At 71.2% G+C, this 113267-nt stretch carries 107 protein-coding genes, 4 tRNA genes and 1 riboswitch (1 of these 112 running past the window's edge); of the genes, 43 read left to right on the forward strand and 68 right to left on the reverse strand.

Annotated elements, in window-relative coordinates; all coding sequences use genetic code 11:
• Positions 1 to 530: 530 nt before the first annotated feature.
• Genes ndk through ileS form a run of 4 tightly spaced genes read right to left on the reverse strand, consistent with a single transcriptional unit; the run spans position 531 to position 6118 of the window.
• Entirely contained in the window at positions 531 to 950 is a 420-nt protein-coding gene (gene ndk, locus EDF27_RS09455; protein WP_123702843.1) for a nucleoside-diphosphate kinase, read from the reverse strand.
• Between the two features lie 34 nt (positions 951 to 984).
• A complete protein-coding gene (locus EDF27_RS09460; RefSeq protein ID WP_132048491.1) occupies positions 985 to 1389 on the reverse strand; it encodes a DUF4233 domain-containing protein in 405 nt (134 codons plus the stop codon).
• On the reverse strand, positions 1386 to 2855 hold the full coding sequence (locus tag EDF27_RS09465) for a folylpolyglutamate synthase/dihydrofolate synthase family protein (RefSeq protein ID WP_132048493.1): 1470 nt from the start codon (positions 2853 to 2855) through the stop codon (positions 1386 to 1388). Before EDF27_RS09465 ends, EDF27_RS09460 begins: the two co-directional genes overlap by 4 nt.
• Positions 2852 to 6118 (reverse strand): isoleucine--tRNA ligase, encoded by a 3267-nt coding sequence (gene ileS / locus EDF27_RS09470; RefSeq protein ID WP_132048495.1) that lies wholly within the window; start codon positions 6116 to 6118, stop codon positions 2852 to 2854. Before ileS ends, EDF27_RS09465 begins: the two co-directional genes overlap by 4 nt.
• 238 nt (positions 6119 to 6356) lie before the next feature.
• Here ileS and EDF27_RS09475 point away from each other — a divergent pair, with 238 nt between their 5' ends.
• Positions 6357 to 7388: a cation diffusion facilitator family transporter gene (locus EDF27_RS09475; RefSeq protein WP_123653959.1), complete on the forward strand. Its 1032-nt coding sequence runs from the start codon at positions 6357 to 6359 to the stop codon at positions 7386 to 7388.
• A 190-nt stretch (positions 7389 to 7578) separates the two neighbouring features.
• On the opposite strand, the gene EDF27_RS09480 is transcribed toward EDF27_RS09475, so the two are convergent.
• Complete coding sequence (locus tag EDF27_RS09480) at positions 7579 to 8178, reverse strand: TetR family transcriptional regulator (protein WP_132048497.1); 600 nt, start codon at positions 8176 to 8178, stop codon at positions 7579 to 7581.
• Between the two features lie 32 nt (positions 8179 to 8210).
• Between EDF27_RS09480 and EDF27_RS09485 the strand changes: the two genes are divergently transcribed.
• The 4 genes from EDF27_RS09485 to EDF27_RS09500 are packed head-to-tail and all read left to right on the forward strand — an operon-like array spanning position 8211 to position 13304.
• The gene (locus EDF27_RS09485; protein ID WP_132048499.1) at positions 8211 to 9842 is read left to right on the forward strand and encodes an ABC transporter substrate-binding protein; all 1632 of its coding nucleotides are present in this window, start codon (positions 8211 to 8213) and stop codon (positions 9840 to 9842) included.
• Complete coding sequence (locus EDF27_RS09490) at positions 9827 to 10798, forward strand: ABC transporter permease (protein ID WP_243698286.1); 972 nt, start codon at positions 9827 to 9829, stop codon at positions 10796 to 10798. Before EDF27_RS09485 ends, EDF27_RS09490 begins: the two co-directional genes overlap by 16 nt.
• Complete coding sequence (locus tag EDF27_RS09495) at positions 10795 to 11670, forward strand: ABC transporter permease (protein WP_132048501.1); 876 nt, start codon at positions 10795 to 10797, stop codon at positions 11668 to 11670. Before EDF27_RS09490 ends, EDF27_RS09495 begins: the two co-directional genes overlap by 4 nt.
• Positions 11667 to 13304 carry an ABC transporter ATP-binding protein gene (locus EDF27_RS09500; protein WP_132048504.1) on the forward strand — a complete coding sequence of 546 codons (1638 nt, stop codon included), beginning with the start codon at positions 11667 to 11669 and terminating at the stop codon, positions 13302 to 13304. Before EDF27_RS09495 ends, EDF27_RS09500 begins: the two co-directional genes overlap by 4 nt.
• A 157-nt stretch (positions 13305 to 13461) precedes the next feature.
• On the opposite strand, the gene proP is transcribed toward EDF27_RS09500, so the two are convergent.
• Positions 13462 to 15042, reverse strand: coding sequence for a glycine betaine/L-proline transporter ProP (gene proP / locus EDF27_RS09505; RefSeq protein WP_123702859.1), 1581 nt, complete (start codon positions 15040 to 15042; stop codon positions 13462 to 13464).
• A gap of 282 nt (positions 15043 to 15324) precedes the next feature.
• On the opposite strand from proP, the gene valS reads away from it, so the two are divergent.
• Both valS and EDF27_RS09515 read left to right on the forward strand, forming a co-directional pair.
• Positions 15325 to 17919: a valine--tRNA ligase gene (gene valS / locus EDF27_RS09510; RefSeq protein ID WP_132048506.1), complete on the forward strand. Its 2595-nt coding sequence runs from the start codon at positions 15325 to 15327 to the stop codon at positions 17917 to 17919.
• 44 nt (positions 17920 to 17963) lie between these two features.
• Positions 17964 to 18215 carry a hypothetical protein gene (locus EDF27_RS09515; RefSeq protein WP_123702863.1) on the forward strand — a complete coding sequence of 84 codons (252 nt, stop codon included), beginning with the start codon at positions 17964 to 17966 and terminating at the stop codon, positions 18213 to 18215.
• A 143-nt stretch (positions 18216 to 18358) separates the two neighbouring features.
• On the opposite strand, the gene EDF27_RS09520 is transcribed toward EDF27_RS09515, so the two are convergent.
• Entirely contained in the window at positions 18359 to 19198 is an 840-nt protein-coding gene (locus EDF27_RS09520; RefSeq protein WP_132048508.1) for an alpha/beta hydrolase, read from the reverse strand.
• Positions 19199 to 19327: 129 nt separating this feature from the next.
• Between EDF27_RS09520 and EDF27_RS09525 the strand changes: the two genes are divergently transcribed.
• Both EDF27_RS09525 and EDF27_RS09530 read left to right on the forward strand, forming a co-directional pair.
• A complete protein-coding gene (locus tag EDF27_RS09525; RefSeq protein WP_132048510.1) occupies positions 19328 to 19906 on the forward strand; it encodes a TetR/AcrR family transcriptional regulator in 579 nt (192 codons plus the stop codon).
• A 13-nt stretch (positions 19907 to 19919) separates the two neighbouring features.
• Complete coding sequence (locus tag EDF27_RS09530) at positions 19920 to 21944, forward strand: M3 family metallopeptidase (protein WP_132048512.1); 2025 nt, start codon at positions 19920 to 19922, stop codon at positions 21942 to 21944.
• A 310-nt stretch (positions 21945 to 22254) separates the two neighbouring features.
• Here EDF27_RS09530 and clpX read toward each other — a convergent pair whose 3' ends face one another.
• The gene (clpX, locus tag EDF27_RS09535; RefSeq protein WP_123653970.1) at positions 22255 to 23535 is read right to left on the reverse strand and encodes an ATP-dependent Clp protease ATP-binding subunit ClpX; all 1281 of its coding nucleotides are present in this window, start codon (positions 23533 to 23535) and stop codon (positions 22255 to 22257) included.
• Between the two features lie 202 nt (positions 23536 to 23737).
• Here clpX and EDF27_RS09540 point away from each other — a divergent pair, with 202 nt between their 5' ends.
• Together EDF27_RS09540 and EDF27_RS09545 are read left to right on the forward strand one after the other, a co-directional pair.
• The gene (locus tag EDF27_RS09540) at positions 23738 to 24469 is read left to right on the forward strand and encodes a YcnI family protein (RefSeq protein ID WP_132048514.1); all 732 of its coding nucleotides are present in this window, start codon (positions 23738 to 23740) and stop codon (positions 24467 to 24469) included.
• A gap of 65 nt (positions 24470 to 24534) precedes the next feature.
• On the forward strand, positions 24535 to 25131 hold the full coding sequence (locus tag EDF27_RS09545) for a copper resistance protein CopC (RefSeq protein ID WP_123653972.1): 597 nt from the start codon (positions 24535 to 24537) through the stop codon (positions 25129 to 25131).
• Positions 25132 to 25309: 178 nt separating this feature from the next.
• Here EDF27_RS09545 and EDF27_RS09550 read toward each other — a convergent pair whose 3' ends face one another.
• The 5 genes from EDF27_RS09550 to EDF27_RS09570 all read right to left on the reverse strand — a co-directional run bounded on the left by EDF27_RS09550 (position 25310) and on the right by EDF27_RS09570 (position 28598).
• Positions 25310 to 25969: an ATP-dependent Clp protease proteolytic subunit gene (locus tag EDF27_RS09550; protein WP_071298779.1), complete on the reverse strand. Its 660-nt coding sequence runs from the start codon at positions 25967 to 25969 to the stop codon at positions 25310 to 25312.
• A 26-nt stretch (positions 25970 to 25995) separates the two neighbouring features.
• Positions 25996 to 26625 carry an ATP-dependent Clp protease proteolytic subunit gene (locus EDF27_RS09555; RefSeq protein WP_123653973.1) on the reverse strand — a complete coding sequence of 210 codons (630 nt, stop codon included), beginning with the start codon at positions 26623 to 26625 and terminating at the stop codon, positions 25996 to 25998.
• Positions 26626 to 26804: 179 nt separating this feature from the next.
• Entirely contained in the window at positions 26805 to 28112 is a 1308-nt protein-coding gene (gene tig, locus EDF27_RS09560; protein ID WP_165931435.1) for a trigger factor, read from the reverse strand.
• Between the two features lie 37 nt (positions 28113 to 28149).
• Positions 28150 to 28226, reverse strand: a tRNA-Pro gene (locus tag EDF27_RS09565).
• Positions 28227 to 28283: 57 nt separating this feature from the next.
• Entirely contained in the window at positions 28284 to 28598 is a 315-nt protein-coding gene (locus EDF27_RS09570) for a hypothetical protein (RefSeq protein WP_132048516.1), read from the reverse strand.
• A 47-nt stretch (positions 28599 to 28645) separates the two neighbouring features.
• Between EDF27_RS09570 and EDF27_RS09575 the strand changes: the two genes are divergently transcribed.
• Positions 28646 to 28719: transfer RNA gene (locus EDF27_RS09575), tRNA-Gly, on the forward strand.
• Here the strand turns inward: EDF27_RS09575 and EDF27_RS09580 are convergent.
• On the reverse strand, positions 28708 to 29610 hold the full coding sequence (locus EDF27_RS09580; protein ID WP_132048518.1) for a phosphotransferase: 903 nt from the start codon (positions 29608 to 29610) through the stop codon (positions 28708 to 28710). The genes EDF27_RS09575 and EDF27_RS09580 overlap by 12 nt on opposite strands.
• Before the next feature lie 261 nt (positions 29611 to 29871).
• Here EDF27_RS09580 and EDF27_RS09585 point away from each other — a divergent pair, with 261 nt between their 5' ends.
• Together EDF27_RS09585 and EDF27_RS19670 are read left to right on the forward strand one after the other, a co-directional pair.
• Positions 29872 to 30075 (forward strand): hypothetical protein, encoded by a 204-nt coding sequence (locus EDF27_RS09585; RefSeq protein ID WP_132048520.1) that lies wholly within the window; start codon positions 29872 to 29874, stop codon positions 30073 to 30075.
• A gap of 115 nt (positions 30076 to 30190) precedes the next feature.
• The gene (locus EDF27_RS19670; protein ID WP_165931436.1) at positions 30191 to 30343 is read left to right on the forward strand and encodes a hypothetical protein; all 153 of its coding nucleotides are present in this window, start codon (positions 30191 to 30193) and stop codon (positions 30341 to 30343) included.
• Here EDF27_RS19670 and EDF27_RS09590 read toward each other — a convergent pair.
• The 4 genes from EDF27_RS09590 to EDF27_RS09605 all read right to left on the reverse strand — a co-directional run bounded on the left by EDF27_RS09590 (position 30316) and on the right by EDF27_RS09605 (position 33767).
• Positions 30316 to 31164 carry an EamA family transporter gene (locus EDF27_RS09590; RefSeq protein ID WP_132048522.1) on the reverse strand — a complete coding sequence of 283 codons (849 nt, stop codon included), beginning with the start codon at positions 31162 to 31164 and terminating at the stop codon, positions 30316 to 30318. The two genes, EDF27_RS19670 and EDF27_RS09590, sit on opposite strands and share 28 nt — an antisense overlap.
• Positions 31161 to 31823: a response regulator transcription factor gene (locus tag EDF27_RS09595; protein WP_132048524.1), complete on the reverse strand. Its 663-nt coding sequence runs from the start codon at positions 31821 to 31823 to the stop codon at positions 31161 to 31163. Before EDF27_RS09595 ends, EDF27_RS09590 begins: the two co-directional genes overlap by 4 nt.
• A gap of 28 nt (positions 31824 to 31851) precedes the next feature.
• Positions 31852 to 32253: a hypothetical protein gene (locus EDF27_RS09600; protein WP_132048526.1), complete on the reverse strand. Its 402-nt coding sequence runs from the start codon at positions 32251 to 32253 to the stop codon at positions 31852 to 31854.
• Between the two features lie 92 nt (positions 32254 to 32345).
• On the reverse strand, positions 32346 to 33767 hold the full coding sequence (locus EDF27_RS09605; RefSeq protein WP_132048528.1) for a sensor histidine kinase: 1422 nt from the start codon (positions 33765 to 33767) through the stop codon (positions 32346 to 32348).
• An 83-nt stretch (positions 33768 to 33850) separates the two neighbouring features.
• Between EDF27_RS09605 and EDF27_RS09610 the strand changes: the two genes are divergently transcribed.
• Both EDF27_RS09610 and EDF27_RS09615 read left to right on the forward strand, forming a co-directional pair.
• Positions 33851 to 34444, forward strand: coding sequence for a hypothetical protein (locus EDF27_RS09610; RefSeq protein ID WP_123653981.1), 594 nt, complete (start codon positions 33851 to 33853; stop codon positions 34442 to 34444).
• A gap of 9 nt (positions 34445 to 34453) precedes the next feature.
• Entirely contained in the window at positions 34454 to 35341 is an 888-nt protein-coding gene (locus EDF27_RS09615) for a hypothetical protein (RefSeq protein ID WP_132048530.1), read from the forward strand.
• A 123-nt stretch (positions 35342 to 35464) separates the two neighbouring features.
• On the opposite strand, the gene EDF27_RS09620 is transcribed toward EDF27_RS09615, so the two are convergent.
• From EDF27_RS09620 to EDF27_RS09650, 7 genes are read right to left on the reverse strand one after another with little or no spacing between them, the layout of a single operon-like run.
• The gene (locus tag EDF27_RS09620; protein WP_132048532.1) at positions 35465 to 37126 is read right to left on the reverse strand and encodes an ABC transporter ATP-binding protein; all 1662 of its coding nucleotides are present in this window, start codon (positions 37124 to 37126) and stop codon (positions 35465 to 35467) included.
• A gap of 1 nt (position 37127) precedes the next feature.
• Positions 37128 to 37688 carry a MarR family transcriptional regulator gene (locus tag EDF27_RS09625; RefSeq protein WP_243698287.1) on the reverse strand — a complete coding sequence of 187 codons (561 nt, stop codon included), beginning with the start codon at positions 37686 to 37688 and terminating at the stop codon, positions 37128 to 37130.
• Positions 37685 to 39103, reverse strand: coding sequence for a serine hydrolase (locus EDF27_RS09630; RefSeq protein ID WP_243698288.1), 1419 nt, complete (start codon positions 39101 to 39103; stop codon positions 37685 to 37687). Before EDF27_RS09630 ends, EDF27_RS09625 begins: the two co-directional genes overlap by 4 nt.
• Before the next feature lie 43 nt (positions 39104 to 39146).
• On the reverse strand, positions 39147 to 40037 hold the full coding sequence (locus EDF27_RS09635) for an ABC transporter permease (RefSeq protein WP_123653985.1): 891 nt from the start codon (positions 40035 to 40037) through the stop codon (positions 39147 to 39149).
• A complete protein-coding gene (locus EDF27_RS09640; protein ID WP_123653986.1) occupies positions 40034 to 40975 on the reverse strand; it encodes an ABC transporter permease in 942 nt (313 codons plus the stop codon). Before EDF27_RS09640 ends, EDF27_RS09635 begins: the two co-directional genes overlap by 4 nt.
• Entirely contained in the window at positions 40975 to 42378 is a 1404-nt protein-coding gene (locus tag EDF27_RS09645; RefSeq protein ID WP_132048534.1) for a M14 family zinc carboxypeptidase, read from the reverse strand. The genes EDF27_RS09640 and EDF27_RS09645 overlap by 1 nt, the downstream gene beginning before the upstream one ends.
• 18 nt (positions 42379 to 42396) lie before the next feature.
• Positions 42397 to 43989 carry an ABC transporter substrate-binding protein gene (locus EDF27_RS09650; protein WP_243698289.1) on the reverse strand — a complete coding sequence of 531 codons (1593 nt, stop codon included), beginning with the start codon at positions 43987 to 43989 and terminating at the stop codon, positions 42397 to 42399.
• Positions 43990 to 44147: 158 nt separating this feature from the next.
• On the opposite strand from EDF27_RS09650, the gene EDF27_RS09655 reads away from it, so the two are divergent.
• On the forward strand, positions 44148 to 44798 hold the full coding sequence (locus EDF27_RS09655) for an FMN-binding negative transcriptional regulator (RefSeq protein WP_132048536.1): 651 nt from the start codon (positions 44148 to 44150) through the stop codon (positions 44796 to 44798).
• Positions 44795 to 46264 carry an amidohydrolase family protein gene (locus tag EDF27_RS09660; protein WP_132048538.1) on the forward strand — a complete coding sequence of 490 codons (1470 nt, stop codon included), beginning with the start codon at positions 44795 to 44797 and terminating at the stop codon, positions 46262 to 46264. Before EDF27_RS09655 ends, EDF27_RS09660 begins: the two co-directional genes overlap by 4 nt.
• A 38-nt stretch (positions 46265 to 46302) precedes the next feature.
• Here the strand turns inward: EDF27_RS09660 and EDF27_RS09665 are convergent, their stop codons facing one another.
• From EDF27_RS09665 to EDF27_RS09675, 3 genes are read right to left on the reverse strand one after another with little or no spacing between them, the layout of a single operon-like run.
• The gene (locus EDF27_RS09665; RefSeq protein ID WP_132048540.1) at positions 46303 to 47232 is read right to left on the reverse strand and encodes a DNA-formamidopyrimidine glycosylase family protein; all 930 of its coding nucleotides are present in this window, start codon (positions 47230 to 47232) and stop codon (positions 46303 to 46305) included.
• A 23-nt stretch (positions 47233 to 47255) separates the two neighbouring features.
• Entirely contained in the window at positions 47256 to 47744 is a 489-nt protein-coding gene (locus EDF27_RS09670) for a ribose-5-phosphate isomerase (RefSeq protein WP_123653991.1), read from the reverse strand.
• 10 nt (positions 47745 to 47754) lie between these two features.
• Positions 47755 to 48363, reverse strand: a complete 609-nt coding sequence (locus tag EDF27_RS09675; protein ID WP_132048542.1) for an XRE family transcriptional regulator — start codon at positions 48361 to 48363, stop codon at positions 47755 to 47757.
• Here EDF27_RS09675 and EDF27_RS09680 point away from each other — a divergent pair.
• Positions 48362 to 48898 (forward strand): GNAT family N-acetyltransferase, encoded by a 537-nt coding sequence (locus tag EDF27_RS09680; RefSeq protein ID WP_123653993.1) that lies wholly within the window; start codon positions 48362 to 48364, stop codon positions 48896 to 48898. The genes EDF27_RS09675 and EDF27_RS09680 overlap by 2 nt on opposite strands.
• Positions 48899 to 48940: 42 nt before the next feature.
• On the opposite strand, the gene EDF27_RS09685 is transcribed toward EDF27_RS09680, so the two are convergent.
• From EDF27_RS09685 to EDF27_RS09695, 3 genes are all read right to left on the reverse strand, one after another.
• Positions 48941 to 49399, reverse strand: coding sequence for a hypothetical protein (locus EDF27_RS09685; protein WP_132048544.1), 459 nt, complete (start codon positions 49397 to 49399; stop codon positions 48941 to 48943).
• A gap of 21 nt (positions 49400 to 49420) precedes the next feature.
• Positions 49421 to 50566 (reverse strand): hypothetical protein, encoded by a 1146-nt coding sequence (locus EDF27_RS09690; protein WP_165931437.1) that lies wholly within the window; start codon positions 50564 to 50566, stop codon positions 49421 to 49423.
• 163 nt (positions 50567 to 50729) lie between these two features.
• Complete coding sequence (locus EDF27_RS09695; protein WP_243698290.1) at positions 50730 to 51383, reverse strand: DsbA family protein; 654 nt, start codon at positions 51381 to 51383, stop codon at positions 50730 to 50732.
• Between the two features lie 119 nt (positions 51384 to 51502).
• On the opposite strand from EDF27_RS09695, the gene pepN reads away from it, so the two are divergent.
• The 3 genes from pepN to EDF27_RS09710 all read left to right on the forward strand — a co-directional run bounded on the left by pepN (position 51503) and on the right by EDF27_RS09710 (position 55685).
• A complete protein-coding gene (pepN, locus tag EDF27_RS09700) occupies positions 51503 to 54082 on the forward strand; it encodes an aminopeptidase N (RefSeq protein ID WP_132048548.1) in 2580 nt (859 codons plus the stop codon).
• 74 nt (positions 54083 to 54156) lie between these two features.
• Positions 54157 to 55218, forward strand: coding sequence for a mechanosensitive ion channel domain-containing protein (locus EDF27_RS09705; protein WP_123702896.1), 1062 nt, complete (start codon positions 54157 to 54159; stop codon positions 55216 to 55218).
• A 74-nt stretch (positions 55219 to 55292) separates the two neighbouring features.
• Positions 55293 to 55685, forward strand: a complete 393-nt coding sequence (locus EDF27_RS09710) for a globin (RefSeq protein WP_123702898.1) — start codon at positions 55293 to 55295, stop codon at positions 55683 to 55685.
• 206 nt (positions 55686 to 55891) lie between these two features.
• Here the strand turns inward: EDF27_RS09710 and EDF27_RS09715 are convergent, their stop codons facing one another.
• Both EDF27_RS09715 and EDF27_RS09720 read right to left on the reverse strand, forming a co-directional pair.
• Positions 55892 to 56734, reverse strand: a complete 843-nt coding sequence (locus EDF27_RS09715) for an NAD(P)H-binding protein (RefSeq protein ID WP_132048550.1) — start codon at positions 56732 to 56734, stop codon at positions 55892 to 55894.
• 135 nt (positions 56735 to 56869) lie between these two features.
• Positions 56870 to 57571 carry a hypothetical protein gene (locus EDF27_RS09720; RefSeq protein WP_123702902.1) on the reverse strand — a complete coding sequence of 234 codons (702 nt, stop codon included), beginning with the start codon at positions 57569 to 57571 and terminating at the stop codon, positions 56870 to 56872.
• Positions 57572 to 57652: 81 nt separating this feature from the next.
• Between EDF27_RS09720 and EDF27_RS09725 the strand changes: the two genes are divergently transcribed.
• Positions 57653 to 58510: an acyl-CoA thioesterase II gene (locus EDF27_RS09725; protein ID WP_123703472.1), complete on the forward strand. Its 858-nt coding sequence runs from the start codon at positions 57653 to 57655 to the stop codon at positions 58508 to 58510.
• Positions 58511 to 58533: 23 nt separating this feature from the next.
• Here the strand turns inward: EDF27_RS09725 and EDF27_RS09730 are convergent, their stop codons facing one another.
• The gene (locus tag EDF27_RS09730; RefSeq protein ID WP_123653999.1) at positions 58534 to 59016 is read right to left on the reverse strand and encodes a thioesterase family protein; all 483 of its coding nucleotides are present in this window, start codon (positions 59014 to 59016) and stop codon (positions 58534 to 58536) included.
• A gap of 4 nt (positions 59017 to 59020) precedes the next feature.
• Positions 59021 to 60706, reverse strand: a complete 1686-nt coding sequence (ettA, locus tag EDF27_RS09735) for an energy-dependent translational throttle protein EttA (protein ID WP_123654000.1) — start codon at positions 60704 to 60706, stop codon at positions 59021 to 59023.
• Positions 60707 to 60935: 229 nt separating this feature from the next.
• On the opposite strand from ettA, the gene EDF27_RS09740 reads away from it, so the two are divergent.
• A complete protein-coding gene (locus tag EDF27_RS09740) occupies positions 60936 to 61658 on the forward strand; it encodes a hypothetical protein (protein ID WP_123654001.1) in 723 nt (240 codons plus the stop codon).
• A gap of 125 nt (positions 61659 to 61783) precedes the next feature.
• Here EDF27_RS09740 and EDF27_RS09745 read toward each other — a convergent pair whose 3' ends face one another.
• From EDF27_RS09745 to msrA, 3 genes are all read right to left on the reverse strand, one after another.
• Positions 61784 to 62437 (reverse strand): single-stranded DNA-binding protein, encoded by a 654-nt coding sequence (locus tag EDF27_RS09745; RefSeq protein ID WP_132048553.1) that lies wholly within the window; start codon positions 62435 to 62437, stop codon positions 61784 to 61786.
• A gap of 143 nt (positions 62438 to 62580) precedes the next feature.
• A complete protein-coding gene (locus EDF27_RS09750) occupies positions 62581 to 62820 on the reverse strand; it encodes a methyltransferase (RefSeq protein WP_132048555.1) in 240 nt (79 codons plus the stop codon).
• A gap of 37 nt (positions 62821 to 62857) precedes the next feature.
• Positions 62858 to 63385, reverse strand: a complete 528-nt coding sequence (msrA, locus tag EDF27_RS09755; protein ID WP_123654004.1) for a peptide-methionine (S)-S-oxide reductase MsrA — start codon at positions 63383 to 63385, stop codon at positions 62858 to 62860.
• A 213-nt stretch (positions 63386 to 63598) separates the two neighbouring features.
• Between msrA and EDF27_RS09760 the strand changes: the two genes are divergently transcribed.
• A complete protein-coding gene (locus tag EDF27_RS09760) occupies positions 63599 to 63865 on the forward strand; it encodes a hypothetical protein (protein ID WP_123654005.1) in 267 nt (88 codons plus the stop codon).
• Positions 63866 to 63974: 109 nt separating this feature from the next.
• A complete protein-coding gene (locus tag EDF27_RS09765; RefSeq protein ID WP_132048557.1) occupies positions 63975 to 65120 on the forward strand; it encodes a hypothetical protein in 1146 nt (381 codons plus the stop codon).
• Positions 65121 to 65182: 62 nt separating this feature from the next.
• On the opposite strand, the gene EDF27_RS09770 is transcribed toward EDF27_RS09765, so the two are convergent.
• The 4 genes from EDF27_RS09770 to EDF27_RS09785 form a co-directional block, all read right to left on the reverse strand.
• Positions 65183 to 65255: transfer RNA gene (locus EDF27_RS09770), tRNA-Arg, on the reverse strand.
• 14 nt (positions 65256 to 65269) lie between these two features.
• Positions 65270 to 65830 carry an AAA family ATPase gene (locus EDF27_RS09775; RefSeq protein ID WP_132048559.1) on the reverse strand — a complete coding sequence of 187 codons (561 nt, stop codon included), beginning with the start codon at positions 65828 to 65830 and terminating at the stop codon, positions 65270 to 65272.
• A 481-nt stretch (positions 65831 to 66311) separates the two neighbouring features.
• Positions 66312 to 66575, reverse strand: a complete 264-nt coding sequence (locus EDF27_RS09780) for a thioredoxin family protein (protein ID WP_132048561.1) — start codon at positions 66573 to 66575, stop codon at positions 66312 to 66314.
• 29 nt (positions 66576 to 66604) lie between these two features.
• Positions 66605 to 66895, reverse strand: a complete 291-nt coding sequence (locus EDF27_RS09785) for an oligoribonuclease (protein ID WP_123702913.1) — start codon at positions 66893 to 66895, stop codon at positions 66605 to 66607.
• 61 nt (positions 66896 to 66956) lie between these two features.
• On the opposite strand from EDF27_RS09785, the gene EDF27_RS09790 reads away from it, so the two are divergent.
• From EDF27_RS09790 to EDF27_RS09810, 5 genes are all read left to right on the forward strand, one after another.
• The gene (locus tag EDF27_RS09790) at positions 66957 to 67391 is read left to right on the forward strand and encodes a MarR family transcriptional regulator (RefSeq protein WP_123702915.1); all 435 of its coding nucleotides are present in this window, start codon (positions 66957 to 66959) and stop codon (positions 67389 to 67391) included.
• Positions 67388 to 68638: an MFS transporter gene (locus EDF27_RS09795; protein WP_123654011.1), complete on the forward strand. Its 1251-nt coding sequence runs from the start codon at positions 67388 to 67390 to the stop codon at positions 68636 to 68638. The genes EDF27_RS09790 and EDF27_RS09795 overlap by 4 nt, the downstream gene beginning before the upstream one ends.
• Positions 68639 to 69178: 540 nt before the next feature.
• The gene (gene orn / locus EDF27_RS09800; protein WP_165931438.1) at positions 69179 to 69886 is read left to right on the forward strand and encodes an oligoribonuclease; all 708 of its coding nucleotides are present in this window, start codon (positions 69179 to 69181) and stop codon (positions 69884 to 69886) included.
• 64 nt (positions 69887 to 69950) lie between these two features.
• A tRNA-His gene (locus tag EDF27_RS09805) sits at positions 69951 to 70026 on the forward strand.
• 104 nt (positions 70027 to 70130) lie between these two features.
• Complete coding sequence (locus EDF27_RS09810; protein WP_123702917.1) at positions 70131 to 70475, forward strand: metallopeptidase family protein; 345 nt, start codon at positions 70131 to 70133, stop codon at positions 70473 to 70475.
• Positions 70476 to 70531: 56 nt separating this feature from the next.
• Here the strand turns inward: EDF27_RS09810 and EDF27_RS09815 are convergent, their stop codons facing one another.
• The 5 genes from EDF27_RS09815 to EDF27_RS09835 all read right to left on the reverse strand — a co-directional run bounded on the left by EDF27_RS09815 (position 70532) and on the right by EDF27_RS09835 (position 74848).
• The gene (locus EDF27_RS09815) at positions 70532 to 71173 is read right to left on the reverse strand and encodes an ATP-binding protein (RefSeq protein WP_243698291.1); all 642 of its coding nucleotides are present in this window, start codon (positions 71171 to 71173) and stop codon (positions 70532 to 70534) included.
• Positions 71166 to 71885: an energy-coupling factor transporter transmembrane component T gene (locus EDF27_RS09820; protein WP_243698292.1), complete on the reverse strand. Its 720-nt coding sequence runs from the start codon at positions 71883 to 71885 to the stop codon at positions 71166 to 71168. Before EDF27_RS09820 ends, EDF27_RS09815 begins: the two co-directional genes overlap by 8 nt.
• A gap of 83 nt (positions 71886 to 71968) precedes the next feature.
• A complete protein-coding gene (locus EDF27_RS20110) occupies positions 71969 to 73729 on the reverse strand; it encodes an ABC transporter ATP-binding protein (RefSeq protein ID WP_243698293.1) in 1761 nt (586 codons plus the stop codon).
• A complete protein-coding gene (locus EDF27_RS09830) occupies positions 73726 to 74382 on the reverse strand; it encodes an ECF transporter S component (RefSeq protein WP_132048565.1) in 657 nt (218 codons plus the stop codon). Before EDF27_RS09830 ends, EDF27_RS20110 begins: the two co-directional genes overlap by 4 nt.
• Positions 74379 to 74488: riboswitch (TPP riboswitch) on the reverse strand. Its footprint overlaps the gene before it by 4 nt.
• Before the next feature lie 36 nt (positions 74489 to 74524).
• Positions 74525 to 74848, reverse strand: a complete 324-nt coding sequence (locus tag EDF27_RS09835) for a hypothetical protein (RefSeq protein ID WP_123654016.1) — start codon at positions 74846 to 74848, stop codon at positions 74525 to 74527.
• A gap of 115 nt (positions 74849 to 74963) precedes the next feature.
• Here EDF27_RS09835 and glgX point away from each other — a divergent pair, with 115 nt between their 5' ends.
• The 3 genes from glgX to treZ are packed head-to-tail and all read left to right on the forward strand — an operon-like array spanning position 74964 to position 81465.
• The gene (glgX, locus tag EDF27_RS09840; protein ID WP_132048567.1) at positions 74964 to 77210 is read left to right on the forward strand and encodes a glycogen debranching protein GlgX; all 2247 of its coding nucleotides are present in this window, start codon (positions 74964 to 74966) and stop codon (positions 77208 to 77210) included.
• Positions 77207 to 79714 (forward strand): malto-oligosyltrehalose synthase, encoded by a 2508-nt coding sequence (gene treY / locus EDF27_RS09845; RefSeq protein WP_132048569.1) that lies wholly within the window; start codon positions 77207 to 77209, stop codon positions 79712 to 79714. The genes glgX and treY overlap by 4 nt, the downstream gene beginning before the upstream one ends.
• Positions 79711 to 81465 (forward strand): malto-oligosyltrehalose trehalohydrolase, encoded by a 1755-nt coding sequence (gene treZ, locus EDF27_RS09850; protein WP_132048571.1) that lies wholly within the window; start codon positions 79711 to 79713, stop codon positions 81463 to 81465. Before treY ends, treZ begins: the two co-directional genes overlap by 4 nt.
• 164 nt (positions 81466 to 81629) lie before the next feature.
• Here the strand turns inward: treZ and EDF27_RS09855 are convergent, their stop codons facing one another.
• The 8 genes from EDF27_RS09855 to EDF27_RS09890 all read right to left on the reverse strand — a co-directional run bounded on the left by EDF27_RS09855 (position 81630) and on the right by EDF27_RS09890 (position 90719).
• Entirely contained in the window at positions 81630 to 82424 is a 795-nt protein-coding gene (locus EDF27_RS09855; protein ID WP_132048573.1) for a polyprenol monophosphomannose synthase, read from the reverse strand.
• 46 nt (positions 82425 to 82470) lie between these two features.
• On the reverse strand, positions 82471 to 83151 hold the full coding sequence (locus EDF27_RS09860) for a class F sortase (protein ID WP_132048575.1): 681 nt from the start codon (positions 83149 to 83151) through the stop codon (positions 82471 to 82473).
• Between the two features lie 65 nt (positions 83152 to 83216).
• The gene (locus EDF27_RS09865; RefSeq protein ID WP_132048577.1) at positions 83217 to 84374 is read right to left on the reverse strand and encodes a glycosyl hydrolase family 8; all 1158 of its coding nucleotides are present in this window, start codon (positions 84372 to 84374) and stop codon (positions 83217 to 83219) included.
• Between the two features lie 154 nt (positions 84375 to 84528).
• Positions 84529 to 85353, reverse strand: a complete 825-nt coding sequence (locus EDF27_RS09870; protein WP_123654023.1) for a DUF4397 domain-containing protein — start codon at positions 85351 to 85353, stop codon at positions 84529 to 84531.
• A 190-nt stretch (positions 85354 to 85543) separates the two neighbouring features.
• Complete coding sequence (locus EDF27_RS09875; RefSeq protein WP_132048579.1) at positions 85544 to 87532, reverse strand: glycosyltransferase family 39 protein; 1989 nt, start codon at positions 87530 to 87532, stop codon at positions 85544 to 85546.
• Complete coding sequence (locus EDF27_RS09880) at positions 87529 to 89025, reverse strand: glycosyltransferase family 2 protein (RefSeq protein ID WP_207909603.1); 1497 nt, start codon at positions 89023 to 89025, stop codon at positions 87529 to 87531. The genes EDF27_RS09875 and EDF27_RS09880 overlap by 4 nt, the downstream gene beginning before the upstream one ends.
• On the reverse strand, positions 89022 to 89537 hold the full coding sequence (locus EDF27_RS09885) for a GtrA family protein (RefSeq protein ID WP_132048581.1): 516 nt from the start codon (positions 89535 to 89537) through the stop codon (positions 89022 to 89024). The genes EDF27_RS09880 and EDF27_RS09885 overlap by 4 nt, the downstream gene beginning before the upstream one ends.
• 177 nt (positions 89538 to 89714) lie before the next feature.
• On the reverse strand, positions 89715 to 90719 hold the full coding sequence (locus tag EDF27_RS09890) for an aldo/keto reductase family protein (protein WP_123654027.1): 1005 nt from the start codon (positions 90717 to 90719) through the stop codon (positions 89715 to 89717).
• 467 nt (positions 90720 to 91186) lie between these two features.
• Here EDF27_RS09890 and EDF27_RS09895 point away from each other — a divergent pair, with 467 nt between their 5' ends.
• The 4 genes from EDF27_RS09895 (at position 91187) to EDF27_RS09910 (ending at position 94996) form a co-directional block, all read left to right on the forward strand.
• Positions 91187 to 91993 carry a hypothetical protein gene (locus tag EDF27_RS09895; RefSeq protein WP_132048583.1) on the forward strand — a complete coding sequence of 269 codons (807 nt, stop codon included), beginning with the start codon at positions 91187 to 91189 and terminating at the stop codon, positions 91991 to 91993.
• 129 nt (positions 91994 to 92122) lie between these two features.
• Positions 92123 to 92683 (forward strand): YceI family protein, encoded by a 561-nt coding sequence (locus tag EDF27_RS09900; RefSeq protein WP_123654029.1) that lies wholly within the window; start codon positions 92123 to 92125, stop codon positions 92681 to 92683.
• Between the two features lie 760 nt (positions 92684 to 93443).
• Positions 93444 to 94010 (forward strand): TIGR03086 family metal-binding protein, encoded by a 567-nt coding sequence (locus tag EDF27_RS09905; RefSeq protein WP_123654030.1) that lies wholly within the window; start codon positions 93444 to 93446, stop codon positions 94008 to 94010.
• A 2-nt stretch (positions 94011 to 94012) separates the two neighbouring features.
• Positions 94013 to 94996: an aldo/keto reductase gene (locus tag EDF27_RS09910; RefSeq protein WP_132048970.1), complete on the forward strand. Its 984-nt coding sequence runs from the start codon at positions 94013 to 94015 to the stop codon at positions 94994 to 94996.
• A 72-nt stretch (positions 94997 to 95068) separates the two neighbouring features.
• Here the strand turns inward: EDF27_RS09910 and EDF27_RS09915 are convergent, their stop codons facing one another.
• A complete protein-coding gene (locus EDF27_RS09915; RefSeq protein ID WP_132048585.1) occupies positions 95069 to 96004 on the reverse strand; it encodes an oxygenase MpaB family protein in 936 nt (311 codons plus the stop codon).
• Between the two features lie 59 nt (positions 96005 to 96063).
• On the opposite strand from EDF27_RS09915, the gene EDF27_RS09920 reads away from it, so the two are divergent.
• Positions 96064 to 97749: a long-chain-fatty-acid--CoA ligase gene (locus EDF27_RS09920; protein ID WP_123702947.1), complete on the forward strand. Its 1686-nt coding sequence runs from the start codon at positions 96064 to 96066 to the stop codon at positions 97747 to 97749.
• A 32-nt stretch (positions 97750 to 97781) separates the two neighbouring features.
• Here EDF27_RS09920 and EDF27_RS09925 read toward each other — a convergent pair whose 3' ends face one another.
• The 4 genes from EDF27_RS09925 to EDF27_RS09940 all read right to left on the reverse strand — a co-directional run bounded on the left by EDF27_RS09925 (position 97782) and on the right by EDF27_RS09940 (position 102489).
• Positions 97782 to 98798, reverse strand: a complete 1017-nt coding sequence (locus EDF27_RS09925) for an EamA family transporter (RefSeq protein ID WP_132048587.1) — start codon at positions 98796 to 98798, stop codon at positions 97782 to 97784.
• Positions 98795 to 100708, reverse strand: coding sequence for an amino acid transporter (locus EDF27_RS09930; RefSeq protein ID WP_243698324.1), 1914 nt, complete (start codon positions 100706 to 100708; stop codon positions 98795 to 98797). Before EDF27_RS09930 ends, EDF27_RS09925 begins: the two co-directional genes overlap by 4 nt.
• A 153-nt stretch (positions 100709 to 100861) precedes the next feature.
• The gene (locus EDF27_RS09935) at positions 100862 to 101134 is read right to left on the reverse strand and encodes a hypothetical protein (RefSeq protein ID WP_132048591.1); all 273 of its coding nucleotides are present in this window, start codon (positions 101132 to 101134) and stop codon (positions 100862 to 100864) included.
• Between the two features lie 11 nt (positions 101135 to 101145).
• Positions 101146 to 102489 carry a PspC domain-containing protein gene (locus EDF27_RS09940; RefSeq protein WP_132048593.1) on the reverse strand — a complete coding sequence of 448 codons (1344 nt, stop codon included), beginning with the start codon at positions 102487 to 102489 and terminating at the stop codon, positions 101146 to 101148.
• A gap of 114 nt (positions 102490 to 102603) precedes the next feature.
• Here EDF27_RS09940 and EDF27_RS09945 point away from each other — a divergent pair, with 114 nt between their 5' ends.
• Complete coding sequence (locus EDF27_RS09945) at positions 102604 to 103845, forward strand: ATP-binding protein (protein WP_132048595.1); 1242 nt, start codon at positions 102604 to 102606, stop codon at positions 103843 to 103845.
• Positions 103842 to 104507, forward strand: coding sequence for a response regulator transcription factor (locus EDF27_RS09950; protein WP_132048597.1), 666 nt, complete (start codon positions 103842 to 103844; stop codon positions 104505 to 104507). The genes EDF27_RS09945 and EDF27_RS09950 overlap by 4 nt, the downstream gene beginning before the upstream one ends.
• A 3-nt stretch (positions 104508 to 104510) precedes the next feature.
• Here EDF27_RS09950 and EDF27_RS09955 read toward each other — a convergent pair whose 3' ends face one another.
• From EDF27_RS09955 to EDF27_RS09965, 3 genes are read right to left on the reverse strand one after another with little or no spacing between them, the layout of a single operon-like run.
• On the reverse strand, positions 104511 to 105359 hold the full coding sequence (locus EDF27_RS09955) for an ABC transporter permease (protein ID WP_123654039.1): 849 nt from the start codon (positions 105357 to 105359) through the stop codon (positions 104511 to 104513).
• Positions 105356 to 106363: an ATP-binding cassette domain-containing protein gene (locus EDF27_RS09960; RefSeq protein WP_123654040.1), complete on the reverse strand. Its 1008-nt coding sequence runs from the start codon at positions 106361 to 106363 to the stop codon at positions 105356 to 105358. Before EDF27_RS09960 ends, EDF27_RS09955 begins: the two co-directional genes overlap by 4 nt.
• A 59-nt stretch (positions 106364 to 106422) precedes the next feature.
• Entirely contained in the window at positions 106423 to 107163 is a 741-nt protein-coding gene (locus EDF27_RS09965; protein WP_132048599.1) for a hypothetical protein, read from the reverse strand.
• A 134-nt stretch (positions 107164 to 107297) separates the two neighbouring features.
• Here EDF27_RS09965 and EDF27_RS09970 point away from each other — a divergent pair, with 134 nt between their 5' ends.
• Together EDF27_RS09970 and EDF27_RS09975 are read left to right on the forward strand one after the other, a co-directional pair.
• Entirely contained in the window at positions 107298 to 107729 is a 432-nt protein-coding gene (locus EDF27_RS09970) for a helix-turn-helix transcriptional regulator (RefSeq protein ID WP_123702959.1), read from the forward strand.
• A gap of 10 nt (positions 107730 to 107739) precedes the next feature.
• The gene (locus EDF27_RS09975; protein ID WP_123702961.1) at positions 107740 to 108144 is read left to right on the forward strand and encodes a VOC family protein; all 405 of its coding nucleotides are present in this window, start codon (positions 107740 to 107742) and stop codon (positions 108142 to 108144) included.
• Positions 108145 to 108169: 25 nt separating this feature from the next.
• Here the strand turns inward: EDF27_RS09975 and EDF27_RS09980 are convergent, their stop codons facing one another.
• The 5 genes in view from EDF27_RS09980 to EDF27_RS10000 are tightly spaced (at most 26 nt apart) and all read right to left on the reverse strand, a layout consistent with a single transcriptional unit that may run on beyond the window.
• Positions 108170 to 109741 (reverse strand): inositol monophosphatase family protein, encoded by a 1572-nt coding sequence (locus tag EDF27_RS09980; RefSeq protein ID WP_132048601.1) that lies wholly within the window; start codon positions 109739 to 109741, stop codon positions 108170 to 108172.
• The gene (locus tag EDF27_RS09985) at positions 109738 to 110799 is read right to left on the reverse strand and encodes an ABC transporter ATP-binding protein (protein ID WP_165931439.1); all 1062 of its coding nucleotides are present in this window, start codon (positions 110797 to 110799) and stop codon (positions 109738 to 109740) included. Before EDF27_RS09985 ends, EDF27_RS09980 begins: the two co-directional genes overlap by 4 nt.
• A gap of 26 nt (positions 110800 to 110825) precedes the next feature.
• Positions 110826 to 111638, reverse strand: a complete 813-nt coding sequence (locus EDF27_RS09990) for an ABC transporter permease (RefSeq protein ID WP_132048605.1) — start codon at positions 111636 to 111638, stop codon at positions 110826 to 110828.
• Positions 111635 to 112684, reverse strand: a complete 1050-nt coding sequence (locus tag EDF27_RS09995) for an ABC transporter permease subunit (protein WP_243698294.1) — start codon at positions 112682 to 112684, stop codon at positions 111635 to 111637. The genes EDF27_RS09990 and EDF27_RS09995 overlap by 4 nt, the downstream gene beginning before the upstream one ends.
• Positions 112681 to 113267: the 3' portion of an extracellular solute-binding protein gene (locus EDF27_RS10000; RefSeq protein WP_132048607.1), read on the reverse strand. The gene runs 571 nt beyond the window's last position; the window shows 587 of its 1158 coding nt (coding positions 572-1158); its start codon lies off the right edge, out of view; its stop codon occupies positions 112681 to 112683. Before EDF27_RS10000 ends, EDF27_RS09995 begins: the two co-directional genes overlap by 4 nt.

Raw genomic sequence — 113267 nt, forward strand, 5'->3', positions numbered from 1 at the left:
ACTCGGCCACGGTGTCCGTGGCAAGCGCGCCGGCTGATCGCGACCGCATCCGGACGGGAGGCCCGGCGCACGCCCGCCCCGGGCCTGCCCCCCCCCCCCCCCCCCCCCCCCCCCCCCCCCCCCCCCCCCCCCCCCCCCCCCCCCCCCCCCCCCCCCGGGGCGAAAGCCCCCGGGCCCCCCCCCCCCCCCCCCCCCAAACCCCCCCCCCCGGTCCCGCGGGGGGGGCGCCCCACGGCGGTTTCGCGCACCCCCCGGCCCCCCCTGGGTCGGGGGGGGGGGGGGCCCCCCCCCGCCCCCGCGCCTCCAGGCGGGCACCGACGCGGCCACGGGCGGGTGCGGGCGGGTGCGCGGGCGGGCGCGGGCGGGTGCGCCGGCGCGCGTGCGGGGGCCTGCACCGGCGCACAACCGAAAGCAGCCCGCACCACGGGAATCCATGGTGCGGGCTGCTCTCGGTTGTGCGGACCGCCAGCGGCCGCGGGCCGCAGGCCGCAGGCGGTGCGGGTCAGGCGGTGCGGGTCAGGCGGCGCGGGTCACGCGAACCAGAGCGCGAGCTCGCGCGCGGCGGACTCGGGGCTGTCCGAGCCGTGCACCAGGTTCTGCTGGACCTTGAGGCCCCAGTCGCGACCGAGGTCACCACGGATGGTGCCCGGCGCGGCCGAGGTGGGGTCGGTGGTGCCGGCGAGCGAGCGGAAGCCCGCGATCGCCGCGTTGCCGGCGACGCGCACGGCGACGACCGGACCGGACTGCATGAACTCGACGAGGGGCTCGAAGAACGGCTTGCCCTGGTGCTCCTCGTAGTGCGCGTCGAGCAGGTCGCGCGGCGCGGTGATCATCTTCAGGTCGACGATCTCGTAGCCCTTGGCCTCGATCCGGCGGAGGATCTCACCGGTGAGCTGGCGGGCGACGCCGTCGGGCTTGACGAGGACGAGGGTCTCTTCGAAGTCGGACACAGCGGTACTCCCTGAGGTTCGGGGGTGGATGTGGTCAGTCCTCGGCAGCGGCGCGACGGGCGGCGTTCTGGCGGTCGAGCTGACCGCCCTTGACGAAGCAGAACATCCACAGCGCCAGGAACACCAGGCCCACCACGAACATGAACGGCTCGATGAAGCCGGTGGCGAGGATGGCCGCCTGCAGCAGCCACCCGAACCATACACCGGCGCGGGTACCGGTCAGACGCGACGCGAGCGCCAGCACGATCATCGCGCCGATGCCCCCGCCGAACGCCCACCCGGCGGGCAGCGTGTGCTTGCCGAAGACGACGAGCATCGGGAAGAAGAACATGATCGCCTCGAGCACGAGGGCGATCGAGGTCAGGCTCTCCTGCGCGCCACGCTCACGTCGCTGCCGCGGCTGACGACCCGGCCTGGAGGCTCCGCTCGCGTCCGTCACTTCGCCTCACCCTCTCCGTGGACCAGGTCCATGACCGCGCCCACCATCACGATGGAGCCGGCGACGAGCACCATGGCGTCCTCGGCTTCCGCCTCGTCGGCCAGGTCGCGCGCTTCCTGCAGCGCCTGCGTGAGCGAGGGCTCGACGACCACGCGGTCGTTCCCGACCTCGTCGACGACGATCCGGGCGAACTCGTCCGCGTCGAGCGCACGCTCCCCCGGCGGCTGCGTGACCACGAACGTCGCGATCGTGTCCTTGAGCGCGCGGACGAACCCGCGGGCGTCCTTGTCGGCGAGGATCCCGACGACACCGACGACGTGCTCCGAGGGGAACGCGACGGGCAGCGCGTCGGCCAGGGCCTTCGCGCCGTGCGGGTTGTGTGCGGCGTCGACGACCACGGTCGGGTCCTGCGCGATGGGCTGCAGGCGGCCGGGGCTCGTGGCGCCGGCGAGGCCCTCGCTGAGGACGTCCTCGTCGAGGGCCTGGGTCCCGCGGCCGATGAAGGACTCGACCGCGGCGATGGCGACCGCGGCGTTGTGGGCCTGGTGCACGCCGAACAGCGGGAGGAACAGGTCGTCGTAGCGACCGGCGACACCCTGGACGGTGATCAGCTGTCCGCCGACGGCCGGGGTCACGTCGACCACGGAGAACCCGGTGCCCTCGACGGCGAGCGTCGACTCGGTGAGCTCAGCGGCACGCACGAGTTCGGCGAGCGCCTCGGGGACCTGGGCGCTCGACACGACGGCCGAGGACGGCTTGATGATCCCGGACTTGGTGCGGGCGATCTCGGCGACGGTGTTGCCGAGCTGCTTCGCGTGGTCGATCGCGATCGGGGTCAGCACCGCGACCTGGCTCTGCACGACGTTCGTGGAGTCCCACTCGCCGCCCATGCCCACCTCGATCACGGCGACGTCGACGGGCGCCTCGGCGAAGCACGCCAGCGCGAGCACCGTGAGCGCCTCGAAGAACGTCAGCGGGAGCTCGCCCTTGTCGGTGAGCTCCTGGTCGGTCATCGCCAGGATCGGGGTGATGTCGTCCCAGTTCTCCACGAAGCGGTCCGGGGCGATCGGCTGCCCGTCGATGACGATGCGCTCCCGGATGGACACCAGGTGCGGGCTCGTCATGAGTCCGGTGCGCAGGCCGTGCGCGCGGACGATGCTCTCGGTCATCCGGGCGGTCGACGTCTTGCCGTTCGTCCCCGTGACGTGGATCACCGGGTACGCCAGGTGCGGGTCGCCGAGGAGCTCGACGGCACGACGGGTCGCGGTCAGGCGGTGCTCGGGCGACTGCTCGCCGATCCGGGCGTACAGGGCGGCCTCGACGCGGCGGACCTCGTCGTCGTCGCCCCCGTAGGGCACGGCGTCGCCGGGGTCGGTGTCCCCGGCCGGTCCGACGGGGATCTCGATCCCGTCCGGCGTGGTCTCCCCGAACTCGTCGCTGTCGTTGCTGTCGTAGCTGTCGCTCATGCGCGCTCCACCTCCACGGTCACCTTGGCACCGTCGCCGACCTCGGTGGCCGGGTCTTCCTTCGCGAACACCGCAGCCACGAGCTGCAGGGTCGTCGCCAGGGTCTCGTTCGCGATGAGCTCCTGGTGCGCCTGCACCGCTGCCTCGGCCGTCTCGTCGGCACGGAGCGTCAGGACGATGCGGTCGCTGACGTCGAGGTCGGCGTCACGGCGGGCCTGCTGGACGGCGCGGACGACGTCACGGGCCAGCCCTTCGGCCTCGAGCTCGGGCGTGGTCACGGTGTCGAGCACCACGAAGCCGCCGCCGTCGAGGAAGGCCACGGCGTTCGACGCGTCGGCCACGGTGAGGTCGAGCGTGAACTCGCCCTCGACGAGGTCGATCCCGCCGACGGTGACGCCGGTCTCCGTCGCCACCCAGTCGCCACGCTTGGCGGCCGGGATGACCTGCTGCACGGCCTTTCCGATGCGGGGTCCGGCGGCGCGGGCGTTCACGGTGAGCTTCCGCTCGATGCCGTACTGCGCCAGGGACTCCTCGGCCTGGGTCTCCAGGACGACGCGCTTCACGTTGAGCTCGTCGCGGAGGATGTCCGCGAACGGCTCGACGGCGGCGGTGTCCGGCACGACGAGCGTCAGCGTCGCGAGCGGCAGCCGGACGCGCTTGCCGGTGGCCTTGCGGAGCGCGAGCCCCTTCGACGCCACGTCACGCACGCGGTCCATCGCGGCGACGAGGGCGTCGTCCGCGGGGAACTCGTCCGGGCTCGGGAAGTCCGTCAGGTGCACGCTGCGGTCGCCGGTGAGACCCTTCCAGACCTCCTCCGAGACGAGCGGTGCGAGCGGTGCGGCGACCCGGGCGAGGGTCTCGAGCACGGTGTACAGCGTGTCGAACGCGGCCTTCGCCGAGTCGCTCGACTCGGCGCCGAGCCAGAACTTGTCCCGCGAGCGTCGGACGTACCAGTTCGTCAGCACGTCGGCGAAGTCGCGGATCGCCTGGGCGGCGAGCGGGGTGTCGAGCGCGTCGAGGTGCGTCGTCACGTCGGTCACGAGCACGCGGGTCTTCGCGAGCAGGTACCGGTCGAGCACGTCGGTCGAGTCCGTCCGGCGCGACGCCTGGTAGCCCTCGGGCCCGGACGCATTCGCGTACAGCGTGAAGAAGTAGTACGTCGACCAGAACGGCAGCAGGAACTCGCGGACGCCCTGGCGGATGCCCTCTTCGGTGACGACGAGGTTGCCGCCGCGGATCACCGACGAGGACATCAGGAACCAGCGCATCGCGTCGGCACCGTCGCGGTCGAACACCTCGGAGACGTCGGGGTAGTTCCGGAGCGACTTCGACATCTTCTGCCCGTCGGAGCCGAGGACGATGCCGTGGCTGATCACGTTCGTGAACGCGGGCCGGTCGAACAGCGCGGTGGAGAGCACGTGCATGACGTAGAACCAGCCGCGGGTCTGCCCGATGTACTCGACGATGAAGTCGGCCGGGTTGTGGCTGTCGAACCACTCCCGGTTCTCGAACGGGTAGTGCACCTGCGCGTACGGCATCGACCCGGAGTCGAACCAGACGTCGAACACGTCGGAGATCCGGCGCATCGTGGACTTCCCGGTGGGGTCGTCCGGGTTCGGGCGGGTCAGGTCGTCGATGAACGGACGGTGCAGGTCGACCTCACCGTCGCCGTTCAGCGGCAGCCGGCCGAAGTCGCGCTCGATGTCCGCGAGCGAGCCGTACACGTCGGTGCGCGGGTACTCGGGGTCGTCGGAGACCCAGACCGGGATCGGCGTGCCGAAGTAGCGGTTGCGCGACACCGACCAGTCGATGGCGTTGCCGACCCACTTGCCGAACTGGCCGTCCTTGACGTTCTCCGGCACCCAGGTGATGTCCTCGTTGAGCTCGCCCATCCGGTCGCGGAACTCGGTGACCCGGACGAACCAGGACGACACGGCCTTGTAGATGAGGGGCCTGCGGCAGCGCCAGCAGTGCGGGTAGCTGTGCTCGTACGAGGCCTGGCGGAGGAGCCGTCCGGCGTCCTTCACGGCCTTCGTCAGCGGCTTGTTCGCGTCCGACCAGAGCTGCCCGGCGACGAGCGGGAACTGCGACGTGAAGACACCGCCCTCGTCGAGGGAGAGCACGACCGGGATGCCGGCCGCCGCGCAGACCACCTGGTCGTCGGCGCCGTACGCCGGGGCCTGGTGCACGATGCCGGTGCCCTCGCCCGTCTCGACGTAGTCGGCGACGAGGATCTGCCAGGCGGGCTCCATGCCCTCGGTCTCGGCGAGGAAGTCGAACAGGCGCTCGTACCGGACGCCGTCGAGCTCGGAGCCCTGCAGCTCGCGCGTGACCGCCGCGACAGCGGCCTCCGCCGATTCGTAGCCGAGGTCCTTCGCGTAGGCCGCCACGGTGTCGGCGGCGAGCATGTAGGAGACGGAGCCGGCGGCGCCACCGTCAGCCGAGCCTCCCGGCCCGGCGGGCAGCACCACGTACGAGACCGCGGGCCCGACGGCCAACGCGGCGTTCGTCGGGAGCGTCCAGGGGGTCGTCGTCCAGGCGAGCGCACGCACGCCGTCGAGCCCCAGCTCCGCAGCGCGCGCGCCCTCGAGCGGGAACGAGACCGTCACGGACTGGTCCTGACGCATCTGGTAGACGTCGTCGTCCATGCGCAGCTCGTGGTTCGACAGCGGGGTCTGGTCGTTCCAGCAGTACGGCAGGACCCGGAAGCCCTCGTACGCCAGGCCCTTGTCCCACAGCTGCTTCCACGCCCAGAGGACGCTCTCCATGAAGGTCACGTCGAGGGTCTTGTAGTCGTCCTCGAAGTCCACCCAGCGCGCCTGGCGGGTGACGTACTGCTGCCACTCGTCGGTGTACTGCAGCACGGACTTCTTCGCGGCGGCGTTGAAGACGTCGACGCCCATCTCGTCGATCTGGTGCTTCTCGGTGATGCCGAGCTGGCGCATCGCCTCGAGCTCGGCGGGCAGCCCGTGGGTGTCCCAGCCGAAGCGACGGTGCACCTGCTTGCCGCGCATCGTCTGGTAGCGCGGGAAGACGTCCTTCGCGTACCCGGTCAGCAGGTGCCCGTAGTGCGGCAGGCCGTTCGCGAACGGCGGGCCGTCGTAGAAGACCCACTCGTCGCAGCCGTCACGGCCGTCGATCGACGCCTGGAAGGTGTCGTCGCCCTTCCAGAAGGCGAGGATGCCCTGCTCGACGTCAGGGAAGGACGGCGAGGGGGTGACGCCGGCAGCGTCGGCTGCATCGCGGTTCAGTGGGTATCGCACCGGTTGCTCCTGTGGGTTCGGTTGCTCTCCACGAGGACGGAGCACGCTCCGCGGTACCACCTCGCTTGCCGCACACGCCGGTGCGACCGCTCGTCGTCGGGGATGGTGACGGTCCCGAACCCGTCCGGCTCTACTGACGATCCGCTCGCGCGTCCCGCGTTCTTCCGGAAGCTCCCCGGTGATGGCCGGATCGGTGCTCTTGGAACACGAGTTTAGCGGACGAGAGCATGCTTGAGAGATGCCCTCGTCTGAACAGCAGGACCGCCCGGAGTCCTCCCTCACCGTCGTCATCGCGTTCGGCGCGAACCTGCTCGTCGCGATCGCCAAGACCATCGCCTCGATGCTCTCCGGATCCGCGTCGATGGTCGCGGAGGCGGCGCACTCGTGGGCCGACACCGGGAACGAGGTCTTCCTGCTCGTGGCCGAACGGCGCGGTGCCCGGAAGCGGGACAGCGCGCACCCGCTCGGGTACGGGCGGGAGACCTACATCTGGTCGATGTTCGCGGCGTTCGGGCTGTTCACCGCCGGCGCGATCGTGTCGATCTACCACGGCATCAGCGAGCTCGGGGACACCGGGCCCGCGGACGACGTCCTGCTGAACTACGTCGTGCTGGCGCTGTCGTTCTGCCTCGAGGGGACGAGCTTCCTGCAGGCGTACCGGCAGGCGCACGGCGCCGCCCGGAAGCGCCGGGTGCCGGTGCTCCGGCAGGTGCTGCAGTCGTCGAACCCGACACTCCGGGCCGTGTTCGCCGAGGACGCCGCCGCGCTGATCGGTCTCGTGGTCGCGTTCCTCGGGGTGTTCCTCCACCAGATCACGGGGCTGGCGGTGTTCGACGCGATCGGCTCCATCGCGATCGGTGTCCTGCTCGGGGTCGTGGCGATCATCCTGATCGACCGCAACCGCCGGTTCCTGCTCGGCGAGAGCACGTCGCCGGAGTTGGAGAACGCGGTGCTCGTCGAGCTGCTCGGGCGCCCGCAGATCGACCGCGTCACGTACCTGCACCTGGAGTTCGTCGGGCCGTCCCGGGTGTACCTCGTCGCGGCGATCGACCTCATCGGCAACGAGGACGAGTCGCACGTCGCGGTCCGCCTGCGCGAGGTCGAGAAGTCCCTCGAGGAGAGCCAGTACATCGAGGAGGCCGTCCTCACCCTGAGCCTGCCGGGCGACGAGTCGCTGATGCCGACCGACGGCGACGTGCCCGAGGTCGTCCGGGACGGCACCGTGGAGGACGTGGCGTCCGGCGGGGCCGGCACGCTCCGCACCGACTAGCGCGGCGGCGCGGGCGCCCGCGGTGTCGCACGGCGCAGCACAACGGAAACCGGCTCGAACCACGCACGTCCGCGGTTCGAGCCGGTTTCCGTTGTGCGACGCCGGTCCGCACCGCGGAGCGCGGGCGTCGCGTCAGCGCGCGGGCGCCGCGTCAGCGGGCGGGAGCGGGCGGGAGCGCGCGGGCGCCGCGTCAGCGGACGTCGAGCCCGGCGGCCACCGGGGTGAGCGCGGCGCCGACGTACTCGACGAGCGGCCGGCGGGCCACCCCGTCGGCGACCCACACCCCGAACGCCGCGGCCGCCGCGCCGAGCATCGCACCCGACACCGTCTGCGGCCAGAGCGACCCCGGGTACTCCCCCGTGCGGCGCGCGACGAACGCCGCGACCGCGTCGTGCTGCGCCGTCACCCGCGCGGCGACGCTCGCGACGAGCTCCTGCCCGATGCCCATCACCTCGGCCTGTGCGACCGCCCACGGCACGCGCTCCGGATCGTGGGCGCGGGCGGCCGCGAGGAGCGCCTCCTCGACGGCGCGCACGGCCGACGGCTCGGCGGATTCCGCCAGCAGGGCCGGCAGCGCGGCGACGGCGGCGTCGAGCTCGAGCCACATCACGTCCGACTTCGCCGGGAAGTAGTTGAAGAACGTCGCCCGGCTGACCCCGGCGCGCGCGGCGATGTGGTCCACGGTGGTGCCGGCGTAGCCCTGCTCGAGGAACAGCTCCGCGGCGGCGTCCGCGAGCACCTCGGCACTCGAGCGTCGCGGCCGTCCCCCGCGGCGGATCGGTTCGTCCATGGTCCCCAGTAAACAGCTAGACTCGTCCAGCCATGATCTTGGACCCAGTACAGAAACGCCGTACCCGAGCCGCGGGCCTCGTCGCGGGTGCCACCGCGCTCCTCCTCACCCTGACCGCGTGCACCGGCGCCGGCACGAGCACGACGAGCAGCTCGCCCGTCACCGGCGGCACGCTGACGTACGCGTCCGGTGACGCCGAACCGACCTGCCTCGACCCGCACGTCGGCGGCAACTACCCGCAGGCGCTGCTGTCGACCCAGTACATCGAGGAACTCGTCGGACTCGACGACGGCAAGCCGACCCCGTCCCTCGCCACGAAGTGGACGACGAGCGACGACGGGAAGACCCTGACGTTCACGCTCCGCGACGACGTCACGTTCACCGACGGCACCCCGTTCGACGCCGCCGCGGTCGTGGCGAACATCGAGCACGTGCAGGACCCGGCGACGGCGTCGAGCACGGGGTACCTCGCCCTGCAGTCCATCGCGAAGGCCACCGCGACCGACGACCACACCGTCACGCTGACGCTCAGCCGTCCGGACAGTGCGCTCCTCGAGTCGTTCTCGCAGCCGTGGGTGGGCATGGAGTCCCCGAAGGCGCTCCAGCGCACGCAGGCGGTGAACTGCGAGTCGCCCGTCGGCACCGGCCCCTTCACGATCACGAACTGGAAGCACGGCGACCGCGTCACCCTCGCGGAGAACGACGACTACTGGGGCACGACGAAGCCGCGGCTGTCCGGCATCACGTGGCGCTTCCTCCCCGACTCGACGTCCCGGTACGCGGCGCTGCAGTCCGGGCAGGTCGACGTCATCGACAACGCCCAGCCCGACCAGCTCAGGGCCGCGTCGGCGAAGTCCACGATCCGCGACCTCGACGCCCCGCGCCCCGGCGCCTCGAACCGCCTCGAGCTGAACTCCGGCCACGGCGTGTTCCAGGACGAAGCCGTGCGCAAGGCGTTCATCGCCGGCGCGGAGATCAACCCGGGCGTGCAGTCGCTGTTCCTCGGCACCGCGAAGCGCTCGTACTCGGCGCTCTCCAGCGTCGAACCGTTCGGGTACTCCGACAAGAGCCTGTTCCGGTACAGCCCGAGCACGGCGGAGCAGCTCCTCGACGACGCCGGCTGGAAGGTCGGCTCGGACGGCATCCGGCAGAAGGACGGCAAGCAGCTCACGGTGACGTTCCCGGTGTCGACCAACCAGTCGGTGCCGGCCGAGCGCAGCCTGTTCCAGCAGATCCAGGCATCGGAGGCGAAGGTCGGCATCAAGGTCCAGCTCGAGGAACTCGACCTGTCGAGCTGGTACGCCGCCCTCGCGAAGAACCAGTACGACGTCGTCAGTGCCCCGTACACGAAGGTCGGGGCCGACGTGCTCCGGATCCTCTACGACTCCGCGAGCATCACCCCGGCGCCGTCGGGGTACTTCGCGAACCTCGCCCAGCTCGACGACCCGAAGGTCGACGCACTGCTGGAGCAGGCGGCGCAGACGTCCGACACCAGCACGCGTGGCAGCCTCTACGAGGAAGCGCAGCAGCGGATCCTGGAATCCCGGACGGTGCTGCCGCTCTACGACCAGCAGAACCACTTCCTGTACCGCTCGGCCGTGCACGGGATCCGGACGACCGCCGTCTCGACACCGTGGTTCGGCACCGCATGGATCGACCGCTGAGCTGGGTCTGGTGGGCACTCCGCCGACTGCTCGGCGGCATCGGGGTGCTCTGGGCCGTCGCGACGATCGTGTTCGTCGCGATCCGGCTCATCCCCGGCGACCCCGCGCTCGCGGTCCTCGGCGGCCCCGGGTCGCAGGCCTCGGCCGCCGCGGTCGCCCAGGTCCGCGCGGACTACGGGTTCGACCGACCCGTCATCGTGCAGTACGCGGTGTTCCTCGGACGCCTGGCAACCGGACAGCTCGGTGACTCGTACGCCTTCCGGACCCCGGTCGCGACGCTGCTCGGCCAGCAGCTGCCGGTCACGCTGACGCTCGCGGTCGCCGGGCTCGTCGTCGCCTGGGTGCTCGCGATCGTCGCCGCGTGGTGGTCGACCCAGCGCGGCCGGGGCGCCGCGACCCTGACCAGCGCGATCTCCGTGACCGCGAGCGTCACCCCGCACTTCTGGCTCGGCAGCGTCCTCATCGTGGTGTTCGCGAGCGCGCTCGGCTGGGTGCCCGCGGTCAGCGACGGCAGCGTCCGCGGATGGGTCCTGCCGGTGCTGACGGTCGCGGTCCCGGTCGCCGGCTACCTCGCCGAGACCGTCCGGGACGGCGTGGTGGACGCGCAGCGCTCGGCGTTCGCGCTCGCCGCCCGCGGCCGTGGCGAGACCCGCGCGGGGCTCTTCGGCCGGCACCTGCTCCGGCACGCCGCGCTCCCCGGGATCGCGCTGTCCGCCTGGGCCTTCGGGTCGCTCGTTTCCGGCGCCGTCGTCGTCGAGTCGGTCTTCGCGCTGCCCGGCATCGGCCGGGCGCTCGTGACCGCCGTCACCCAGCGGGACATGCCCCTGGTTGCCGGGATCGCACTCGTCTCCGCGGCGGCCTACGTCGTGGTGCTCGCGGTCGCCGATCTCGTCGAGCGCGCCGTCGACCCGCGCACGAGCCAGCGCGGTCCCGGCCACGGGGCGGACGCGCGATGAGCGGGATCGCCGAGCCGAGCCTCCAGGCCGGTGCGACCGCGGCAGACCCGCCGACGCGACCCGGACGCACCCGCGCCCTCGGACCCGCCGGCACCGTCGCCGCCGCCGTCGTGGCGCTCGCCGTCGTCGCAGCCACGTGGCCGGCGCTCCTCGGCGGCGCGCACCCGCTGGCGGTGCACCCGGCCGAGGCGCTCCTGCCACCCGGTGCCGGGCACCCCTTCGGCACCGACGAGTCCGGCCGGGACGTCCTGGCCCGGGTCGTCGCCGGCACCCGCGCGAGCCTCCTGGTCGGCGTCGTCGCCACCCTCGTCGGCGGAGGCGTCGGCATCGTGCTCGGCGTCGTCGCCGGACTCGGGGGCCGCATGGTCGACGCCGTCGTCGGCCGCGTGACCGAGGTCGCGTTCGCCCTCCCGCTGCTCCTCGTGGCGCTCGTGGTCATCGCCGTGACCGGCCCCGGTCCGGTGCCCGCGATGCTCGCCGTCGGGTTCGCGACCGCTCCCGGCTACGCGCGCATCGTCCGCGGCCTGGTACGGACCGCGCGGTCCTCGCAGGTGGTCGAGACCGCCGTGCTGCAGGGTCGCTCCCCCGCGCGCATCGTCCTCCGGCACGTCCTGCCCGCCGCGCTCTGGCCGATCGTCGCCGTGGGGACACTCGGCGTCGGCCAGGCGATCGTCTGGGCCTCCGCCCTCAGCTACCTCGGCGTCGGCACGCCACCACCGGCCCCGGAGTGGGGCGCGATGCTCGCCGACGGCCGGACCTACCTGCAGACAGCACCCTGGATGAGCACCTTCCCCGGCCTCGCGATCGTCGTGCTCGCGACCGCGGTGACGGTGCTCGGCCGGGCCCTCCGACCCACTGGAGCAACCCGATGAACGTCGTCGAAGCACGAGGACTCTCCGTGGCGGTCGGCGGCACACCGCTCGTCCGGGACGTCGCCCTCGCCGTCGCCGCCGGCGAGTGCGTCGCCCTGGTCGGCGCGTCCGGCTCGGGCAAGACCGTCACCGTCCGCGCGCTCCTCGGCCTGTCCGCGCCCGGTTCCGCCGTCCGCGCCGACGGGCTCGAGGTCGCCGGCCTCGACGTGCGCGCGTTCTCCGACCGACGGTGGCGTTCGGTGCGCGGCGCACGTGTCGGATACGTCGGACAGGAGGCCCTCGGCGCGTTGGACCCGCTCCGTCCTGTCGGGCGCGAGGTCGACGACACCCTCCGGCTGCACACCGCGATGAGCGCACGTGAGCGCGTGGACGCCGTGCGCTCCGCGCTCGCCGGGGTCGGTCTCGACCCGGCGATCGCGTCCGACGGACGGCTCGCGGGGACACTCTCCGGGGGGATGCGGCAGCGGGCACTCATCGCCGCGGCCACGATCGGGTCGCCGGCGCTCGTGATCGCGGACGAGCCGACGACGGCGCTCGACGCGGGGATCGCCGTGCGGGTGATGGAGCAGCTGCGGGCGGCGCAGGAGCGCGGCGCGGGGCTGCTCGTCGTGACGCACGACCTGGGGCTCGTCGCGGGGTGGGCGGACCGCGTCGTGGTGATGGACGCGGGGCGCGTCGTGGAGGAAGGCGCCGTCGCGGCGGTGCTGCGGTCCCCGGTGCACGCGGCGACGCGGGCGCTGGTCGCGGCGGCCGGCGCGGGCGCCGGGTCGCACGGTGCGAGGGGCGCCGCGGGTGCCGGGTCGCACGGTGCGAGCGCGGGCGCGGGCGCCGGGTCGCACGGTGCGGGGTCGGGCGCCGCGGTGCTCGAGGCGCGAGAGCTGTCGAAGTCGTACGACCGGGTGGACGCCGTCACGGGAGTGTCGTTCACGCTCGAGCGTGGTCGCTCGCTCGGCGTCGTCGGCGCGTCCGGCTCCGGCAAGACCACCCTCGTCCGGATGCTGCTCGGCCTCGAGGCACCCGACGCCGGCACGGTCACGCTCGACGGCGAACCGTGGGCGCCGCTCCCCGAACGGGACCGCCGTGCCCGCCGCACCCGGGTGTCCGCCGTGGTGCAGGACCCCGGCGCGACCTTCGACGAGCGCTGGAGCGTGGAGCGGGTACTCGCGGACGCGTTCACCGACGGCAACGCCCGACGGGCGACGGGCGAGCTCGGGGACCGGGTGGACGCCGCGCTCCGGCAGGTCGACCTCGACCCGGTGCTCCGGGACCGGTCGCCGTTGACGCTCTCCGGCGGGCAGCGGCAGCGACTCGCGATCGCCAGGGCGCTGGCGACCGACCCCGCGGTGCTGGTGCTCGACGAACCCGTGACGGCACTCGACGCCACCGTGCAGGACGCGGTGCTGACGCTGCTCGAACGGCTCCGGGACACCACCGGGGTGGCGATGGTGTTCGTGTCGCACGACCTCCGTGCCGTGCGGCGCATCGCCGACGACGTGCTGGTGATGCACGGGGGCGCGGCCATCGAGCACGGACCCGCCGCCGATGTGTTCGCACACCCGGAGCACCCGGTGACGGCAGAGCTCCTCCGCGCCGCCGAACGGCTGTCGGCCGGCCCGGCCGCGGCCGCGGCGTAGCGACGGCGCGCAGCGCGCGACCGCGTTCCGCGCGAGACGCCGCGCTCCCCGCGAGACGCCCCGCTCACCGCGAGACGCCGCCACCTCCCGCGGTGTCTCGCGGGGGTGACGGCGTCTCGTGTGGTGAGTCGGGCCTCCAGGTCGGTGCCGGAGCCGGTCAGCTGCCGGACGTGGCCTTGTCGTTGTCCGACGAGGCGCTCGCCGAACTGGAGATCACCGGGATCTCGCTCGTCGAGAACTCCTTCGCCCAGTCCGACTGCGCGAACTCCGACGACGGGTCGTTGTACTCGTCGATGACCTGGGCGACCTCTGCCTCCGAGGCGACCGTCGGGCCGGAGCCCATGAGCGGCGTGCTCGCGGTCTCCTTCGTGAAGTACACCGCCACGAGCCCGATGAGCGCTGCGGCCATCAGGTAGAACGCGGGGATGTCCTCGGCCCAGCCGAAGCCCGCGTCCTTCGCGCCGTTGATCAGCGCGGCGGTCGCGAGCGGGGTCGTCCCACCGAAGAGCGACACCGACACGTTGAACGCGATCGCCAGGGCGCCGTAGCGGATGATCGTCGGGAACAGCGCGGGGAGCGTCGAGGGCATCGTCGAGGTGAACGTGACGAGCACGACACCGAGGATCAGCAGGCCGAAGAACACGCCGACGCCGGTACCGGTCTGCACGAGCTGCAGGGCCGGCCACGAGAACAGGAAGAAGCCGATGCAGCCGGCGGCGAGCACCGGACGACGCCCGAACTTGTCGGACAGCCGGCCGCCGAAGGTGATCACGACCATCATCAGGATCATCACGATGACGATGAGGATCAGCCCGAACGTGGCGTTCTGCCCGAGGTTCTGCTCGAGGTAGGTCGGCATGTACGACAGCAGCATGTAGTCAGTCACGTTGAAGACCAGGACCAGGCCGATGCAGATGATGAGCGCACGCCAGTTCTCCGCGAAGAGCTTGAGGAACGGCGTCTTCTGCGACTCGCGCTCGGCCGCTTCTTCCTGCTGCTTCTGGAAGGCCGGGGTCTCCTCGAGCTTCAGACGCAGGTAGAGCCCGATCAGGCCGAGCGGGCCGGCGATGATGAACGGGATGCGCCAGCCCCAGCTGAGCAGGGCGTCCTCGGAGAGGCCGAACTGCAGGCCGGTGACGATGGAGGCACCGAGCACGTACCCGGCGAGCGTGCCGAACTCGAGCCAGGAGCCCATGAACCCGCGGCGCTTGTCCGGGGAGTACTCGGCGATGAACGTCGCGGCGCCGCCGTACTCACCACCAGTCGAGAAGCCCTGCACGAAGCGGGCGACGAGGAGCAGCACCGGCGCCCAGAACCCGATCGAGCTGTACGACGGGATCAGACCGATCATGAGCGTGCCGGCGGCCATCAGGATCATCGTCAGCGCGAGGACCTTCTGGCGGCCGATCTTGTCGCCGATCGGGCCGAACACCGCGCCGCCGATCGGACGGACGATGAAGGCTGCGGCGAAGAAGCCGAACGTGGCGACGAGGTTCGCGGCCGGGTCGCCCTCGGGCAGGAACACCTTCGAGATGGTGACCGTCAGGTACGCGAAGATGCCGAAGTCGAACCACTCCATCGCGTTGCCGAGCGCTGCTGCGGCGACGGCGCGCTTGAGGAGCGACTCCTCGACGACGGTGACGTCGCCCGTGGTGAGCTTGCGGCGTGCGCGCTTCGCGGCGCCCTTCGACCGGACCGGCCGGTCGCCGTGCGGGTGGGGTGCGTTGTTCGGTGCCAAATCGTCCTCCGGTTGCTGTGGCTGCCTTCGGGAGTCCGACGAGAAGAGCGACATCGCAGGACTGCGAACACCGACGGCTCGCCGAACAAACTCCGACAGACTACCAGCTGCCCGCTCTTCATGGAATATCAGGTGTGATCCGCCTTGTCCGCATCCCGCGAACAGGCCGACCCACGCCGGATCCAGCCGCCCGGTACGATTGCTGCACCGCGCGTCACGCGTGGACACTCAGGCACCTCATCACGGACTCGGTGCCGCACATAGCGATCGAAAGGCGCAGCCATGACCAAGCCCATGCCCGACAAGCCCACCGTCGACGGACTCGAGCAGGTCTGGGGCCCCGTCTGGGACCAGGACGGCACCTACCGCTTCGATCGCTCCGCCGCCGCGGACCGCAGCCAGGTCTACTCGATCGACACGCCGCCGCCCACCGCCTCCGGCTCGCTGCACATCGGGCACGTGTTCTCGTACACGCACACCGACCTCAAGGCCCGGTTCGAGCGCATGCGCGGCAAGCACGTCTTCTACCCGATGGGCTGGGACGACAACGGTCTCCCCACCGAGCGTCGCGTGCAGAACTACTACGGCGTCCGCTGCGACCCGCAGCTCCCCTACGACGGCACGTTCGTCCCGCCGTTCGAAGGCGGCGACAACAAGTCGAGCAAGGCGGCCGACCAGGTCCCGATCTCGCGCCGCAACTTCATCGAGCTGTGCGAGCGCCTGACGGTGCAGGACGAGCAGCAGTTCGAGCACCTCTTCCGCACGCTCGGCCTGTCGGTCGACTGGACGCAGTCGTACCGCACCATCGACGACACCTCCCGCGCGAGCGCCCAGCGCGCCTTCCTCCGGAACCTCGAGCGCGGTGAGGCCTACCAGGCCGACGCCCCGACGCTCTGGGACGTCACCTTCCGCACCGCGGTGGCGCAGGCCGAGCTCGAGGACAAGGAGATGCCGGGCGCCTACCACGGCATCGCGTTCCACAAGTCGGACGGCAGCGGTGACATCGTCATCCAGACCACCCGCCCGGAGCTCCTCCCCGCCTGCGTCGCCCTCGTCGCGCACCCGGACGACGAGCGCTTCCAGGACCTCTTCGGCACCACGGTCCGCTCCCCCCTGTTCGACGTCGAGGTCCCGGTGCTCGCTCACCACCTCGCGCAGAAGGACAAGGGCGCCGGCATCGCGATGGTCTGCACCTTCGGTGACACCACCGACGTCGTGTGGTGGCGCGAGCTGCAGCTGCCGAACCGCGCCATCATCGGCTTCGACGGCCGCGTCCGCTCGGACGAGCCGTCCTGGATCGAGTCCGAGGGCGGCAAGGCCCTCTACGCCGAGCTCGCCGGCAAGACCGTGTTCTCCGCGAAGAAGGTCGTCGTCGACGCCCTCACCGCGTCCGGCGAGCTCGTCGGCGACGTGAAGACGATCCAGCACCCGGTGAAGTTCTTCGAGAAGGGCGACAAGCCGCTCGAGATCGTCTCGACCCGCCAGTGGTACATCGTCAACGGCGCCCGCGACGAGTCGCTCAAGGCCACGCTCCGGCAGCGCGGCGAGGAGATCGCCTTCCACCCGGACTTCATGCGGGTCCGCTACGACAACTGGGTCGGCGGCCTGTCCGGCGACTGGCTGATCTCCCGCCAGCGCTTCTTCGGCGTGCCGCTGCCGGTCTGGTACCCGCTCGACGCCGACGGCAACCCGGTCTTCGACCAGCCGATCGTCCCGACCGAGGCGCAGCTCCCCGTCGACCCGGCGTCCGAACCGGCCCCCGGCTACTCCGAGGACCAGCGCGGCGTCCCCGGCGGCTTCCAGGGCGAACTCGACGTGATGGACACCTGGGCGACGTCGTCCCTGACCCCGCAGCTCGCGGGCAAGTGGGAGACCGACCCGGAGCTCTACGGCCTCGTCTACCCGTACGACGTCCGCCCGCAGGCCCAGGACATCATCCGCACGTGGCTCTTCACGACGGTCCTCCGCAGCCAGCTCGAGGCCGACGTCGTGCCGTGGAAGCACGCCTCGATCTCCGGCTTCATCGTGGACCCGGACCGCAAGAAGATGTCGAAGTCGAAGGGCAACGTCGTCACGCCGCTCGCGATCCTCGAGCAGCACGGCGCCGACGCGGTCCGCTACTGGGCCGCATCGTCCAAGCTCGGCACCGACGCGGCCTTCGACCCGCAGAACCCGAAGCAGATCAAGGTCGGCCGCCGTCTGGCCATCAAGGTCCTCAACGCGGCGAAGTTCGTCTACGGCTTCGAGCTGCCCTCCGGCGCCACGCGCGTCACCGAAGCACTCGACATCGACATGCTCGCCGCGCTCCGCACCACGCTCGAGCAGGCCACCACCGCGTTCGAGGGCTTCGACCACGCCCGCGCACTCGAGGTCACGGAGCGGTTCTTCTGGACCTTCTGCGACGACTACCTCGAGCTCGTCAAGGAGCGTGCGTACGGCACCGCGCCGGACTCGACGCACGAGACCCAGGCGAGCGCCGTCCTGGCGCTGCGCGCCGCCATCGACGTGCTGCTCCGTCTCCTGGCACCGTTCCTGCCGTTCGCGACGGAGGAAGTGTGGGCGTGGACCCACGACACCAGCGTGCACCGGGCCTCCTGGCCGACCGCTGCCGACCTGCCGGTCGACGCGGCCGAGACCGGTCTGCTCGCCGCCGTCGGGCAGGCGCTCATCGGGATCCGTGGCGCCAAGACGGCCGCCAAGGCGTCCCAGAAGACGCCGGTGACGCGTGCTGTCGTCGCGGCCCCGGCCACGACCCGCGAGCTCGTCGAGCGCGCGGCGGTCGACCTGGCGGCCGTCGGCCGCATCCAGGACCTGTCCTTCGTGGACGGCGACGTGCTCGAGGTGACCGAGATCGAGCTGGCCGAGCAGCCCGCGTAGGGTCGCGTTCGTCTCGGTTCACCATCGACGGCCAGGAGGCTCGGATGCAGTTGGGTACGCGCTGGAACGTGGGTGCGTCGGCACCATCACGGCTCGATGCAGCGTTGGTCGTGGCGGTGCGGTCCGTCGAGGACGAGTTGGCCGCGGAGTCGGTCGACACGACGGGGTGGGGGTGGACGCTCACCTACCTGGAGGGCAAGCCCCGGGTCGAGCTGGACGACGGCACGTCGATCCACCTCGACGACGCCGGGCACGCCCAGGTGACGAACCCGGACGACGCCCCCGAAGAGGACTGAGGCGCGCGGCGGCGCGCGCGGCGCCGCCGCCGCGCGTCGCGCCGCCCCCGCTCGCGCGGCGGCGGTGCCGCTCGGCGGCGCACAACGAAAACCGGCTCGAACCACGGACTTCCGCGGTTCGGGCCGGTTTTGGTTGTGCGGGGTCAGGCCTGGGCGAGCCAGCCGAGCAGGACCTCGTTCACCTCGGCGGTGTGCGTGGTGAGCAGGCCGTGGGGTGCACCCTCGATCTCGACGTACTCCGCGTGCGGCAGGGCCTTGGTGAAGCGGCGGCCGGTGGCGTCGATCGGCAGGATGTTGTCCGCCGTGCCGTGCACGATGAGCGCCGGGACGGTGACCTTCGGGATGTCCTGACGGAAGTCCGTCGGCCAGGTCAGGGGTGCTGCAGCGGATGCGATCGCACCGGAGCCGGCGGCGACGTTCCACACGTTGCGGACGGCTTCCTCGGAGATGCGGCTGCCGAGGTTCTCCGACAGGTTGAAGAAGTCCTGGTAGAAGTTCGTGAAGTACGCGTACCGGTCCTTCTTCACATCCGCGGAGACGCCCTCGAAGAACGACATCGGCGCGCCACCGTCGGGGTTGTCGTCCGTGATCGCCAGGTACGGCTCGAGGGAGGCCAGGAACGCGACCTTCGCGATCCGGTCCTCACCGTGGCGGCCGATGTAGCGGGCGATCTCGCCGGTGCCCATCGAGAAGCCGACCAGGATCACGTCGTGCAGGTCGAGGGTCTCGAGGACCGTGTGCAGGTCGTCGGCGAACGTGTCGTAGTCGTACCCGGTCGACGGCTGCGAGGACTGGCCGAACCCGCGACGGTCGTAGGTGATCACGCGGTAGCCGGCGTCGAGGAGCGGCGGGACCTGGCCTTCCCACGAGTTGCCGTCGAGCGGGAAGCCGTGGATCAGCACGATCGGCTGCCCGGTGCCCTTGTCCTCGTAGTGCAGCTGGATGTCGACGCTGTTCTCGGTCCCGACGGTGATCTCGCCCATGGTCTTGCCTTCCTTCGGCATTCGTTCCGGTCGGAGAACGGTCGTTCTCGCCGGTGTCCGCTACACTAGAGAACGATCGTTCCCAGCGCAAGTCGGCGCGGTGGACGGGCAGTGGAGAAGGGATGCACCATGGCAGTCACCATCGAACCGGACACCCGGGCGCACATCGTCGACGTCGCGGACGAGCTCTTCTACACGCGCGGGATCCAGTCCGTCGGCATGGACGAGATCCGGACCGGCGCGGGCGTCTCGCTGAAGAAGCTCTACGCCGCCTTCCCCGGCAAGGACTCCCTCATCGCCGCGGTGCTCGCCGGCCGGCACGAGTACTGGGAGCACGGCCTGGCCCAGGCGGTCGACGCCGCGACGAGCCCGCGCGACAAGCTCCTCGCGATGTACGACTTCCTCGAGTCCTGGTTCGGCGACGCCACCTTCCGCGGGTGCGGCTTCATCAACGCCTTCGGGGAGCTCGGCGCGACCTCCCCCGCGGTGGCGGAGATCGCCCGCGCACACAAGGAGTCATTCCAGCACTACGTCGCCGGACTCACGCGGACGGCGGTGTCGGATCCGGCCCTCGCCGAGGAGCTCGCCGCGCAGCTGGCCCTGCTGGCCGAAGGGGCGCAGACCACGGCGGCCATCGCCGGAGACGCGGCCCCCGCCCGGCACGCACGGCGCGCGGCGGCCACGCTGATCGACGCCGCAACCGCGTAGCTAGGGTGGGGTGATGACGACGCCGTTCGACGAACCGAGCACCCTCCCCTACGCACTCCCCCCGTTCGACCAGGTCCGGCTCGAGCACCACCGTCCGGGCTTCGACGCCGGGATCCGAGCGCAGCGTGCCGAGGTCGAGGCGATCGCCACGAACCCGGACGCCCCGACGTTCGAGAACACGCTCGTGGCGCTCGAGCGGACCGGGCAGCTGCTCTCCCGCGTGAGCATGGTGTTCTTCACGCTCTCCTCGGCGGACTCCACGCCGGAGCTGCACGACATCGAGGCCGAGGTCTCACCGCTCCTCGCAGCCCACCGCGACGCGATCACCCTCGACTCCCGGCTCTACGAGCGCGTGCGAGCCGTGCGCGACAGCGCCCCCGAGACCGGGCTCGAGGGAGAGGACCTGCGCCTCGTGGAGCGCACCTTCACCGAGATGACCCTGGCGGGCGCCGGCCTCGACGACGCCGGCAAGGAGCGCCTCACCGCGATCAACCAGGAGCTCTCCACCCTCACGACCACGTTCGAGCGCAACCTGCTCGACGAGACGAACGACCTCGCGGTGCACGTCACGTCCGAGGAGTCGCTCACCGGCCTCGACGACGGCGCCAAGTCCGCCGCCGCCGGTGCCGCAGCCGACCGCGGCCTGGACGGCTGGCTCATCACGCTGCCGCTCTACACCGGCCACCCGTGGCTGGCGTCCCTGGCCGACCGCGACCTCCGCGAACGCATCATGCGCGCCTCGCTCTCCCGCGGTCGCCGCGGCAACGAGCACGACAACCGGGACGTCCTGCTCCGCATCGTCCGGCTCCGTGCCGAGCGTGCCGAACTGCTCGGCTTCCCGAACCACGCCGCCGTGGTCACCGCCGACGAGACCGCCGGCACTCCCGAGGCCGTCGACGGGCTGCTGTCCTCGCTGGTCGGTGCCGCTGCGGCGAACGCCGACGACGAGCGTGCCGTCCGCTCCCAGACCGTCGGCTTCGACGTCGAGGCGTGGGACTGGGCGTACGCGACGGAGATCCTCCGCGGCGAGCAGTTCGCGGCGGACAGCTCAGCCACCCGCCCCTACCTCGAGGCGGACCGGGTCCTGCACGACGGCGTCTTCTTCGCCGCGAACGCGCTCTACGGGCTGAAGTTCGCCGAGCGCCCGGACCTCCACGGGTACAACGACGAGGTCCGCGTGTTCGAGGTCACCGACGAGGACGACACCCCCGTCGGCCTGTACCTGCTCGACCTCTACACGCGGGACGGCAAGCGCGGTGGCGCCTGGATGAACCCGGTCGTCGAGCAGTCGGCGCTGATGGGCACGCTGCCCGTCGTCGTGAACAACCTCAACGTCGCCAAGCCCGCGACCGGCTCCCCGACGCTCCTCATCCAGGACGAGGTCGAGACGCTCTTCCACGAGTTCGGCCACGCGCTGCACGGCCTCATCGCCCGGACGACCTACCCGCGCTTCTCGGGCACGAACGTCGAGCGGGACTTCGTCGAGTTCCCGAGCCAGGTCAACGAGATGTGGGTCTCCTGGCCGGAGGTCCTGGCGAACTACGCCAAGCACCACGAGACCGGTGAGCCGATGCCGCCGGAGCTCGTCCTCGGGCTGAGCGACTCGGCGGGCTTCAACGAGGGGTTCGGCACCACCGAGTACCTCGCCGCGGCTCTGCTCGACCAAGCCTGGCACCGGCTCTCCAAGGCTGAGGCCGACGCCGTGACCGACGTCGAGGCCTTCGAGCGCCAGGCCCTCGCGGACGCCGGCATCGACGTCGCCGCGGTCCCGCCGCGCTACTCGTCGACGTACTTCGCCCACACGTTCTCCGGCGGGTACGACGCCGGCTACTACGGGTACATCTGGAGCGAGGTGCTCGACGCCGACACCGTGGAGTGGTTCCGCGACCACGGTGGACTCGACCGCGCAGCCGGGCGTCGCTTCGCCACGATGGTGCTCGGAGTCGGCGGGTCGAAGGACCCGATCGAGGCCTTCCGCGAGTTCCGCGGCCGCGACGCCGAGGTCGGCCCCCTGCTCCGCCGCCGCGGCCTGCAGTAGCGCGGGCGCGGGGGCGGGGCAGTTCCCCGCGTAGGAAGTTCACCGCGTGGGCAGTTCCCCGCGTAGGCAGTCGAATCGCGCGTAGGCGGTCAGAAGTTCTGGCCCCCTACGCGCGATTCGCCTTCCCACAGCGGGCGTGATGGGAAGGAACGCACGCGAACCCCGCGGTCGGCACCGCGCGCGAACCCCGCGCCCGGCACCGCGCACGCGAACCCCGCGCCCGCCGCCGGCACCGCGCACGCGCACCCGCGCCACACAGCAGAAGGGCCCACACCGACACGGTGCGGGCCCTTCGTGCGTGGCGGAACGCCTACGCGGACTTCTCGACGCGCTTCGCCCGCGGCCGCGGCACGATCGTCGGCGCCGCGTTCTCGAGCACCGACTCGCGCGTGACGACCACCCGGGCGACGTCGTCGTCCGAGGGCACGTCGAACATGATCGGCCCGAGCACTTCTTCCATGATCGCGCGGAGACCACGAGCACCGGTCTGCCGCAGCACGGCCAGGTCGGCGATCGCTTCGAGCGCGCCCTGGTCGAACTCCAGCTCGACGCCGTCGATCTGGAACATCCGCTGGTACTGGCGGACGAGCGCGTTCTTCGGCTCGGTGAGGATCTGCATGAGCGCGGACTGGTCGAGCTGCGACACCGTGGTGACGACGGGGAGACGACCGATGAACTCGGGGATGAGCCCGAACTTGTGGAGGTCTTCCGGCAGCACGTCGGCGTAGAGGTCCTGCTGGTCGAGCGGGCTGTGCAGCTGCGCACCGAACCCGATGCCGCGCTTGCCCACGCGGGAGGACACGATCTCTTCGAGCCCCGCGAACGCACCGGCCACGATGAACAGCACGTTCGTCGTGTCGATCTGGATGAACTCCTGGTGCGGGTGCTTCCGGCCACCCTGCGGCGGGACCGAGGCGACCGTGCCTTCGAGGATCTTGAGCAGCGCCTGCTGCACGCCTTCGCCGGAGACGTCGCGCGTGATCGACGGGTTCTCCGCCTTGCGCGCGATCTTGTCGACCTCGTCGATGTAGATGATGCCCGTCTCGGCGCGCTTGACGTCGTAGTCCGCGGCCTGGATGAGCTTGAGGAGGATGTTCTCGACGTCTTCGCCGACGTAGCCGGCTTCGGTCAGGGCGGTTGCGTCCGCGACCGCGAACGGCACGTTGAGGCGCTTGGCGAGGGTCTGCGCGAGGTAGGTCTTCCCGCAGCCGGTCGGCCCGATGAGCAGGATGTTCGACTTGGCGATCTCGACGTCGTCGCGGTCTTCGGCTGCGGTGATCTGCCCCTGTGCGCGGATGCGCTTGTAGTGGTTGTAGACCGCCACCGCGAGGGCGCGCTTCGCCGGGTCCTGCCCGATGACGTACTCCTGCAGGAAGTCGAAGATCTCGCGCGGCTTGGGGAGTTCGAACTCACCGCTGCCGGTCTCGTCGCTGGCTTCCGCCAGACGCTCTTCGATGATCTCGTTGCAGAGTTCGACGCATTCGTCACAGATGTAGACGCCGGGACCGGCGATCAGCTGTTGTACCTGCTTCTGGCTCTTGCCACAGAAGGAGCACTTGAGGAGGTCAGCGCTCTCTCCGATGCGTGCCATGCTCCGGCCTTCCCTGGTCGACGTGCACGCCGGTTCGCGTCCACGAGGTCGTCGTGTTGTCGAGCCTAACCGCAACCGGCGACACTCACGGCGACGCCGAGCGCGTTTCCGGCGGCGCGTTCGCCCAGGGCGTTCGGTCCTGCTAAGTTGTCCTCGGATCTTCTACAAGTTGTAGAGCACGCGTCCCGGAAGGAACCACCCCATGCAGAAGCGTCTCGCCGTCGGCGGAGCAGCGACCCTCGGCGTCGTGGCCGCCATCGTCCTCGGCACCGCCGCATCCGCGAGCGCCCACGTCGAGGCGACGAGCACCTCCACCGCGGCGGGCTCCTACACGACGGCCACGTTCTCCGTCCCGCACGGCTGCGACGGCTCCCCCACCACGACGCTGCAGTTCCACGTCCCGTCCTCCGTGATCGAGGTCACGCCGACGGTGAACCCGAACTGGGACCTCACGAAGACCACGGAGCCGTACACGAGCCCGTCCGCCTCGGCCGACGACGAGTCCACCGAGGACGCCGGTGAGCGCGTCACGAGCGTCACCTACACCGCGAAGACCCCGCTCCCCGCCGACGAGCGCGACACCTTCTCGCTCTCCTTCTCGCTGCCGGACGGCAAGGCCGGTGACGTCGTCGCCCTCCCCGTCACGCAGACGTGCGAGAAGGGCTCCACCGAGTGGGACCAGGTGCAGAAGGCCGGTCAGGCCGAGCCCGAGCACCCGGCACCCTCGATCACGCTGACCGCCGCGTCCACCGCCGCCGACGGCGACGACGAGCCGGCAGCAGCCAGCGATGCGGCGACCACCGCCGCGGCCGCCCCCTCCACCGGCACGCAGCCCGACCTGGTCGGCCGCTTCCTCGGTCTCGGGGGCCTGGTCCTCGGCGCGGCCGGTCTGGTCGTCGCGGTGGCGGCGACCCGCCGGCGCAGCACCAAGTGACGGCCGCTCGGGGACGGGTGACGTCCCGTCCGGACCGGCGCCGGTCCCACCCGGCCTGGAGGCTCGTGGCCGCGTCCGCCACGACCCTCGCCATCGCGGGCGGTGCCGTCCTCGGGCTCGCCGGCCCGGCCAGCGCGCACAACTACATGATCGCGTCGACGCCGAAGGTCGACGGCACACTGACGTCCCTGCCGGACGCGTTCGAGATCACCACGAACGACAAGCTCCTCGACATCGGCGGCTCCGGGTCGGGCTTCGCCTTCCGGATCGTCGGGCCCGACAAGCGGTACTACGAGAACGGCTGCGTCGACATCGACGGCCCCTCGATGACCACGAAGGCCGCCCTCGGCGCCTCGGGGAAGTACGAGGTCGAGTGGCAGATCGTCTCCGCCGACGGCCACACCGTCTCGGACGAGTACGCATTCACGTGGAAAGCCCCGGCCGGGTTCACCGCCGCGAAGGGCTCCGCGACCCCGCCGACCTGCGCCACGAGCGGTTCGGCGAGCGAGGCGGCGACGACGGGCACGGCCTCGGGCGACACCGACTCGTCGACCTCCGACGCGATCTGGATCGGTGCCGGCGGCCTGGTCGTCGTCGCCGCGATCGTCGCCGTGCTGCTCCTGGTCCGCCGCCGTCCCGCCGAGGACCCCGACGACGAGTGATGCTCTCCCGGCGAGGTCCGTCCTGCCGGTGAGATCGCAGCTCGTGTCGCTCCACGTGACCCGATGTGACACCGAATGCGATCTCACGGACGCGATGCGAGCCTCCAGGCCGGCACCGGTACCGGCGGGAACGACGAAGGGCCCCACACCAACCGGTGTGGGGCCCTTCGCGTGTGCGCTACTTGACGAGGGCCGGGAGGTTCTTCCGGCTCGTCAGCACCTGGTCGATCAGGCCGTACTCCACGGCTTCCGCAGCGGACATGATCTTGTCGCGCTCGATGTCGTGGTTGACCTGCTCGGCCGTCTTGTTGGAGTGCTTCGACAGCGTCTCCTCGAGCCAGGTGCGCATGCGGAGGATCTCCGCCGCCTGGATCTCGATGTCGGACGCCTGACCGCCACCCTGCTGAGTCGCGGGCTGGTGGATGAGCACACGGGCGTTCGGCAGCGCGAGACGCTTGCCCGGCGTGCCGGCGGCGAGGAGCACCGACGCGGCCGAAGCGGCCTGGCCGAGGCACACCGTCTGGATCTGCGGGCGGATGTACTGCATCGTGTCGTAGATCGCCGTCATCGCGGTGAACGAGCCACCGGGCGAGTTGATGTACATCACGATGTCGCGGTCCGGGTCCATCGACTCGAGCACGAGCAGCTGGGCCATGACGTCGTCGGCCGACGCGTCGTCGACCTGGACGCCGAGGAACACGATGCGGTCCTCGAACAGCTTCGCGTACGGGTCCTGACGCTTGTAGCCGTAGGCCGTGCGCTCTTCGAAGCTCGGGAGGATGTACCGATCAGTGGGAGCCGGGACGTTCTGCGCGCCACCGAGCATGGGGAGATGCATTCTCGTTTCCTTTTCTTCGGTGGGGATCAGGACTGCGCGTCGGGGTCGGCGGCCGGCGTGGGGGTCTCGCCGTCGTTGACGGTCCCGCCACCACCGATGACCTCGGCCGACGACGCACGGAGGTGGTCGACGAAGCCGTAGTCCAGGGCTTCCTGCGCCGTGAACCAGTTGTCGCGGTCGTTGTCCTTGAGGACCTGCTCGATCGACTTGCCGGTCTGCTCGGCGGTCAGCTCGGCCATGCGCTGCTTCATGTCGAGGATGACCTTCGCCTGCGTCTGGATGTCCGCGGCGGTCCCGCCGAAGCCACCGGACGGCTGGTGCAGGAGCACGCGGGCGTTCGGGGTGATGTAGCGCTTGCCGGGCGTGCCCGACGAGAGCAGGAACTGCCCCATCGAGGCGGCGAGGCCGATGCCCACGGTGACGATGTCGTTCGGCACGAACTGCATCGTGTCGTAGATCGCCATGCCCGCGGTGATCGAGCCACCGGGCGAGTTGATGTAGAGGTAGATGTCCTTCTCAGGGTCCTCGGCGGCGAGCAGCAGCAGCTTGGCTGCGATCTCGTTCGAGTTGTCGTCGCGGACCTCGGAGCCGAGCCACACGATCCGGTCTCTCAGAAGGCGGTCAAAAACACTGGGGTTCAGTGTTGCTTCGGCCATGGAAAAGCTCCCGTTCAGTTGTCGCTTGATGTCGAACTTATCGGTTGCAACGCAGCAGTTCGCGCCTGTTCGCTGTCGGCAATGCGGGTCGCGGTGAACGAGGCAGAAACGGACGGGAGGCACGGTGCCGACTGGCACCGTGCCTCCCGTCCGAGACGCTGCTCGCGTCGACTGCCGGACTACTCCGCGTCGACCGTGGCCGGCTGGGCGACACCCGCGGTGAACGCGGACAGGTCGACCGGCTCGCCGTTGGAGTCCTTCACCGTGACCTGCGCGAGGACCGTGGCGACGGCCTTCGAGCGGGCGACCTCGCCGACCATGCCGGGGATCTGCCCGTTCTGGTCGATGACCTTGATGAACTCGCCCGGCTCCATGCCGTACTGCGCGGCAGCCTGGATCAGGTACTGCGTGAGCTCTTCCTGCGAGACCTGGATCGACTCCTTCTCGGCGATGGAGTCGAGGAGGATCTGCGAGCGGAAGGCCTTCTCGCTGGACTCGGCGACCTCGGCGCGGTGCTCGTCGTCCTCGAGGCGGTTCTCCTGCTCGAGGTGACGGTGCACCTCGTCCTCGATGAGCTTCTCCGAGATCGGGATGTCCACGTCCTCGAGGAGCTTCTCGACGAGCTTGTCGCGAGCAGCGGCGCCCTGACCGAAGGTCTTGGACTTCGCGATCTGCTCCTTCAGGTCCGCCTTGAGCTCGTCGATGGTGTCGAACTGGCTGGCGATCTGCGCGAACTCGTCGTCGGCCTCGGGGAGCTCGCGCTCCTTGACGGCGGTGACGGTCACGGCGATCTGAGCGGTCTCGCCTTCGCGGTCGCCGCCGACGAGCTTGGACTCGAAGGTGGTGGACTCGCCGGCGGTGAGGGACTCGAGCGCCTCGTCGATGCCCTCGAGCAGGTCGCCCGAGCCGAGCTCGTAGGAGACACCCGTGGCGGAGTCGACCTCGTCGTCACCGATGGTGGCGGTGAGGTCGATCTGGGCGAAGTCGCCCTTCGTCGCCGGGCGGTCGACCGTGACGAGCGTGCCGAAGCGGGTGCGCAGGTTCTGCAGCTCCTCCTCGATCTCCTCGTCGGAGACCTCGACCGCGTCGACGGTCAGCTCGTAGGAGCTGTAGTCGGGGAGGTCGAACTCGGGACGCACGTCCACCTCGAAGGTGAGGACGAGGTCGCCGGTGAAGTCGTTGACGTTCGGCAGCTCGGAGACGTCGGCCTCGGCACGGCCGAGGATGCGCAGCTCCTGCTCTTCGACCGCCTGGCGGTAGAAGGTGTCGATGGCGTCACCGACGGCGTGGTTCAGGACCTCGCCGCGGCCGACACGCTGGTCGACGATCGCCGGCGGGACCTTGCCCTTGCGGAAGCCGGGGATGTTGATCTGCTCTGCGATGTGCTTGTACGCGTGGTCGATGCTCGGCTTGAGCTCTTCCGGCGTCACGTTCACCGTGAGCTTGACGCGGGTCTCGCTCACCTTGTCGACGGTGCTGTTGGCCAAGGGGGATTCTCCTGATGGTTGGCGGTGGTGTGGGTCCTGGTCGGGGCGACAGGAGTTGAACCTGCGACCTCCCGCTCCCAAAGCGGGCGCTCTACCAAGCTGAGCTACGCCCCGTTTGCATGGGCCAGGGTGCTCGCGCACACCGGTGGGGCGCATGCGACGCCGATGAGTCTAGCGGTCCGCGGGTGTCCGGTTCCCGGGAGCTTCACCGGTCTGTCGCAAGCCGCGGCGCCACTGCACCCCGACGAGGACCTGGACACCGAGCGCGGCGAGCGCCAGCACGATGCCGAGGACGATCCGCCACACGTGCAGGAGCGCGTGCCACGGCTGCGCCTGCGGGTCCCCGAACAGGTCCGGACGAAGGGAGAGGACGACCGCGGCGAGGGCGACGAGCACGTACGAGAGGACCCGTGAGCGCTTGATCGTGCGCTGCGACGACTCGTCCGGTGGCGGCAGGATCACGAGGGCTGGTCCGTCCGCTTGCATGTCGTTCGTCCGCTACAGTGGTGGGGCTGCGCCTCGAGCGCAGGCGCGGGGATGTAGCTCAATGGTAGAGCCCCAGTCTTCCAAACTGGCTACGCGGGTTCGATTCCCGTCATCCCCTCCACGATTCCAGACCGGCGCTGCGTCGAACCGCGATTCCCGTCATCCCCTCCACGAGGGTCTCGAGCCACTCCCGCGGAGCGCTCCGGTAGCTCTCGGGCATCCCGTCGCCCGACGCGTCGATCGCCCGCTGCCAGCTCAGCACCCGGGACACGACCCCGAGCGTCGTCGCGAGCCCCACGATGTGCTGCAGGTCCGGGTCGTCCGCCACGCCCGGTTCGCCGAGGAACGTCTCGAGGTACGCCTCGACCCCACCAGGCGCACCGTCACGCCCCGCGACGAGCAGGCTGAGGAACGGGTGCGACACGCAGGCGTCGCCCCAGTCGAACGGGACGGCTCCGCGCACGAACGCGTTGCCCACGTGCAGGTCGCCGTGCTCGAGCGTCGTCATCGGCATGAGCTCGTCGAGCTCGACGGCCGCGTCGGTGAGCAGCGGCACGATCCCCCGGTGCTCCGGCGCCCAGCGCGCGACGAGTTCGGCGGCGACGCCGGGCAGCACCGGCAGCCGGAGGTCCGGGACGCCGGCCACCACGAGGTCCGCGGCCGCGGCGGGCTCGGTCGCCCACTGGACCTCGGCGTAGTGGCGCATCACGTCGAGCCACACGGTGTCGCGGTCCTCGGCGAGCCGGACGATCGGTCCGCCGTCGGGCAGGAGCACGTGCCGCCCCTCCGCCGCGACCGGACGCTGCACGTGCGGGACGCCGTGGAGTGCGAGGACGTCGAGCAGCGCCGGCTCGGCCGCGACCCCGTCCGGCGCGGTCTTCAGGAAGAGGTCGCCGTCCGCGGTGGACACGCGCCAGATCGTGCTCCACGCGCGTCGTCGGACCTCCTCGACCCCGAGGACGTCCGTGCCCCGGTCCTCGAGGACCGACCGCGCCCATGCCACCGCATCCATCCCGTCACCGTACGGCAGCGGGCAGTGCCGACCCGAGCCTCCAGGCCGGGTCGCACGACACGCGGACCCGCGCCGACGCGACCGGCGCAGCCGCCCGGCGAACTTGACGAACCATTCGAACACACGTTCGAATACGTCTCGTGGGACGGCGTCGCGAGAACCGGTGGCAGCCCCCGGAACACCCGGAGTGTCGAACGTCCGCGCGCCTACTCACTGTCCGAGGACGCCCGCGGCCCGGACGTCTGCCACGCGGTCACCCCGATGGCCGTCTGGGCATGGATCCAGTTCCCGACCTTCCACGTGCGGGTGAAGGCCTTCGCGAAGAGCTGGACGCGCGACGCGGTGCTCGTCGAGTGGGCGCAGTTCGGGCAGCAGGCCGAGGCGTGGGTGTGGCGCTCGGCCGTCAAGCACCGGGTCCTGCGCGCGGAACGAGCGGACCGGGACCGCACGGGGCAGTCCAGATGACGCATCCGATTGACTCTCGACGACCGGCACGAGATCGTTCAATGAGTCCCGGTCCACGAAGAAACTCGACAATCAAGACATCCGTCCGCGAGTGTCACAACCGGAAGGAGGCACCATGAAAGCCCATGACGTGCCGTCCTGGGTGGCACACGTGCTCACCCCGCCAGAGGTCATCGCCGCCTACGTCGATCGACGTGTGAACGACCCGTCGCTGCTGTCGGGCGACCAGCACGAACCCACCTACGCGGACTTCCTCCGCGAGGAGTAGACCGTCACCCCGACGCTCGCGGCGGTCACGCACGCGAGCGCCACCACCTCGACGAGCGACAGCGCCTCGTGCAGGACCAGGAGTCCGGCGAGTGCAGCGACGGCCGGGCCGAGACTCTGCAGCACGCCGAACACCCGCGTCGGCATCCGGCGGAGCGCGAGCATCTCGAGGGCGTACGGCAGCACGCTCGAGAGCACGGCGACGGCGCCGAACACGATCAACAGCGTCGGGTCCGCCACGACCCCGGCGGCCGCGGTGCGCAGCCCGAACGGCAGCGAGACCAGCATCGCCACGAGCATCGACACTGCGAGCCCGTCGACGCCCGGGATGATCGCACCGACGTGGCGGTTCATCACGATGTAGCCGGCCCAGCACACGGCGGCCGCCACGGCGAACGCGACGCCGCCGAGTTCGGTCACCGCGGACGGGCCGATCCCGAGCAGCACGACGCCGGCCAGCGCGAGTGCCGCCCAGAGCGCGTCGCGCCACCGCCGCGTGTGCGCGAGGGAGAGGGCGAGCGGCCCGAGGAACTCGATCGTCACGGCGACACCGATCGGGATCGACGCGAAGGCCAGGTAGATGAAGACGTTCATCCCGCCGAGCGCGAGCCCCAGTCCGATCGCGCCGGACCACTGCGCACGGTGCCAGTGGCGGACACGAGGACGGACCACCAGCGCCAGCACGAGCGCGCCGATCACGAGCCGGAGCGTCGCGGCCCCGACGGAGCCGACCTCGTCGAAGCGGGTCTTCGCGATCGCGGCGCCGAGCTGCACGGAGACGATCGCGGCGAGCGCCAGGAGCGGCGCGGGGACACGCGTCATCCGAGGTACGCGAGGACGGCGAGCACGCGGCGGTGGTCCTCGCCGGTGTCCTCGAGCGCGAGCTTGGCGAAGATGCTCGAGACGTGCTTCTCGACGGCGCCGGTACCGATCACGAGCGCGCGGGCGATCGCCGCGTTCGTCCGGCCCTCGGCCATCAGCCCGAGGACCTCACGCTCGCGGGGTGTCAGCGCCGCGAGCGGGTCGCGACGGCGGCTCATCAGCTGCGTCACGACCTCGGGGTCGAGCACGGTCCCGCCCGAGGCGACGCGGCGGACGGCCTCGTCGATCTCCTCGAGCCGGGTCACGCGGTCCTTGAGGAGGTACCCGACACCGGAGGACCCGGACGCGAGGAGGTCCTCGGCGTAGGTCGCCTCGACGTACTGCGAGAGCAGGAGCACGCCGGTGCCCGGTGCGAGTCGGCGGGTCTCGACGGCGGCGCGGACGCCTTCGTCGGTGAAGGTCGGCGGCATCCGGACGTCCATGATGACGACGTCAGGCGCCCCCGCGGGCAGGGTCGCCAGGAACGAGACGGCGTCGGCGTGCTGCCCGACCACCTCGACCCCGGCTTCGCGCAGGACGCGGGCGAGCCCTTCGCGGAGCAGGACCGCGTCGTCGACGACGACGGCCCGGATGCGTGCTGCATCCGGGCCGTCGCTCATGCCCACAAGACTAGTGCGGGCGGGGGGCTCACACGTCGGGCAGCATCACCCAGACGTCGACCGTCTCGGAGTCGATGCCGTCCATGAACTGCGTCACGTGCACCTTGCTGATCGCGGACGGCAGGTCCTTGACGGTGCCGGACCAGTTGCCGTCGGCATCGGCGAAGTCGACGGACCCGGCACCGGTCTCCGCGATGGTGAGGTCGATGGCGGCACCGGGGGTGGCCGTCCCGGAGAGCACCGCGGTGCGCGCTTCCGTGTCGACCGAGTCGACGTTCACCGTGAGTGGCGACTGCGCCGCGGTCGAGCTGGCGGAGGCGGCGGTGGTGACGGGTGCCGCGTTCGCGGCCACCGTCCCGAACCCGATGCCACCGATGATGGTCGCGGCGGCGACTGCGGTCGCCGCGGCGGTTGCGAGCTTCTTCTGCATGTTCGTGTTCTCTCTTCTCGAAGGATCACTGTCAGGTGCACGGCCGTACGAGAAGAACGTAGCACTCGTATTTCACATACGGAACATTGACATCATCGAGTCGTCGGGACCCCGTTGAGGGCGCCGAGCGGGATCCGAGCGGTCGCTTCGGTCGGGCCTCCCGTCGGGCTCGACACCGTGAGCTCTCCGTCGAGCGCCCGCATCCTGCCCATCAGCCCCTCGATCCCGTGGCCCTCCTGCACGCTGGCACCCCCGATGCCGTCGTCGGTGACGCTCACGGTGAGGTACCAGACCAAGGAGGCGTCCACGACGAGCCCGAGGTAGACCCCCGCGGCCCGGGCGCCGGCGTGCTTCGTGGTGTTCGTGAGGAGCTCGGAGACCGTGAAGTACACGTTGCGCTGGATCTCGGTCGCGAGTTCGAGGCCGTCCGGCAGGCGGATCTCCAGCCCGACCGGGATCGGCGTGCGGGCGACGAGGGCCTCGAGCGCGGCGACGAGTCCCCGGTCGAGCAGGATCGGCGGCGCGAACCCACGGGACAGCGCACGGAGTTCGTCGAGGGCGTCCTTCGCGTGCTCGGAGGCTTCCCCGATGAGCTGCTTCGCCGCCGCCGGGTCCTTCTCGAACGCCCGCTCGGCCGCCGACAGGTCCATCCGGAGCCGGACGAGGCGCTGCTGCGGGCCGTCGTGCAGGTCGCGTTCGATCTGTCGGAGCGCCTGCCCCTCGGCCGTGACCGCGCCGGCACGGGAGGCCTGCAGCCCCGCTACGCGCTGCTCGAGCACCTCGGCGCGGAACCCGCCGAGCAGCCCGAAGTCGATCCAGTAGTGCGCGATCACCGAGCCGCGCGCCCAGAGCGGGAACAGCACGACCGAGGCCGCCATGCTCACTGCGCAGGCGAGCGCCCCGAGGATCCACGCCCAGTTCGAGTCGATGCTGTTGAGCATCAGCCACTCGTTGATCTGCCAGCCCCAGCGGAGCGCGGTGAACCCGGCGACGATCGGCCCGAAGAACCCGGCGATGAGGACCGCGCCGGCCCCGACGGTGACGAGCGCGGCGAGCGGGTAGACCACGGCTGCGTGCAGCAGGTACAGCCAGTAGTGCGGGTTCGCCACGGCCGAGCCGGTGCGCGCCCACCAGTTCTGCTGCCAGCGCGGCGTCCAGTCGACGGGGCGGATCGGCCGCGGGTCGGCCCACGAGATGCGGAGCCGCTCGAACTGGCCGAGCCACCGAGCGACGAACAGCGCGATGAAGAACATCAGCAGGACGAACGGGTTGAACAGGTCGCGGAACCCACCGCCGAGCACCGCGGCCGGGAACGCGAAGTACAGCGTGCAGAGGAGCACCGCCGTCAGCGCCATGTACCCGAAGTCCCGCGGCAGGCGCTTCCACGCGTCGCGGTAGAACTCGCCCGCGGTCGGGGTCGGCGGCTGCGCGGGCATGGACGTCGTGGCTCCTGGCGGTACTGCGTCGTCCAGGGGCACGGTGGGTGCCTGGTCGAGACGGTCGGTGTCGGTCATGACTCAAGCCTCGTGAACACGGGACTTCTCCCCAATACTGCCCGCTCCCGGATCGGGGGTGGGGTTACCCCTACCCTGAACCCATGGACGCTGCTGTCAGGGATCGATGGATCGCACTCGCCGCGGTGGTCGCCGCGCTGGCACCAGCGCTCGGCCCGGTCGCCGGACAGGTGGTGCTGACGCAGTGGGATCCGGGACAACCGGTCCTCGTCGGAGCCGCCGTCGTGGGCGGGCTGGCGGCGGTCGTGGTGGCCGTGTCCGCATGGCGCCGCGGTGACCGCACCTCGCTCGGGTTCGCACTGTCCGCGCTCTGCTCCGCGCTGTCCTGGGCACCGCTCGGTCCGCTCTCGTTCCCGATCACGACGATCCTGCTCATCACCTCGGAAGCCCTGCTCATCACCTTCGGCGTCATGGTGCTCCGCCGCGGCACCGGCGCCTCGCGAGTCGCGGGCTGGGTCATCGCGGTCGGCGCGTTCGTCTGGCTGTTCGGCGGCCTCGCGATCTGGCTGGGCACCCTGCCCGGGACCCCGCAGAGCATGCTCACCGTGCTCTTCGCCATCCCCGCGATCGGCCAGTTCGCCGCGTTCGTGGCCGCGGCGCTGCTCTTCGTCGGACCACTGCTGCGTCCGGTCCGCGCGGGCGCGCGGTACCTCTGGTCCACCGCCGACGTGCGCTGACGGTGGCCGGTGGGTGACGCGCTCCGCGCGATGTACGGTGCGGTCGGCATGCGGGTCACCTACGGCGCCGGACTGGAGGCCGACCTCGCCTCCGCCTGGACCCACGACTTCCCGACGGGCCGGGTCCACCACACGTGGATCGCCACGGAGATCGAGCGCGTCTGGGTGGGACGCGGCGACGTCGACGAGGTCCTCGAACCCGGCGGCGTCGCGGTCCTCGCCGGCTGCGCACCGATCTGGGTCGGCACCCGCAGTGCGCGGAACCCGCCGCCCCGTGTCGACGACCCACTGTTCCCGGCGGTCGGGGTGCACCACGGCGAGGTCGCGTTCGGCCCGCTGATGCCCGAGGTGCTCGGCCTCCCGGAGCTGCTCACCACGATGCAGCCGCAGGACAACGGCTGGGACACCGGCTCCGACGTCGTCCTGACGCTCCGGCACCTCGGCTCCCTCGTCGGGCAGCGGTGGCCCGGCCCGCCCCAGGACGCGCTGGCCGAGATGGTCGTGACGACGGCGCTCAGCACCTGGCGGCCGCCCGTGCTCCGCGACAACAGCCTGACCCGCTGCATCAACGCGATCGCCGGCCCCGGGCCACCCCCGACGGTCCCCGAGCTCGCGGCCCTCGCGAACACCTCGGAACGCACGCTCCGGCGCCGATCCGGCCGAGGTGGCGGCCGGCTCCGGGTTCCCCTCCGTCCGGGCGATGCGTCGGACCCTCGATCGCGTCGAGTCGTCCCTGCCGCGCCTGCGGGGCACGGAGACACGTTTTCGGATTCTCGATTGACCGATCCGGTTCACGAACCCCGGGGTTCGTGTACCGGATCGGCCAAAGTGGAAAAGGAAAACGTCCTCGTCGCGGACCGGCGTTGGGGGCGAGCCCGGTCAGCCTGGCGCCGGTGAACGGGGGGGTCGGCTGGTGGGCGGCTGTGTGGGGGGCGGGATCCGGTCGTGAACGGCGGGACGGCGGGACGGGCCAGGCGGCGCGGCGGCGGGACGGGCCAGGCGGCGCGGCGGCGGGACGGGTCAGGCGGCGCGTGTCGCGAGGCGCGCGGCGCGGCGGGTGGCCTGCTCCTCGGGGTCGGGGACCGGGGCCGCCTGGATGAGTCGGCGGGTGTACGGGTCCTGCGGGGCTCGGAGGATCGCGTCGCACGTGCCCTGCTCGGCGACGCGGCCCTGGTGCAGGACGACGACGCGGTCGCAGAGGGTGTCCACGACGGCGAGGTCGTGGGTGACGAAGAGGCACGCGAACCCGAGGCGCTCCTGGAGCTCGCGGAACACGTCGAGCACGCGGGCCTGGACCGACACGTCGAGGGCGCTCGTCGGCTCGTCCGCGATGAGGAGCGCCGGCTCGAGTGCCACGGCGCGGGCGATGGCGACGCGTTGGCGTTGGCCTCCGGAGAGTTCGTGCGGGAAACGCTCCCGGTACCCGCCGTCGAGGCCGACGTCGGCGAGCAACCGCTCGACGCGTTCGCCCGTCTCCGCGGCGGAGAGCCGGAGGATCTGGCGGAGCGGCTCGGCCACCGTCTGTCCCACCGTGTAGCGCGGGTTGAGGGAACGGAGCGGGTTCTGGAAGACGACCCCGACGCGGCGGCGCATCGTGCGGCGGTCGGCACGGCTCGCGCCGGACACGTCCGTGCCGTCGACGGCGATCGTGCCCGCGGTGATCGGGGCGAGGCCGACGGCTGCCCGCCCGATGGTCGTCTTGCCGCTGCCGGACTCCCCCACGAGGCCGACGATCTCGCCGCGGCCGACCGTGAACGACACGTCGTCGACCGCGCGGAACCGGCGACGCAACGCTCCGCCGTACTCGACCACGAGGCCCTGGACGTCGAGGACCGTCGACGGGCGCGGCGTCGCGGGGGCGAGCCGGTCCTCCGACCCGTGCGGGGTCATGCGTGGGACCGCAGCGAGCAGTTCCCGCGTGTAGTCCGCGTCCGGGGCCGCGAAGACGGCGCTCGCGGTGCCGGACTCGACGACCTGGCCGCGGCGCATCACGACGACGCGGTCCGCGATGTCCGCGACGACACCCATGTCGTGGGTGATCAGGAGGATCGCGGTGCCGGTGCGCTCCCGGAGCGCGCGGAGGACGTCGAGGACCTCGGCCTGGACGGTGACGTCGAGGGCGGTCGTCGGCTCGTCGGCGATGAGGAGCTCGGGGTCCGCGGCGAGCGCCATCGCGATCATCACGCGCTGGCACTGCCCACCGGAGAGCTCGTGCGGGTACTGGCCGAGCCGCCGTTCGGGCTCGGGGACCTCGACCGCGCGGAGGAGGTCGAGGGAGCGCTCGCGGACGGCCGAGCGGTCGAGGGACGCGTCGGCGCGCCGGACGGCCTCGGCGAGCTGGAAGCCGATCGTGAACACCGGGTTGAGGGCCGCGGACGGGTCCTGGAAGATCATCGAGACGCGGCGGCCGCGGACCTCGCGGAGACGCTGCTCCCCCGCGGTGAGGACGTCCACGCCGGCGAGGCGGATCGTGCCGGACGCCCGCGCTCCCTCCGGGGCGATGCCCATCGCCGTCATGGCCGTCATGCTCTTGCCCGAGCCGGACTCGCCGACGACGGCGACGACCTCGCCGCGCCCCACGGTGAAGGAGGCGTCGTCGACGGCGCGGACGACCTCACCCTCGACGTCGAAGGTCACGGTGAGGTGGTCGACCACGAGGACGTGCTCGCGCGGCTCGGTCATGTCAGTCCGTCCCTGGTGCGTCGTCGCCCGTGTCCCGGGCGGCCTTGAACGCCTCCCAGTCCTCGAGCATCTTCCGGTGGTGGCCGTTGAGCCACTGCATGTAGTCGCGGCCGTTGCGGAGGCGCTCACGGACCGGGGCGTCGACGTCGCCGTCGCCGGTGTGGCCGTCCTGCTCGACGACCGCGAGCCCGCGGGCGATGATGTCCCGCTGCCGGTCGAGGTACTTCCGCTCCCCGGCCAGCCAGCTGCCCCACACGTCGGTCTCGGCGCGGAAGAAGTGGCTCCGCTCCCCCGGCACCGTGACGCGCTTCACGAACCCGGCGTCCGCGAGCCGCCTGGTCGCCGTCGACACCGAGCCCGAGCTCGCGCCGAGCGCGGCCTGCAGATCCGCGGACGACGAGGACGGCGCGCGGGTCATGATCAGGTAGCCGAGCACCCGAGCGTCCGTCAACGGCATGCCCGCACCGTCGGCGAGCATGATCGCGAACTCCTCGACGAACGCCTGGCGCTCCGGTTCGAGGTGCAGGTCGTCGCGCGCGTCCCCCGCCTGCGTGGTGCTCACGCCAGGCCTGCCGCGACCTCGGGGGTCTCCTCCGGGATCGACCACGGCTCCTCGCTCATCCCGCCGCTGCCGCGGATGCCGGTGACGGCGCCCTCGGCGTCGCGGGTGAACGTGATGTCCTCGTCGACGGAGCCGAACCGGTTGCCGTGCGTCATCCGGAGGGTGTCGGCGTCGACGGGCTCGAGGCGCGTCGGGGACTCCAGCGGGTCCGGGCCGGACGGGTCGATCGCGAGGAGACGGTCCCCGACGCGGGCGACGTCGGTGACGCCCCACGGGTTCGCGTACCGACCGGTGTAGCGCGCGGCGACGGCGTCCTCCGTGACGGCCGCCCCCGGTGCCGCGGAGTCTGCCGCGGCATCGAGGAGGTGCAGGATGCCGGTGGCGAGGAGCGTCGCGGGGCCGGCGGCCGAACTCGTCATCACGGACACGACGAGCGAGGACGCCGGGTCGAACAGGGACTGGGTGATGTGCCCGGGGAAGCCGCCCGAGTGGCCGCGGACCTCGCGGCCGTCGATGCGGTCGACGATGAAGCCGGCACCGTAGCCGCGGGCTGCCGGGTCCTCCTCGGTCGCGCTCCACGACTTCCGCTGCGCGAGGCGCTTCGAGTGGTCGCTGAGCAGGTCGCCCTGCCCGAGGACGTGGGCGGAGAAGTACCGGACCAGGTCGGACGCGGTGCCGTGGAAGCCGGTCGCCGCGGCCATCGCGCGGGTGTCGACGTGCGCGATCCGCTGCCGGGTGCGCGCCACGTGGAAGCCGGAGTACGCGATGACGAAGTCGTCCTCGCGCGATGGGTCCCAGTCCGGGCCGGTGTTCCGGAGGCCGAGGGGTTCGACGATCGCCTCGCGGACGAACTCGTTGTACGTCCGTCCGGTGACCGCGGCGATGACGAGCCCGAGGAGCGAGTACCCGAGGTTGGAGTAGTTGAACGAGGACCCGGCTGGGACCTTCTGTCCGCGGTCGAGCACGAGCGCCAGGAGTTCGGACTCGTCCGGGAACGGCCGCTTCAGGGACCAGTAGTCACCGTCGTGCCCGTCACGGATCACACCGGCACCCATCTCCATGAGCTCCCGGATGGTGGCGTCCGCGATCGGGGACCCGCCGTCGACGAGCGCCGGGACGTACGTGCCCACGGTGTCGTCGAGGCGCAGGGACCCACGCTCGGCGAGGAGCAGCAGCGCGGTCGACGTGAACGTCTTCGAGTGCGAGGCGATCCGGAACAGGTCGTTCGTCGTCAGGCGGCGGCCGGCCTCGACGTCGGCGTAGCCCCACGCCTCGGAGAACAGCTCCTCGCACTGGAACCCGATCGCGACCTGCACGCCGGGCACCCGCAGTTGCCACACCTTGTACGCCACCCAGTCACGGATGTAGGGCAGGGTCTTCCGGTACGCGTCGAGCGCGACGGCGGTGTCGGTCACAGGGTGTCCTTTCGAGAACGGGTCACAGGGGTCAAGACTGCCGTCAGCGTCGACGCGGGTCGAGTGCGGCGCGCAGGGTGTCGCCGAGCGCGATCACCGCGAGGACGGTCACGGCGAGGAACGTCGCCGGGGCGATGAGCATGTGCGGTGCACGCAGGAACTGCGACGTCGCCGCGGAGAGCTGCAGCCCCCAGGAGATCGCCGGGCTCTCCAGCCCGATGCCGAGGTAGGTCAGCGACGACTCCGAGACGATCACACCACCGACGGTGATCGTGGCGAGGACGAGCAGCGGCGAGACCGACGACGGCAGCACGTACCTGGTCGTGATCCGCCACGTGGAGAGCCCCATCGTGCGGGCGGCCAGCACGAACTCGGCGTTCCGGACGCCCCGGACGCTCGAGCGCACGAGCCGCGCCATCGTCGGCCAGCCGAACAGCGCCAGCACGAGGGACACCGTCAGCACCGAGCGCTCGCCGACGCTGTTGAGGACGACGACGGCGCCGAGGAGGAACGGGAACCCGAGGAACACGTCGGTGAGGCGGGCGAGCACCGCGTCGACCCACCCGCCGACCATGCCCGCGACGGTCCCGACGACGAGGGCGACCATCCCGGCGAGCACCGTGGTCAGCACCGCGACCGAGATGGACGACCGCGTTCCGTAGATCACGTTCGCGTACACGTCGCAGCCCTGCAGGTCGAACCCGAACGGGTGCCCGGCGGACGCGGGGTCCCCGCTCCGGCCGAGGTCGCACACCCGGGGGTCGCCGTGCCCGAACAGCCCCGCGAAGAGCTGCGGGAACGCGGCGATCGCCAGGATCACGACGAGCACCGCTGCCGGCACCCAGAAGCCGGGCGTCCGGGCCGCGGCGGCGAGCGGGCGACGCCGGGCGGCGATGACGGGTTCGACGGTGGCGCCGATGGCGGAGGTGGTCATGCGGCGGCTCCCGATCGGACGCGCGGGTCGAGGGCGGCGTGCAGCAGGTCGACGAGCACGCTCGTGACGAGGAACACCAGGATGAGGGCGGTCGAGATCCCGACGACCACGGCACCCTCGTGCGACCGGATGCCCTGGAAGAGCAGGTTCCCGACGCCCGGCAGGTTGAAGATGCCCTCGATGATGACGGTGCCGCCCATCAGGTACCCGAGGTCGGTCGCCAGGTAGGTGGCGGTGGGGATGAGCGAGTTGCGCATCACGTGCACGCCGACGACCCGGCCTGGGGTGAGCCCCTTCGCGCGGGCGGTCCGGACGTAGTCGGCGTCGAGCGTCTCGATCATCGACGTCCTGGTCAGCCGGGACACCGCGGCGAGGCCGAACAGTGCGATCACGAACGCGGGCAGGACGTACGCGGTCGGCCACCCCGCGGTGGCGCCCGCGACCGGGAACCAGTGCAGCCGGACGGAGAACACGAGCTGCAGGGCGACGCCGAGGACGAACACCGGGACCGCTCCGACGACGATCGTGCCGACGAGGACGGTCTTGTCGAGCACGGTGCCGCGCTTCAGCGCCGAGAGCACCCCGAACCCGATGCCGAGGACGATCTCCAGCGCCCACGCGGTCAGCGCGAGGGTGATCGTGACCGGCCACCGCGACGCCATCTGCGCGCCGACGGACTGGCCGTTGAAGTCGGTGCCGAAGTCGCCGCGGAACAGTCCGCCGAGGTACTGCACGTACTGCAGCCACAGCGGCTGGTCGAGGTGGTACTCGGCGCGGAGTGCCCGCACCACGGACTCGGTGAGCGGCCGGTCCCCGCCGAGCGCCCGGATCGGGTCGCCCGGCAGCGCGAAGGTCATCGCGTAGATGAGGAACGTCACCCCGAGGAACACGATCGCCAGGCCGCCGATCCGGCGGCCGACGGCGAGCGCCGGACGCATCACGAGCCTCCCGGCTGGTTGATGGTGACCAGACGCGGACCGGAGGCGCGGGTCGGCTCCGCGACGTGACTCGCGCAGGCGAGGATCGCCCCGTACTGCACCCCCACCAGCTTGCGCACCGGGATCGGTGCGGCGTCGCTCACCGCGTCCGCCTGCCAGAGCGCGTACCGCTCGGCCAGCCGGTCGCGGAGGCGCCGGAGCGGCGCTGACGCCGTGCCGGCCGTCGTCTCCGCCTCGAGCGCCCGGAGCAGCATGCCGCCGTAGCGGAGCCGGAAGCAGCGGACGAGGTCCTCGCAGCCGAAGCGTTCGGCGACGGTGGCCATCCGGTCGGCGGGTTCCCGGTCGGCCCGGGCGTGGTCCGTCTCCGGCGTCGACACGAGCATCGGGATGAAGGCGCGGGAGCCCTCGAGGAACGGCGTCTCGATGGTCAGCATCGGCGACGCGGTGTCGAGGATCTCCTGCAGCTCCGTCCCCGACGCCCCGAGCTCGTCGGCGCACCGGCGGAGCAGGTCGGCGTACGACTCCTCCGTCAGGGTCTGGTCGTCGGCGTCCGGGTGGCTCCAGTACGGCAGCTCCGCGACCATGCACAGTGCGCCGTGCCGGAGCGCCCACGATGCGCTCGACGCCCCGTGGATGTGCTCCCCCGGGTCGACGCCGAGCTCCTCGAGGTAGTCGTACGCCTCCTCGATCCCGTCCATCGCGAACACCGCCGGGGCGAGTTCACGGAGGAACGGCGACTCCGGCTCCCCGGTGTCGAGGGGCAGCCCGAGCGCTGCGGGCACCGCGTGCAGGACGTCGATGACGTCCGGCAGGTCCTCGGAGAGGTAGTAGTAGACGCCGCCCATCTCGCCGTTGTGCAGCGAGACGAGGAGGTCCGGTTCGGTGTCGTCGATGAGCCGCATGAACGCGAGCGTCTCCGGCAGCACCTGGTCGAAGTACACCGACTTGTAGCTGTTCGGGAACGTCCACTCCACCTGGCTGTCCGGGGCCGGCCGGTAGAAGTGCCGCGAGTAGAACACCCGGTCGTGCGGGTCGTGGAACCACGCCTCGTTGAGCCGCATGCCGTCCGGGTCGATCGTCGGCACGATGTGCCACGTCGTGTCGAGTGCCGCCGCGGTCTCCGGGTCCTCGGCGATCGTGGTGGCGAGGTGGAGCGCGGTCCACGAGCCGATCGGTTCGTTGGGGTGCACGCCCCCGACGATCACGGCCGTGTGCGACCCCGCCCCGACGCGGTAGGCGTTGAGGGGTTCCCCGAGCCGGCTGGTCCCGATCCGGGTCACGGTGACCCGGTCGGGGTGCGCTGCGGCGAGCGCGTCGAACCGTGCGTGCAGGTCGTCGACGAGCGGGAAGCCGTCGTGGTCGGGGACCTCGGCGACGAGCCGGAGGATGGTGTCCTTGTCCATGCGGTGGTGCCCCTGCCCCTACTTCACGGCGATCTTGGCGATGACCGGGCTGCCGGCGACCGCGGGGAGCTTCGTGACCTTGTCGCTCGTGACGTAGGAGTACTTGTCGAAGAACGTCGGGACGATCGGGAAGTCCTTGAGCACGGCCTCCTGCGTCTGGTTGTAGTACTCGTTCGCCTCGGACTGCGACCCGGCCGAGTCCGCCTTCGCGAGCAGCGAGTCGACGGTGTCGTCCTGGTAGTAGCCCGTGCAGGCGGCGCAGCCACCGGCGGTGGTGAACAGGGCGCGGAGGGTGTTCTGCTGGCTGATGTAGAGCGCACCCCAGTGGCCGAAGTGCGGGCCCTCGATCTTCTTGTCGGTCAGCTCGGAGTAGTACGAGGCCCAGTCGGTGGTGGCCTTCGCCTCGGCGTCGACCCCGAGGTTCTGGCGGATCTGGTTGGCGTACGCCTCGTACAGCGAGTCGAGGCCGTTGCCGCCCGGGTAGACGAGGGTGATGGTGCCGTCGAAGCCGCCGGCGCTGGCCAGGAGCTTCTTCGCGGCTGCCGGGTCGAACTCGCACGCGTCACCGCAGATGCCCTCCTGCGTGCCGGACATCGACGGCGGGGTGAGGGCGGTGGCGGGGTCGTACAGGCCGCCGTAGATCGCCTTGTTCACCTGCTCGCGGTTGATCGACATCGAGATCGCTCGACGGACGTCGGCGTTGGAGTACCGCTCGTCCCAGAGCGGGAAGCCGATGTAGTCGATGCCGGGGGCGTCGAAGGAGTGCAGCTTGTCGCCGAAGTCCGACTTCGCGCTCGTCATCTTGTCGGTCGGCAGGAAGAGCACGTCCGCGTTCCCGGCGAGGACGTCGGTGTACGCGGTGTTCATGTCCGAGTAGCTGCGGAAGGTGACGTTCGTGGTCGTGGGCTTCGTGCCCTCGTAGCCCTTCCACGCGGTGACGGTGAACTCCTGGTTCGCCTTCCACGCCTTCGTCATCTCGTACGGGCCGTTGCCGATCGGCTTCTTGTCGTACGCCTTGATGTCGTCGTACGCGGCCGAGGGCATCGGGTAGAACGCGGTCTGCGCCTGGCTGAGCTGCAGCGGGAACTGGCTGTCCGCGTGGGTGAGGGTGACCGTGAAGGTGTCGTCGCCGGTGACCTTCAGCCCGGACATCTCCTTCGTCGTCGGGGTGCCCTTCGCCGGGTTCAGGTCCGAGTACCCGACGATCGACGCGAGCTGGCCGCTGTTCTCCCACGCGTTCGGGCCGTAGGCGACGTAGTTCCACGCCTTCACGTAGCTCTCCGGCGTGACCTCCTCGCCGTTCTGGAACTTCCACCCGTCGCGGAGCGTGATCGTCCACGTGGTGGCGTCGTCGCTCTCGACGCTCTTCGCGGCGACGTCGTGGAGCGTGCCCTTCGCGTCGGTCTGGGTGAGCGGGGCGAACAGGCTCATCACCTGGTCGAACGCGACCGTCTGGCGGCCGGGCGTGAGGTGGTCGGGCTCGCCGGTGGCGTACACGAGCGTGCTGCCCGAACCGGAGGCGGAGTCGGCGTTCCCGCTCGAGGAACACCCCGTCGCCACCAGTGCCAGCGTGGCCGCTGCGGCCAACGCGGCCATCGTCCTGCGTCGCATGATCTCTCCTCGGGTCGTCGTTGAGAAGTGAAGCTAGGCCCGCTCGGTGCTCCGAGGCAATAGTTCTTTCAATGCGCTCTGAAACATTTACCGTTCCGAAACACCGGGGAAACGGCAGCCCTCGCGCTCGCCGGACGTCCTGTGCCACGCTGACGTGCATGCGACACACGCCCCACTTCCTGATGACCGAGGCCGACGAGGTCAAGCGCCTCGTGGACGGCAACCCGTGGGCCACGATCGTGTCGCACACCGCCGCGGGGATCGTCGCGTCGCACTACCCGTTCCTCCTAGAGACGACCACGGACGACGAGATCGTCCTCGTCTCGCACGTCGGCCGGCCCGACGAACTCGCGCACGAACTCGGCCAGCACGAGGTGCTCGTCATCGTGCAGGGACCGCACGGCTACGTCTCCCCCGCCTGGTACCCGGCGTCGCAGTTCGTGCCGACCTGGAACCACGTCACCGCGCACCTCTGGGGCGTCCCGGAGATCCTCACCGACGAGGAGAACTTCCGCGTCCTCGGTGAACTCGTCGACCACTTCGAGCGGGAGATGCCCGAGCCGGTGTCCCTCGACGTCGACGAGGACACCGCCAGGCGGATCGCGAAGGGCACCGTGGGGATCCGCATCCGGGTCACCCGGTTCGACGCCCGCGCGAAGCTGTCCCAGAACAAGGCCCCCGAGGTGGTCGACGACGTCATCGCGGGCCTCCGCGGGGACGGCCCGTACGCGTCGCCGGCGCTCGCCGACGAGATGGAGCGGGTCCGGTCCGCCTCCCCCGACGATCAGGGCGGACGGGAGGCCCGGTGACCGAGATCCTGCTGCGCACCGTCCGGCGGGTGGGCACCTCAGGGGCCCCTGCCGACGTGCTGGTCCTGGACGGTGTCGTCGTCGAGGTCGCACCGGCCGGCACGCTCGACGCGTCCGGTCCCGACACCGACGTCGTCGAGGCCGACGGGGCCTGGCTCGGCCCGGCCCTCCGCGACCACCACACCCACTTCGACCAGTGGGCGCTCGTCCGCCGCCGGGTCGACGTCTCCGCGTGCGGTTCCGCCGAGGCCACGGCAGCCCTGCTGGCCGAGGTGGCGCGCACCGGTGTCTCGGATCCGGTCCTCATCGGACACGGCTACCGGGACGGTCTGTGGCCGACTCCCGCCCGACGTGCGCTGCTCGACGGGGCCGCACCGGGCCTCCCGGCGGTCGTCATCAGCGGCGACCTGCACGCCGTCTGGTGCAACGCGCTCGCCCTCGCGCACTTCTCCGGGATCCTCGGCCGCCCGCTCGCCGCCGGCGAGGACGGCGTCCTCCGCGAACAGGACGCGTTCGACGTGACCGGTGCCCTCTCGCAGGTCCCGGACGCGGTGCTCGACGGCTACGTCGCCGACGCGGTCGAGGCGGGCGCCGCCCGGGGCCTCGGGAGCATCGTCGACCTGGAGATGCGCTTCGGGCTGGACCGGTGGGTCCGCCGGATCCACGGCGGCACGGACGCGCTCCGGGTGTCCTCCGGGGTGTACCCGGCGGAGCTCGACGCCGCGATCGACCGTGGGTTGCGCACCGGGGACGTCATCGACGGCACCAGGGGACTCCTCACGATGGGGCCGTTCAAGGTCGTCACCGACGGGTCGCTCGGCACCAGGACCGCGGCACTGCACTCCGGCGAGGGCGTGCTCGCCTGGCCGTTCGAGGACCTCGTCGCCATCACGCGCCGGGCCGTCCTCGCCGGGCTCACCCCCGCGATCCACGCCATCGGCGACCGGGCCAACACCCTGGCGCTCGACGTCTTCGAGGCCGTCGGCACCCGGGGCACCATCGAGCACGCGCAGCTCCTCGTCGACACCGACGTCGAGCGGTTCGCGCGACTCGGGGTCGCGGCGTCGGTGCAGCCGGAGCACGCGATGGACGACCGGGACATCGCCGACCGCCACTGGGCGGGGAACACCGACCGGGCGTTCGCGTTCGCGTCGCTCGCCCGGGCCGGGGCCCGCGTGCTCCTCGGGTCCGACGCCCCGGTGGCGCCGCTCGACCCGTGGGTGTCGCTCGCCGCGGCGGTCGGGCGCGACCGGGACGGGCGCGAGCCGTGGCACCCGGCGGAGCGGCTCTCCGCGCTCACCGCGTGGACGGGGTCGACCGACGGACGGGTCGGCGTGTCCGTCGGGGACGTCGCGGACCTGGTGCTCGTCGCGGCCGACCCGCTCGCTGCGTCCTCGGCGTCGCTCCGGACGATGCCGGTGCTGGCGACGGCGGTCGCGGGGCGGTGGACGTACCGGGACCTGTAGTGGTCCGGTCCGGTCTGGCCCGGTCCGGTCCGGTCTCGCTACTTCTGGTCCTTGGGGCACCAGTAGAGCTTCCGGCCGGCCATCTCCGCCATCCGGATCTCGGTGCCGCACACCCGGCAGGGCTCGCCGGTGCGGTGGTAGACCCAGTGCCGGTCCTTCCGGGACTTCTGCGCCTTCTTGTACTTCGCCTCGGACAGCCCGTCCATCGTCATCATCAGGCCGTCCCGGACTCCGTCGTGCAGGAGCTTCGACCAGTCCGCCCAGAGCGCCTTCGCCTGCTTGACGGTGATCTTCTTGCCGACCTTGTACGGGTCGATCCGCTGCCGGAACAACAGCTCGGCGCGGTAGATGTTGCCGATGCCGCTCACCACGGCCTGGTCCATGAGCAGCTGCCCGATCGCGACGTTCCGCTTCCGGACGTTGTTCACGAAGATCTTCTCGGCCTCCGGACCGTCGTCGTTGATCGGGTCGGGGCCGAGCTTGTCGAGCGCCTGCTGCACCTCGGTCGGGTTCTCGACCACGCACGCGGTCGGGCCGCGGAGGTCGGCGACGGTGTCCTCGGTGAGGAGCCGCACGCGCACCTGGCCCACCGGGTCCGGCGGGAACGCCTCGATCGGGTCCTCGACCTTCTCCTGCTCGGCCATCCGGTACCGCGCAAGACGGGGTGCGCCGATCGAGGTCAACGACTCCTCGCCGTCGGCGTCGGAGGACAGCGCGGTCGCCGTCGAGAGGTCCCCCGCGAAGTCCCACGCCCCGTAGAGCCCGAGGTGGACGCGGAGGAACAGGTCGCCCTCGAACTCGAGGAACATCTGCTTGCCGACCGCGCGGGCCGCGATCATGCGCTTGCCGTCGAGCTGCGCGGCGCCCGCGGCGAACCGGCCCTGCGGACTCGACACCTCGCAACGCTTGCCGACGAAGTGCCGGGTGAACTGGTTGGCGATGCGGTGGACGGAGTGACCCTCGGGCATGGGACCTGTGTACTCGTCGTGCCTTACGCGTCGATCTGCTTGCCGGCGATGACACCGGTCTGCTCGTACTCGGCGAGCTGCGCGATCCGGCGGGCGTGGCGCTCCTCACCCGAGAACGGCTCGGCGATGAACAGGTCGACGAAGTCGATGACCTCGGCCTCGGTGTGCTGGCGCGCACCGATCGAGATGACGTTCGCGTCGTTGTGCTGGCGGGCCAGGAGCGCGGTGGACTCGTTCCACACCAGTGCGGCCCGGATGCCGGTGACCTTGTTCGCGGCGATCTGCTCGCCGTTGCCCGAACCGCCGAACACGACGCCGAGCGCCTGGACGCCGGCCAGCTGGTCCTGCACGACGGCGTGCGCGGCGTTGATGCAGAACGAGGGGTAGTCGTCGAGCGCGTCGTACTCGGTCGGACCGTGGTCCACGACGTCGTGACCGGCGTCGGTCAGGTGGGCGGCGAGGGTCTTGCTGAACTCGAGGCCGGCGTGGTCCGTTCCGAGGTGGATGCGCATGGTCCCGATCCTATTCCCGACCGCGGGTGCCCCTGGCCACGATGACGACGTACCGGCAGTCGTCGTCGCCGGGGTTCCGGTAGGTCACCTCCGCCGGGTCCCCCAGCTCGATGCGGTCCCCCGCTGCGAGCGCGACGGGTTCCCCGCCGACGACGAGCTCCAGCTCGCCCTCGACCACCCAGATGCAGTGCCGCAGGAACGCGTACGCGGACGCCGGGTACGTCACGGAACGACCGGCCGGGAGGCGCACCTCGGTCACGTCCACGGGGAAGTCCGCGCTCGACACGGGACGGCGGCGGTACCCGGTCTCGGGATCGGTCCAGTGGTCGGCGGTCGCGCCGCGCTGGACGCCGGTCGCGTCCTCGGGGGTTCCCGGCTCCGTGTCGCGCTGGTGCCCCTGCCCCTCGTCGAGCAGTTGCGAGATGGTCATCCCGAAGGCACCCGAGAGGCGTCCGAGGATCGTCGCCGTGGGGCTCGAGACACCGCGTTCGACGCGGTTGATCATCGCGCGGGAGACGCCGGACTCCTCGGCGAGCTCGGTGAGGCTCCACCCGCGTTCGGTGCGGAGGGACTGGAGCCGTTCGCCGAGCAGCCGCTCATCGTCTACGATCTGAGACATGGCGACAGCATATGCGACGAATGGTCGGTCCTCGGAGCCGGACGTGCTCGTGCGCGACTGCGAGCCGCGCGACCTCGACGTCGTCCACGCGCTGCACGTCGACGCCGTCCTGCACACCACCGCGATCTGGCAGGACGTCCCGAACCCCCGCCCCTGGTTCGACACCTGGCTCGCGGACCGTCGCGCCGCGGGACTGCCGGTGTACGTCGCCGAGGTCGACGGGGTCGTCGCCGGCTACGTGACGTACGGCCCGTTCCGGCCGCACCCCGGGTACCGGCACACCGTCGAGCACAGCGTGTACGTGGTCCCGGCGTTCCGCGGGCGCGGGATCGCCTCGGTGCTCATGCGCGCGCTCGTGGAGCACGCCCGGGCGCAGGACCTGCACGTGATGATGGCCGGGATCTGCAGCGCCAACACCGGGTCGATCGCGCTGCACGAGCGGCTCGGGTTCGAGGTCGTGGCGGTGCTGCCGGAGGTCGGGCGGAAGTTCGACCGGTGGCTCGACCTGACCCTGATGCGGTTGCCGCTGGACTGACCGCGCCGGGGCCGCGGACGCGGGTCGGCGCGGGCTTTGGCGTCAGAGCACGATCTCGTCGCCGTGCGCCTCGATGACGTTGCCGTCCTGGTCCCAGATACCGTCGTCCCTCGCCATGGGATCGAGACCGGCAGCGATCCGACGGGCGCGCTCGGATTCGAACAGGGCATCGCCCTTCGGGGTGTCCATGATGTAGCAGGGCCAGAACGGCACCTCGACTTCCCCGGTCTCCAGGGTGTAGATCGCAGCGACTCGTTCGACGATCTCGTCAGGAGTGTCCTGCCATTCGTCCCAGCCTGCACGTCCGGGTCCGTCCGGCTCGTAGTTGCCCACGGACACGAGCCCCTCAGCGAGCAGATCACGAAGGTTGTCGAGGATCCATTCGCGCGTCTCTTCGCGGGGTTGGTGTCGCTCGATCTCGAAGGTTGCCGTCCAACCCCAGAGGTTCTCGCCCGTACCACTGTGGGTCGTCGCAAGGACGTAGTAGGTCAGTTCGTTCAATCGAGTCCCTCTGGTTTCGCGTCATCGGGCAGATCGTGGGCGTCCGCCCCCTTGGGCATGTGCAGTTTGACGGGCTTCGCGCCATGGCGCTGGACTTCGACGACCGGACCACCGGACCTGCTGTCTCGTCGATACTGGACGCGAGTCCCGTCCGGAAGCACCACTGCGATGCGATCCGGCGTGGAGTCCGCTGCGACCTTCCCCCCCGCGGCTGATGTCACGCCAGGCCTGCACGACTTCTTCAGGCGTGTCCACCTCTCGGTGGGGAGAGCTGTCCCCGGGCCGCCCGAGGGAGCGGATCTCCTCGTCTGCCTGCGGCCCCGTCATCGGCCCGACGACGTCGGTCACGATCCCAGTGCCTCCCGCGACCGCGCGGGGCCTGCCCGTCAGCGGGTCGTGCGTCCACGCCCAAGCGTCCTGGTCCGCCTGCGCCATCCGCTGCCGCATCGCCTCGGCCGGGGTCTGCTGTTTCGTGTCACCGCTGAGTCCGAACAGGATGCCCAACAGACCCAGCGCCGAGAGACCGCCGGCAGCGCTCCCCGTGCCCGCAGCAGCGCCGCCGGCTGCACCGAGCCACGGCCACGGGAACTGGAACGGTGTTGACGGGAAGCCCGGAAGGGGGATCGGCGCCACGAGGCTCGCGGTCCGGACGTCGGTCCCGTCCGTTGCGAGACCGGCAGTCGTCTCTCCCCCGGCGATGCGCCGGACACGAGAGGCGAGGCGTTGCTGCCCTTCACGCCAGTGCTCGTTCCACGAGTCAACGGCATGGGTCAGGGCAGCGTTCTCGACTGCGAGCGCCTCTACCTGTGGCCAAGGCGTGGGTACGACCGGCGACTCTGGCAGAGCTCCGTCGTGGCGAGCCACGGCGGAGCCCACCTCGGACGTGAACGACTCGATCCGCTCGACGAGCGCAGCCCGCCTGCTCTTGAGCTCGGTGAACTCGAACGACGCGGCGTCGAGCACTCCGTGCAGGGAGTCTGCACTGTCCGCGAGCGCCGCGGCGACCGCCGACGAGCGACGAGTCATCAACGGCATCGCACTGCTGACGCCGGGCATGTCGAAGCCTGCCGGCATGGTGGACCACGAACGATCGCCTTCCTCCGAGCCCGTGGCGACCTCACCCGCCGCGGCGCGGAGCGCATCGGCGGCCGCGAGCAGCGCGCCCATGTCCAGGCGGACCTCGTCGAGCGCCGCGGGCGAGACGAGCGAGCTCATCCGTACGTCCGATCGGTGTTCGCGGCCCCTGATACTTCACCGGACGGGAGGAACACTACCAGGGCGCGGAGGACGCTTCCGCAGGGTGTCTGCCGGACGGGCGCCGGGCCTCCCGTCAGTCGACGGTGTCGAAGACCGGGCCGACCGTGCGCGAGCGCTTGAGTTCGAAGAAGCCCGGGTAGCGGGCGGCGGCGACGACGCCGTCCCAGAGGTCGAGGGCCTGCTGGCCCTTCGGGGCCGGCGAGATGACCGGACCGAAGAAGGCCGTGCCCTCGACGGCGATGACGGGGGTGCCGACGTCCTGGCCGACGCGCTCGATGCCGTCGCGGTGGCTCGCACGTGTCGCCGCGTCGACCTCGTCGCTCCACGCGTACTCGGCGAGGTCGGCGTCCAGGCCGAGTTCGGCGAGGACGGCCGGGACGACCTCCTCCGGGTTCTTCTCCTGGCGGTGGTGGATGTGCTCGCCGAGCGCGTCGTAGAGCGGCTTGACGATGCCGTCGCCGAGCCGGAGCTTCGCCGCGGTCACGAGGCGCGGGTAGACCTGGCCGGCGGCCAGGCGCTCCTGGTACTCCGGCGGGACGTCCTGGTCCTCGTTGAGGACGAAGAGGCTCATCACCTTCCAGGTCACGTCGAGCGGACGCTGCGCCTCGACCTCGCCGACCCAGCGGCTCGTCATCCAGGCCCACGGGCAGTTCGGGTCGAACCAGAACTCCACAGGGGTCGTCGTCGGGCTGGTCGCGGTCGGGTTGTCCACAGTCGTCTCGGTCACGGTGCGAGCGTACGCTCGCTCGCTAGGCTGGCTCTCACACGTCCCGCCGGTGCACGACGCCATGCGGGAACACCGATGCGCGGACATCGACCGTCCGCGCCAGCAACCATGGAGCGTCCGTGCCAGGAGAGAACCTCACCCGTATCGAAGCCCAGGAACGTGCCGCGATCGTCGACGTGCAGTCGTACGACGTCGAGCTCGACCTCACCCGTGGGGCCGAGTCCTTCGGCAGCACCACCCGGGTGCGCTTCACCGCGACGCCCGGTGCGTCGACCTTCATCGACGCGATCACGAAGGCCGTGCACTCCGTCGAACTGAACGGCACCGCGCTCGACGTCGCGGCCGTGAACGACGGCGTCCGCATCCAGCTCGCCGACCTGCAGGCCGAGAACGAGCTCGTGGTCGTGGCCGACGCCCTCTACACGAACACCGGTGAGGGCCTCCACCGCTTCGTGGACCCCGTCGACGACGAGGTCTACCTGTACTCCCAGTTCGAGGTGCCCGACTCCCGCCGGATGTTCGCGGTGTTCGAGCAGCCCGACCTCAAGGCCGAGTTCACCTTCACCGTCACCGCACCGTCGCGCTGGCAGGTCGTCTCGAACTCCCCCACGCCCGAGCCCCGCGTCGACGGCGAGATCGCCACGTGGGCCTTCCCACCCACCACGCGGATATCGAGCTACATCACCGCGCTCGTCGCCGGTCCGTACGAAGTCGTCCGCAGCGAGCTGACCTCGAGCGACGGCCGCACCATCCCCCTCGGCATCTTCGCGCGGAAGTCGCTCGCCGGGTACCTCGACCCCGAGTACGTGTTCGACATCACGCGCAAGGGCTTCACCTACTACGAGGACAAGTTCGACGTCCCGTACCCGTTCGAGAAGTACGACCAGCTGTTCGTGCCCGAGTTCAACGCGGGTGCGATGGAGAACGCCGGCGCGGTGACCTTCACCGAGACCTACGTCTTCCGCTCGAAGGTCACGGACGCCATCAAGGAGCGCCGGGTCGTCACGATCCTGCACGAGCTCGCGCACATGTGGTTCGGCGACCTCGTCACGATGAAGTGGTGGAACGACCTCTGGCTGAACGAGTCCTTCGCCGAGTGGGCGTCGACGATCGCCACCGCTGAAGCCACCGAGTGGACCGAGGCCTGGACGACGTTCCAGGCGATGGAGAAGTCCTGGGCCTACCGCCAGGACCAGCTCCCCTCGACCCACCCGATCGTCGCGACGATCAACGACCTCGAAGACGTGCAGGTCAACTTCGACGGCATCACGTACGCCAAGGGCGGCTCCGTCCTGAAGCAGCTCGTGGCGTGGGTCGGCATCGACGCGTTCTTCGCCGGGGTGTCCGCGTACTTCAAGAAGCACCACCACTCCAACACCGAGCTCAAGGACCTGCTCGTCGAGCTCGAGACCACGAGCGGCCGTGAGCTCACCGAGTGGTCGAAGCTGTGGCTCGAGACCGCCGGGGTGAACACGCTCCGCCCGGAGATCGAGACCGACGAGTCCGGCGTGATCACGTCGTTCGCGGTGCTGCAGGAAGCGCCGGCGGACTACCCGACGCTCCGCCCGCACCGCCTCGCGATCGGCGTCTACGCGTTCCAGCAGGACGCCGACGCACCGTTCGGCGCTGACACCGCGTCCTCCGGCGGCAAGCTCGAGCGTATCCACCGCGTCGAGATCGACGTCGACGGTGCCCGCACCGAGGTCCCCGAGCTCGTCGGCCAGCACCGCGGCGACCTCGTGCTCCTCAACGACGACGACCTGGCGTACGCCAAGATCCGTCTCGACGAGCAGTCCCGCCGCACCGCGATCGAGCACCTCGCCTCGATCGCGAACCCGCTCGCGCGTTCGATCGTGTGGGGCGCGATGTGGGACGCCACCCGCGACGCCGAGTCCCCCGCCAGCGACTACGTCCGCCTCGTGCTCGGCAACATCGCGACCGAGACCGAGTCGACGACGATCCGCACGACGCTCTCGCAGCTGCTCCTCACCGCACGGAACTACGTCGCACCGGCGAAGGCCGACGCCACGATCCGCACCGTGGGCGAGACGCTCTGGCAGCTCGCGGCCTCGGCCGAAGCCGGCTCGGACGCACAGTTCCAGTTCGTGAAGTTCTTCGCGCAGATCGCCTCCACGCCGGAACACGTCGCGACGCTGTCCGGGCTCCGCGACGGCTCGGTCACGCTGAGCGGGCTCGAGATCGACACCGACCTCCGCTGGGAGCTCCTCGAGGGCCTGGTCCTCGCGGGTGCCGCCGGCGACGCCGAGGTGGATGCCGAGCTCGCGGCGGATCGCACCGCCTCGGGCGAGCAGGCCGCCGCACGGGCACGCGCGACGATCCCCACCGCCGAGGGCAAGCTCGCTGCGTTCTCCTCGCTCGTCGACTCGGACGCGCTGCCGAACGCGATCGTGCGCCAGACGACGGTCGGGTTCCAGCACGCGAACTCGCCGGTCGTGCTCGAGGGCCTCGTCGCGAAGTACTTCGACGTGCTGACGCGCATCTGGGCCGAGCGGAGCTACCACATCGCCGACACGATCGTCACCGGGCTCTACCCGGCGCCGCTCGCATCGGTCGAGCTCCGTGACGCCTCGACCGCATGGCTCGAAGCGCACCCGGAGACCCCGGCGCTCCGTCGCATCGTGACCGAGAACCTGGCGGGCACCGAGCGTGCCCTGCGGGTCCAGGCCGCGGACGCCTGAGTCTGAACCCGATCGGCGGGGCCTTGGCGTTCATCCAGGAGCGCCAAGGCCCCGCCCTTTAGCATCGACCGGATATGACCTCCGCTGCAGACGACACCTCGAAGCTCATCTCGAACGCGTTCACCCAGTTCGTGGAGACCTGGCACGTCCCGATCGTGATCGTCATCACGATCCTCGCGGCGATCATCCTCCGGGTGATCCTCCGGCACTCGATCAAGGGCATCGTCGACCGCGTCGTGAACGGCGTGAAGAAGCGCCAGGGAGCGACGGACACGCAGGCGCTCATCGCCTCGCCCGTCCAGACCGCGCGTGTCGTCCAGCGCACCCGGACGCTCGGCAGTGTGCTGGAGAACCTCGCGACCGTGATCGTGGTCGTCATCGCGCTCGTCATCATCATCCCGCAGGTGATCCCGAACGCCGCGGTCGGCATCGTCGGCGGTGCCTCCCTCGTCGCCGCGGGTCTGGCCGTCGGTGCGCAGTCGATCGTGAAGGACCTGCTCTCCGGGATCTTCATGATCCTCGAGGACCAGGCCGGCGTCGGCGACGTCGTCGACACCGGGCAGGCGACCGGCGTGGTCGAGAACGTCGGGCTGCGGGTCATGCAGATCCGTGACGTGAACGGCATCCTCTGGTTCGTCCCGAACGGGCAGATCCTGCGCGTCGGCAACCTCTCGCAGGGTTGGTCGCGGGTGCTCGTCGACATCACGGTGCCCTACGACACCGACGTCGACGCGGTGCAGGACGCCCTGCTCGCGGCGGCCGTCCGGATGTCCCAGGAGCCCCGCTGGCGGCAGCGCATCGTCGAGAAGCCCGAGATCTGGGGGCTGCAGTCCATCAGCGACACGGGCATGGTGTTCCGCCTGGTCGTGAAGACCCGCGCGTCCGAGCTCGACGTCGTCGGCCGTGAACTCCGCATCCGCCTGAAGCAGGCGGTCGACGAGATCGGCATCACCCTCCCCGCGATGGCGATGATCATGCCCCAGGGCTGGGAGAACGCGACCTCCATCAACGGGTTGCGCGCCGTCCGGACCCAGCCGACGCCGGCACCGACGAAGCCCCGGCGCGGCAAGAAGACGAACGTGTACGGGCAGCCGATCGAGACCGACCGGACCGAGCCCCGGAAGGACGACCGATGACCGACACTCCTGCCCCGGGTCTGCCAACCGGCCCCGGCGGCGTGCCCGCACAGCCGATCACCCTCCGGGTGGGGATGGGCGGCGCGTCGGCGACCGGATCCCTCTTCGAGCGCATCGGCGGCGCCCCGACGTTCGACCGTCTGGTGCGCCGCTTCTACGACGGCGTCCAGACCGACGACGTGATCTGGCCGATGTACCCACAGGACGACCTCGAGGGCGCGATCTCACGCCTGTCGCTCTTCCTGCAGCAGTACTGGGGCGGCCCCGGCACCTACAGCGAGGAGCGCGGCCACCCGCGCCTGCGCATGCGGCACATGCCGTTCCGCATCACCTCGGAGGCGCGGGAGCGCTGGCTGCACCACATGCGCGAAGCGGTCGAGTCCCTGGGGCTCGCGCCGCTCGACGAGGCGGAGCTGTGGGCGTACCTCGACCGCGCCGCGCACGCGATGACGAACGCGTTCGACTGACGGACGATCCGGGCGTACGCCCGCAGGGACGGGAGGCCCGGTGCCAGCTGGCACCGGGCCTCCCGTCCGTCATCCGGTCGCGTCCACGGTGCCGCACCTGCATCGAGACGCCGCCCGCCTGCGATGCGCCGTTCTGTGGCCGAGACGCCGCCCTGATCCGGCGGCGTCTCGCCGAGTGTGCGGCGTCTCGCCGGGAGTGCGGTGTGTCAGCGCGCGTACGAGCCGGTGGCCATGTCCTCGAGCAGGCTCGGACGCGTCGGCTGCCAGCCGTAGGCGGCACGCGCATGTGCACCCGAGCACTCCTGGTGCATGAGGAGCGCGTCCGCGTACTCGGTACCGAGCCGCGCACGCGAGTCGTCGACGCTCTCCGCCACCACCGGCGAGCCGTGCGCCGCCGCCTCGGCGATCTCCCGGACCGTCGGGTTGTCGCCCGTCGCCGCGAGGACGTAGCCGTCCTGCTCACCACGCTCGAGCGCGAGCACGTAGAGCGCGCCGAGGTCGTCCGTGTGCACCGTCGCCCACCGCTCGGAGCCGTCCCCGACCAGGCGGACCTCGTGCTCGCCGTCGCCGACGAACATCGCCGGGATGCCCGCACCGTGCCCGTACACGATGCCGGGAGCGACGATCGTGGTGCGCACGGAGCTCGCGCGGACCACGGCCTCGTTCGCACCGCGCCACGCCGTCATCGCGGGCGGTGACGCCGGGGACTGCTCGGAGATGTCGGTCGAGTTGCCGAAGGTGAAGATGCCACCCGTGTGGACGAAGGGCTTCGGGGTGCCCGCCAACGCGCCGAGCACGGTGGCGATGAAGGCCTCGTCGACGTCCTTCGCACTCGCGGTGTGCACGACGGCGTCGGCCTCGTGCGCGAGCCGCTCGACCACGTCGGTGTCGGTGACGTCCTCGACGAGCGCCCGGCCGCCGGCGTCACGGACTGCCTGCGCCTTCTGGTCGGAGCGGACGATCGCGGTGACGTCGTGCCCACGGGCGACGAGTGCGCGGAGGACGGAGGACCCGATGTAGCCGGACGCGCCGGTCAGGAAGACGTGCATGGCCCCAGCCAACCACGCGCTGGTCCGGCGCTGGTGGGTGCTCGGCGGTCGGTGCTCGCCGGTCGCTGGTCAGTGCTCGCCGGTCGCTTGTCGCCGGTCGGTGCTCGTCGGTCGCTGGTCGGTGCTCGGTGCTCGTTAGGAGGCGAGGGTCCAGGCGCGACGCTTCACCAGGACGTGGCCCCGCGACGTCGTCAGGCGGCTCCACGGGCCGGTCTCGAACAACCGCACCGGGTCGTGCCCGAGGAACCCGAGGCTCTCCCCCGCGAAGCCCGCACCCGCCGGGACGTGCTCGATGCCCGGGATGGGCGCACCCCAGACCTCGGAACGGACCTTGCGGACGATCGCTTCTCCGGCATTGGTCGGGACGGCGTCGGCGACCTCGGCTATGCCGGCCTTCGCGGCACGGCGGAGGAGCTCGGCCGAGATGTCCGGCAGCGGGATCCAGCCGCCGCGGGGCGGGGAGATCGCCGCCCAGGTGACCGTGTGGACCTCGTGCGGGAGCTCGACCTCGATCGGGGTGGCACGGGTGGGGTCCGCGCCTTCTGCGTGCTCGGCGTCCTGCGCCTCGGCGAGCAGCCGGAGCCGTTCCTGGAACGACGCCAGCGGCACGACCGCGTCGATGGACGCGGGCTGCGTCAGCGAGAAGGTGCGCAGGCCGAGGACGGTCGGGAGCTCGTCGAGCAGGCCGATCGGGTACATGATCGCCGTGTAGACCGCGAGCACCCCCGAGTCGGCGATGAGTCGGACGGAGCCGTCCTCGACGCGCGCAGCACGTCCGAGGTACGTGCGGAGGTCTCCCAAGGAGGCGGCGTCGGGCAGCGTGAACGAGGTGCTCATGTCGTCGCCGATCCTACCGGGACGCGCTGTCAGCTCGGGGTCCGCGCGGCGCGACCCGGTCGTTCGTAGACTGCGGGAGTGGTGAACGGCGAACCGGACTTCCTGCGGACCCTGCGACTCGAGGACACGGGCGCGTCGACGCGCGAGACGATCCTCACCGGGGCGAGCCACTGGTCCCCCGGCGGACGGGTCTTCGGCGGGCAGGTCCTGGCACAGTGCATCGTCGCGGCGCAGTCCACCATCGAGGACCGGGCCATCCACTCGGTCCACGGGTACTTCCTCCGCCCGGGCGACATCGAGACGCCGATCACGTTCGGCGTCGAGCGCATCCACGACGGCCGCTCCTTCGCCGCACGTCGAGCGCAGGCGTACCAGAACGGTGTGCCGATCTTCTCGATGATCGCGTCGTTCCAGACCGAGGACGACGGCGTCGAGCACCAGGACCCGTTCCCCGTCGACACGCCGTCACCGGAGTCGCTCCCCTCGGCCGCGTCGATCCTGTCCGCGATCGACCACCCCGTCGCCCGTGCCTGGGCCGAACGGTCGATCGACCTCCGGCACGTCGAGGGCCCGGTCTTCGTCGACGTCCAGGGCGAACACGTGCCGCACCAGGCCGTCTGGTTCCGGGTGCAGGGCGACCTCCCCGCGGACCCGGCACTGCACCGAGCGGTCCTGGCCTACGCGAGCGACCTGTCGATCCTCGAGCCGATCATGCGCCGGCACGGCGTCGCCTGGGGAACTCCGGGGGTCAAGAGCGCGAGCCTCGACCACGCGATGTGGTGGCACCGGGACGGCCGGGCCGACGAGTGGATCCTGTACACGCAGGAGTCCCCGAGCGCGCAGGGCGGCCGGGGACTCGCGTTCGGTCGGATGTTCTCCCGTGACGGACGCCTGCTGGCGAGTGTCGCGCAGGAGGGGATGATGCGCATCCCTCGCTGAGGCACGGGATTGCTCCGGCCGTTCTACGGACGGGAGAAGACCACCGGGTCCTCGACGTACGGCTCACACGCTGCACGCTCCGCCGGGGTGAGTCGCCGCGGGCGGTTCGTCGTCGCGTCCACCATCACCAGCGCCGTCGTCGCCCGCGTGTACAGCTCCGCGGGCTCGTGACCCGCAGGGGACCAGACCTCGTACGAGATGTCGAGGCTCGCGCCCCCGATCCGCCCGATCCACAGCTGGATGTCGAGCGGACGCCGGAAGTACGGGGTCGACGCGAGGTACTCGAGCCGCTGGGCCGCGATCACGGTCATCGTGCCCGAGCCGGGGCGCCCGTCGATGATCGGCTCCGGCGCGGACCCCGACTCGTCGACCTCGTCGGGGTCCGGCGCCCAGAACGCGAGCACACGGGCTTCTTCGAGCAGGCGCAGCATCGCCGAGTTGTTCACGTGCCCGTAGGCGTCGATGTCACTCCAGCGGATGCGGACCGGCGCGTGCAGCCTCGCCACGGGGTCAGTCCCGCGTGAGCTTGCGGTACGTCGCGCGACCCGGCTTCGCGGCGTCGGCGCCGAGACGCTCGATCTTGTTCTCCTCGTACGCCTCGAAGTTGCCCTCGAACCAGTACCAGTTCGGCGTGCCGTCCTCGTTCAGGCCTTCCCACGCGAGGATGTGGGTCGCGATGCGGTCGAGGAACCACCGGTCGTGCGTGATGACCACGGCACAACCGGGGTACTCCAGGAGCGCGTTCTCGAGGCTGCCGAGGGTCTCGACGTCCAGGTCGTTGGTCGGCTCGTCGAGGAGCAGCAGGTTGCCGCCCTGCTTGAGCGTGAGCGCGAGGTTCAGACGGTTGCGCTCACCACCCGAGAGGATGCCCGCACGCTTCTGCTGGTCCGGACCCTTGAACCCGAACTGCGACACGTAGGCGCGGGAGGGGATCTCGGTCTTCCCGACCTGGATGTAGTCGAGCCCGTCGGACACGACCTCCCACAGGTTCTTGTTCGGGTCGATGCCGCCACGGCTCTGGTCGACGTAGGAGATGTCGACCGTCTCGCCGATCTTCAGCGTGCCGCCGTCGAGCGGCTCGAGGCCCACGATCGTCTTGAACAGGGTCGTCTTGCCGACGCCGTTCGGGCCGATCACCCCGACGATGCCGTTGCGGGGCAGCGTGAACGACAGGTCGTCGATGATGACGCGCTCACCGAACTGCTTGTGCAGCTTCTCGGCGTCGATGACCTGCGAGCCGAGTCGGGGGCCGACCGGGATCACGATCTCCTCGAAGTCGAGCTTCCGCGTGCGCTCGGCCTCGGTCACCATCTCCTCGTAGCGGGCGAGACGGGCCTTGGACTTCGCCTGGCGGCCCTTCGTGTTGCTGCGCACCCAGTCGAGTTCGGAGGACAGGCGCTTCGCCAGCTTGGCGTCCTTCTTGCCCTGGACTTCGAGGCGGGCACGCTTCTTCTCGAGGTAGGTCGAGTAGTTGCCCTCGTACGGGTACAGGCGACCGCGGTCGACCTCGGCGATCCACTGCGCGACGTGGTCGAGGAAGTACCGGTCGTGGGTCACGGCCAGGACGGCACCGTGGTACTGCTGCAGGTGCTGCTCGAGCCACTGCACGCTCTCGGCGTCGAGGTGGTTGGTGGGCTCGTCGAGGAGGAGCAGGTCGGGCTTCTGGAGCAGGAGCTTGCAGAGCGCGACGCGGCGCTTCTCACCACCGGAGAGGTGCGTGACGAGCTCGTCCCCCGGGGGGCACTGGAGCGCGGCCATGGCCTGCTCGAGCTGCGAGTCGAGGTCCCACGCGTCAGCGGCGTCGATCTCTTCCTGCAGGGTGCCCATCTCGGCGAGGAGCGCGTCGAAGTCGGCATCCGGCTCGGCCATCAACGCGGAGATCTCGTTGAAGCGGTCGAGCTTGTCCTTGATCGGGCCGACGCCTTCCTGGACGTTCTCGAGGACCGTCTTGGTCTCGTCGAGCTCGGGCTCCTGCATGAGGATGCCGACGGTGAAGCCCGGCGTGAGCTTGGCCTCACCGTTGGAGGGGGTGTCGAGCCCCGCCATGATCTTGAGGATCGTCGACTTACCGGCACCGTTCGGTCCCACGACGCCGATCTTGGCACCGGGGAGGAACGACATCGTGACGTCGTCGAGGATCAGCTTGTCGCCGACCGCCTTGCGGGCGCGGACCATCTGGTAGATGTACTCAGCCAAAACGTGAAAACCCAATCCTGTTCGTCGAGCGACTCAGCGGACCAGCCTACCGGCCGTAGTGCCCTGTCCGCTCAGCGCCGTGTCGCGCCGACGGGGGGTGTTCATCTCGCGGTGATCGACGTAGCGTGACTTCGCCCTGCTCCGTGAGACCCACCCCCTCGCGGCCGGACGACCCCCCCAGGAACCTCGTCCGGCACACCCGACGCGAACTGACCGAAGGAACACGTTCATGTCGACCACTCGACTTCGTCGCATCGTCCTGCCCGCCGTCGGGGCACTCGCCCTCTTCGTCGGTCTCGTCGTCCCCGGTGGCGCGTCCGCGTCCGCCGCCACCGTCGCCCCGCACGGGACGCCGTACATGGTGTACTCCGCCAACATCTCGGAGAACGGCTCCGGGACCGGGTACTCGTCGTACATCAACGTGCACGACGCCCACAACAACGCCTTCGCGGTGGGGATCCAGTCCGACAAGGGCTCGGCCACGAGCAAGGGCAACCCGCGCTACATCTGGGAGCGCGTGCAGAACGGGAAGTTCACGTACGGGTACCTGGGCGCGGCGTCCCACAACCTCACCCCGGTGCAGATGCGGTGGTACCAGAACGACGTCGCCACGTTCCTGGTGAACGGGCACACGATCGCTGCGGTGTCGATGAAGCTGCAGGGCCGGTTCTTCTTCAACGCCGAGGGCAACGCGCGGCTCAACGGGGACGTCGTGCACTCGTCGATCCGCGACGTGAAGATCACGGTCGGCGCGCACCCGGGCCAGATCGGTCTCGCCGGGACCTGGAACACCGGGTTCTCGTTCCACGGGCTGAAGGCGCGGCAGTTCAACTCCGCGAAGAACCAGGGTGCGAGCTTCTGGATCGACGGCCGGGTCACCGGGCTGCCGAAGGGCGGCAACTGGGACACGACCGAGGTGGCCGGCATCGCGATGATCGCGCAGGCGTACTAGGAACGGGCGGTCCGCTCCGCGGATCAGTCCGCGCATCAGTCCGCGGAGCGGTCCGCCGAGCAGCGCGCCGAGCGGCCCGCGGCGTGCGAGCAACCCGCGCCCCAGCGTGACCGCCGACCCGACGCTCATGCGACGTCGAGGTCGGCGGGCGGCGCGAAGGCGGGATGCACGTCGTCGCCGTGCAGTGCATCCGTTGCGGCAGCTGCCGCAGCGGCCTCGGGCAGCTCGTCGTGATGGCCTCCGCCGAGGTGCGCGTCGGCGTCGCGCTGCGCGTCGGCATCGCGCTGCGCATCGGCATCCCGCGATCCGGCATCCCGCGATCCGACCTCGGCACGCGGTCCGGCGTCGGCTCCGCCGACCTCTCCCGTGGCGAGGTTCACCCGCGGACTGCTCCCCGGCGCCGCCGATGCTTCCGAGGCGTGGCGCGGGACCCGGATCCAGTTGCTGATCCCCCACGCCAGGTCGTGCCCGAGGCCCTCGGCGTCGATCTCGATCGAGGTCCCGCCGCGGCCGTCGCGTTCCCACGTCCGGATGCGGACCCGCCCGGTCACGATGATGCGGTCGCCCTTCTTCAGCGACTTGTGCGCGTTCGCGGCGAGGGAGCGGAAGGCCGTGACGGTGAACCAGTTGGTCGGACCATTGGTCCAGGTGGCGTTGGCACGGTCCCAGCGACGGGACGGCGATGCCAGACGCATGCTCGTGATGGCGATGCCGGTCTCGGTGACGAGGTGACGCGGCTCGGTCGCGACGATGCCGCAGATGGTGATGGTGTCGTTCATGCACCGATCGTCATCGAGCCCCGGACCGCCGAGGCGGGCCGAGGCTCGATGTGTGGGGTGTTGACCCGATCAGGTGACCTGTGGAGGAGGAGTCCCCCGAGCCTCCAGGCCGGTCCTGCCGGGACGCACCGGACCGTCACCGGTCAGTGCGCGTGGAACTCCGGACGCGACGCGAGCGGTCCGAGTGCCGCGTGGACCGCGCCCTTCGCCGTCTCCAGGGTCGGGTACGTCCCGCTCCTGGCGCCACGGTGACCGTAGAGCTCGACCCGGAAGCCGTCCGGCGCGCGGTGGATGCTGCCCACCGCGCCCGCCGGTCCGACCGCGACCCAGGTCCCTGCCGTCGTCGTGTCGTTCGTCGTCGTCGTCGTCGTGTTGTTCGTCATCGTGCGACCACCTCCTTGTGGCTCCGACGCCCGTGGTTCAGGACGCCAGGATGTACTGACTGTAGGCCTTGCGGACCTTGTTCACCTTCGGCAGCGCCACCGCGAGGCAGTAGCCCTGGCCGGGGTTCTTCGCGAAGAAGTCCTGGTGGTAGTCCTCCGCCGGGAAGAACGTCGTGAGCGGCTCGATCGTCGTGACGATCCCGCCGTCCCAGATGTCCGACGCGCGCTCGATCGCCTTCTCGAACAGTGCGCGCTGCTCGTCGTCCGCGGGGAACATCGCCGAGCGGTACTGCGTGCCGACGTCGGCACCCTGCCGGTTGAGCTGGCGCGGGTCGTGGAGCGTGAAGAAGACGTCGAGGATGACGTCAGCGGGGATGACCGACTCGTCGAAGGTCACTGCGACGGCTTCGGCGTGCCCGGTCCTGCCGGTGCACACCAGCTCGTACGAGGGGTCCTCGACGGTCCCTCCGATGTAGCCGGACACGACGTCCTGCACACCCTGGAGCGTGCGGTACACGGCGTCGAGACACCAGAAACATCCACCTGCGAGCACGAACGTGGTCATGGGCACAACCTAGCCTTCCTGGGCTCCGGAGAGCTCCGAGTTGGGGGACACCTCCTCCACAACACACTTCGGGTCTGCACTGTTCCCCGGTCGTCCAGCTGACCTCCAGCGTGTCGGTGGTCGCCCGTACCGTCGTCACCACACCGACCCGAACGTCACCGACCTCGGCGTCGACGACACGAACGTCACCGACACGGAACAGGAGGCACCACGATGCAGACCACGATCGAACCCAGCCTGCGCATCCGCACTGCGCACCCCGTCGCCCGCTCCCGCGGCGACCTCCGGATCCTCGACGTGCGGGACGACCTCGCCCGCGTCACCCGTGCGAACGGCGAGATCGTCGGCTACGTCGACCGCGTCGACGTCGCCGGCGACACCGCCTACCGGGCGCGTCGGTACGTCGCTGCCGAACGCCGCTTCGTCGAACTCCCCAACGTGTGGTCCGCGGACGACGCCGTGGACTGCCTCCGCTGGTGATCCTGACGCCTCCCGCATGATGTTCCACATTGGAATCAAGTGCGACCGGATGGACGGAACGCCGCCCGATCTCCCCTGGAACTGACCCACACGTGGATATGGTGCGCGCATGGACTGGTGGAACGACTTCATCGACTGGACCGCGTCGGACACGGGCTGGCGCGTGATCTCCGGAGCGCTGATCCCCTTCGTGGCGATCATCGTGGCCGGTGTCGTCGCGGCGCTCATCGGCCGCGGCGCCACCAAGCGCGTCGTGTCGCTGCAGGAGCGCGAATCGAAGAACGCGGCGGTCGCCGCGATCATCTCCGCCGCGCGCAAGGCCGCGACGTGGGGCACGCTCGGGCACGACGAGCGGAACTACGCCGACCACCTCGCCGAGGACGCCGACATCCGTCTCCGACTCCTGCCGATCGCCGGCGCGCCGCTCGCGGCGAACTGGGCGCAGCACGAGATCGCCGACATCAAGAAGAACTCCTCGACCTTCAGCTTCCAGGCGGAACAGTCGCTCGCGGAGTTCCGTGACCGCCTCCTCGACTGGCAGGCCCGTCCCGGTCGCGCCCGCAAGCTGTTCAAGAGCGACCTCGAGCGCTGGAAGTTCGAGTCGCCCGACCCGGATGCCGACCTGATCAAGCGTCAGCAGGACTGGAGCGCCGACCAGACGGACGCCAAGCGTCCGGCAGCGGCACCGACGACGCCCGCCCCGACTCCCACGACGACGTCGCTCCGCCCCGCTGCACCCCGCCCGGGAGGCACTCCCTCCCCCGCCCCGCAGGGCACCCCCGCAGCCGCCGCGTCCGCGGCCGCGGTCGCGCCGGCCGGGGCCGCTGCGTTCAGTGCCACCCGGAACGCCGGCACCCCGGTCCGGACGACGGACCCGAACGCGACCACTCCGATCTCGGACGGTCAGACGCGGTCGTACGGCGACGGGGTGACGCGTCCCTACGGCGACGACCAGACCCCGGTGCGCCCGGCGCTCGGGTCGCCCCGGTCCCCGGCTCCCACGTCGAACCAGTCGGATGACGACAACGCCGACGTCGTCGACGACGCGCCGCGCAACGACGTACGAGGCGACGAGCCGGGCAAGCTCACCGCGGGCCCCATCGACGCCGCCGCAACGCCGAACACCACCTCGGTGCCGACTCGGATCGCGGACGCGCCCGTCGAGCCCGCCGATTCGAACGAGACCTCCGAAGCGTCGCACACGCAGCCGATCAGCGCGAACGAGCTGCGTCGCCGCGCGGAGGACGACGAGTAGTCGATCCGTTCCAGCTCGACACGAGGGCCGCCATCCGATCGGATGGCGGCCCTCGTCGTCGGTGCCCCCGGCAGGAATCGAACCCGCGGCACGGTGGGTAGAAACCACCTGCTCTATCCACTGAGCTACGGAGGCGGACGCCCACGATTCTATTCCGACGGGCGCGGCAGGCGATCGACCCACGCGTCGACGTCCGCTCGGGAGCGGAGCCGCACGATGCGCAGGTGCGGTGCCGTCCGTTCCACCGCCGGGACCATCTGCTGCATCTTCCGCCGTGTGCGCATCCCCCAGCGGATGATGTGGTCGCGGTTCGTGAAGAAGGTCCAGAGCGGGGGCTCGACGTTCCCGTTCCACAGCTCGATCCGACGGACACGACGACGGACCGTCCGCCGCAGCAGCCGCCAGAACGCCACCGGGACCGGCAGGTCGAGCCAGACGAGGGTGTCGGCCCGGGCTGCCAGCATCGCCCGTACCTGGCTGTACTGCCACTCGGTGACCCAGGCAGGTTCGGCGGAGTAGGCGTCGACGTCCGCCTCGAACGTCGGACGCGGCTCCCAGTCCCTTCCGTGGAAGAGGCTGTCGATCTCGGTGTGCGGGATGCCGAGCGCCCGAGCGATCCGCCCCGCTGTGGTCGTCTTGCCGACGCCGGTGGTCCCGGCCACGAGCACACGCCGCGGCGGTGGGTCGAGGACGTCTTCTGCTCCGAGCACCTGACGACCCTACCGATCGAGCCGCGCTCCCCGCGGTGAGCTCGCACACCGTCACTCCGCCGGCCTCCGACCCGCCCGCCCCGTTGAGCGGGCGAAACACCCTGGTCGCCCCGGCCGCGGACCCGGGCATTTCGCCCGCTCGACCGGCGCACGCTCAACCCGCGCTCACCCCTGTCGCGAACCGGGTGATTCGCCCGTTCGGCCGAGCGGGCGAAACACCCCGGTCGCCCCGGCCGCTGCCCCGGGCATTTCGCCCGCTCGACCGGCGCACGCCCAACCCGGCGCACGCCCAACCCGGCGCACGCTCGAGCGGCGCCCGCGCAACCCGGCGCGCACGCGCACGGCGACGCCGGCGCAGACGCGCACGGCGACGGTCACGCGCTCGCGGTGACCACCGTCGGGCGGTCAGCGCGTGGGAAAGGTGATCCGAGCCTCCCGTCCGGCCCGTTTGGAACGCAACCAGCCGCGAGCAGCCGAGCCGTCAGTCGACGGCGCGCGCGACCGCCATCAGCAGCTGATCGCGCGACGGGACCCCGGGAGAACGGAAGACCTCGGCTCCGTCCGTCCGCCGCACGATGATCGTGGGGGTGGACCGGATGCCGAGGTCTTCTGCGTCGTCCGGGTGTGCCGCGACGTCACGCTCGACGACGTCGAGCCCCGGGACGAGCCGCGCTGCGTCGGCTGCCACCCGGCGGGCGGCGGCGCACGGCGCACAGAAGGCGGAGGTCCAGAGGTCGAGCTGCATGTCGTCCTGCAACGTCGGGGCGGGTCGGACTACTCCCGGTCGAACTCGCCGCTGCGGTCGCCGCGGTCCTGCAGGTCGTCGACCGGGTCGGACTCGCTCGGGACCCAGGTGTAGTCGACGGAGGTCTGGTCGAGGACCTGACGGGTGTGCGTGGCCTTGTAGGTGAAGGCGGTCTGCAGGCCTTCGACGTCCGCGAACACCGTGACCTCGTCCTCGACCGCGTCGCCGGTGGCGGTGCGGGTGTCCGTCGTCCCGTCGAAGGGGCCTTGGTGGAAGATGGCGGTGTACTCGTCGCCCTCGTGGATGGTGATGTCGCTCATGCCTCTTGTCTACCAGGGGCGACCTGTTGCCTGATTCATAGCCACGCTATATAGTTCTGCTATGGAAACATCGCGCGAGCAGACGATCGAGACGCTCCTGGTGTCCGTGAACCGCCTGATCCGCACCGCCGTCCAGTCCACGGGGAACACGACGTCCCCCGCGGTGTGGCGCACGCTCGGCATCCTCGAGACCGACCAGCCGCTCCGGCTCGGTGAACTCGCGAAGGCGTCCCGCGTGTCCCAGCCCACCATGACCCGCCTCGTCGCCGGCATGCTCGCCGACGACCTCGTCTCACGGTCCGTCGACCCCGGGGACTCCCGCGGCCAGCTCATCGAGATCACCGACGCGGGGATCGCCCGCCTGGCGGAGTGGCGCGTCACCCTGACGCGCACCGTCGGCCCGGTGTTCGCGGACCTCGACGACGACCAGTGGGACGTCCTGCACGAAGCATCGGCCCTCATCGCATCGAGGACCAGAACGGAGATCACCGCGTGAACGCGCACGCCCCTGCCCACGCTCCTTCGCAGAAGGGCAGCATCCTGAAGCAGTCCAAGGCGGTCTGGGCGATCGCGTTCGCCTGCGTCGTCGCCTTCATGGGCATCGGCCTGGTGGACCCGATCCTCCCGGCGATCGCGGCGTCCCTCAAGGCGACCCCGGCACAGACCGAGCTCCTGTTCACCAGCTACCTCGCCGTCACCGGCGTCGCGATGTTCTTCACCAGCTGGGTCTCGAGCCGCATCGGTGCGAAGAAGACCCTGATGATCGGGCTCGCCCTCATCGTGGTGTTCTCGGTGCTCGCCGCGGTGTCGAACGACGTGTGGACGATCATCGACTTCCGCGCCGGCTGGGGACTCGGGAACGCGCTGTTCATCTCCACCGCGCTCGCCACCATCGTCGGTGCCGCATCCGGCGGCACAGCCTCCGCGATCATCCTGTACGAGGCCGCGCTCGGCCTCGGCATCGCGATCGGCCCGCTCGTCGGCGGCCTGCTCGGCTCGATCAGCTGGCGCGGTCCGTTCTTCGGCGTCACGACCCTGATGGCCGTCGCGTTCATCGCCATCGTCGTCCTGCTGAAGTCCTCCGGCCTCGAGAAGCCCACCCCGACGAAGCTCTCCGCGCCGTTCCGTGCACTCGCCCGGCCGGCACTCGCCGCGCTCGCCGCGACCGCGCTGTTCTACAACATCGGGTTCTTCGTCCTGCTCGCCTACACGCCCTTCCCGCTCGGGTTCGGGGCGCTCGGCATCGGGTTCACGTTCTTCGGCTGGGGCGTCGGCCTGGCGATCACCTCGGTCTGGGTCGCGCCGATGCTCACCGCCCGGCTCCGTCGGACGACGGTGCTGCGGATCGCGCTGCCCCTGCTCGCGCTGGACCTCTTCGCCGCCGCGATCGTCGTGCGGTCGCAGGTCGGGCTCATCATCTGCGTGGTCATCGGCGGACTCGTGCTCGGTGTCCTCAACACGGTGCTCACGGAGTGCGTGATGGAGGCGACGGACCTCCCCCGTTCCGTCGCGTCGAGCGCGTACTCGGCCGTCCGCTTCATCGGTGGCGCGATCGCCCCGCCGGTCGCCACGCTCCTCGCTGACGCGTACTCACCCTCGGCTGCCTACGTGTTCGCCGGGGCGTCGGTCACGGTCGCGTTCGTCGTCACGCTGGTGACCGCTCGGGTGCTGCGGCGGGTCGACGACGGCGCGGAGGCGGAGCCCGTCGAGGCCGAGGCCATCGGCGCGGGCGAGATGGCGTAGGGCGCGGGCGGCGCTGGCGCGCGCTGGCGCGGCGCAGCGCCTCGTTCCCGTTCGCGTTCGGGTTCGCGGGCGGGTCCCGTCCGAACCGCGTGAGCGCGCGTTCCGTCGAGCGGGCGAAATGCCCGGGTCCACCACGAGGTCGACTCGGGCATTTCGCCCGCTCGTCGTCCCGGAGGACGGGATCGGCCCGGGGCGCGCACCCGGCTGGCGGGCGGGCGCACGAGCGGGCGAAATGCCCGGGTCCGCCGAGCGGGCCACCCGGGGATTTCGCCCGTTCGTCGTCCCGGAGGACGGGATCGGCCCGGGGCGCGAGCCCTGCTTGCGGGCGGGCGCACGAGCGGGCGAAATGCCCGGGTCCGCCGAGCGGGCCACCCGGGCATTTCGCCCGTTCGACGAGGCGGGCGGGCGAGCGCAGCCGCGGCGCAGGCCCGGCAGCGGGGTGGCGACCGCCTGGAGGCCCGGGCGGGCGCGGCGGGCCGGCACCGGGCCTCCAAGCGGTCGGGTCCAGGGCCCCGCCCGGCCGGGAATAGGATCGTTGCCATGGCAACCGCGAATGACCGCCTCGTCTGGATCGACTGCGAGATGACGGGCCTCGACATCGAGGTCGACGAACTCGTGGAGGTGGCCGTGGTCATCACCGACTTCGACCTGAACCCCGTGCACCCCGGGTTCGACATCGTGATCAAGCCGGACCAGTCGGCTCTCGACAACATGAACGAGTTCGTGACGAACATGCACGTCACGTCGGGCCTCATCGAGGAGATCCCGAACGGCGTGTCCCTGGCGGACGCCGAGTACCAGGTGCTCGAGTACATCCTCGCCCACGTCCCCGCCGAGGGCTCAGCACCCCTGGCCGGCAACACCATCGGGACCGACCGTGCCTTCCTCGCGAAGTACATGCCGCGGGTCGACGGGCACCTGCACTACCGCAGCGTCGACGTGTCGAGCATCAAGGAGCTCTGCCGCCGCTGGTTCCCGCGCGTGTACTTCAACGCGCCGGAGAAGCACGGTGGGCACCGGGCGCTCGCGGACATCCTCGAGTCGATCCGCGAGCTCGAGTACTACCGCCGCGCCGGGTTCGTCGCGGAGCCGGGGCCGACGACGGAGGACGTGAAGGCGATCTCGGCCGAGGTGGTGGAGTCGTGGGCACCCCGCCTGGCGCCGCAGACCGCGGACGCCAGCGCGGAGCAGAGCGCGGACACGAGCGCACAGACCGCGGACGCCGGCGCGGAGCAGACCGCCGAGTAGTGTCCCGAGGACCCTCCTGCGTGTACTACTATTGAGTGGTTGCCCGGCACGCCGGGCGGACATGGTGGGTATAGCTCAGCTGGTAGAGCGCCTGGTTGTGGTCTAGGAGGTCGCGGGTTCGAGCCCCGTTACTCACCCCAATGTTCATGAGCACGACCGAAATGCATGAACACGCCCGAAGGCCCTCGTCGCGAGACGGGGGCCTTCGTCGTCGTCCAGGCGGATGTGCCACGATCGTGCCGTGATGGAGATGTCCGCCGACGCGTTCGAGGCCCTCGTGACCGACGAGCTCGACCTGCTCCCCGACGAGATGGTCGACGGCCTCGACAACGTGGTGTTCGTGGTCGAGGACGAACCGGAGGACGGCTCGGAGCTGTTCGGCATCTACGACGGCGTCGCCCAGACCGAGCGCGGGCAGTACGGCTTCGGCGAGCTGCCCGACCGGATCGTGGTGTTCCGGAAGCAGCACCTGGCGGAGTGCGACACCGAGGAAGAGCTCCGCGACGAGGTGCACACCACGCTCGTCCACGAGATCGGCCACTGGTACGGCATCGACGACGAGCGCCTGCACGAGCTCGGCTGGGCGTAGCGAGCCAACCGGCCAGCCAGCCAGCACGCCAGCAAGACCGCAACGCCACCAGCCCGCTACGTCCCGAGCACCACGTCCGCCGATGCGCGCGGGTCCTCCGCCGCGATGAACGCGTCCTCCTGGAGTGCCCAGCGCTCCCACTCCGCCGCGAACACCGCGCCGTCCCGGTCGAGCGCCCGCCGCTTGCGCAGCCCGTCCTCGGCGGTCATCCACACCCGGAGCGTGGCGAACGGTGCCGAGGCGCGGGACAGGGACCCGCACCCCTCGATGACGAGCGGCGCGCCGGGTTCGAGCGACACCCACGCCGCGGGCGCCGACGTCTCCCAGTCCCACCGCCGGTACCCCGACGGCGGTCCGAGGACGTCGCGGACCACGGCCTCGGCAGCGTCGGCGAGGCCGTCCCACCCCGGGTAGAGGTCGTCCAGGTGCACGACCCGGCATCTGAGCTCGTCGCCCAGGGCGTTCCCGAGCGTGGTCTTGCCGGTCCCGGAGCGCCCGTCGACCAGGATGACGGACCGGCGGCCGGATGCCCGAGCAGCCGACCGTGCGCGCGAGGCGAGTTCCGTTGCGGGGCCGGGGCCGGGGCCGGGGCCGGGGCGAGCCTCCAGGCCGGTGTGGACGGGGCCGACGGGGCAGACGGGCCCGACGGGACCGACGGGGCCGGTGCGGCCGGTGCCGACCTCGCGCGACTCAGCCACGCCACGTCCCCGCAGCGACCGACACCGCGATCGACACCAGGCCGATCCCGACCAGCACCGCGATCATCGCCCACTCGCGCCCGCCGAACCCGGCTGGCCTGGCCCACGTCCGACGACCGGGCGCACCGAACCCGCGCGACTCCATCGCGACCGCCAGGGTCGTCGCCCGTCGCAACGCCAGCACCAGCAGCGCGAACGCCATCGAGGCACCACGCCGCAGCCGCCCGGTGTCCGCCAGTCCCCGTGCCCGCCGGGCCATCGCGAGCTGCCGCCAGTCGTCGACCAGGAGCGTCATCATCCGGATCGCCGCCAGCGCTCCGAGCACGAAGCGGGCCGGCAGCCGCAGGATCTGTGCCAGCCCGTCCGCGAGGTCCGTGGGATCCACCCGGATGAACAGCGCGATGCTCGGCACCCCCACCGCGAGCACACGGAGCATCGTCGCGACCGCGAGCAGCAGGGACCCGTCGGTGACGTGGACGAAGCCGAGGTCGAGCCACTCCCGTCCGGAGGCCCGCCCGTAGAGCGCGATGCTCACGCCGGTCAGGGGGACCGCGAGGAGCACCGGAGACGTCCGGAGGAGCAGCGTCCGCACCGGGATGCGGAGGATCGGCAGCAGGGCGAGCTCGAGTCCCAGCGCGACCGCGGCGGACACCACGTCGAGGCTCAGCACCAGGCACAGGCCGAGGCCGAGCACGCCGAGGAGCGTGGCCACCGGTTGGACGGCGCGCACGCCTCGGACGGGGCGGACGGGAGGCTCGGCTCGGCTCGACGGGCTCGCCTGCGTCGCGGGGGCGGTCACCGCGGGACCTCGGACCGGGGTCGGGTGGGCGCGGGCGCGGTCGTCGCGCTCGTCGTGCTCGTCGCGCTCGTCGCGCTCGTCGCGCCCGTCGCGCCCGTCGCGCCCGTCGCGCTCAGGACGAGTTCGTCCGCGTCCAGGGCCCGGACCAGGTCGCGGTCGTGGGTCACGGCGACCACCGCTGTCCCGGCGTCCGCAAGGGCTCCGAGCCGGTCGACCACCGCCTGCCACGTCGCGCGGTCCTGCCCCGAGGTCGGTTCGTCGAGCACGATGACCGGGGGCCTCGTCGCGACGACGGTGCCGATCGCGAGGCGCCGGGCCTCCCCACCCGAGAGCGTGAAGGGGTTCGCGTCCGCGAGGTGCCGGAGCCCGAACGCATCGAGCAGTTCGTCCACGCGCTGGTCCGTGTCCGGCATGCCGAGGGCCCTCGGGCCGGCGGCGAGTTCCTCGCGGACGGTGCGGGCGACGAACTGGTGCTCGGGGTCCTGGAAGACGGTGCCGATGCGGGCGGCGAGCTCGCGGCTGGACCAGGCGTGCGGGGCGGTCGTGGCGGTGGTGGTGCTCAGGGCCTCGGTCGCACGGAGGGTGCCGTCGGCGGGGCGGAGGAGTCCGGCGAGCGTGAGGCCGAGCGTGGACTTGCCGACGCCGTTCGGCCCGGTGATCGCGAGGACCCGGCCGGCGCGGACCCGGAGGTCGATGCCGCTCCCGACGCGCTGCCGTTTGCCCCGCGCGGTCCCGAGTCGCTCCGCGACGAGGAGCGCCGCGTCGGGCGCTTCGCGCGGGCCGCCCTCGTCGAGCGGGCCGCCCCCGTCGAGCGGGCGAAATGCCGGGGTGGGGGCCTCGGCGGACGCCGGTATTTCGCCCGCTCGACCGGGCGCGGACTCGAGCGGGCGAAATGCCCGGGTGAGGGCCGCGGCGGACCCGGGTGTTTCGCCCGCTCGACCCGGAGTGCGAGCGGGTGTGCGCGCGGAACCCCTCGCGGGTTCGGTACCGGGGACCCACACGCCGGCCGCGGTCAGGGCGGCGCCGTGGGCCACGAGCACCTCGGCGGGCGGCCCGTCGGCGACCACACCTCCGCCGGGCTCGAGGAGCACGAGACGGTCGACCAGGTCGAGCCAGGTGCCGATCCGGTGCTCCACCACGAGGAGGGTCGCGCCGGTGTCGGCGAGCAGGGCCTCCACGGCGTCGTGCACCTGGGTGACGCCCGCGGGGTCGAGGTTCGCGCACGGCTCGTCGAGGACGAGGGCACCCGGGCGCATCGCGAGCACCCCGGCGAGCGCCAGCCGTTGCCGCTGCCCGCCGGAGAGCATCGTGGTGGACCGGTCGAGCGCCAGGTCGAGCCCGACGACGTCGAGTGCCGACCGGACCCGCTCCCACGTCTCGCCACGCGGGACGCCGGTGTTCTCGCACCCGAATGCCACGTCGTCGCCGACGCGGGACATCACGGTGTGCGCCTCGGGGTCCTGCATCACGAGTCCCACGCGGCCGCGGACGCACTCGGGTGCCGCTCCGTCGACGAGCACGGTGCCCTGCGCGGAGGCGGCGGTGTCGTCCTCGGGGTCCGGCTCGTCCGGCAGCACCGCGGCGACGGCCCGGAGGAGCGTCGACTTCCCGGCGCCGGAGGGACCGACGATCGCGACGCGCTCCCCCGGCTCGACGACGAGGTCGACGCCGCGGACGGCCCAGGCGTCGCGATCGGCGTACCGCCAGCCCCAGTCGTGGAACGCGATCCGGGCCGGGTGCACGCCCGGCGTGCTCACGCTGCCGAGGAGCTGGGACGGCGTCGGGTGTGCTCGCGACCGACCGCGAAGGAGGACAGCACCCCGGTGCGCGCGAGTGCCCGGACGATCAGCCACGATCCGATGCCGGCGATCACGGCACCCGAGATCGTGCCGCAGACGATGTAGACGGTCTTGAACGCGGCGTCGTAGCCCGAGTACCAGAGCACCGAGTCGTTGATGCCCATGGCGAGGCCGGCTGCGGCTCCGGCGAGGACGACCACGGGGAGGCGGTACACGCGGTACAGGAACAGCGCGAGCACGATCTCGGCGCCGAGGCCCTGCACGAGGCCCGCTTCGAGGGTGCTCCAGCCCCACTGCGTCCCGAGGAGCGCCTCGACGCTGGCCGCGACGATCTCGGCGAAGAGCGCGGCGCCGGGCTTCCGGACGACGAGCGCGACGATGGGTCCGGCGAGGAGCCAGACGCCGCCGAAGAGCGCCTGGGTCCCGGGGAGCAGCAGGGCGACCGCTGCGGAGAGGGGCTCGTAGCCGAACTCCCAGAGCTTGAAGACGACGCCGACCACGACGGCGAGCACGCTCGCGACGACGATGTCGACGACCCGCCAGCGGAGCGACCGCTTCGGCGCGGCGGACGTGGGGGTGGTTCGGACGGTGGACGGCGTGCTCGTAGGCATCTGTCAGGACTCCTCCCTGCGCCGGCATGACCCGGATCAGGTTCGACGGTCGGAGCGCTGCTCGCTCCCTCTCAGCCCGGCGATCCCGGACTCCCGTGTGTGTCCTGGCAGTGTACCGCTGCCCTCGGCCCTGTGACGGGGGCTACTTCTTCAGGACGCGGACGAGCTTCCGGAGCACCGTGCCGGTCACCCAGACCAGCGGGATGCTGACGGCGACGAGCGAGATGAGGTTGGGCTCGAACTCGAGGTCCTTGCCCGGGCGACGGATGTACGCGCCGATCGGCACGGAGACGCCGCCGCCCCCGCCGCCACCGTTGTCGTCGCCGTCCCCGCCGCCCCCGAAGCCGAACCACCCGAGGGACACCGGGATGAGTGTCTGGTCGCCGACCTCGACCGGTTCCCCGTAGTTCGTGGAGACGCCGATGGGACGGACCTTGTCTGCGATCTGCGTGACGATGTTGGCCATGCCGGCGACGCTACTCCGCTGTGGATGGACGCCGTTCGCCCACAGACCTGCGTGCGCGGCGGACAGCACAGGGACCCGTCGATACCTTTGGCAGGACCCATCTCAGGAGGATCGTTTGCACACCTGGCCCGGCAACCCCTACCCGCTCGGCGCGACCTACGACGGCAGCGGCACGAACTTCGCGCTGTTCAGCGAGGTCGCAGAGCGCGTGGAGCTCTGTCTCTTCGACGAGGACGGCAACGAGGAACGCGTTCCCCTCGTCGAGGTCGACGCGTACGTCTGGCACGCGTACCTGCCGAACGTCGGCCCCGGACAGCTCTACGGCTTCCGCGTCACCGGTCCGTACGACCCGGCGACCGGCGCACGCTGCAACCCGGAGAAGCTCCTCCTCGACCCGTACGCGAAGGCGACGAGCGGCGAGATCGACTGGGACCAGTCCCTCTTCTCGTACACGTTCGGCGACCCGGACTCCCGGAACGACGAGGACTCCGCGGCGCACATGGTCAAGGGCGTGGTGATCAACCCGTTCTTCGACTGGCAGGGCGACCGCGCACCGCGCACCCCGTACGGCGAGACCGTGATCTACGAGGCCCATGTGAAGGGCCTCACCGAGACGCACCCGGCAGTTCCGGAAGACCAGCGTGGCACCTACGCCGGCGTCTCCCACCCGGCGGTCATCGAGCACCTGCAGCGACTCGGGATCACGACGCTCGAACTGATGCCCGTGCACCAGTTCGTGAACGACTCGACGCTGCAGGACAAGGGCCTCTCGAACTACTGGGGCTACAACACCATCGGGTTCTTCGCGCCGCACTCGCACTACTCGTCCTCGGGCGACCAGGGCCAGCAGGTGCAGGAGTTCAAGACGATGGTGCGCGAGCTCCACCGTGCGGGGATCGAGGTCGTCCTCGACGTGGTCTACAACCACACCGCCGAGGGCAACCACATGGGCCCGACCCTGTCGTTCCGCGGCATCGACAACGCCGCGTACTACCGCTTGATGGACGACGACAAGCGCTACTACATGGACTACACGGGCACCGGCAACTCGCTCAACGTGGGACACCCGCACTCGCTGCAGCTCATCATGGACTCGCTCCGGTACTGGGTGACCGAGATGCACGTCGACGGCTTCCGCTTCGACCTCGCGTCGGCGCTGGCCCGTGAGTTCTACGAGGTCGACCGGCTCTCGGCCTTCTTCGAACTCGTCCAGCAGGACCCGATCGTGTCCCAGGTGAAGCTGATCGCCGAGCCGTGGGACGTCGGCCCCGGTGGCTACCAGGTCGGCAACTTCCCGCCGCAGTGGTCGGAGTGGAACGGCAAGTACCGCGACACCGTGCGCGACTTCTGGCGGGGCGAGTCCTCGACCCTCGGCGAGTTCGCCTCCAGGATCTCCGGCTCCGCCGATCTCTACGAGCACGACGGCCGCACCCCCAAGGCGAGCATCAACTTCATCACCGCGCACGACGGCTTCACGCTGTACGACCTCGTCGCCTACAACGAGAAGCACAACGAAGCCAACGGCGAGGACAACAACGACGGCGAGAGCCACAACCGGTCGTGGAACTCCGGAGTGGAGGGCCCGACGGACGACGAAGCGGTGAACGCGCTCCGGCTGCAGCGTCGCCGGAACTTCATCGCGACGCTGCTCCTCAGCCAGGGCGTCCCGATGATCGCCCACGGTGACGAACTCGGCCGCTCGCAGTCCGGCAACAACAACGTCTACGCGCAGGACTCCGAGCTGAGCTGGATCGACTGGGACACGGCGGACGACGACCTCATCCAGTTCACGGCCGACGTCACGAAGCTCCGGCACGACCACCCGACGTTCCGTCGCACCCGGTACTTCAACGGGCGCCCGGTGCGCCGCGGGCAGGACGAACCGCTGCCGGACGTCGTGTGGCTGACCCCGTCGGGTGACGCGATGGAGCCCGAGGACTGGGACTCCGGATTCGGCAAGAGCGTCGGCATGTACCTGAACGGCGAGGGCATCCGCGGGCGTGACTCCCGCGGGGACCGGGTGACCGACGTCGGGTTCATCACGTACTTCAACGCGCACGACGACGTCGTGACGTTCACGCTGCCCCCGGAGGAGTACTCGCCGGGTTGGACCGTCCGGATCGACACCGCCGACCCCGGCGCGCGCGAGGAAGTCCTCGGCGCCGGCACGCCGCTCGACGTCCCGGCCCGCTCGATGATCGTGCTCCGCGCCGAACCCGACCACGAGGTCACGGTCACCCCCGCGGAGACCCAGACCGCCGGCGCCCCGGCACCGCGCGCACCACAGGACGCGGTGACCCCGGCGAACCCGGCCGGATCGACGGCTCCGAGCGGCACCGCCCAGGGCGGAGCAACGCGGTGACCAGCCGTGTGCCGGTGTCGACGTACCGGCTCCAGGTCTCGCCCGACTTCGACCTGGCCGCGGCGGCCGACGTCGTCGACTACGTGCGGGACCTCGGCGCCGACTGGCTCTACCTCTCCCCCGTGCTGCAGGCGGAGCCCGGCTCGAACCACGGCTACGACGTGGTCGACCACACCCGGATCGACGCCGAGCGCGGCGGGGACGACGCCTTCCGCGCCCTGACCGAGGCGGCCCACGCGGCGGACCTCGGTGTGCTGGTGGACGTCGTCCCGAACCACGTCGGCGTCGCGACGCCGGAGAGCAACCCGTGGTGGTGGTCCCTGCTCGAACAGGGCCAGGGCTCCCCGGTCGCGCCGGCGTTCGACGTCGACTGGCAGGCCGGCGACGGCAAGATCCGGATCCCGGTGCTCGACGACCGGCTGCTGGACGCCGTCACGCTCGACACGACCCGGCAGCCCGCCGTGCTCCTCGTCGGCACGACCGCGTACCCGACCGCACCCGGGACGGTGCACGACGACGACAGCGGCCCGGACGCCGTCGCCGCGGTGCACGCCCGGCAGCACTACGAGTTCGTGCACTGGAAGCGCGCCGACCACGACCTGAACTACCGCCGGTTCTTCGCGGTGAACACCCTCGCCGCGATCCGCGTCGAGGACCCCGAGGTCTTCGCGGCCTCGCACGTCCTCGTCGGGGAGTGGTTCCGGGACGGCCTCGTCGACGGCCTCCGGATCGACCACCCGGACGGGCTGTACGACCCGGCCGGCTACCTCCAGGACCTCCACGAACTGACCGGCGGCGCCTACACGCTCGTCGAGAAGATCCTCGAGCCGGGTGAGGAGCTCCCGGCGAGCTGGCCGGTGGACGGCACGACCGGCTACGACGCGCTCGGCATCGTCGACCGGCTGTTCGTCGACCCCCGTGGTGAGGAACCGCTCTGGGCGACCGTGGACGCCGAGCCCGCCGACTGGCAGGCGCTGACGCACGACACCCGGCGCGGGATCGCTGAGGGCATCCTCGGCAGCGAGGTCGAGCGGCTCGCGCGACTCCTCGGGGCGGACGGCACCGCGCAGGACCTCGACCACGCCCGCGTCGTCGATGCCCTCGCCGAGGTCATCGCGTCGTTCGACGTCTACCGCACCTACCTCCCCGAGGGCGCGCACCACCTCCTCACCGCCCTCGAGCTCGCCGCCGAGACCCGCCCCGACCTCGACGACGTCATCGACCGGATCGCCCCGGCGCTCGTCGACCCGTCGAACGCCGCCGCGATCCGGCTCCAGCAGACCAGCGGCATGGTGATGGCGAAGGGCGTCGAGGACACCGCCTTCTACCGCACCGCGAAGCTCAGCTCCCTGAGCGAGGTGGGCGGCGACCCGAGCATCTTCTCGGTCGGTCCGGACGAGTTCCACGCCGCGCAGCGCGAGCGGCTCGCCAGCTGGCCGCACACGATGACGACGCTCACCACCCACGACACGAAGCGCAGCGAGGACACCCGCGCCCGGATCGCGGTGCTCGCCGAGCTCGGAGACGAGTGGACCGAGACCTTCCAGCGACTGCACGCCCTCGCCCCGCTCGAGGACGAGGTCTTCGCGAACCTGCTCTGGCAGGCGATCGTCGGCGCCCGTCCGGCCTCGCGCGAACGACTGCACGCCTACGCCGAGAAGGCCGCACGCGAAGCGGGGAACAGCACGACCTGGACGGAACCGGACGAGGACTTCGAGGGCCGCATGCACGCGCTCGTCGATGCGTCCTTCGACGATCCCGCCGTGGTCGCACTGCTCGACGACCTGGACCAGCGGGTCGATGCTGCCGGCTGGTCGAACGGCCTCGGCGTGAAGCTCGTCCAGCTCACCGCGCCCGGCGTCCCGGACGTCTACCAGGGCACCGAGCTCTGGGACCGCTCCCTCGTCGACCCGGACAACCGGCGCCCGGTGGACTACGCCGAACGCCGGCACCTCCTCGCCGAGCTCGACGGCCCCGACGACGACGGGCCCGAGGTCCTGCCGTCCGTCGGCATCGACGGCGCGGCGAAGCTCCTGGTCACCAGCCGTGCCCTGCGCCTCCGCCGTGACCGGCCGGAGCTGTTCACCCGGTACCTCCCGATCGAGGCCACCGGCAGCGCGGCCGACCACGTCGTCGCGTTCGACCGCGGCGGCGCCGTCACGGTCGCCACCCGACTCCCGATCGGGCTGGCACGGGTCGGCGGGTGGGGCGACACGCTCGTCCACCCGGCTCCCGTCGACCGCGTCGACCTCCTGACCGGGAGGCCCGTCCCGGCCACCAGGGGCATCGCACTGTCCGAGCTGCTCACCACCTACCCCGTGGCCCTGCTGGTCCCGGCGGCGGACGTGGACGAGACCGGCCACGTCGCCGACGCGGCGACCGGGGCGGACGCGGGGCGCGCCTCCCGACCGGCTGAGACCGCACCGACGCCGGATCCGAGCCGGACCGACTCGACCGAGACGCCCGAACAGGCGGAGATCGACATCCTGGAGGGCCACGCATGACCGCACCCGACCGCTACGCCGTGTGGGCGCCGGACCCCGAGCGGGTCCACCTGGTCGTCGACGGCACCGAGTACCCGCTGACCCGGGGCGACGACGACTGGTGGCGCACCGACGAGATCGTCCCCGTGGTCGGTGCCCGGTACGGGTTCCGCATCGGCGACGACGACGCCGTCCGCCCCGATCCCCGCAGCCGGTACCAGCCGGACGGCGTGCACGGTCCGTCGGAGGTCGTGGACCCGGCGCGGTTCGCGTGGACCGACGAGTCGTGGACCGGTCGGCCGGCCCGCGGCGCGGTGATCTACGAGATGCACGTCGGCACCTTCACCCCCGAGGGCACGCTCGACGCAGCCGCCGAACAGCTCGACCACCTCGTGGAGCTCGGTGTCGAGTTCGTCGAGCTCCTGCCGGTGAACGGCGTCAACGGGGAATGGAACTGGGGCTACGACGGCGTTGCCTGGTACGCGGTGCACGCACCGTACGGCGGCCCGGACGCCTACGACCGCTTCGTCGACACCGCGCACGCGCTGGGCCTCGGCGTCATCCAGGACGTCGTCTACAACCACCTCGGACCGAGCGGCAACTACCTGCCGCTGTACGGGCCGTACCTGGTGCAGGGGCTCGCGAACACGTGGGGTGACTCGGTGAACGTCGAGCACCCGGAGGTCCGTCGGTTCGTCCTCGACAACGTGCGGATGTGGTTCCGGGACCACCACGTCGACGGGCTCCGGCTCGACGCGGTGCACGCGATCCGGGACACCTCCCGGCCGCACGTGCTGGCCGACATGGCGTCGGAGACGGATGCGTACGCGTCCTTCGTCGGCAAGCCGCTCTCGCTCATCGCGGAGTCGGACCTCAACGACCCGGTCATGTTCCGGCCCCGCGAAGCCGCGGGGTACGGGCTCGCCGGGCAGTGGTCCGACGACTTCCACCACGCCGTGCACGTGGCGCTGACCGGGGAGACGAACGGCTACTACGCCGACTTCGCCCCGCTGTCGGCGCTTGCAAAGGTGCTGCGGGACGGCTTCTTCCACGACGGCACGTGGTCCTCGTTCCGCGGCAAGCGGCACGGGCGGCCCATCGACCGCGGCACCTCCCCCGCGACGGCACTCGTCGTCGCGAACCAGAACCACGACCAGATCGGCAACCGCGCGGCCGGCGATCGTCTCGCCGCATCGTTGTCCGACGAGGGCCTGGTCATCGCGGCGGCCCTGACGCTGCTCGGCCCGTTCACGCCGATGCTCTTCATGGGCGAGGAGTTCGCCGCGACGACCCCGTGGCAGTTCTTCACCTCGCACCCCGAGCCGGAACTCGGCAAGGCCACCGCAGAAGGACGGATCGCGGAGTTCGCGGAGCACGGCTGGGACGAGTCGGTCGTGCCGGACCCGCAGGACCCGTCGACGTTCCAGAACTCGAAGCTCGACTGGTCCGACGTGACGTCGGACCGGGGCACGGCGATCCTCCGCGCGTATCGGGTCCTCGTCGCGCTGCGGCGTACCGACGAGGCCTTCGTCGACGACCGCTACGAGGCGAACGCCGTCCGCATCAGTGAGGAACGGCGCTGGCTCGTCCTCACGCGCGGGCTCCTCGGGCCGACCGCAGCACCGGTGCACGTCGTGGTGAACTTCCTCGACGACGCAGCGGAGGTCCCGGTGCCCGGCGCGACCGGAGAGGTCCTGTACGCGTTCGGTGAGGCCTCGGTCGCGACCGACTGCGTCCGGTTCACCGGGCGCGGGGTGGTCGTGCTGCGGTAGTCACGCTCCGTGCCGCTCGGGCGAGGGGCCGGAGTGGTGCGCGAAAGCGACAGTGCTCGACCGGAATCCGGCCGAGCGCTGTCGCTTTCCGGGACTACTCCGGCGAAACGCCGCAGCGCGAGCGACAGTGCGAGCGCCGCGCGAGCGCGAGCGCCGCGCGAGCGTCAGTGGATCGGGTTGGACACCGCGTGCGCGTTGCGCCGCACCGACGGCAGCGGCTTGTGCTCCTTGGCGAGCGCCCGGGCCTCGCGGAGGCGCCGGTCGATGCCCCACTTCGTGACCAGGGTCAGGCTCTCCCGGACGATGTTCCCGCTCATCTTCGAGACGCCGAACTCCCGCTCGGTGAAGGTGATCGGGGTCTCGACGACCTGGAGCCCGGCCTCGAGGGCGCGCCAGCACAGGTCGACCTGGAAGCAGTACCCCTTCGAGGCGATGCCGTCGAGGTCGATGCGCCGGAGCGCCTCGGAGGTGAACACCCGGAACCCACCGGTGGCGTCCCGGACCGCGATGCCGAGTGCGAGTCGTGTGTAGAGGTTGCCGCCGCGGGACAGGAGTTCGCGGTACCAGGGCCAGTTCTCGACCTCGCCGCCCTTGATCCAGCGGGACCCGAGGACGAGGTCGTTCGTGTCCGCCAGCTCGATCAGCCACGGCAGGTACTCCGGGTGGTGCGAGCCGTCGGCGTCCATCTCGACGAGCTTGTCGTACCCGTGTTCGAGGCCCCACGCGAAGCCGGACAGGTACGCGCCGCCGAGGCCGTCCTTGACGGTGCGGTGCAGCACGTGGACGCGATCGGTCGAGGCGGCGATCGCGTCCGCGATGTCGCCGGTGCCGTCGGGCGAGTTGTCGTCGACGACGAGCACGTGCACCGTGTCGTCGGTCGCTGCAAGGGTGCGCGACACGATGGGGCGGACGTTCTCCGCCTCGTCGTAGGTCGGGATGATGACCAGGGTCTCGCTCATGGTGCTCCTCGAAGTTCCGTGTCGAAGGTATCGGTCGGGTGCTGGATCAGCTGTCGGACAGGGATGCGAACACGATCAGGTTGTCCGTGTAGTGCCCGGTGGCCGTGTCGAACGTGCCGTCGCACGTGATCAGGCGGAGTTGCGGGGTGGGGGTCGTGCCGTAGACGTCGCTCGTCGGGAAGGCGGACTTCGAGGCCCGCTCGGTGTCCTGGACGGTGAAGGTCCGGGTGCTGCCGTCGGACATCGCGACGTGGATCTCGTCGCCGGACACGAGTTCGTCGAGGCGGAAGAACACCGCGGCGCTCGTGGGGCTGTCCACGTGTCCGGCGATGACCGCGGGGCCGACCTCGCCGGGGACGATCCCGTCGCTGAACCACCCGGCGTTGTCCCAGCCCTTCGGCGGGTCCAGTTCGCCGGCGGATCCGCGGTGCAGGTCCTCGAGCGAGGCGTCCACGCCGATCGCCGGGATCGTCACGCGGGTCGGGGTGGCGTCGGACTTCGCTGCGGGTGCGGCCGGGTCCTGGAACCCGGTCGTGTCCCGGTCCCCCGCGGCAGCCGAGGCCGACGAACCGGACGCCCCGGCCCCAGACGACCCGGCCCCAGACGACGGCGACGGCGACGACGAAGCCGACGCACCCGCGACCGGGCCGGAACCCGATCCGGAGGCGAACGCGACCCCCGTCACCACGGCCCCCGCGACGACGACCGCAAGAGCGGCAGCCCCCACGGCCACCCACCGACGCCGAAGACCGCGAACCGGACCAGCAGGCCCACGCGCCGACCGCCGCCCGGTCACGACGCGCCTCCGGCCGAGGTCGCGCACCCGCCGAGCACGTCGGAGGTGAGCATCGTCGCCCCGAGCGCCGCCCACGCGTCGCCGTAGTACGTCGGCGTCGTCGCGGCGGTCCGGTCGGCCCGGTCGACGTCCTTCGCGGCCGCACCGGTGGACCCGGCGGCCTGCTCGGCAGCGGCACGCGCGACGTACGCCAGCGCACTCCTGTCCCCGGTCACGGCGGTGCCGCCCAGGTCGAGCTGCGCCGCGAGCTGCGTCGTCCGGCGGAGCGTCGGCGCGATCGACGCCGCGAGGGAACGGTCGGCGCTCGTGCACGCCTCGGCGTACCGGAGCGGCATCCGCATCGCGTCGTAGCCGTACAGCACCCGGGCGTCGTTCCCGGTGGCGGGCATCGGGTCGACGCTGCCGTCCGCGTGCACCTGCGACCAGTCGCTCGGCAGGTCGGACTTCTCGAGCACGGCCTTCGTGACGGCCCGGGAGCCCGCTTCGAGCTCCTTCCAGCGGTCGTCCCCGGTGGCGGATGCGAGCACCCGGTAGGCGGCGGGCGACGCGTACGAGGCGTCGTACCGGTACGGTTCCGAGTCCGCCCACGGCCCGGGCAGCAGGATCCGCCCGAGGTCCGTCGTCGCGGTCTCGTGCTCGAGCACGGCGGCGGCCATCCGCTTGCCGGCCTTGGTGTAGGTGTCGTTCCCCCACGACGACCCGGCGAGCACGAGGGCCCGGGCTGCGTCGAGGTCGGCGTCGCTCGCGGACTGCCCGTCGGCGATGCCGCCGTCGGTCGTCCAGCGCCATGCGAGCAGGTCGTCGTCGGTGAGCATGTGCTTCGCCGTCCACTTCCAGATGTCACCGAAGCGCTCACGGTCACCCGAGGCGTAGGCGATGAGCAGGCCGTACGCCTGCCCCTCGCTGACGGTGTCGTCGCCCTGGTCGGTGCGGACGATGCGGCCGTCCTGCTCGTACCGGTCGAGGAACGCGGCGCGCAGCTCGGCGGCGGAGCGGGTGCCGTCCGGTGCGGTGGTGGAGGTCGGCGTCGACGCGCCACCGGCGTCCGGTGCGGGGTCCGACCAGGGTCGGACCGCCGCGACGGCGATGCCGCCGGCGACGAGGACCGCGGCGAGGCCGACGGCGGTGACGGGGATCCAGTTCCTGCGGGTCATGCTGGCCTGCTCTCTGCTGGTTGACGTGGACGACGGGCTGGTTGACGTGGACGACGGGCTGGCCGCCGTGGACGACGGGCTGGCTGGGGCAGCGGACGGGAGGCTCGGATCACGTCTGCGGATCGGCGGACGTCAGCCGGGCCTCCGGTCCGGATCAGTGGAACAGTCCGCGGAACACGCGCACCACCGCGTGCAGGAACCCCGTTGCCGGGCGGTCGGCGGCCGTGCCGCCACCGCCGGTCTGGACCCCGCCCTTCGGCGTCGCTGCGGTGGCAGCAGCGTCGGTCACGGGCACGATCGTCAGGTCGCCCGCGCTGTTGTCGAGGACGAACAGGGTGGAGACGGTGTTGCCCTTGAGGTCGACGTCCGCGGTGCCGGTCTGGCCGCTCCCCGCGATGTCGAGGTCCCACTTGCCGGCGTCCACGGTGGCGTACTCCGTGGCGGTGCCGAACGCGGCGTTCGTGGCGACGTCGGTGCCGTCCGCGGTGACGTCGACCTTCTTCGCCGTGGTCGCGGCCTGGACGAGCCGGAGCTTCGCCTTGCCGTCACCGGGCTGGGCGAGGTCGTCGGAGAACGCCGCCGTCTTCAGCGACTTGTTCTTGCCGTACGCGACGACGGTGCTCGCGTCGCCGCCCTGCACCGTGACGTCGGTGGAGATCACCGGGGTCGAGTCCGGAGCGTCCGAGGCGCGCATCGAGAGCACGTAGGTGCCGGCGGCGAGCTCCTGGTACGGGCTCACCTGGCCGTAGGTGACGTCGTCGAGCTCGAAGACCTTCTTGCCGCCGGACAGGCTCGACAGTTCGACGTCGACGCCCTTCGTGTCCGGGGAGAGGTGGCCGACGCGGAGCCAGCCCTCGTCGGCGGTCGCGGCGCTGGCGGCCTGGGGTGCGGCGAGGCCGACGGTCGCGGCGACGAGGGTCGCGGCCAGGGCGCCGACGACGGCGACGCGACGGCGGGAGGTGCGTGCGGTGGCGTTCATGGTGGTGCTCCTTCGGGTCGGGTGGTGCTGGTCGTTCCGGGTCAGGGCCGCGCGCGCTCCGCGAGCGGGCGAAATGCCGGGGTGGTCGTGCCGCCGACCGTGGTGTTTCGCCCGCTCACGGGAGCCCGCACACGGGGCTCGTGCACGGGACGCACACGGGGCTCGCACGGGACGCACACGGGGGCGGCGGTCACGATGCGCTGACCGCGGTGCTCGTCGGGTCGGTCGTCGGGAAGACGATCGTCAGGGTGTCGCCGTCGCGTTCGACCGAGGTCGGGCGGAAGGCGCTGGACATGGCCTCGAGGGTCTGCTCGGTGCGGCTCGCGGCCTGCGTGCTCGACGCGTGCAGGACCACGCGGCGGAAGGCCTGGCCGGTCTCGCCGGTCATCGGGGTGAAGCGGTCGACCCGCACGGACCGGTCGGCGAGGACCTGGCCGAGGGCGATCATCGCCCGGGAGTCGACCTGGCCGGCGCGGAACTGCGACTTCGTCCCGGAGTCGGCCTCGAGTGCCGGGTTCTGGGCGAGCTGCGTGCCGAGCGTCTTCCGCTGGTCGGTGGCCTTCGTGATCTCCTGCTTCGCGGTGGTCTCGCCCTGCGGGTGGATCTGCCGGACGTCGACGGCCTGGTTGCCGGTACCGAAGGTCGCGACGCTCGTGGAGTTCGCGATCGCCTGACGGACGTCCGAGGACGAGTTCCCGCCGGTGCGCATCGAGTCCGTCGTGACGACGTAGTCGGAGTCCTTCCAGCCGTTGGGCGACTGCTTCTCCACGGCTCCGTCGGTGTCGAGCTTGTAGTACCAGACCACGTTGTTCCGGGCGAAGCCGTCGTTCACCAGGTCGACCCACATCGCGTCGTCGACGAGCATCCGGGAGCGCTTGTCGACGTTGTCGCCGATCCAGTTCTCCGCCTGCGCCATCGGCTTGTCGAGGTCGGTGACGAGGAACCCGCGGAGCTGCGAGCCCCAGAGCGGCACGGCGGCCACGAGCGCGGCGACGGTGACGAGCGCCCACGCACCGCCGAGGGCGCGACGCGAGACCCCGCGGAAGCGGGTCCGGGCGCGGAAGGCGGTGATCCCGCTCAGGGCGAGGACGGCCCGCTCGCCGACGTAGGCGACGAGGAGCGCGGCGAACGGCACGAGCATGATCACGTACGGCACGGGCAGGTACCCGTTCGGACGGAACATCATCGCGAGGAGGAACACGAGCATCGCGGCGATCGGGCGGACGCGGCGCAGGAAGACCCCGACGATCGCGGCGGCCGAGCCGAGCACGATGAACACCGGGTCGAGTGCCCACCACTGCGACGCCGCCTCGTTCGCCAGGCTGCCGCCGGTGAAGAGCGACCCGCTCGCCTCGCGGCTGCCGAGCTGGTAGGTGACGCCCTCGAGCAGGCTGACCTTGCCGGCGCTCGGCAGGAGCTCGCCCTTCACCGCGGCGAGCAGGATGTACCCGCCACCGATCACGGCGAGGACCGCGCCGGCGACGCTGAGCGTGTACCGGCGGGTGCTCGGGTCGGCACGGCGGAACGCCATCCAGACCAGGAACGGCAGCGCCAGCAGGTAGGTCTCCTTGCTGAGCACCGCGACGCCGAGGCACGCGGCCGCGCCGACGAAGCCCGCGAGCTGCTGTCGGCGGCTGAGCACCAGCACGAACGCGGCGAGGAGCCACGGGGTCGCGACGTTGTCGATGTAGACCGTGCGGTGGTACTGCAGGGCGAGCGGCGACAGGCCGAAGACGAGCACCGCGATCGCGGCGGTCGGACGGGCGGTGCCGAGGCGTCGGGCCAGCACGAACACCAGCACCGCGGAGACCGCGGCGAAGAACACCATCGCCTCACGCGCGGCCTCGACCGCGAACGGGTACCGCGCGAACGCTCCCGTCAGCGACGTGTAGCCGGCGATCTGGATCCAGCCGAGCGGCGGGTGGTCGTACCAGTACGTGTAGTGGGTCAGTTCGCCGAGGTGGGTGATCGCCCACGCCTGGGCGGTGTAGGTCCCCTCGTCGTCGATGCGCTGCGGGATGCCGCCCATGTTCCAGGCCTGCACCACCGCGGCGATCGCCACGACGGGGAGGAGCCACGCGAGGCTCCGGGCGTGCACCTGGAACCAGAGGCGCACACCGGTGGCGGTGGTGGCCCCCCGGACCGGGATGCCGGTCGTGTGGGTGATGCTGGCGGTCATCGGGTACCTCCGGCGCTGCTCGACGAGCCGGCGGTCGCGAAGACCGGCTCGGGGCTGGTGACGGCGGACGGGAAGCCGACCACCTCGGGCTGCTGCACCGGGGTGCGGTGCTGCCCGGTGTGCTCCGTCTTCTCCCAGCCGTTCTGCTTCCGAGCGTGCCGGATCACGGCACGGACGGCCGCCGCGGCGAGGAAGACCTGGTACGGGATCAGGCCGAGGACGAGCTTCACGTAGTCGCGGATCCGGACCTTCTCCTTGTAGAGACGCCCGAACTCGCCGAGCCCGGCGATCTCCACCGCCAGGAGCATCAGCGTCGGAGCGAGCGGGATGAAGGACACCAGGGCGATCGCCGTCGGGACCTTCACGAACGCGATCATGACCACGCTGAGCGGGATGAGCAGCCCGGTCGCCGCCTGGATGAACGGCATCGTGAGCAGGTAGCGGGCGAAGAAGCGCTGCTTCAGCGTCGGGAGCTTCTTCCACTCCCCCTTCTCCAGGACCTGCAGGAAGCCCTGGTTCCAGCGGGTGCGCTGCTTCAGGAGGGACGCGAAGGTCGGCGGGGTCTCCTCGCGGGTGACCGCCTCCGGGCTGTACGCCACGACGACCTTGGCGCCGTCGGCGGAGAGCCGGACCCCGAGCTCGCAGTCCTCGGCGAGGCAGTGCGCGTCCCAGCCGTTCGACCAGTCCAGGCGCTCCTTCGTCACGAAGACGGTGTTGCCGCCGAGCGGGATGAACTTCGACTCGGCGTGGAAGTGCAGACGCGAGCGGAACCAGAAGTAGTACTCGAGGACGTTCCGGAGCGACCACCAGCTGGACTTGAAGTTCATCAGCTGCACGCCGCCCTGCACGACGTCGGCGCCGGTCTCCTGGAACCGGGAGTCGACCAGGGTGAGCAGGTGCGGGTACACCTCGTCCTCCGCGTCGAACACGCCCACGACGTCACCGGTGGCGTGCTGCAGCGCCAGGTTCATCGCCTTCGGCTTGTTCTTCGGCAGGGTGTCGTCGACGACCACCTTGATCAGCCCGGGGTGGCGGGCAGCGGCCTCGCGGACGACCCGATCGGTGCCGGGGTCGTCCTCGCCGACGATCGCGATGATCTCGAAGTCGGGGTGGTCCTGCGTGGCGAGCATGTCGAGCGTCTGCCCCATCACGTCCTCCTCGTGCCGGCCGGGCACCAGGAGCGTGAAGCGGTGCGCCGCGGGACGCGGCGTCTGGCTGAAGCTCGTCGCGCGGAGCGCGGAGCGCGAGCGCCAGGCGTGCAGCATCCACCACAGGGTGGACAGCGCGACCAGCGTGAGCAGGACGGAGATGGCGATGAGGGCGCTGTAGCCGATCCACTCGCCCATCGACCAGGCGGCGTGCGGGACCTGACCCGAGCCTCCCGTCGGGACGTCCGTGGTGCCCCGGTTCGGGACGTTCCCCGACGTGCCGGACTGGTCCTTCGGCTGCAGCAGTGGCCCCGCAGCGATGGTCAACGTGCTCAGCGGTGTCATTCGACGATCTCCTTCGTGCGACGTGCGTCCCGGGAACGGAAGACGAGTGCCTTGTACGCGGCGAACCGGAACGCGGTGCCGAGGACCAGGCCGACCCCGTTGCCGGCGACGTTGTCGGCGAGGGTGGAGGTGAATCCGAGGAGGTAGTGCGAGACGTAGAGGCACCCGGCGGCGATGCCGAGGCCGATCAGGTTCGTGAGCGCGAACAGCAGGCCCTCGCGGATCGTCTCCCGACGTCCGGTGGTGCGCTCGGCACGGAACGTGATGAAGCGGTTGAGGACGTACGCGACGGCCGTCGAGACGACGGCCGAGGCGACCTTCGCGCCGATCGGCTTGTCGTCGAGCACCGTGGCGCGCAGCAGGTTGTAGACGCCGAGGTCGACGAGGAAGCAGAACGCGCCGATGGCGCCGAAGGACACGAGTTGGCGGGCGGTCGCGATCAGGGTCGCGAACCGGCCTGCGGGTGTCACCCGTTCAGGTGGCACCACAACGAGGGTGTCGGTCGAGGTCATGCCCCCGATTCGGGGGGCTTCTCGTCTGGGTTTGGGTGGGGTACGTACTTACCCAGGGGTCTGCCAGACGCGCGACACGCGTTGTTCATCCGGGGTACGCGTGGTGCGGTCCGCAACTGCGGACGGGAGGCACGGTGCCAGCTGGCACCGTGCCTCCCGTCCGTGGTGCGGTCGCGTCTACGCGGGGCGCGAGGTCGGGCTCACGCTCTTCGAGGAGTCGCGTTCCGGGATGTCGCCGAGCGCTTCGTCGATGGCACGCAGTGCATCGGCGTCGAGCGTCACGCCCGCGGCCTTGACGTTGTCCGTGACCTGCGACGGACGGGAGGCCCCGACGATCGCGCTGGCCACGTTCTCGTTCTGCAGCGTCCACGCGATGGCGAGCTGGGCGAGGGTCAGACCGGCCTGGTCGGCGACGGGCTGCAGGCGCTGCACGGCCTCGAGGACCTCGTCGCGCATGAACCGCTTGATCATGTCCGCGCCGCCCTTCTCGTCCGTGGCGCGGGAGCCCTCGGGCAGCGGCTGGCCGGGCTTGTACTTGCCCGTCAGCACACCCTGCGCGATCGGCGACCAGACGATCTGGGACAGGCCGAGCTCCTTCGAGGTGGGGACGACCTCGCCCTCGATGACCCGCCAGAGCATCGAGTACTGCGGCTGGTTCGAGATGAGCTGGAAGCCGAGCTCCTTCGCGAGCGACGCGCCCGCGCGGATCTGCTCCGCGGTCCACTCGGAGACGCCGATGTAGAGCGCCTTGCCCTGTCGCACCACGTCGGCGAAGGCCTGCATGGTCTCTTCGAGCGGGGTCTCGTAGTCGTAGCGGTGCGCCTGGTAGAGGTCGACGTAGTCCGTCTGGAGGCGGGTCAGCGAGCCGTTGATCGACTCCATGATGTGCTTGCGGGAGAGGCCGACGTCGTTGTGCTGCTTCGGGCCGGTGGGCCAGTAGACCTTCGTGAAGACCTCGAGGCCGGCACGACGCTCACCCTTGAGCGCTTCGCCGAGGACCGTCTCCGCCGCCGTGTTGGCGTACGTGTCCGCGGTGTCGAACGTGGTGATGCCGGCGTCGAGCGCTGCCCGGACACACTGGGTGGCGACGTCGTTCTCGACCTGCGAGCCGTGGGTGAGCCAGTTGCCGTACGTGATCTCGGAGATCTTGAGGCCGGAGTTGCCGAGGTACCTGAATTCCATGCTCCGACGCTACCGCGCGCGCCCGGCGCCGCGGGAGGCCCCCGCGGGGCCTCCCGCGCGGCGCGCCGCGCGCCGCGGCCGCGCCGCGCGCCGCGCGCCGCGGCCGCGCTCCCGCGGGAGGGGGAGGTCGAGCGGGAGGGACGGGGGAGGTCGAGCGGGAGGGACGGGGGGGGGGGGAGGTCGAGCGGGCGAAATACCCGGGTCCGTCCGCCGTCGGACACTGGCATTCCGCCCGCTCGACTTCCGGGGCGCCTCCTCCACAAGCGGGTGTCGGTCTCGACGGTCCACAGTGGAGGCTCGACTCACCACCTCGACGGCGGTCCCCCCACGAACATGTGGAGATGACCGCCAGACGTCGACTCCCGTCGGCACTCCGCAATGCCTCGTTCCGCGTACGCAACGCACTCCACCGAGGGGTTCCCCGAGGCCGACTCGACGCGCGAGACCTCGTACGTCCATATCACGGGGTGCGCTCGCCGACGCCGCCAGGAACCACGGAGGAACGCGCTCGAGCGCTCGCTCCGCGGCTGCGAGCAGACCAGGTCTTCAGCCATGTCACCGCTGCGGCGATCATCGGCGTCCCGCTCCCCCGACGGATCGAACGGGATCTCCGGCTGCACGTCACGACGATCGGCGTCGACCAGGCACTCCGCGTCCGTGGTGCCGTCGGACACCGCGCGCGGTACGGCACGGTGCGCTGGTCACACGCGCGCGGGGTGCCGATCAGCCATCCGGCCGACACGTTCGTCGCGCTCGCGACCCTCCTCACCCTCGACGAGCTCATCGTCGCCGGCGATGCACTCGTGGGCTGGCTCGGATGGCTGACCGTCGACGAGTTGACCGCAGCGGTTCGGCGCCGTCGACGGATCAGGGGCATCGTGAAACTGCGCGCGGCGCTCCTCGAGATCCGGGTGGGCTCGCGGTCCCCAGGAGAGACCAGAACGCGACTCGCACTCGTTCGCCGTGGACTCCCCGAACCGGCCCTGAACCACGACGTCGTGGTCGACGGAGTCTGGATCGCCTGCGTCGACCTCGCGTACCCGGAAGCCCGAGTGGCGATCGAGTACGAGAGCGACCTCCACCGAACCGATCCAGGCACGTTCAAGAAGGACCTCACCCGTGGTGAACACCTGAAGGACGTCGACTGGTGGCTGGTCCGATCGACAGCGGACGACCTCGGACGGAACGTGGACCGCTTCGTCTGGCGCATCCGTCGGCTGCTCGACGTCGGTACGGCTGGACGCCACGACACGCGGTCGACGGCGCTCCGATGAACATTGGTTGACGCTTCAACCAATTGGGTGCACAATGGCGTAGCATCAACTTCGATGCGGGCGCATGGATCGGGGCTCCGGTTCGCTCGCGTCGCACCACGAACTCCGTCGTCCCGGAAGGACACCACCATGACGCTCACCGCTGACACCGTTCCCGGCTACCAGACCGGCACCTGGAAGATCGACCCGACCCACTCCGAGGTCACCTTCTCCGTCCGTCACCTGGCGATCAGCAAGGTGAAGGGCAAGTTCGAGAACTTCGACGCGACCGTCGTCACCGCTGAGAACCCGCTCGAGTCGACCGTCGAGGCGAACATCGACGTCGCGTCCATCAACACGGGCCAGGAGCAGCGCGACCAGCACCTCAAGACGAGCGACTTCTTCCTCACGGAGGAGCACCCGCAGCTCACCTTCCGTTCCACCGGCATCGAGGCCAAGGGCGACAACCTGCACATCGCCGGTGACCTGACCCTCCGCGGCGTCACCAAGCCGGTCGTCCTCAAGGCCGAGCTCGGCGGCTTCACGACCGACGGCTACGGCCAGGTCAAGTTCGGCGCCGAGGCGACGACCAAGATCGACCGCACCGAGTTCGGCGTGAACTGGAACGCGGCGCTCGAGGCCGGCGGCTTCACCCTCGGCAACGACGTCACGATCAACCTCGACGTCCAGTTCGTCCTCCAGGCGGCCTGACCCTCGAACGGAACCGCTGCCTGACTGCGGCCCCGAGCCGCACGGCAGCCCTCCCCCTAGTCGAAGCCCCGACGCCATCCCGGCGCCGGGGCTTCGTCGTGCCCGGCGTCCGCAACGCACGCCCACTCGAGCGGGCGAAACACCCGGGCCGCCCGCCCCGTGCACCGCGGCATTTCGCCCGCTCGGCACCCCCGGCGCCCCCGGCGCGCGCGGGCGGTCGGACGAGGACGCCGCTCGACTCCGCATCCACTCGAGCGGGCGAAACACCCGGGCCGCCCGCGCGATGCACCGCGGCATTTCGCCCGCTCGGCGCCCCCGGCGCCCCCGGCGCGCGCGCGGGCGGGCGGTCGGACGAGGACGCCGCTCGACTCCGCATCCACTCGAGCGGGCGAAACACCCGGGCCGCCCGCCCCGTGCACCGCGGCATTTCGCCCGCTCGTGCACGGTGGGGCGGGCCGCGGGGCGGAGCGCGCAGCGCGTACGGTGGGCAGCGCGGCGGCACGCCGGGAATCCCGGGCATCGTGCGCCGGTTCACGCACAGCACCAGCACGCACGCAGCGCACAGCACCAGCACGCACGCACGCAGCGCACAGCACCAGCACGCACGCAGCACGCAGCACGCAGCACGCACGCACGCCCGCACGCACGCACGAGCACGCAGCACGCACGCACGCACGCACGCACGCACGCACGCACGAGCACGCAGCACGCAGCACGCACGCAGCACACACGCACGCCCCCTCGAACAAGGAGCACCACCATGGCCACCGACTGGATCGCGTTGCAGGCCCTCGCCGCAGCCGAGTTCGGCCGCCGCGTCGCCGCCGTCACCGAATGGGACGCGCCGACGCCCGACTCCGAGTGGACCACCAGGGACCTCGTCGCCCACGTGGTCGACGAGCAGCGCTGGATCCCGCTCCTCCTCACCGGGTGCGACTACGCCCAGGCCGAGGCCGACCTGGAACCGATCGGCGACGACCTCGTGACGGAGTGGCAGCGCTTCGCCGGCGCCGCCACCGAGGCTTGGCAGCGCGCCCCGAAGGACACCCCGGTGCACCTCGCGACGGACGTCGTGACCGCGGGCGAGTACCTCGCGGAGCAGACGAGCGACATCACGATCCACACGTGGGACCTCGCCCGTGCCACCGGGAGCGACGACGCGCTGCCCGACGAACTCGTCGAGGCCGTGTGGAAGCACTTCGAACCGCAGATCGAGTCCCTCGCGGCAACCGGCCTCTACGCGGCCCCCGTCGAGGTCGGCGAGGACGCACCGCTCCAGGTCCGCCTGCTCGCCGTCACAGGCCGCGATGCCAGGGTGGCTGCATGAGCATCAGCACGACCCGCCTCGGTGGCACCGGCCTCGAGATCAGCAACATCGTCCTCGGGATGATGTCCTACGGCGACCCGACGAAGGGCTCCCACGAGTGGAGCGTCGGCATCGACGAGGCCCGACCGTTCGTCCGTCGGGCCTTCGACGCCGGCATCACGACGTTCGACACCGCGAACGTCTACTCCGACGGCTCCAGCGAGGAGATCACCGGCACGCTGCTCCGCGAGCTCGGCCCGCGCGAGGACGTCCAGGTCCTCACGAAGGTCTTCAACCGGATGCGTCCCGGCCGGAACGGTGCCGGGCTCTCCCGCGTCGCGATCATGCACGAGATCGACGCGTCCCTGACCCGCCTCGGCACCGACTACGTCGACGTCTACCAGATCCACCGCTTCGACCCGAACACCCCGGTCGAGGAGACGATGGAAGCGCTCCACGACGTCGTCAAGTCGGGCAAGGCGCGCTACATCGGCGCGAGCAGCATGTGGGCGTGGCAGTTCGCCGAGATGCAGCACACCGCCGAGCTGCACGGGTGGACGAAGTTCGTGTCCATGCAGGACCAGTACAACCTGCTCGAGCGCGAGGAAGAGCGCGAGATGCACCCCTTCTGCGAGCACACCGGCGTCGGGGTGATCCCGTGGAGCCCCCTCGCCCGCGGCAAGGTCACCCGCCCGTGGGACGCGCAGGGCTCGGGTTCCCGTGCCGACACCGACCAGTTCGGCAAGACCCTGTACCGCCAGGACGAGGACGCCAACCGCGAGATCGTCGGCACGGTCGAGCAGATCGCCACGGACCGCGGCGTCAGCATGGCCCAGATCGCCCTCGCGTGGGTGGCCGGCAAGAGCGCGGTGTCCGCGCCGATCGTCGGCGCGACGAAGGAGCACCACATCGACGACGCCGTCGCAGCCGCGTCGATCGACCTCACCGAGGACGAGGTGACGCGGCTCGAGTCCGCGTACACGCCCCGGGTGCCGTCCGGTTTCTGACGTCACCACGTGACGGACGGGAGGCCCGGTGCCAGCTGGCACCGGGCCTCCCGTCCGGTCGTGAGCCGGGTCCTACCCCGCCGGATCCGCTGGTGACGCGGCCGCGCGCTCCAGCCGCGCGATGCGCACGAGCGCTGCGCGCTCGCTGCCGGTCTGGTTGCCGAGCACCGCGCCGATGCCGTCGAGGACGAGGCCCGTCGTCCGCCCGACCGGGAACTCGAGGGGGCCGAGCGAGGGCGCTCGCAGCCCGAGCATCGACCGGTGCCGCGGGTCGAGCGTCGACGCGGCACCCTGGAACAGCGCCTGGTAGCCCGGCCGGAGCATGCGCGCGAGCGGCGGGTTCCTGATGAAGCGGACGACGTCCCGGGTGCGCGGCGTCACGGCGAGCTCCCCGCGGTCGAGGTACCCGTTCATCTGGGCGCGGAGCTCCGCCTCGGACTCCGGCGGGTCCTCGACACGCATGAGCCGTCCGGCGATGGCCCATTCCCGGACGTAGGCGTCGGCGCCGCCCGGGATGGGGTCGCCCCACTGCTCGGCGGCTCGGAGGAAGGCGTCGGTGAAGGCGAGGTGCACCCAGCGGGCCAGGTCGGGGTCGTTCGCGGTGTAGTCACGCGTGACACCGTGGCCGTCGACGTACTGCCCCCGGACCTTCTCGTGCAGGCGCAGGACCCACTCGCTCGCGCCACGGGCCGTCGCGGTGTCGCCGTGGGAGACGGTGTAGATCCAGCGGATCGTGCCGGCGAGGCGGCCGAAGGGGTCCTCGCGGTAGCGGGAGTGGTCGGCGACGCCGGCGAGCGCACCCGGGTGCAGCGCCTGGACGAGGAGCGCCCGGACGCCCGCGACGATCGTCTGCTTGCCGCCGTGCACCGCCCAGGTCGCGGAGCCGGGGCCGAAGAAGCCCGCGTCGTCGCCCTGTTCGAGTTCGTCGACCCACGCGGGACGCTCGGTCGCGCCGCCGGTGAACGTGGTGTTGAGCCGGGAGCGGAAGGCGTCGGTGACGAAGGACATGCGCCCATCGTCCGTCGTGCTCCTGACATTGCCCCGGGCACGCCAGCTAGGTTGGACGGGTGAGCATCGACACGCCCCGTCCCTGGCTTGCCGCCTACGCCCCCGGCGTCCCCCACGACATCGAGGAGCCGACCGGTTCGCTCGTCGACCTGGTGGAGCAGTCGGCGAAGCGGTTCCCGAAGAAGGTCGCCCTCGAGTTCTTCAAGCGCACGACGACGTACGCCGAACTCGAGGACCAGATCGTCCGCGCGGCGAACGGGCTCCGGAAGCTCGGCGTCACGGCCGGCGACCGCGTGGCCCTGGTGCTGCCGAACTGCCCGCAGCACGTCGTTGCGTTCTACGCGGTCCTGCGGCTCGGGGCGATCGTCGTCGAGCACAACCCGCTGTACACGCCGCGGGAGCTCCGCCACCAGTTCGAGGACCACGGCGCCCGGGTCGTCATCGCGTGGGACAAGTCCGTCGCCACGCTGCAGGAGTTCCCGTCCGACGTCCGGCTCGACGCGATCGTGTCGGTCGACCTGACGAAGGCGATGCCGCGGAGCACCCGGCTCGCGCTGACCCTGCCCGTGGCGAAGGCCCGGGAGTCCCGCGCGAAGCTCACGACGAAGGTCCGTGGCACCACGAAGTGGGACGACCTCGTCGCGTCGCGGCGGCTGCCCCGGAAGCACCCGCGTCCGGCGACGACGGACACCGCGCTCATCCAGTACACCTCCGGCACGATGGGCACCCCGAAGGGCGCCGTCCTCACGCACCGGAACCTCATCGCGAACGCCGCGCAGGCCCGCGCCTGGGTGCCGCAGATCCAGCCCGGCGACGGCAGCGTCGTCTACGCGATCCTGCCGATGTTCCACGCGTACGGGCTGACGCTCTGCCTGACCTTCGCGATGAGCATGGCCTCCCGGCTGGTGCTGTTCCCGGCGTTCGACCCGGACCTCGTGCTCACCGCCATGAAGCAGCACCCGCCGACGTTCCTGCCGGCCGTGCCGCCGATCTACGCCCGGCTCCAGCACGCCGCCGACTCGAAGAAGGTCTCCCTGCAGGGGATCGAGATCGGGATCTCCGGCGCGATGCCGCTGTCGCAGGACATCGTCGAGCCGTGGGAGGCGCGCACCGGCGGGTACCTCGTCGAGGGCTACGGGCTCTCCGAGTGTTCCCCGGTCATCATGGCGAACCCGGTGTCCGACGCCCGGCGGCTCGGGACGATCGGGCTGCCGTTCCCCTCGACCGAGGCCCGCGTCGCCGACCCGGACGACGCCACCCGGGTCCTCGGCGTCGACGAGTCCGGCGAGCTGCAGGTGCGCGGGCCGCAGGTGTTCAGCGGGTACTGGGGCAAGGCCGAGGCCACCGACGAGGTCTTCACGCCGGACGGCTGGTTCCGCACCGGGGACATCGTCGCGATCGACGCAGACGGGTACGTACGGATCGTGGACCGGCTCAAGGAGCTCATCATCACGGGCGGCTTCAACGTCTCGCCGTCCGAGGTCGAGGACGCCCTGGTCAAGCACCCGAGCGTCCGGGAGGTCGCGGTCGTCGGCATCACGCAGGCGGGCAACGAGCAGGTCGTCGCCGCGGTGGTGCCGCGTGACCCGGCCTCGTTCGACGCCGACGCGCTGCGGGCCTACGCCCGGGAGCACCTGGCGGCGTACAAGGTGCCGCGCCGGGTCGTCGTCGTGGAGGACCTCCCCCGCTCGATGATCGGCAAGGTGCTGCGCCGGAAGGTGCGCGACGCGATCCTCGAGGGGTAGCGCGCGGCGCGTCCGTCTGCAGTGTGCGCGCGTCAGCGCCGCGCGCGCCGCGCGGGCAGCGCCAGCAGCGCGAGCCCGAGCACGACGAGCGCGATGCCCGCCCAGCCCGCGGCACCGAGGTGCTCCCCGACCACGAGCACGGCGAGCACCGCGGCCAGGACGGGCTCGAGCAACGACAGCAGCGTCGCGCCCGAAGCGCTGACCGTCCGGAGCCCGAGCGCGTACAGCGAGTGCCCGAGGACCGTCGGCACGAGCGCGAGGTACAGGAACACCGGCCAGTTCCCGGCGACCACGAGCGCGTCGTGCCCGACCACCACCGCGAGCACCACGAGCGGGACCGCGGCGAGCCCGAACACCGCGCCGACGAGGCCCTGCTCGCTCGGCCGCGCCCGCTCCGCGATCTCGACGCCCGGCCCACCGGGAAGCGTCCCGACGGCAACCGGCGCCGCGCCCGGCCCACCGGGAAGCGTCCCGACAGCACCCGACGCCGCGCCCATCCCCCGTGCGATCGCCCACGAGTACAGCGCGTACGTGAGGCCGGCCACGAGCGCGCACGCCAGCCCGACCGGCAGCGACTCCGAGGCGCCGTTGCCTCCGGGCCGCGCGAGCGTCACGACGACCATCCCGACCACGCTCACGAGCGTCGCCACACCCCAGCGCAGCGTCGGCCGTCGGTGTTCCGCCGCCCACTCGAGGAGTCCCGCGAACACCGGCGACGACCCGATCGCGACCGTCGTGCCGAGCGCCACCCCCGCGTCGGCCAGCGCCGCGTAGAACGTCACCGCGTAGACGGCGAGTGAGGCCGCCCCGAGCCAGGCCCAGCCCCTGGTGCCGCTCGCGGTGACGGCGCGGAGCGTGCCCCGTCCGGCCGCGGCGGCGAGCACGAGGCCGCCGAGCCCGAAGGTCACGGCGCCGAACACGGACGCCGGCACGCCCGGCGCGAAGTGGGTCGCGGTCCCGGTGGTCCCCCAGACGACGGCGGCGACCGCGATCGCGGTCACGCCGGCGAGCGGACGGGAGGCTCGGCTCGCCTCGACCGCGCCGGTCACGACACGTGGACGCTCGGTCGCCGCGTCACCTCGGGTTCCGCTTCGCGCAGGACCTCGCGGGTCACCGGTGCGACGTCCCCGACGCCCGTGAACACGAAGCGGATCGCGTTCCGGATCGGGGAGCCCTCGTTCCACTCGAAGTAGATGCTCGGGACGACCCCGGCGATGTCCCGGATCGCGAGGAGGGTCGAGGCGATCGTGTTCGGGACGTTCCCGGAGCGCACCTTGAGCACGCGGAACCCGTGGATGACGTGCCCCTCGACGACGAGGTCCTCCTCGAAGTCCGACGAGTCGGCGGGCAGCACCTCGAGGAACATCGTCGGGACCCGGGCGGGGATGCCGGAGTCGCGACGTTCCTCGCGTCCCTTCGACCGGTACGCCTCGGCGGTCCCGGCGCCCGGCTCGTTCGCGATGATGCACACGGCACTGAACTGGTCGGCGTCGGCCTCGACGAACTGCCGGGCGGTGGCGTCCAGCTCGATGGAGGACGCGCGGAGTTCGAACGACCGGCGGACCCGGGACACCAGGGACACGACGACGATCGCGACGATGAACACCGTGGCGATCCGCACGCCGTCGGGCCGCTCGAAGACGTTCGCGATGGTCGTGTAGATGAACACCAGCGCGATCACGGCGTACGCGACCATCCGCTTCCGCTGCTGCCGGCGTCGGGCGGAGAGGGTCACCGCGACCGCGGCGCTCGTGATGAGGACGAGCACCCCCGTGGCGTACGCGCCGCCCTGCGCGTCGACGTTCGCCTGGAAGATGATCGTGATGAGGAAGGCGATGAGCGTGAAGATGATGACGAGGGGCCGGGTCGCCCTGGCCCACTGCGGCGCCATGCCGTAGCGCGGCAGGAACCGGGGCACCAGGTTCAGCAGCCCGGCCATCGCGCTCGCGCCCGCGAACCACAGGATCGCGACCGTCGAGAAGTCGTACACCGACCCGAACACGCCTCCGAGGTACTCGTGCGCCAGGTACGCCAGCGCACGACCGTTCGCACCGCCGCCCGGCTGGAACTCGTGCTGGGGGATGAGGAAGGTCGTGACGATCGAGGACGTGATGAGGAACGTGCTCATGATCACCGCCGCGACGGTGAGCAGCCGTTTGGTCCCGCGGATGCGGCCCTCCGGTCGGGGGCCGGTGGCGTCGTCGGCGTCGCCCCGCACCTGCGGCATCACCGCGACACCGGTCTCGAACCCGGACAGGCCGAGCGCGAGCTTCGGGAACACGACGAGCGCGATCCCGATCATCACGAGGGGGTTGCTGTGCTCGGCCGTCAGGCCGCTCCACCAGTCGCTCGCCACGGTCGGTCGCTCGAACACGTGCCAGAGCGCGACGACCACGACGACCGCGTTGAGCATCAGGTAGACGGCGACCAGTCCGACGGCGATGCCGATCGCCTCCTTGAAACCGCGGAGGAACACGACGCCGAGCAGGAGCAGCAGCGCCAGGGTCAGCGGCACCGGGATCTCGGTGAACCAGTGCGGCGTGAACGGGTTCTCGGCGATGTGCGCCGTGGCGTCCGCGGCGGAGAGGGTCATCGTGATCATGAAGTCCGTCACGGCGAACCCGAGCAGCACCAGCACGAACAGCTTGCCCGCCCACCACGGCAGCAGCTTCTCGAGCATCATGATCGATCCGGCACCGCGGAAGCTGTCCTGGGCGACGCGGCGGTAGACCGGCAGCGCACCGAACAGCGTGACGAGCACGAGCACGATGGTCGCGATCGGTGACAGGAGTCCCGCGGCGAGCGCCGCGATGGCGGGCTGGTACCCGAGCGTGGAGAAGTAGTCGACGCCGGTGAGGCACATGACCCGCCACCACGAGTGGGTCTTCTCCACCTCGACCTGGTGCGGCCCCTGGTGGGACGCACCCTGTTCGGAGCCGTGGAGCATCCAGCGGCGCATGCGAGTGCCGCGGTCCGGGGCGGGGCCAGTCGCGTCGCGTTCCGCGGCTCGCTCGGCGTCTGTCGCGGTCACGGTCACGATGGTAGGCCGTGGCGCATCGATCCGCGTGCCGGCTGGTCGATCAGCGCTCGGTCGATCGGCGCGGCCGGTCGATCAGCGCTTCGGCCTGGCGATCACCGATGCGATGCCGGCGACCACGAGCAGCACCCCCGCGGCGATGCAGGCGCCCAGCGCGAGCGTCGTCGGGTCCACCGAGAACCACGGGAGCGCCGTGACCGCCATCGCCGCGGCGAAGACGAGGAGCAGGACGCCCCAGAAGATCGTCCCGAAGCGTGCCGAGGGTCGGGGTCGCGGTGCCGGGACCGGGGTGGTCGTGGTCGGGTCGTCGTTCGTCATGTGCGCGTTCGTCATGTGCTCGTTCGTCATGTGCTCGTTCCTCACTGGTCCACTCGGACGGCGCGGGGCACGTCGACGCCCCCGCCGACGATCCACACCTGCACGGTCGTGACGTCGGCGGCCGCCGCCGTCCGCGCCGCCCGGTTCTCGACGGTCGTGGTCCCGAGGACGCCGCCCAGGTCGTCGTCCCCGTCCCCGTCCGTGTCGGTGTCGGTGTCGGTGTCGGTGTCGACGCCGTAGCCGACGCCGCTCACGTGCACCCGCACCGGGGCGTCGGCCGGCAGCAGGACCTCGGCTCCCCCGGCTCCGAGCCACAGGGTGACCCGCCCGCCCCCGTCGGCCTCGTCCAGCCCGCGCAGGTCGAGCGTCGGGCCACCGACGAGCATCGCGTAGTTCCGCTCGACGCCCTGCCCGACGTCGTCGACCCGCCAGGTCGTCCCTCCGATCACCGTGACCTGCGTGCCTCCGGGCAGGATCCCGGTGACGACCAGCGCGACGACGCCGACGGTGGAGAAGAACCCGAGCCCGCCGCTCTCCCGTCCGCGGACGCCGGCGACGATCGTCGCGACGGCGAGCACGGCGACCGCGGCGGCGATGCCGAGCACGGCGATCGGCAGGTCCGTCTGCTGAGCCCAGACCGCGACCCCGGCACCGGCCACCAGGGCGATGCCGATGCTCACGGCGACGAACGGTGCGCCCGGCTGGCGCTCCGCACGCTCCGTGCGCCGCTCCGCCGCTCGCGCCCGCTCGGCCCGCACCCGTTCCTGGTGCTGTCGGCTCCGGTCCGCCTCGGTGGCGGGCGCGGTCCACCGCCAGGAGGCACCGCTCGCGTCCGCCGTGGACGGCTCGTCGGCGCTGGTCCAGATGTCGCGTCGCGTGGCGGCTCCGGCGGTGTCCTGTCCGTCCGGCGGCCGTGGGCCACGACGGGCGAGCACCACGACGAGCCACACCGCGCCACCGACCAGGACGATCGTCCACGCGGTGCCGAGGGTCGCCGAGAGCCAGTCGGGCATGCCCCACGCCACCGGGACGCCCTGCCACCAGATGCCCTGCACGGCCGGCACGAAGGTCAGCACCACGAGGACGCCGATCGCGACGACGGCGGGGTCGAACACCCCGCGGACCAGTCGCTCGGCGTGGATCCGTCCCTCGGTGTCGGGCAGGAGCGCCCAGCCCGCGGCGTAGGCGAGGAACACCGGTCCGCCGAGCAGCGCGACGACGATCGCGACGCCGCGCACGACGAGCGGGTCGAGCCCGGTGCGCTGGGCGACGGCGCCGCAGACGCCGGCGAGCCAGCGGTCGTCCGAGCGGACGACGTGGATGCCCCGGATCCAGTCGAAGAAACGTGTCGCCGACGCGGGGCCGCCGGTCTCCTGCTGTGTCATGGGCACCAGCCTCGTGCCACCGGGACGTCGACGCCATCGGGGTTCGCCCTGATCGTCCCCTGATCCCTGCCCCGAGGACGACGGTCCCGGTGCCCGTGGTGCCAGGATTGCCCCATGCCGACCGCCAGCATGTCCCGACCGGCCCTCCGGGTCGTCGGTGGCGTCTGCGCCGGGTTCGCCGCGCACACCGGGATCCCGGTCGGCACGGTGCGCCTGGCCACGGCCGTGCTCGCGGTGTGCGGTGGGGCGGGGGTCCTGCTGTACGCGTGGCTCTGGGCGACGACCCCGAGTCAGGGACCGGCGACACCGACGTCCCGCACGGCGATGCTGACCGAGCCGGCGACGGCCGCTGATGCGCACCGACGACGGGCACCGGTGGTGGAGATCCTGCTCGGCGCCGCCCTCCTCGCCGCCGGCGGGGCGATGGTCGCTGCCCGGCTCGGTGTGGACGTGCCGCTGGAGTTCGTCGTGCCCGGGATCGTCGTCGCGACCGGTGCCGCGCTCGCCTGGCGGCAGCTCGACGCCCTCCGGGACGTCCGCTCGGCGGGGTCCTCCGCGGTCGTCGTCCGTGCCCTCGGCGCGCTCGTGCTCGTCGTGCTCGGCATCCTGCTCTTCTTCACCTCGAGCACGCACCCGAACGTGTGGACGGTGCTGACCGCCGCCACCGCCGTCCTGCTCGGTGTCGCCGTGGTGGTCGCACCGTGGGTGGTCCGACTGGTCAGGGACCTCGCGGAGGAACGCGCGGGCCGCGTTCGCGAGGTCGAACGCGCCGAGATGGCCGCGCACCTGCACGACTCGGTGCTCCAGACGCTGGCGCTCATCCAGCAGCGGGCCGAGCCGGGCTCCGACGCCGCCCGACTCGCCAGGGCCCAGGAACGCGAGCTGCGCTCGTGGCTGTTCACCGACCAGGAGGAGCCGACGAGCGACCTCGGCGCGCAGCTCCGCGCGGTCGGCGCCGAGATCGAGACCGAGTACCCGGTGCGCGTCGAGGTGATCGCGATCGGGCCCGCCCGCTCCGACCTGCCAGACGGGCTCGTCGCCGCCGCGCGCGAAGCCGTGCTGAACGCCGCTCGGCACGCGGGCGGCACCGTGAGCGTGTACGCCGAGACCGCGGCCGACCGCGTCGAGGTTAGTGTCGGCGACCGCGGACCGGGGTTCGACGCGACGGCGATCCCGGAGGGCCGGTACGGCGTCCGTGAGTCGATCATCGGTCGGATGCGCCGGCTGGGCGGGACGGCGACCATCGGGCCGGGTCCTGGACGCACCGGGGCCGAGGTCCGGCTCACGCTGCCACTCCCCCACGGCGATGTGCGCGCCCACCCCGCCGAGGACCGTGCGACGAAGGAGACCCCGTGACCGAGCACGCCAGCCCGCTGACCGTCGCGATCGTCGACGACCACTCCATCTTCCGAGCCGGCGTGCGCGCCGGACTGCCACCGAGCCTCCAGGTCGTCGGTGAGGCCGCGACGGTCGACGAAGCGGTCGACCTCGTCGCCACGACCGCGCCGCGCGTCGTCCTCCTCGACGTCCACCTGCCCGGCGGAGCGGGCGGTGGCGGCGCCGAGGTGATCACGCGGTCCGCGCCGGGGCACCCGGACACCCGGTTCCTCGCCCTGAGCGTCTCCGACGCCGCCGAGGACGTCGTGCGGGTGATCCGAGCCGGAGCCCGCGGCTACATCACGAAGAGCTCCTCGAGCACCGACGTCGCCGAGGCGGTCCGCCGGATCGCCGAGGGGGACGCCGTGTTCTCGCCGCGGCTCGCCGGGTTCGTCCTCGACGCGTTCGGCGCGGTGAGCGGGGAGACGGCGCAAGGCGACTCCGAGCTCGACCGGCTGTCGGCGCGGGAACAGGAGGTGATGCGGCTGATCGCCCGCGGCTACGCGTACAAGGAGGTCGCCGGAGACCTGTTCATCTCCGTGAAGACCGTCGAGACGCACGTCTCGAAGGTCCTGCGGAAGCTCCAGCTGTCCAACCGCCACGAGCTGACGGCCTGGGCACTCCAGCGGAAGCTGCTCTGAGCACTACTTCGAGCTGATCCGCGTGTACTTGTTCACCGACCACGGCACGAAGACGACGAGCATCACCGCGATGCCGATGAGCACCGTCGTGATCGGGTGCTGCATCGTCCAGATGTCCGGCACGGGGGCCGATCCGACGTTGCCGAACAGCTGTCGAGCCGCCTGCACCAGGGAGGACACCGGGTTCCACTCGGCGAACACGCGGAGCACCAGCGGCAGCGTGTCGCTCGGCACGAACGCGTTCGAGATGAACGTCAGCGGGAACAGGATCATGAACGACGCGTTGTTGATCACCTCAGGCGTCTTCACGCTCATGCCGAGCAGCGCCATCACCCAGCTGAAGGCGTAGCTGAAGAGCAGCAGCAGTGCGACGCCGGCGAGGAACTCCAGCGGCGACGAGTTCACGCGCCACCCGACCGCCACGCCGGTGAGCATCATGATGACCATCGAGATCGTGTTGAGCACGAGGTCGCTGTTGGTCCGGCCGACGAGCACCGCGGACGAGGACATCGGCAGGGTGCGGAACCGGTCGATGAGCCCTTCCTTGAGGTCCTGCGCCATCGCGGAGCCGGAGAACGTGGCGCCGAAGACGACCGTCTGGGCGAAGATCCCCGCCATCAGGAACTGCGTGTAGTCGGTGCCCTCGACCGAGATCGCGCCGCCGTACACCTGGCTGAAGAGCAGGACGAACATGATCGGCTGCAGGACCGCGAACACGAGCATGTCCGGCGACCGCTTGAGCTTGATCAGGTTCCGCTTCGTGACGGTCCAGCCGTCCTCGAACCAGACGGCGACCGGTGAGGTGACGACGACGGGCAGCTGTCGGCCCGGCGCGGTGATCGTGGCGGTCATCGTGCCGCCTCCTTCTGCTTCGACTGCTTCGCGGGGGCGGCGTCGCCGTCGTCTTCCGTCGCGGCGTGCCCGGTGAGCCGGAGGAACACGTCGTCGAGGGTCGGCCGGCGCATCCCGGCGTCGTGGAGGTCGATGCCCGCGTCGCCGAGGTCGGCGAGCACGCGCTGCAGCGCCGACGGACCGGCGTCGACCGCGATGGCACGGGTGCGGCCGTCGCCGGAGATCTCCACCTCGCCGACGCCGTAGCGGCGGAGGACCGTCGTGGTGGCGTCGCCGTCGCTGTCGTCGACGAGCGTGACCACGACCCGGTGCCCGCCGACCTGGGCCTTGAGGTGGTCGGAGGTGCCCTCGGCGATCACCGTCCCGTCGTCGATCACCGCGATGTCGTCGGCCAGCCGGTCGGCTTCCTCGAGGTACTGCGTGGTCAGCAGAACGGTCGCTCCCTCGGCGACGAGGTCCTCGATGATGCCCCACAGCGCCAAGCGGCTCCGCGGGTCGAGCCCGGTCGTCGGTTCGTCGAGGAAGAGCACGCTCGGGTTCATCACGAGCGCGCCCGCGAGGTCGATCCGTCGCCGCATGCCGCCGGAGAAGCCCTTCACGGGACGGTCGCCGGCCTCGGACAGGTCGAACACGTCGATGAGTTCGCGGGCCCGCTGCCGGGAGGCCTTGCCACCGAGGTGGTAGAGCCGGCCGATCATCTCGAGGTTCTCGAACCCGGTGAGGTTCTCGTCGACCGCGGCGTACTGCCCCGAGACCCCGATCGAGCGCCGGGTGGCCTGCGGGTCCGCGACGACGTCGATCCCCGCGATGGACGCCGAACCGCTGTCCGGCTTGATGAGCGTCGTGAGCACCTTGACCGTCGTGGTCTTGCCGGCCCCGTTCGGTCCGAGCAGCGCCTTCACGGTGCCCTGCGGCACCGAGAGGTCGAGTCCGGCGAGCGCGTGGACGGGTCCCGACTTCGATCGGTAGGTCTTGGTCAGCCCTGAGGCTTCGATGATGGCCATGCCGCTCCCTTGTCGAACATGGAATGTATCAGTAGTCCGGTTCGGAGCGGACCGCGGGATCAGACGTCGAAGCCGCCGCCGAAGTCACCACCGAAGTCGTCGAAACCACCACCGCCACCGCCACCGAAGTCAGAGCCGGAGCCGCTGTCGTCCCACGACGCGTTCTCGGCCCCAGTGTCCCCCGAACCACCGTCACTCGCATCCCTCGATGCGTCCGTACCGCCCTCGAAGGAGGACGGATCGGGCAGGAAGGCGCTCATCAGGGTCGACCCGATGACGTAGCCGGCCACGGTGCCGAGGATCGAGGCGCCGATCATGCTGCCGAACGACGGCCCCTGACGCTGCCCGAAGCCACCGCCCATCCCACCGTTCGTCCCGCCGTTCATCCCGCCGAGCGACCGTTCCATGAACCCGGGCTGGCGGATCTCCGAACGGGTCGCCGACTGCGCGAGCGAGCGGGCGTCGTCACCACGGGGCGCGTCACCGGGCGGCGCGGTGCGGGTGAACTCGTCGTAGACCATCCGGCGCTGCTCGGGGGTGAGTCGCTCGAAGGCCTCGGCGTGCACTTCCTCGATGCGCTCGGGCGGGGCCGTCCGGAGCAGGTAGCGGTACCGGTCCACGGCCTGCTGGTCCTCGGGGCGAGCCCCGGCACCACCCCCGGCCGGCGCGGCGTCGTACGACTGCTGCCCGTACCGGTAGCCCTGCGGCTGCTGCGCGTTCCAGCCCTGCTGCTGCTGCTGCTGCTGCTGCTGCTGCTGCGATCGGTCTTCACGGCCGAGCAGACGGTCGAGGAATCCCATGGTGATGCTCCTTCGGGTGCGGGCACGATGTCCGTGGCTGCCACAGTAGGGTCGCCGATCGACGGGTGACTGAGTGCCCGCACAGAGTTCGCCCCAGAACACGAGGGCCACGCCACGAGGAGGAGGATGCCACCATGACCGCCGACGTCGAGGAGCTCCGTCGCCTGCGCCGTGCCCGCAGCCGGATGGACCGCGAGTACGCCGAACCGCTCGACGTCCCCGCGCTCGCCGCCGGGGCGTTCATGTCGACCGCGCACTTCAGCCGCCGCTTCCGCGACGCGTACGGCGAGACCCCCTACGCGTACCTGATGACCCGACGGATCGAACGCGCCCAGGCACTCCTCCGCGCCGGGGACATGAGCGTCACCGACGTCTGCGTGGCCGTGGGCTGTACGAGTCTCGGGTCGTTCTCGTCCCGGTTCGCGGAGCTCGTCGGCATGACGCCGACCGAGTACCGCGCCGCCGACCACTCCGACCTCGCCGGGGTGTGGAGCTGCCACGCGATGGTCGTCACCCGGCCGGTCCGAGCAGTTCTGGAGAAGCGCGCCGCCCCCGCCGGGACCTAGTGTCGCTCGCATGACCATCCAGATCAGCGGCGTGCACGTGCTCGCCGACGACATCGACGCCGCCGTCGCCTTCTACCGCGACGCGATCGGCTTCTCCGTCCGCAACGAGGTCGAGAACGGCGGGTTCCGCTGGGTGACCCTCGTGAGCGACACACACCCGGACCTCGAGCTGGTGCTCTCCGAACCGCACGCCGGCCGGTCCCAGGCGGACGGCGACGCGATCGCCGCGCTCCTGGCGAAGGGGGCGCTGTCGATGCTGCAGCTCCGCGTCACGGACCTCGACGCCGTCTTCGACCGGATCACGGCGAGCGCCGACGCCGAGGTGCTGCAGGAGCCCACCGAGCAGTTCTGGGGTGTCCGCGACGCCGCGGTCCGCGACCCCGCCGGCAACATGGTGCGGATCGCCCAGGCCTGACCGCCCCGCCGCCGCAGCGTCCGGGTCACCCGCGCAGCGCGTCCACCCACACGGCGTGCAGCTCGTCGGCCGCCCCGGGGTGCGCCACCAGGAACGGCACCCCGACCGGCGGGAACCCGTCGACCGGGCCGTCCGCCGTCATCACGACGCCGCCGGCCTCGTGCACGAGGAGCACCGCTGCCCCGTGGTCGACCGGGTCGAACGCCGACACGCATCCGCCGATCCCCCGGCCGGCCGCGACCTGCGCGATGGTGAGCGTCCCGGAGCCGAGGACCCGGAGCGTGCAGGAGCGGGCGGCGAGCGCGTCGAGGAACGTCCCGAAGCCCGGCCACGGCAGGTGCCCGTCGAGTTCGGTCCCGACGACGGCGCCGGCGAGCGGCCGCGGGGTGTCGTCCAGCCGGAGCTGCCGGTCGCGGATCGTGGCACCGCGTCCACGGCGTGCCTCGAGCACCTCGCCGCGCCACGGGTCCGCGACGACGCCGACGACCGGGTGCCCGCTCCGCGTGAGGCAGAGCGACATGCTGGTCCACGGGATGCCGTTCGCCAGGTTCGTCGTGCCGTCGACGGGGTCGAGGTACCACCGGTGCTTGTCCCCGGGCGCCGCGCCGTACTCCTCCCCGGTGAAGCCGTGCGTCGGGAACACCGCGCGGACCCGGCCGCGGACGTGCTGTTCGACGAGCCGGTCGACGTCGGTGACCAGGTCCGCGACGTGCGCCTTCGTCGTCACGGAGCCGACGGGGTGCTCCCGTGTGAACGCGATCACCTCGTGCGCGATCCGGTGGGCGAGCGCCTGCGCGCGCGACGCCACCTCGGCCTCGGTCGGCTCGCGGACGGCGTCCGGCCACCCGTCTCGCTCGGCCGCCTCGAGCGCGGCCCGCACCGGGCCGACGTCGTTCGTCGTGATCGAGTCGACGCCGAGCCGCGCCGCCCAGATCGCCGGCTCGACGTCGTCGACGGTCCACACGGACACCTGCAGACCGAGCTCGTGCGCCGCCCGCACGGTCGCCGGGGTGAGGAACGCCACGTCGAGGTTCAGCGTCGCGGGCGCGAGCTCGTCCAGGTCCGCCGGCGTCGGCGGGTCGAGCGACTCCCATGCCAGCCACACGTCGGCCTCCGGCAGCACCGACCGGACCGCGGTCATCGCCTCGGGCGCCCCGCACCACGCCACCGACACGGCGCCGGCGAACGCGGCGACGGTGTTCGCCGCCACCAGCGCGTCCGCCGCCGAGGTCAGGTCGACGAGGAGCGTCGACCGGCATCCGTCCAGGCGCTCCAGCACGGCGTCGAGCCGCGGGATCCGGTCGAGGCCGTTCCCGAGCCGCGCCACGTCGCACCACGACACGTCCGCGATGCGCCGCGCGTCGCCCCACATCCGGCCGAGGGTCTCGTCGTGCAGGAGCACCGCGACCCCGTCGGCGGTGCGCCGGACGTCGACCTCGATCGCGTCGGCGCCGAGCGCCTCGGCGACCGCGACGGCGGGCAGCGTGTTCTCCCGGCGGACCCGCGGCGCACCGCGGTGCGCGACGAGCCGTGGCGGACGCACGCCGGGCCTCCCGTCCGGGGTGACGGCGACCGCCTGCACGACCTCCGCGCTCATCGCGTGCCCCCGACCAGGACGCCGGAGCGGTAGACGAGGACGGCACCGATCCGGACACCGGTGGTGCTGCCGACCACCGGTGGCGGGCCGGTGACGAAGGATCGGAGCTCCGACTCGCCGGCCGTGAGGACGACCTCGGCGAAGTGGCCGCGCATGAGCACCCGGGACACCGTCGCGGTGACGGGGCCGTCCGCGACCAACGTCACTGCTTCCGGGCGGACGAGGACCTCGTCGCCCGCGGCGGACGGCGTCGTGACCGCGGCGAGGAACGCGCCGGAGACCGTGCTGGTCGAGCCGATGAACGACGCGACGAAGCGCGTCGCCGGAGCCGCGTAGAGGTCCGCCGGCGCCGCGACCTGCTCGATCCGTCCGTCGTGCATCACCGCGATCCGGTCCGAGACGCTGAGCGCCTCGTCCTGGTCGTGGGTGACGATCACGGTCGTGATGCCGAGGCGCTGCTGGATGCGCCGGATCTCGTCGCGCACGCTCACCCGGAGCTTCGCGTCGAGGTTCGACAGCGGCTCGTCGAGGAGCAGCACGTCCGGCTCCTGGACGATCGCACGAGCGAGCGCGACGCGCTGCTGCTCGCCGCCGGAGATCGCCGTCGGCTTCGAGGTCGCGTGGTGCGTCAGCCCGACGAGGTCGAGCGCCGCTCGCACCCGGTCCGCGATCTGCGCCTTCGGCACACGACGGGTCCGGAGCGGGAAGGCCACGTTCTGGGTCACCGTCATGTGCGGCCACAGCGCGTAGTTCTGGAACACCATCGCACTCGGACGGCGTTCCGGGCCGAGCTGGGTGACGTCGCGGCCGCCCATGGCGACCGTGCCGCCGTCAACGGCGAGGAAGCCGGCCACCATGCGGAGCGTGGTCGTCTTGCCGCAGCCGGACGGCCCGAGGAGCGAGACCAGCTCGCCCTTCGCGACGTCGAGGTCGATCCCGGCGACCACGTCGCGGCCGCCGAGCGTCTTCCGCAGACCGCGCAGCGCCAGTCCGTCGGTGGTCGGGATGTCGGTCTGGAGGCTCGGTGCGGGTTCCGCGACGAGCGTCGTGTCCGTCATGGGGTCGCCTTTCGTGCTGGTGAGGGTCATCGGATCTGGAAGCCGTCCGCGAGGCGGCCGCCCATGATGTGCTTCCGGGCGAGCGTCATGAGCACCACCGACGGGATGCTCAGCGCGATCGCGAAGACCGCCGAGACCTGTCGTGGCGAGTTCAGGACGAGGGAGTACATCGCGGTCGGCATCGTCATGTAGGTCGGGGCGCCGACGAGGTACGTGCCCTGGGCCTCGTCGAATGACGCCAGGAACGACATCACCGCGGCGACGAGGATCCCGGGCCAGGCGATCGGGAAGGTCACGCTCCAGAACGTCCGCCAACGGCTTGCCCCGGCGTCGCGAGCCGCTTCCTCGAGCGACCGCGGAACCGCCGAGAACGCCGCGGCGGGCAGCCACGTCATGAACACCACGCATCCGAGGACGTGCACGATCAGGATGCCGGTGACGGTGTTCATCAGGTTCAGGGCCGTGAACATCGCGGACATCGTCACGAAGAGCCCCATCTTCGGGAACGCGTTCGTCGCGAACAGCCCGACGAGGACGATCCGCCGACCCGGGAACTCGATGCGGCTGATCGCCCAGGCCGCGGGGAGGCAGATCACCGCGGCGATGAGGACCGTCAGCGGCGCGAGCACCAGCGAGTTCTGCACCGCGACGCCGAGGGACGGGTCCTCGAAGACCGTCCCCCACCACTGCATGGTCCAGCCGTCCGGCAACACGTTCGGGTAGGTCCACGACGTGGCGAACGCGCGCGCGGCGAGCCACAGCAGGGGGCCGGCGATGAACACCGCGAGCACGACCGCGGTCGCCCAGACCAGGGTGGTGCCGGTGAGTCGCTTGATCACGAAGGCTCCTTCTGCAGTTCGCCCGCGTTCGAACGGACCGTCGAGCGGAGGTAGAAGACGCTGGCCGCCGCGGCGAACGCGAACACGATGAAGGCCATCGCGGTCGACTGCTGCGGTCGGTTGTACGCCTGGAAGTACTTGGAGATGTCGACACCGAGCATCGTCGGGGCGTTCGGGCCGGTGAAGTACGGCACCGTGAACGAGCCGAGGACCCCGATGACGGTGAAGGTCACGGCTATGACGATCGGCGTCGTCGCCATCGGCAGGAGCACCTGCCAGACCACCCGCCACGTGCTCGCGCCGGCGTCCTTCGCGGCCTCGATGAGGGCGTCCGGCGTCCCCTGGAGGGCACCGGCGATCATCAGCACCGCGAACGGAAGACTCGTCCAGACGCTGCCGAAGACGACGGCGACGAGGGTGTACCCCCAGACCGGGAAGTCCATCCCGAACTGCGCCGCGATGCTCCGGAGGAAGCCCTGCGCGTCCGTGAACGTCAGGATCGACCAGCTCGCGATGACGACCGGCACGAAGATCGGCACGACGGCCAGGACACTGAGCGTCTTCCCGACGACGCCGCCGCGGAGCCGCAGGATCACCGCGACGACGACCGCCAGCGCGATCGTCAGGCCGGTGGACAGCGCGGTGACGCCGAGCGTGGCGGCGAGGTCACGGAGGAACACCGGGTTGCCGAGCAGCGTGCCGTAGACCGCGAGCGAGAAGCCGTGCACGGTGTCCTGGCCGATGTCCGCGAGTGCCTGGTTCAGACCGCCGGTGAACCCGAGGCTGAAGAGCGCGGCGTTCACCACCGGGACGCCGACGAACAGGACCACGACGAGGACCGGCGCGGCGACCAGGGCGATGCCCTGGACCCGCCGACGGCGGCCGGTCCGCTCCTCGGCCCGGCCCGGCTGTCCGGGCGTGCTCCGGCCGGGCTGCCCGGGCGTGCGCTGGCTCGGCTGCCCGGGCGTGCCCTCGACGCGAGCGGGGACGGGCGGGAGGCCCGTGGCGGAGTCGCCGCGGGCCTCCCGGTCGGTGATCTGCGTCACTGCGGGACCTTCGCGTCCCACGCCGCGTTCATGTCGGCGGCGAAGTCGCTCTGGAACCCGAGGCGGAGCTTCGACGGGTTCGCGTCCGCGAACTGGTCCGCGACCGACTTCGGCAGCGAGTCGAGCGGGATGACCGGGTAACCGGAGACGGCACTCGCGACGAGCTGCTGGCCCTTCGAGCTCAGGACGAAGTCGGCGAGTTCTTCGGCAGCGGCCTTCTTGGCCGCCGGCTCCGTCTTCGGGATGCCGAGGAAGCTCGCGCTGCCGGTGAACGACGGGTCGGCGATCTGGATCGCCTTGACCGTCTTCGGGATCACGCCGGTCTTCTGCGAGGTGATGAACTGGTCGCTCCAGACCGGCGCCATCGAGATCTGGCCGCTGCCGAGGAGCTGCACGACCTGGTCGTTGCCGTTCGGGTAGACGCCCTTCTGGTACATCGAGGAGCCGAGGGCCTCGAGCTTCGCGAAGCCCTCGTCCCACTTCGACTCGAGCGACTTGTCGTACGTGGTCTGCATCGTCTCCTGCTCGGACGCCGACAGGTACTTCGCGAGGACCGTGGCGACGAACGAGCCGCCGGAGCCAC

Source organism: Curtobacterium sp. PhB136 (assembly GCF_004346855.1).
In the GTDB taxonomy this organism is placed as follows: Bacteria; Actinomycetota; Actinomycetes; order Actinomycetales; family Microbacteriaceae; genus Curtobacterium.

Bases quoted from the DNA above. Each gene is read 5' to 3' on its own strand.
- EDF27_RS09465 (WP_132048493.1), bottom strand. From the start codon at position 2,855: ATGAGCGACAGCTACGACAGCAACGACAGCGACGAGTTCGGGGAGACC.
- EDF27_RS09475 (WP_123653959.1), top strand. From the start codon at position 6,357: ATGCCCTCGTCTGAACAGCAGGACCGCCCGGAGTCCTCCCTCACCGTC.
- EDF27_RS09480 (WP_132048497.1), bottom strand. From the start codon at position 8,178: ATGGACGAACCGATCCGCCGCGGGGGACGGCCGCGACGCTCGAGTGCC.
- EDF27_RS09485 (WP_132048499.1), top strand. From the start codon at position 8,211: ATGATCTTGGACCCAGTACAGAAACGCCGTACCCGAGCCGCGGGCCTC.
- EDF27_RS09490 (WP_243698286.1), top strand. From the start codon at position 9,827: ATGGATCGACCGCTGAGCTGGGTCTGGTGGGCACTCCGCCGACTGCTC.
- EDF27_RS09495 (WP_132048501.1), top strand. From the start codon at position 10,795: ATGAGCGGGATCGCCGAGCCGAGCCTCCAGGCCGGTGCGACCGCGGCA.
- EDF27_RS09500 (WP_132048504.1), top strand. From the start codon at position 11,667: ATGAACGTCGTCGAAGCACGAGGACTCTCCGTGGCGGTCGGCGGCACA.
- valS (WP_132048506.1), top strand. From the start codon at position 15,325: ATGACCAAGCCCATGCCCGACAAGCCCACCGTCGACGGACTCGAGCAG.
- EDF27_RS09515 (WP_123702863.1), top strand. From the start codon at position 17,964: ATGCAGTTGGGTACGCGCTGGAACGTGGGTGCGTCGGCACCATCACGG.
- EDF27_RS09520 (WP_132048508.1), bottom strand. From the start codon at position 19,198: ATGGGCGAGATCACCGTCGGGACCGAGAACAGCGTCGACATCCAGCTG.
- EDF27_RS09525 (WP_132048510.1), top strand. From the start codon at position 19,328: ATGGCAGTCACCATCGAACCGGACACCCGGGCGCACATCGTCGACGTC.
- EDF27_RS09530 (WP_132048512.1), top strand. From the start codon at position 19,920: ATGACGACGCCGTTCGACGAACCGAGCACCCTCCCCTACGCACTCCCC.
- clpX (WP_123653970.1), bottom strand. From the start codon at position 23,535: ATGGCACGCATCGGAGAGAGCGCTGACCTCCTCAAGTGCTCCTTCTGT.
- EDF27_RS09540 (WP_132048514.1), top strand. From the start codon at position 23,738: ATGCAGAAGCGTCTCGCCGTCGGCGGAGCAGCGACCCTCGGCGTCGTG.
- EDF27_RS09550 (WP_071298779.1), bottom strand. From the start codon at position 25,969: ATGCATCTCCCCATGCTCGGTGGCGCGCAGAACGTCCCGGCTCCCACT.
- EDF27_RS09555 (WP_123653973.1), bottom strand. From the start codon at position 26,625: ATGGCCGAAGCAACACTGAACCCCAGTGTTTTTGACCGCCTTCTGAGA.
- EDF27_RS09570 (WP_132048516.1), bottom strand. From the start codon at position 28,598: ATGCAAGCGGACGGACCAGCCCTCGTGATCCTGCCGCCACCGGACGAG.
- EDF27_RS09580 (WP_132048518.1), bottom strand. From the start codon at position 29,610: ATGGATGCGGTGGCATGGGCGCGGTCGGTCCTCGAGGACCGGGGCACG.
- EDF27_RS09585 (WP_132048520.1), top strand. From the start codon at position 29,872: ATGGCCGTCTGGGCATGGATCCAGTTCCCGACCTTCCACGTGCGGGTG.
- EDF27_RS19670 (WP_165931436.1), top strand. From the start codon at position 30,191: ATGAAAGCCCATGACGTGCCGTCCTGGGTGGCACACGTGCTCACCCCG.
- EDF27_RS09590 (WP_132048522.1), bottom strand. From the start codon at position 31,164: ATGACGCGTGTCCCCGCGCCGCTCCTGGCGCTCGCCGCGATCGTCTCC.
- EDF27_RS09595 (WP_132048524.1), bottom strand. From the start codon at position 31,823: ATGAGCGACGGCCCGGATGCAGCACGCATCCGGGCCGTCGTCGTCGAC.
- EDF27_RS09600 (WP_132048526.1), bottom strand. From the start codon at position 32,253: ATGCAGAAGAAGCTCGCAACCGCCGCGGCGACCGCAGTCGCCGCCGCG.
- EDF27_RS09605 (WP_132048528.1), bottom strand. From the start codon at position 33,767: ATGACCGACACCGACCGTCTCGACCAGGCACCCACCGTGCCCCTGGAC.
- EDF27_RS09610 (WP_123653981.1), top strand. From the start codon at position 33,851: ATGGACGCTGCTGTCAGGGATCGATGGATCGCACTCGCCGCGGTGGTC.
- EDF27_RS09620 (WP_132048532.1), bottom strand. From the start codon at position 37,126: ATGACCGAGCCGCGCGAGCACGTCCTCGTGGTCGACCACCTCACCGTG.
- EDF27_RS09635 (WP_123653985.1), bottom strand. From the start codon at position 40,037: ATGACCACCTCCGCCATCGGCGCCACCGTCGAACCCGTCATCGCCGCC.
- EDF27_RS09640 (WP_123653986.1), bottom strand. From the start codon at position 40,975: ATGCGTCCGGCGCTCGCCGTCGGCCGCCGGATCGGCGGCCTGGCGATC.
- EDF27_RS09645 (WP_132048534.1), bottom strand. From the start codon at position 42,378: ATGGACAAGGACACCATCCTCCGGCTCGTCGCCGAGGTCCCCGACCAC.
- EDF27_RS09650 (WP_243698289.1), bottom strand. From the start codon at position 43,989: ATGCGACGCAGGACGATGGCCGCGTTGGCCGCAGCGGCCACGCTGGCA.
- EDF27_RS09655 (WP_132048536.1), top strand. From the start codon at position 44,148: ATGCGACACACGCCCCACTTCCTGATGACCGAGGCCGACGAGGTCAAG.
- EDF27_RS09665 (WP_132048540.1), bottom strand. From the start codon at position 47,232: ATGCCCGAGGGTCACTCCGTCCACCGCATCGCCAACCAGTTCACCCGG.
- EDF27_RS09670 (WP_123653991.1), bottom strand. From the start codon at position 47,744: ATGCGCATCCACCTCGGAACGGACCACGCCGGCCTCGAGTTCAGCAAG.
- EDF27_RS09680 (WP_123653993.1), top strand. From the start codon at position 48,362: ATGGCGACAGCATATGCGACGAATGGTCGGTCCTCGGAGCCGGACGTG.
- EDF27_RS09675 (WP_132048542.1), bottom strand. From the start codon at position 48,363: ATGTCTCAGATCGTAGACGATGAGCGGCTGCTCGGCGAACGGCTCCAG.
- EDF27_RS09690 (WP_165931437.1), bottom strand. From the start codon at position 50,566: ATGGGCGCGCTGCTCGCGGCCGCCGATGCGCTCCGCGCCGCGGCGGGT.
- EDF27_RS09705 (WP_123702896.1), top strand. From the start codon at position 54,157: ATGACCTCCGCTGCAGACGACACCTCGAAGCTCATCTCGAACGCGTTC.
- EDF27_RS09710 (WP_123702898.1), top strand. From the start codon at position 55,293: ATGGGCGGCGCGTCGGCGACCGGATCCCTCTTCGAGCGCATCGGCGGC.
- EDF27_RS09715 (WP_132048550.1), bottom strand. From the start codon at position 56,734: ATGCACGTCTTCCTGACCGGCGCGTCCGGCTACATCGGGTCCTCCGTC.
- EDF27_RS09720 (WP_123702902.1), bottom strand. From the start codon at position 57,571: ATGAGCACCTCGTTCACGCTGCCCGACGCCGCCTCCTTGGGAGACCTC.
- EDF27_RS09740 (WP_123654001.1), top strand. From the start codon at position 60,936: ATGTCGACCACTCGACTTCGTCGCATCGTCCTGCCCGCCGTCGGGGCA.
- EDF27_RS09745 (WP_132048553.1), bottom strand. From the start codon at position 62,437: ATGAACGACACCATCACCATCTGCGGCATCGTCGCGACCGAGCCGCGT.
- EDF27_RS09750 (WP_132048555.1), bottom strand. From the start codon at position 62,820: ATGACGAACAACACGACGACGACGACGACGAACGACACGACGACGGCA.
- msrA (WP_123654004.1), bottom strand. From the start codon at position 63,385: ATGACCACGTTCGTGCTCGCAGGTGGATGTTTCTGGTGTCTCGACGCC.
- EDF27_RS09760 (WP_123654005.1), top strand. From the start codon at position 63,599: ATGCAGACCACGATCGAACCCAGCCTGCGCATCCGCACTGCGCACCCC.
- EDF27_RS09765 (WP_132048557.1), top strand. From the start codon at position 63,975: ATGGACTGGTGGAACGACTTCATCGACTGGACCGCGTCGGACACGGGC.
- EDF27_RS09780 (WP_132048561.1), bottom strand. From the start codon at position 66,575: ATGCAGCTCGACCTCTGGACCTCCGCCTTCTGTGCGCCGTGCGCCGCC.
- EDF27_RS09785 (WP_123702913.1), bottom strand. From the start codon at position 66,895: ATGAGCGACATCACCATCCACGAGGGCGACGAGTACACCGCCATCTTC.
- EDF27_RS09790 (WP_123702915.1), top strand. From the start codon at position 66,957: ATGGAAACATCGCGCGAGCAGACGATCGAGACGCTCCTGGTGTCCGTG.
- orn (WP_165931438.1), top strand. From the start codon at position 69,179: ATGGCAACCGCGAATGACCGCCTCGTCTGGATCGACTGCGAGATGACG.
- EDF27_RS09810 (WP_123702917.1), top strand. From the start codon at position 70,131: ATGGAGATGTCCGCCGACGCGTTCGAGGCCCTCGTGACCGACGAGCTC.
- EDF27_RS09830 (WP_132048565.1), bottom strand. From the start codon at position 74,382: ATGCCTACGAGCACGCCGTCCACCGTCCGAACCACCCCCACGTCCGCC.
- EDF27_RS09835 (WP_123654016.1), bottom strand. From the start codon at position 74,848: ATGGCCAACATCGTCACGCAGATCGCAGACAAGGTCCGTCCCATCGGC.
- treZ (WP_132048571.1), top strand. From the start codon at position 79,711: ATGACCGCACCCGACCGCTACGCCGTGTGGGCGCCGGACCCCGAGCGG.
- EDF27_RS09855 (WP_132048573.1), bottom strand. From the start codon at position 82,424: ATGAGCGAGACCCTGGTCATCATCCCGACCTACGACGAGGCGGAGAAC.
- EDF27_RS09865 (WP_132048577.1), bottom strand. From the start codon at position 84,374: ATGACCCGCAGGAACTGGATCCCCGTCACCGCCGTCGGCCTCGCCGCG.
- EDF27_RS09870 (WP_123654023.1), bottom strand. From the start codon at position 85,353: ATGAACGCCACCGCACGCACCTCCCGCCGTCGCGTCGCCGTCGTCGGC.
- EDF27_RS09875 (WP_132048579.1), bottom strand. From the start codon at position 87,532: ATGACCGCCAGCATCACCCACACGACCGGCATCCCGGTCCGGGGGGCC.
- EDF27_RS09880 (WP_207909603.1), bottom strand. From the start codon at position 89,025: ATGACACCGCTGAGCACGTTGACCATCGCTGCGGGGCCACTGCTGCAG.
- EDF27_RS09885 (WP_132048581.1), bottom strand. From the start codon at position 89,537: ATGACCTCGACCGACACCCTCGTTGTGGTGCCACCTGAACGGGTGACA.
- EDF27_RS09890 (WP_123654027.1), bottom strand. From the start codon at position 90,719: ATGGAATTCAGGTACCTCGGCAACTCCGGCCTCAAGATCTCCGAGATC.
- EDF27_RS09900 (WP_123654029.1), top strand. From the start codon at position 92,123: ATGACGCTCACCGCTGACACCGTTCCCGGCTACCAGACCGGCACCTGG.
- EDF27_RS09905 (WP_123654030.1), top strand. From the start codon at position 93,444: ATGGCCACCGACTGGATCGCGTTGCAGGCCCTCGCCGCAGCCGAGTTC.
- EDF27_RS09915 (WP_132048585.1), bottom strand. From the start codon at position 96,004: ATGTCCTTCGTCACCGACGCCTTCCGCTCCCGGCTCAACACCACGTTC.
- EDF27_RS09930 (WP_243698324.1), bottom strand. From the start codon at position 100,708: ATGCGCCGCTGGATGCTCCACGGCTCCGAACAGGGTGCGTCCCACCAG.
- EDF27_RS09935 (WP_132048591.1), bottom strand. From the start codon at position 101,134: ATGACGAACGAGCACATGACGAACGCGCACATGACGAACGACGACCCG.
- EDF27_RS09940 (WP_132048593.1), bottom strand. From the start codon at position 102,489: ATGACACAGCAGGAGACCGGCGGCCCCGCGTCGGCGACACGTTTCTTC.
- EDF27_RS09945 (WP_132048595.1), top strand. From the start codon at position 102,604: ATGCCGACCGCCAGCATGTCCCGACCGGCCCTCCGGGTCGTCGGTGGC.
- EDF27_RS09955 (WP_123654039.1), bottom strand. From the start codon at position 105,359: ATGACCGCCACGATCACCGCGCCGGGCCGACAGCTGCCCGTCGTCGTC.
- EDF27_RS09960 (WP_123654040.1), bottom strand. From the start codon at position 106,363: ATGGCCATCATCGAAGCCTCAGGGCTGACCAAGACCTACCGATCGAAG.
- EDF27_RS09965 (WP_132048599.1), bottom strand. From the start codon at position 107,163: ATGGGATTCCTCGACCGTCTGCTCGGCCGTGAAGACCGATCGCAGCAG.
- EDF27_RS09970 (WP_123702959.1), top strand. From the start codon at position 107,298: ATGACCGCCGACGTCGAGGAGCTCCGTCGCCTGCGCCGTGCCCGCAGC.
- EDF27_RS09975 (WP_123702961.1), top strand. From the start codon at position 107,740: ATGACCATCCAGATCAGCGGCGTGCACGTGCTCGCCGACGACATCGAC.
- EDF27_RS09980 (WP_132048601.1), bottom strand. From the start codon at position 109,741: ATGAGCGCGGAGGTCGTGCAGGCGGTCGCCGTCACCCCGGACGGGAGG.
- EDF27_RS09985 (WP_165931439.1), bottom strand. From the start codon at position 110,799: ATGACGGACACGACGCTCGTCGCGGAACCCGCACCGAGCCTCCAGACC.